A 90,096-nucleotide genomic window follows, 5' to 3' on the forward strand; every position below is an offset into this window, starting at 1 on the left:
GCCGATCTACCAGGAGCTCGCTTCATGCCGAGCCACTACACGCCGTGCTTCATCGCCTTGTGACCATGCGCCTGCCGAGTTCCCGGACGCTCACTCAGTGGCTCGCGGTGGTTCAGTGGGTCGCGGTGGTTCAGTGGGTCGCGGTGGTTCAGCTGGAGGCGACGCCGAGGTGGCCCTCGCCGCCGTGGAACTCGGTGCCCTCGGTGAACGCGGCGTCGAAGCGCTGCTGCAGGGCGTCGAGCTCGCCGAACTCGGCCTGGTGGGCGTGCTCGCTGCCCTCGGCCGCGAACACGTGGTCGTCGACCTGCGCGTCGTGGCTGTAGTTCGTGAAGTCGTCCGACTCGTAGTGCACGGCGGCCGGCGCGTCGTACTCGACGTGGTGACCCTGCGAGAAGTCCGTCGACTCCGCGGAGTGGTGGTCCTGCTCGTACTGACCGAACTGGCTGCCGTAGTCCGCCTCCGAGCCATGGGCCTGGTGCAGCTGGTCAAGGGCGTCGTGCTCCTGACCCGCCTCGTGGTGGCCGTAGTCGACGTCGTGGCCGCCGTCGTACCCGCCGGTGTCGATGTCGCTCATGGAGTGTTCCCCTCGGTTCGCTTACGGAGTGCGATGTAATCGACGTTACGGTCTGTGTGACTTTACGGAATCATCCGAACGTGCTGTTACGAGCTTCGCGCAGGTCGCGCGCCGCACCGGCCGCGCCGTGGCTGCGCGAAATTGACCGCCGACGTGGCCGCCGTCTGGCCCGCGCCGCGTGCATCGCGGTGGGTTGAGGACCGCGTTCACTGTGTGGGGAGCTGCCGTCTGGCATCGGCGGCTCCGGATTCCTTGGTGAGGTCAGAGTAGCGGGTGGGTATGACAGTTTTCCGGCTTTCGGATGAGCCCGTTCGCCCGCGCGCATATCGGTGGACAGGGCACTGCCGGGGCCGGGAGGATCGGCCGATGGTGCAGGCTTCTGGGGTACGCATCGGGTGGGGTGATCTGCCCGGCAGCGTGCGGGACGGGGTCGCCGGCGTGCTCGGGGACGAGGTCGTCGAGGCGGTTTCGCAGGCGGGTGGGTTCTCGCCCGGCACCGCCGATCGGGTGCGTACCGCCGACGGGCGGCGGGCGTTCGTCAAGGCCGTCGGGAGCGTGCTCAACGCCCAGAGTCCGGCCATGCACCGGGCCGAGGCCCGGGTCGCGGCGGCGCTGCCGGGCGGGGTACCGGCGCCGCGGCTGCTCGGGGTGCACGACGACGGGGACTGGGTGGCGCTGGTCTTCGAGGACGTCGTCGGGCGGCACCCGCGCACACCCTGGGAGGACGGCGAGGTCGCGGGCGCGCTCGAGGCGCTGCGGCGGCTCGCGGTGCCCGTCGCGGGGCTGCCCTCGCTGCGGGACGAGGCCCGCGAGGACTTCGGCGGGTGGCGGCAGATCGCGGCCGACCCGCCCGAGCGGCTCGACCCGTGGGTCGCCGGCCACCTCGACCTGCTGGTCGAGCTCGCCGAGCGGGGGCTGGCCGCGCTGGACGGCGACCGGCTCGTGCACGGCGACCTGCGGGCCGACAACATGCTGATCCGGCCCGACGGGTCGGTGGTGGTGATCGACTGGCCGTTCGGGTGCGCGGGGCCGGCCTGGTACGACACGCTGGCGCTCATCCTCAATGTCCGGCTGTACGGCGGGCACCTCTGCGACGACGTGGTGAACGCCGACCCCGACGACGTCACCGGCTGCGTGGCCGGCCTGGCCGGCATGTTCACCGACCGGGCGCGGCGGCCCGCCCCGCCCGGCCTGCCGACGCTGCGCCGGTTTCAGCAGGACCAGGCCGACGTGATGATCCCGTGGCTGCGCGAGCGGCTCGGCGCGCGCTGACCACCCCGGGACGGCTGTGCCGGCCGAGTGGTCACGCTGCGTGGTCGTCCAGGTCGATGCCGAGCGTGCGGGCGAAGGCCGCGACCGCGGGGTGGCGCGCCGCGCCCGCGCGGAACGCCAGCCGGGTGCGGCGGCGGGTCGGCAGGGGCGTGAGGACCACGCCGCCGGGCACGTCGGTCGCGGCGAGCTCCGGCACCAGCGCGACGCCCTGGCCGGCGGCGACGAACGTGAGGACGGTGACGAAGTCGTCGGCGTGGTGGCGTACGCGCGGGGTGAACCCGGCGGCCTCGCACGCCCGGACCGTCATCGTGTGACACAGCGTGCCCTGGCTGGCGAGGATCCACGGCTCGTCGCGGCACTGCGCCAGCCGCCGCGGGCCGGTCGCGGCGATGAAGATCGTCTCGTCGAGCAGGGGCGCGGTCCGCAGGGCCGGATCGGGCTCGATGGGCACCAGGTCGTAGTCGTGCACCAGGGCCACGTCCAGGGTGCCGTCGCGCAGCAGCCGCGGTACGACCGCCGGGTCCAGCTCCTGCACGGTCAGCTCGAGCGCGGGGTGCGCGTCGCCGAGCGCCACCAGGGCCGGCGGCAGCAGGGTGCGCATCGCGGTCGGGAACGCGCCGATGCGCAGCGGGCCGGACAGGCCGGCGCGGCTGGCGGCGAGCGCGGCGCCGGCCCGTTCGAGCGCGGCGAGCACCTCCTCGGCGTGCGCGACGAGCGTGCGGCCGGCCGGGGTGAGCGCGACCCGCCGCCCGGTCCGCTCCAGCAGGGCCACGCCGGCCTCCCGCTCCAGCGCCGCGAGCTGCTGCGATACCGCCGAGGGCGTGTAGGTGTGCGCGGCCGCGACCGCCGCGATCGTGCCGTGCTGGGCGAGGTCGCGCAGCAGGCGCAGCCTCCGGACGTCGAGCATCAGCAGAGCTTACGCTCGACGGTGCGATTGTGAACTGGATTTGGCGCTCGGGGAGACCCAGGCTGAGGACGTGGACCTTTCCGGGATTTTCGTACCGCTCGTGACCCCCTTCGACCCGTCCGGCGCCGTGGACACGACGGCGCTGCGCACGCTGGGGGAATCGGTGCTGGCCGAGGGCGCGGCCGGCCTGGTGGCGCTCGGCACGACCGGCGAACACGCGACGCTGAGCGCGGCCGAGCGCGGCGAGATCGTGTCGGCGTGCCGGGCGCTGGGCGCGCCGCTGCTCGTCGGCGTGGGCGGCAGCTCGACCGCGGAGTGCGCCGCCGAAGTCGCCGCGCTGCCGCCGGGCGTCGCGGCGATGGTGGTCGTGCCGCCGTACACCCGCCCCGGCGAGGCCGGCGTGGTCGCCCACTTCCGGGCGGTCGCGGCGGCGTCACCGGTGCCGGTGGTGATCTATCACATCCCGTACCGCACGGGTCAGCTCCTCTCGCCGCCCGCCCTGCTGGAGCTCGCGTCCATCCCCAACGTGGTGGGCATGAAGCTCGCCGACGGCGCGGTCTCCCGCGACACGCTCGCGTTCCTGGCCGCGGTGCCGCCGGGCTTCGCGGTCCTCGGCGGCGACGACGCGGTGATCTCCCCGCTGCTGGCCCTCGGCGCGAACGGCGGCATCCTGGCCTCGGCGCACGTGGCGACGGCGTCGTACGTGTCGCTGTACGAGGCGTGGCGGGCCGGTGACGTGGTCACGGCCCGCAGGTTCGGGCCCGGCCTGGCCGCGCTGTCGGCGGCCCTGTTCGCCGAGCCCAACCCGGCGGTGGTGAAGGCGGTGCTGCACGCGCAGGGTCGCATTGCCACGCCGTCGGTACGGCTCCCGCTACTCCCGGCGAGCGACGCGGCCCGCGACGCCGCGCTGGCGCTGCTCCCGGCGAGCGACACCGCGCGTGCCGCCGCGCCGGCGTTGCCGTAGCGGGGGAGCGGGCATGGCGAAGGCCGGCCACCGGGTGGGGTGACCGGCCTTGAGCCAGGGGCAGGTGTGACGGGCTGGAGGCCGCTCAGCTGGAGGCGATGCCGAGGTGGCCCTCGCCGCCGTGGAACTGGGTGCCCTCGGCGAAGGCGGCGTCGAAGCGGTGCTGCAGGGCGTCGAGCTGGGAGAAGTCGGCCTGGTGGGCGTGCTCGCTGCCCTCGGCGGCGAAGACGTGGTCGTCGACCTCGGCGTTGTGGCTGTAGTTGGTGTAGTCGTCGGCCTCGTAGTGCACGGCGGCCGGCTGGTCGTACTCGACGTGGTGGCCCTGCGAGAAGTCCGTGGACTCGGCGGCGTGGTGGTCCTGCTCGTACTGCCCGAACTGGCTGCCGTAGTCGGCCTCGTGACCGTGGGCCTGGTGCAGCTGGTCGAGGGCGTCGTGCTCCTGGCCGGCCTCGTAGTGGCCGTAGTCGACGTCGTGGCCGCCGTCGTACCCGCCGGTGTCGATGTCGCTCATGTCGTTTCCCCCTGGTCTTGGAAGGCTGTGTTGCCGTTGACAAGAACGTTAGGCGGCCCGGCGGGCGGTTGAATCCCGAGAACGTGCCAGCCCCGGCGCCGTGCTCGCGGCCCGGTCGCGGCCTATTCGTCCTTGTCCTCTCGGCGGCGCAGCTCCTCCTCGCGCCGGCGCAGGTCGGCCTCCCACTTGGAGAACATCTCCTCGTCGGCGCGGCGGTTGCGGGCCAGCTCACGCAGGAAGGCGGGGTCGTCGTCCGGGGCCACTTGCCGGCGGCTCGGGCGTTGGTCCTCCGGGAACCCGTTGCCGGAGCGCCACTGCGCGCCGGCGCCGGCGCGGGCCTGCTGGGGGCGGCCGGCCACGAACCAGAGAATCCAGCCCACCGGCGAGAAGAGCAGGATGATGAAGACCCAGGCGACCTTCGGCAGGTTGCGCACCTGGTATTCGTCCGTCGACAGACAGTCGATCAGCGCGACCACGAGCATGATGAGGTCGATAAAGAACAGCAATCCATAGAGGCGAATCACGCGGGACATCATGCCGGAACCGGCGGCCGCTGTCCGCCCCCCGACCGGCCGGCGCGACCACCGGGCGGGGGGTCGCGCTCAGGAGGTGAGGCGGATCCGCAGGTACCCGAGGTCGAGCTCGCCGCGGCGCAGGCGGTCCAGGTCGGTGCGGTGGGCGTCGCCCGAGATCAGCAGTGCGTGCCGGGTCGACTCCGAGCGGACCTCGGGGCGGCGCTTCGGCGGTGGCGCCGACGGCGTACGCGCGCCGTGTGGTTCCGGCCGGCCCGCGCCGAGGCGCTGCCGGACGTCCGACCACCGAGCGGCCGGGAAGCCCAGCGACTCGTCGGCGAGGACCAGGTCGTACGGGATGCCCTTCTCGTCGCGCAGCGGGAACGCGACCAGGGTGCGGTCGCCGACGAGCTCGGCCAGGGCGAGCATGCGCAGCCCGTCGCGGCGGGTGACGATGAGCTCCTGCGCCCGGGTGAGCACGGCGCCGCGCAGCGGGCGGGCCGGGCGCAACACGCGGTAGGCATACGGGCCGACCCGCACGTCGTCGCGGCGCGTCGGCCGTTGGTGGGCCGGCCCGCCCGGTACCGAATAGGCTTTGAACCCATGGTGCGCATCGAGCGGTTGGTCACGTCGGGCACGTTCTCGCTCGACGGTGAGACCTTTGACGTCGACAACAATGTCTGGATCGTCGGGGACGACGCTGAGGCGCTCGTCATCGACGCCGCGCACGACGCCGGGGCGATCCTGGAGGCGCTCGGCGGCCGCCGCGCCGTTGCCATCGTGTGCACCCATGGTCACGACGACCACATCGATGCCGCGCCCGAGGTGGCGCTGCGCACCGGCGCGCCGATCCTGCTCCATCCGGACGATCTGCCGCTGTGGCACATGAGGCACCCCGATCTCGAACCGAACACGCACCTTACCGACAGTCAAACGATCGGGGTAGCCGGTGCCGAGTTGCGCGTGCTGCACACTCCGGGGCACAGCCCGGGCGCGGTCTGCCTGCACGCGCCGGAGCTGGGCGTGGTGTTCTCCGGCGACACGCTGTTCGCGGGCGGCCCGGGCGCGACCGGCCGATCATTCTCGGACCGCCCGACGATCCTGCGCTCGATCCGCGAGCGCCTGCTGACCCTGCCGCCGGAGACGGTCGTGCACACCGGCCACGGCCCGGACACCACGATCGGCGCCGAGGCCGGCTCAATCGAGTAGGGCCGCAGCCCCCCGCGGCGTTGGCTTGTCGGCCGCGCGGCCGGGCCGGTTCAGTCGGCGTTCGCCGCCGCCGAGGGCCGTGGTCTGACCGGCGGCGCCCTGCCGGGACGGGTCAGGGCGCGTTCTCGGCGGCGCGCTCCAGCAGGGCGTCGCGTTCGGCCGGGCTGTGTGCCAGGTCCGCGGCGCGGCGGAACAGGTCGGCGGCGCGCTCCCGGTCGCCGGCCCGTGAGGTCAGGTCGGCCTCGGCGGCGAGCGCCAGCGGGTAGTCGTCGAGCGCGCCACCGGATCGGGCCTCGGCGAGCAGGGCGAGGCCGGCGCGCGGGCCGTGGGCGTAGCCGTGCGCCACCGCGCGGTTGAGCGCGATCACCGGCGTCGGCTGCCGGAGCCACAGTTCGTCGTAGCAGTGCGCGATGCGCGGCCAGTCGGTCGCGGCGACGGAGTCGGCGGTGGCGTGGCAGGCGGCGATGCGGGCCTGCAGCGCGTACGGGTCGTTGCGGTGGGCCGGGTCCGCGTCCAGGGCGGCGAGGATCGCGACGCCCTCCGCGATCGCCGCGCGGTCCCAGCGCGAGCGGTCCTGCTGCTCCAGGGTGCGCAGCCGCCCGTCGTCGTCGCGCCGCGCGTCGCGCCGGGAGTGCTGGAAGAGGAACAGCGCGAGCAGGCCCGAGATCTCCGAGGAGTCGGGCCGCGGCCGCAGGGTGGGCAGCAGGTCGGCCAGCAGGCGGGCCAGGCGGATCGCCTCGTCGGCGAAGGCGGGGGAGCCGTCGGCGTTGTACCCCGTCGTGAACAGCAGGTACAGCACGCCGAGCACGCCCGGCAGGCGCTCGGGCAGGGCGGGACCCTCGGGGACGCGGTACGGGATGCCGGCCTGGGCGATCTTCGTCTTCGCGCGGGTCAGGCGCCTGGTCATGGTGGCCTCGCCGACCAGGAACGCCCGGGCGATGTCGGCCGTGCGCACGCCGCAGATGGTGCGCAGGGTCAGCGCGACGCGCGCCTCCAGCGGCAGGGCCGGGTGGCAGCAGGTGAAGATGAGCCGCAGCCGGTCGTCGGGGAAGCCGCCGGGCTCCGGCGGGGCCGGGTCGCCCCGCTCCAGCACGGCCAGCTCGCGCAGCTTGGTGCGCTCGACCGTGGCGCGGCGCAGGACGTCGATCGCGCGGTTGCGGGCCGCGGTCATCAGCCACGCCGCCGGGTTGTCGGGGACGCCCGCCGACGGCCACCGCTGCAGCGCCGTGGCCAGGGCCTCCTGGGCGCAGTCCTCGGCCAGGTCCCAGTCCCCGGTGATGCGGATCAGGGCGCCGACGATGCGCGGGTACGCCTCAGCCGCCGCGGCGGAGACGGCCGCAGCGGTGGCCGAGGCCGCCCCGGTCCCGGGCGCGGCCGGGGCCGCGTCCGGGGCGGGCGAGGTCACACCGTGCGCGCGGGAGGTCACTGCTCGAAGTCGGCGAAGGGGCGGATCTCCAGGCGGCCGTCGCGGGCCATCGGGTGGGCGCGGGCGACCGCGATCGCCTCGTCGAGGTCGGCGCACTCGAGCAGGTCGAAGCCGACGATGACCTCCTTGGTCTCGGCGAACGGGCCGTCGGTGACCAGCAGCTCGCCGTTGCGGACGCGGACCGTGGTGGCCGCCGAGGGCGGGGCCAGCACCGCGCCGCGCACCCGGCGGCCCGCCGCGTCGTTCTCCGCCACCCAGACCTCGATGTCCGGCTCGTCGGTCTTGTCGGTGTCGGGCTCCGGGTCACTGCAGACGAACATCAGGTACTTCATCAGGCTCTCCTCTGCTGATGGACTCAACCCTAGTGACGAACGGGTCCGCCGGATCCGGACAGCGCTCACCGCAGCGCGGTCCATTGCCCGACAAAGTAGGGCCGGTGCACTCGGAGGCCTTGTTACATTGATCGGCCTGTCCCCCGCCCCGAAGGACCCCCGCGTGACCGGACCGACGATTCCATGAGCCGCATCTGCTACCTCGTGGCCGCCTGCCTGGCCACGGTCGGCCTCATCATCGGCGGCATCGCGACCTGCTCCGGGAGCTTCTCGCCGCGCTCCTACGTGGCCGGCCACTACCAGCGGGCGGCGTCGCGCGACATCGGCGCCGAGGCGCGCGCCTACGTGAGCACCAAGCCCCCGAGCCGGGTCGCGGACGAGATCTCCCGGGCCTGGTCGCCCGCCGGCCGCCACGTCGACGGCTCCGGCGTCTACCTGCGGTACTCCAACGACTCCGTCGTGCTCAAGCCCGACGGCACCGGCACGCTGATCCTGGTGGAGGCGCTGCGGACCGCGTACCGCCGCTACTCCGGCACGCTCGGCGGCAGCGGCTGGGTCGGGCGCGGCGACGGGAGCAGCGGCTGATGGCCGGCGGGATCCCGCGGAAACTGATCGACGCGATCTGGGTCGGCATCGTCGTCGTGGTGATGCTGTGCGTGGCCGCGTACTGCTCGTCGCGGGACTCCGGCGACGCCGTCGCCGTCGACCAGGCCGACGCGCAGAGCGTCGCGGCCGGCCTCGCCCGCGCCTCGGCCGCGCACGGCATCTGCTACGGCTGGCAGCTGCTGGACTCGACCACGCCGGTGAGCTCCGGCTCCAACCTCGGCGTCGGCGTGCGGGTGACCGACAGCCCCGAACAGTGCCCCAAGTACGTCGAGGTCCGCGGGGCGTACCACAACTACCCGGACGGCAGCGAGTCGGAGGACTACGCGCAGTACACCATCGTCAGCAGCGCCGGGAACGCGGCCCGGATCGATGCGGCGGGCCTGGAGCGGCTCGGTGCCGGCACCAACCGGCTGCTGGACGACCCGGCGGCGGCGATCCTCGACGCCGCCGAGGCGCTGCCGCTGCTGGCGCTGGAGGCCGGGGTGGCCGAGGGCGCGGTGCCGCAGCCGAGCGCGACCGGCACCCCGCTGCCGGTCGCGGAGGGCGGCAGCGACTTCCTGCGGGACCGCTGGGTGCTGCTGGTCATCAGCGGCTCGTTGCTGCTGGCCGCGGCCGGCACCGTGGTCCTCGGCCTGGTCGTCGCGCGCAACCTGGACGACCCCGAAAAACCGGCGAAGCCCAAGGCGAAGCCCAAGAAGAAGCCGGGGAGCGGGGTGGACCGGCGGGGGAACTCGACGGGTCGGCGCGGTGAATCCGATCCGAACAGCCGGGTGGATCGGCCGTTCCGGGGCAGGCGGCGGAGCGGTCGCGGCGACTAGACTAACGATCTTGTGTCGATGCCTTGTGTGACGTGTGGTGCTCCCGGACACGACACCGGCGGGACTTTCCTCTGCATCCGGCACGGCGGGGTGCCGTCCGCGGCGTTCGTGGCCGCGCTCGTCGGCGGGGCGGACGGCGGCGGCCCGCGGCGGGCGTCGGACCGGACGCCGGCGGAGGCGGACGAGCCCGATGTGGGCGGCCCGTGGCTGCCGGATCTGCCCGATGTGGCCCTGCCGCGGTGGCCGGACGAACGGGTCGGCGCGGCGACCGGAGCCGCCGGCCGCACAACGACCGGCCCGGGCACCGGCGAACCGGACGGCGTCGCGGAGGAGATCGAGGAGATCGAGGACCGGCCGCCGGCCGGGGTGCGCGTGTACACCTGGCTGTTCGTCGCCGTCACCACCCTGCACGCGGTGCTGCTCGTCGTCGACGTGCTCGTGCTGCGGCGGGAGGACGAGGTCCTGCGACGGTACGCCACCGAGCCCGCCTCCATCGACCGGCCCTCGGCCGTGGCGGTGTTCGAGCTCGTCGACCGGGTGGCCGGGGCGGTAACCGTCGCGCTGTGGGTGACGCTGCTGATGTTCGCCGTCTGGTTCGGGATCGTCGGGCGGGTCGCCGACCGGCAGGGGCGCGACCGGCGGGCGGTGCTGCGGCACTGGACCTACCTCGGCTGGCGGCTCGCGCTCGTGCCGCTTGTCCTGTACCTGTTCGCGGACGCGGCGCGGGACGAGACCGGGCCCGCCGACCGGACGGCGTTCGTGGCCGAGGCGCTCACGGCCAACCACACCACCGCCATGTTCACCTCGCTGCGGATCGTGATGCTTGGGCTGCTCACCGCGTTCGTCGTCGTGGTCTGGCGGCGGCTCAATCCGCATGAACCGGGCGCGCCGCCGCGATACTCACCGTAATCGCCCCTCGCTGCGTGTGCTCCATCCACCACTCCGTAGGCTTTGCCTGTGGCGAGGTACTTCGACGTGCACCCAGACAACCCGCAGCCCCGGCTGCTCCAGCAGATCGTGGCGCTGCTGCGCGAGGACGGCCTGGTCGCCTACCCGACCGACTCCTGCTACGCGCTCGGCTGCCAGCTCGGCAGCCGCCCCGGACTGGAGCGCATCCGGGAGGTCCGCCGGCTGGACGACCGGCACCACTTCACGCTCATGTGCCGCGACTTCGCGCAGCTCGGGCAGTTCGTGCAGATCTCCAACGCGGTGTTCCGGCTGGTCAAGGCGGCGACGCCGGGCAGCTACACGTTCATCCTGCCGGCCAGCCCGGAGGTGCCGCGGCGACTGCTGCACCCGAAGAAGCGCACCGTCGGCGTGCGCATCCCGCAGCACACGGTGACGCAGGCGCTGCTGGCCGAGCTGGGGGAGCCGCTGCTGTCCAGCACGCTGCTGCTGCCCGGGCAGGACGAGCCGATGACGCAGGGCTGGGAGATCAAGGAGACGCTCGACCACCAGCTCGACGCGGTCATCGACGGCGAGTGCGGCACCGAGCCGACCACCGTGGTCGACCTGTCCGACGACGAGCCGGAGATCCTCCGCGTCGGCGCGGGAGACCCCAGCCGCTTCGAGTGAGCGGGAACGGCCTCCCCGACGCCTGCCGCGGTGCCGGTCAGCGGACGACGAGGTCGTTCGCGCTGCGGAGCACCGGGGCCGACGACCACGCGGCCGGGTCGGCTTCGGCGGCGCCGTGGACGCGCAGCGTCACCGACTCGCCCGGCAGCAGGGTGATCAGCAGGTCGTCCACGGTCGCGGCCGGGTCCAGGCGGTCCGGGAACACCGCCAGGTCGCGCACCAGCGTCCGGGCCGTGATCTCCAGGTCGACACCGCCTTGGAGGTCGTGGACCGGCCGCGCGACCACGTCGACGACCGGGCGCGGGTAGGCCAGGTCGACGTCCTCGGCGAAGAACCACACGGCGCGCCCGCCGTCGCCGTCGGCGACGATCAGTTCGGCCGCGCCGTTGTCCGGCGTCGCGACGTCGGGCGGCAGGGGTACCGTCACCGCGGACAGCGCCGGCACCTCCACGGACACCGTCGCCTTGGCCCGGGCGCCGCCGTCGAACGACACCCGCCGCACCTCCAGCCCGGCCCGCCACGGCGCCGGGGTGTCGTTGACGGCGACGAGCGCGGGCACGCCGTCGCGGGGCTGGATGGTGACGAGCCGTTCGGCGTACGCGCGGCGCAGCGCGTACCACAGCGGCTTGCGCCGGCCGTCGCCGTCGATCGTCGACCACGAGGTGACCGGCCAGTTGTCGTTGAGCTGCCACATGATGGTGCCCATGCACAGCGGCTTGAGCGAGCGGAAGTGCTCGATGCCGTAGGCGATGGCGCGGGCCTGGTTGAGCTGCGTGGCCCAGTGCCAGTCGTCGAAGGTGGCCGGGGCGGGGAAGTGTCCGCGCAGACCGCGGGCGAGCTTGTCGTTGCCGCCGGTGGCCTTCTGGTGGTGCAGCACGCCGGGGGACTCCGGGGTGAGCGGATCGTCGCCGACGGCGCGGCGCAGCGTGGCGTACACCGGGGGCGCCTGGAAGCCGAACTCCGCGGCGAACCGGGGCCGGTACGTGCCGTAGTGGCGGTAGTCGTGCGTGTTCCACACGTCCCAGATGTGCGTCGTGCCGTGCGCGGGGTCGTTGGGGTGCAGGGCGGGGTCGCCGGAGTACGGGCTGCCGGGCCAGTACGGCCGGGTCGGGTCCAGCTCGGCCACGATCCGCGGCAGGAGGTGCAGGTAGTAGCCCTCGCCCCAGGTGCGCCCGGCCAGCTCCTCCCGCCAGCCCCAGTCGTGGTAGCCCCAGATGTTCTCGTTGTTGCCGACCCACATGACCAGGCTGGGGTGCGGCATGAGCCGGACGACCTGCTCGCGCGCCTCGGCGGCGACCTCGGTGGCGAGGGGCTCCTCCTCGGGGTAGGCGGCGCAGGCGAAGGGGAAGTCCTGGCCGACGAGCACGCCGAGCTCGTCGGCCAGGTCGTAGAGGTCGTCGCTCTCGTACCGCCCGCCGCCCCAGATGCGCAGGTAGTTGACGCCGGCGGCGACGGCCTGGCCGATGCGCTCGGCGTAGCGGCCGCGGTCGACGCGGGTGACGAACGCGTCGTCGGGGATCCAGTTGACCCCGCGCACGAACACCGGCGTTGCGTTGACCTTGAGCACGAACCGGCTGCCGTCCTCGTCGCGGGTGGTGTCCAGCTCCACGCTCCGGAACCCGATCATCCGCCGCCAGGTGTCCAGCGCCGTCCCGTCGGCGGCACGCAGGGTGACCTCGACCTCGTACCGGTGCGGGTCGCCGTATCCGCGCGGCCACCACCGCCGCACGTCGGGCACCTCGACCGGCACGGTGGCCCGGGTCGCGCCCGCCGGCACGTCGACGGTCGCCTCGCGGCCGTCGACGACGACGGCGACCGTCGCCGGCGCGTCGGTGGCGCGCTCGAGCACGACGTGCAGCTCGACCCGGCCGGTGTCCCCGGACACGGTCACGACGGGCCGGACCTCGGCGAGTCGCGCCTGCGACCAGGCGTGCAGCCCGATCGGCCGCCAGATCCCCGCCGTGACGACGGTCGGCCCCCAGTCCCAGCCGAAGTTGCAGGCCATCTTCCGGATGTACTGAAACGGTTCATCGTACGCGTTCGGCCGCGCCCCGACCTCGTCCCGGACGCGCTCCGCGTACCCGTACGCCGAGTCGAACCGCACGGCGAGCTCGTTCCCGGCCGGGCGCAGCAGCGCCGTCACGTCGAAGCGGTACCCGCGGTGCATGTTCGCCGTCCGCCCGACCTCGACGCCGTTGAGCACGACGGTGGCGACCGTGTCGAGCCCGTCGGCGACGAGGTCCACCCGGTCGCCGTCGAGCCCGTCCGCGTCGAACGTCGTCTCGTACCACCATGCGGTGCGCCCGATCCAGTGCAGCCGCGTCTCGTTGTCGTCGAGGAACGGGTCCGGGACGGCCCCGGCGGCGAGCAGGTCGGTGTGGACGCACCCCGGCACGGTGGCGGGGAACTCCCGCCCGGCGACGACCTCGGCGGCCGGCTCCGCGGCACGTACGCTCCAGCCGCTGTGGAGGGGACGCAGAACATGCATGTGTCGCTCCCGTGCAGGTGCCCGCCGGACTGAACCGGATAAGTAGATGGGATTTGAACACTAGGGCGGGCCGCGAAGCGGTGTCAACACGCCGCAGGTTCATCGCTTCGGCGGGCGGGTCCGCGCACCCGATCAAAGGTCCGAACCACCGCCGCCACGGTCCATTGTCGCGGCCACCCTGCCCGCGCGTGAGCACTCCGCCGCAATGCAGTGGGTCAGGGGTGGCGCGGGCGAGGTGGGCGCGTGGACTGGCGGGCGGTCAGCGTGCCCGGTGGGAGCGTCAGATGCGTCTCGCCGCCGCTGGTGAGGGTGGTCACCAGGGCCCGCGCGGTGAGTTCCGCCTGCAGGGCCGGGACCTGGACGACCGCGGTGATCTCCGGGACCGTGATCTGGCACAGGTCGGAGTCGTCCCAGGCGACGACCGAGAAGTCGCCGGGCACGGACAGGCCCATCTCATGAGCGACTTTCAACGATGCCGCGGCCATCACGTCGTTGTCGAAGACCAGGGCCGTGGGGGGTTCGGCCAGGCTGAGCAGTTCGCGGGTCGCGCGCATGCCGTCGGCGGCGCTGTAGTTGGTGTCGATCGACCGGTAGCGGATCTCGCCCAAGGAGTCCACGGCCGCCTGGTACGCCGCGTCGCGCTTCGTCGTGTGCAGCAGCTCCTGCGGGCCGGCCACCCGGGCGATGTCGCGGTGGCGCAGGGCGCGCAGGTAGCTCATGATGCCCTGGGCCGTGCCCGTGACGTCGGCGTCCACGGAGCTCAGGCCGGACAGGTCGAAGCCCTCGGAGCCGCCGCCGATGACCGCGGCCGGCAGGCCGATCTCGCGCAGCGCGGCGGGGCGGGGGTCGCCGTGGCGGAGGTCGGTGAGGATCACGCCATCGACGTGGCGGCCCGCGTACCAGCGGCGATACACGTCGATGGTCTCGGCGAAATCGTCGACCAGGTGCAGGACGAGCGCCACGTCGTTGCGGTTGAGCTCGGCCTCGACGCCGCTGAGCATCTGGGTGAAGAACGAGTCCACGACCATGACCCGCGGCGGGCGGACCAGCACCATGCCGACCGCGTTGGCGCGGGCGGTGCCGAGCGAGCGCGCCGCGATGTTCGGCGCCCAGCCCAGCTCGCGCGCGGCGGCCAGGACCCTCGCGCGGGTCTGCTCGGACACGCCGGGGCGGCCGTTGAGCGCGTAGGACACGGCGGCCTCGGAGACCCCGGCGTGCACCGCCACCTGACGGATCGTGACCCGTGCGTGCTGGTCACCGGATGCTGCGGCCACCTCGTGCTCCCGACTCGCCCTCCGCCCTCAACGTCGCGACAGTACAGGACCGCTCTACTTGGTCGCCCCGGCGGTGAAGCCGTTGTAGATGAAGCGCTGCAACGCGAGAAAGACGATGAGGGTGGGAATGATGACCAGGATAACGCCGGCGGAGATGACCTCCCACTGGGCGCCGAACGGGCCCTTGAAGCGGAACAGCGACGTCGAGATGACCCCGAGGTCCTGCGAGGGCATGTAGAGGAACGGGATGTAGAACTCGTTGTAGATGGCGATGCCCTTGATGATCACGACGGTGGCGATCGCGGGCTTGAGCAGCGGCAGGATGATGCGGCTGTAAATGGTGAACGGGCCGGCGCCCTCCAGCGCCGCGGCCTCGTCGAGCTCGGTCGGTATGCCGCGCAGGAACTGGCGGAAGATGTAGATGGCGATGATGTCGGTGCCGAGGAAGAGGGCGACGGCCGACCAGCGGGTGTCGTAGAGGCCCAGGGTGTCGACGACCTTGAAGGTGGCGACCTGCGTGGTCACGCCGGGCACGAGGGTGGCCAGCATGAACAGCGCGATGACGACGGCGCGGAGGCGAAACTCGAAGCGGTCGATGGCGTAGGCGGCCATCGAGCCGATGACGACCGTGCCGGTGAGGGACACGGCGAGGATGACCGCGGTGTTGGCGAACCCGCGCAACATGTTGCCCTTGGTGAACGCGGTGACGTAGTTGTCGAGGTCGAAGTGGTGCGGCAGGTCGAACGGGCCGGTGGTGGCGAACTCCTGGTGGGTCTTGAGCGAGGCGAAGACCAGCACGAGGGGCGGGAGCAGGACCACGAGGGTGGCGCCGACGAGGGTGAGGTACTTGAGCGGTCTCACGACAGGGTCACCTTCTCGTCGGGGGCGACCCGTCGCTGGATCCAGGTCACGAGCAGGATGATGCAGAGCAGAATGACGGCCATGGCCGAGGCGAGGCCGAGCTTGTAGTACTTGAAGGCCATGTCGACGGTCTGGATGACGAAGGTTTCGCTCTCGTTGGCGCCGCGGGTCATGATGAACGGGATCTCGAAGACGGACAGCGAGCCCGAGACCGCCAGAATGAACGACAGGCCGACGACGGGGCGGATGCCGGGCAGGATGATGTACCGGAACTGCGCCCAGCGGCCGGCGCCGTCGAGCTCGGCGGCCTCGTAGAGGTGCGCCGGGATCGACTGGATGGCGCCCAGGAACAGCACGAAGTTCAGGCCGAGGTACCGCCAGACGGACGTGCCGGCGAGGGAGTAGTTGACCACGTCGGGGTCGCCGAGCCACTGCTGCTTGAGCCCGCCCAGGCCGACGCTGCCGAGTGCGGCGTCGAGGGTGCCGCCGGGCTGGAAGAAGAACAGGAAGATCATGCCGATGGCGACGCCGTTGATGAGGTACGGGAAGAAGATGACGCCCTTGAACAGGTTCCGGAACCGGGTGTCGAAGCTCAGGACGGTGGCGAAGTACAGGGCCAGGGCGATCTGGACCACCGACCCGCCGATGTAGTACAGGCTGACCTTGAGCACGCCGAAGAGCTCGGGGCGGGTGAAGATCTCGACGTAGTTGTCCAGCCCCACGAACTCCTTCGACGGGCTGAGCCCGTCCCACGACGTCACGCTGTACCAGAACATGTTCGCGACCGGGATGTACGTGAACACGACCAGGAAGGCCAGCGGCGCGACGAGGAAGGCGTACGGCGTGAGCGGGCCGCGCCGGGAGTGCCGGCGCGGCCGAACGTCGATCACTTGAGCTTGGCCCGCGCTTGGGACCACTTCTTGTTCAGGTCGGCGAAGATCTGGTCTTTCGACTCGTTCTTCGCCCCGCGCGCCGCGTCGACGATGCCCTGGCGGTACTTGCCGTCGAACAGCGCGATCTCGGCCGCGTTGCCGATCTTGTCGGCGAGGCCCTCCTCGCCCTTCGGTGCCGGGTTGAGCTCGATGAACTCGGTCTTCGCCGCGGTCAGGTCGGCGAGGGTCGCGGGCATCGACGCGTTCTTGAACGTCGCCACGCCGCCCTGGTCCGTCGCGTAGTTCGACTCGTCGGTGAACCAGTCGATCCAGGCGCGGGCGGTCGCCTTGTTCTTCGAGTTGACGTTGATCGCGTTCTTGTAGTCGCCGCCGACGACGGTGTAGAACTTGCCGCCCACCTGGTTGGGGAAGGGCCAGTAGCCGATGTCGTCCTTGTTCGTCGCGGCCTCCTGCATCTGCACGATGGACCAGGAGCCCAGCATCATCGTGGCGATCTTGCCGGTGCCGAGCAGGCCCTTGGACTGCTCCCAGTTGGTCGTCGCCGGGTCCGGCTCCGTGTAGCCGCCCTTGACCGCGTCGTAGAGCAGCGAGTCGATGATGTACTGCTCCTTGCCCGGGCTCCACGGCGCGTCGTCCTTGCCCAGCTTCGTCACCGCGTCGGGGTCGCCGCTCACCGCGCCGCGGGCGCCCTCCCACTGGCCCAGCGGCCAGCCGTCCTTGTAGTTGGTGTACAGCGGGATCGCGCTCGTCTTCTCCTTGATCGCCTTGAGCGCGGCCAGGAACTCCTCGGGCGTCTTCGGCGCCTCGGTGATCCCCGCCTGCGCCCAGACCTTCTTGTTGAACACGTACCCCTGCGCGTTGCCGGTGATCGCCAGCCCGTACACCTTGCCGTTGTACATCTGCTCGGTGCGCACGAACCGGTACTTGTCCTTGAGCTCGTCGACCGTGCCGAGCGGCTCGAAGAACGAGGCCAGCTGGTCGGCGTTGACGGAGTTGGGGATGAGCAGCACGTCGCCGTAGTTCTTGGTGTTCATCCGGACCCGGACCTCGCCCTCGTAGTCCGTGATCGCCTCGAACTTGACGCTGGTGCCCGGATACTTCGCCTCGAACTTCTTCTTGTAGTCCTGGAACACGGTGCTGACGATGTCGGTGCGCTGGGTCAGGACCGTGATCTCGCCGGCGATCTTCCCGTCGCCGCCGCTGTCGCCCCCGCCGCAGCCGGCGAGGCCCCCGAGGGCCAGGCTCATCGCCAGCAGCCCGATGACTGGTTTCTTCATGTGGGCGGTACCGCCTTCCGTGTGTGTTTACTCAGCCCGCAGGTAGTCGACGTCGAAGGTGCCGCCGCCGGAGAACCACACCCAGACGGCGTGCACGTCGCTCAGCGCCGCGGCGTCGCAGGACATCGCGGTGGTCAGGTCGATCGAGACGGTGGTCGTGGTGCCGGCGTCGACCCAGCCCCAGCTGGACTGGCACCAGGTCCAGGCGTCGCCGGTCTGCACCGCCACGCTGGTCGACGTGCCCGCCGAGGAGCCGGTGCGGATCTCGTACTTCAGCGAGCCCTTGCCGGACAGGTCCGCCTTCTCCGGCAGCGGCGAGACGCCGAACCAGCCCCCATCGGCGGTGGCGATCCGCAGGCCGGAGGCGCCCTGCGGGTGGAAGTCGCCGGTCTGCGCGACGGTGCCGGCGTTGGCCTGCCAGTTGCCGGGCGCCCAGCCGTCGGTGCCGTCCTCGAACGACGACAGCACGAGCGGGTCGCCGGGGCGCGGGCGCACGGTGACGTCCAGCCGCGCCACGTTGGAGGTGCGGCCGGCCTCGTCGCGGATGGTGTACGCCGCGCTCGCCCGGCCCTGGAACCCGGCCGCCGGCGTGAACGTGACGACACCGGTGGCGGTGTTCAGCGTGAAGGTGCCGCCGGGCCCGGCCGCCGTCGTCTGCTGCCCGGCCGTGGCCGGGTCGAGGTCGATCGTCGACGGGCGGACCTTCGTGCGGTAGGCGATGTCGTTCGCCGCCGGCGTCAGGGTCACCGGCTCGTCGCGCAGCGTCTGGGCGGCGTCGTCGTCGGCGACGGGCGGGCGCGAGCGCTGCCCGTGGCGCAGCTCGTCGCCGGCGTTGGCGATGGTGGTGCAGACGGGGCTCGGGCAGTACACCGTGAACCCGTCGTAATCGGGGTAGTTCGTCCCGTCGTCCTGCGCGCCGGAGAGGATCCAGTAGAGGAACCCGTCGATGCCGGAGCGCACCGCCTCGTCGGTCCACGCCTTGTACACCACGTTGCGGGTCGCCTTGTCCTTGTACCCGAACTCGCCCAGCATCACGGGCTTGCGGATCCGGTCGGCGATCTGCACGTGGGTGCGGATCCACTGCGTGCCCCACGCGGCGTCCTTGCCCCAGCCGTCGGGGTACAGATGGAAGGACATGAGATCGACGCCCGGCAGCGCGGCCAGGGCCGCCGAGTCGACGCCGTCGGCGCAGTTGACGGTCCAGTCGCCGCTGGTGCGGTCGCTGCACAGGAAGCCCTCGTCGCCGACGCCGACGAGGTGGTGGCGGTCGACGCCGTGGATGTACCGGCTCACGTCGTCGGCCCAGCCCAGCAGCGTCCGCTCGGTGCAGCCCGAGCGTGGCAGCGCCCCGGAGCCGCCGCAGCGCGGCTCGTTGGCCAGCTCCCAGGCCATGACGGTCGGGTCGTCCTTGTACTTCACGCCGGTGAGGCTGTTGGTGCGGTTCAGCACGTGGCCGATCCAGTCCTTGAACCAGCCGCGGATCACCGGGTCGGTGTAGAAGTCGTCGTGGTGGCCTTCGGCCTGCGTCTGGGAGACCCGCCAGCGCACGTACTGGTCCATGCCGCCGAAGTCGCTCCAGTTGTTCGTCAGCGGGATGACCAGCCGGATGCCCCGGTCGCGGGCCGCCTTGAGCACGTAGTCGAGGCGCTGCAGCCCGTCGGGGCCGTCGTTGTACGCGGGCCTCGTGCCACCCCAGTACTGCAGGGAGACGCCGTTCTGCTGGGTCTCGAGGAACCCCCACGTGCGCAGGACGTCGAAGCCGGCCGCGGCGGCGTCGCCGAGCACGTCGTCGACCATCGCGCGGGAGCTGTACATCAGGTAGTAGTTGTTGGAGCCGGCGAAGCGGAACGTGCGGCCGTCGAGGCGCAGGTCCGAGCCCTGCCGGCCGACGAACCCGGTGCCGCGCTCCGCGGCCGACGCGGTGCCACCGGCGGCGACGACCGCGACGGCGGCGATCGCGCTCAAGGCCCGCGCGAGCATTCTCTTGTACATCGGTGGCCTTCCTTGGCGGGGAGGGCGGACGCCCACGCCGAGCAACGTAGTCAGCACCGTGCATGCGTCAACGAACCGCGATCGCCCGTGCTGATCAGCCCGAAGGCGGATCTGAAACTTCCACGGACCTGGGGTGTTAAGCGGTTAATTGGAGCCGACGATACGAGCCGAGCAGAGGGCAGTCAAGAACTCCGATCCCGGCCCAGGCCACCGGGGTTACCCGGTTCAGTCGTCTAGAGTTCGTCGGCGGTCAGCAGGGCGCGCACGCCCAGGTCCCGGCGAATTTGCGCGCGGTCGCCGAGGTCGTCGACGACGCAGGCCAGGCCCAGCCAGGCGGCCCCGATCTCGGCGACCATCTCCCGGATCGCCAGGGCCTGCGCGCCGCTCTCCACCCAGTCGTCGACGCACAGGACGCGGTCGCCCGGGCGGACCAGGGCGCGGCGGAAGCTCAGCAGCGCGCCGCCCTCGTGGTAGGTCGCCGGGAGCCGGCGCGACGCGTAGAACGCCGAGTGCGTCGCCACGCGGTCGTTCTTGCGTACCTCCACCAGGCCCACGCCCAGATGGGCGGCGACGAGCGCGCCGAGCAGCGTGCCGCGGGAGGCGGGGCCGAGCACCACCGTCGGCTCGCCGCCGACCAGGCCGGCGACGGCTGGCGGCAGGTCGCGCAGCACCGCCGGGTCGCGCCACCACTCGGTGATGTCGGCGAAGGCCACGTCGGGGCCGCCCCGCCAGTGAAACCCGATGCGGAGCCGGGCGAGCAGGCTTGGCACCGCGCTCAGGCACCCAGCTCAGGCGCCGAGCGCCGGGGCGGGCTGCCAGCGCCAGCGCGGGTCGCAGTCGGGGTCGTTGGCCGCGAGCACGGCGCGCAGCACGCCGTCGGGGTCGCAGCTGTACAGCCCGGAGCTCCACACGTTGTTGACCTCGAGCACCGCGAACTGCCCCGAGTCGGTGCGCCCCACATCGATCACGGCCGTCGGGGGCACGTCCTCGGCCGGCAGGTCGGCGAGCATCAGCGCGACGAAGGCCGCCGCCTCGTCGTGCCACGACGCGCGATGCATGCGCAGCGAGGGGCTCCACTCCTCGCCCTCCACCAGGTAGGGCGACCACGCCACCGGCTGCCGCCCGATGGTGAACACGCGATACTCCGAGGCGAGGTCGAGCCAGTGATCCATGATGATCAGCGTGCTGTCCGCGGGCAGCCGGGCGGTGCGCAGCCGGTTGCGCAGGTCGTCGGCGTTGCGCACCCAGGCGGCGGAGAACGCGGGATGCTTCTCGTCGGCGAGCTTGGCCACCGCCGGGCGCGGCCCGACGACGTCCGGCGCCTCGCCGACGGTGACGAGCCGGATGTCGCGGCCGGTGACGTCCTTGGGCAGGGCGGCGAACCACGACGGGGACGCGCCGTAGAGGCAGACGTCGGCGCCGCCCGCGATGAGCGTGGTGAGGTATCCGCCGGCGGCCCGCCAGGCCACGAGGTCGGCGGAGTGCAGCCCGGTCACCTCGGCCGGGTCGCCCGGCAGCTGCACCACCGGCAGCCCGATGCGCTGGGCGGCGTGCGTCAGCGCCGCGCTCGCCTCGGGGGAGCGCACGCGCAATGCCAGGGTCCGGAACTGACGCACCCTCATATCCTGCCAGCGAGCTTCGTCAGTGTCGGTGGCGGAGCCCACAGACGGCACATCGGCCGGCGGTGGCGGTCCGCCGGCAAGTCTCCGTGATCATGCGTTTCGGCGGCCTCCTTGTGCATCTCCACCCCACAAACGCGTGGTCAAAGCCGCACGCGCTCGCCGGTCGGGTCGTACAGGGGGCGCAGGGAGGCGCGCGCCGGGTACGTGGCCCCGGCGATCTCCACGGTCAGCTCGCCGGCGTCCAGCCAGGCCTGGTCGAGCGGGTCGGCGCCGGCGTCGAGCATGGCCAGGCCGACCGCGCCGCCGAGCGTGTGCCCGTAGGAGGCGGCCCGGACGTACCCCACGTCCCGGCCGTCGCGGCGCACGACCTCGCCGTGGAACATCAGCGCCTTCGGGTCGGTGACCAGCACCTGGACCAGCCGCCGGGTCAGCGGGCCGCGGGCGCGGCGGGCCAGCACCGCCTCGCGGCCGATGAAGTGCTCCTTGTCCAGCGCGACGGCGAAGCCCAGCCCGGCCTCGAGGACGTCGTCGGTGTTGTCGATGTCGTGGCCGTAGTCGCGGTACCCCTTCTCCATGCGCAGGCTGGCGAGGGCCTTGAGCCCGGCGTGGCGCAGCCCGTGCTCAAGGGTCCGCGCACCGGCGGCGACGAGGCGGTCGTACACGTGCACGGCCTGGTCGGCGGGGACGTAGAGCTCGTAGCCCAGCTCGCCGACGTACGTGATGCGCAGGCACAGCGCCCGGGCGTAGCCGATCTCGATCTCCGCGGCGCCGCGGAACGGCAGCGTGATCTCGGCCCCGGCCGCGGCCGACAGCACCGCCCGCGACCGCGGGCCCTGGAGGTTGATCTGCGCCCAGCCGGAGGTGACGTCGGTGACGAAGGCGTGGCGTTGCGGGGCGAGGTGCCGGCGCAGCCGGGTCAGCACGTGCCGGTGCGCGGTGTCGGAGGCGACGACCCAGAACCGGTCCTCGTCGAGCTGGGTGACGGTCAGGTCGGCCTCGATCGTGCCGCCCTCGTTGAGCCACTGGGTGTAGGTGACCCGCCCCGGGTTGCACACCCGGTTGGCCGACAGCTCCTCCAGCGCCGCCCCGGCCTCGCGCCCCTGGACCAGGAACTTGGCCATGAACGACATGTCCATGAGGATCGCGTCCTCGCGGGCCGCCCGGTGCTCCGCCGCCCAGGTGCCGAACCAGTCCGGCTTTCCCCATGAAAGCGCGACATTTCCGGAAAAGTCGTAGAAATCGGGCATTTCCCAGCCCGACACGTCCCGCCGGTACGGCCGCAGCGGCTCCAGGCGATCGTGCAGCGGCGAGCGTCGCGCGTCCCGGGCCGAGGTGAGGGCCTTGTTCGGGTAGTGCGCGGCGTAGACCTGCCCGAGCGCCTCGACGGTTCGCGCGGCGCGGTAGTCCCGGTTGCGCTGGTACGGCTGCAGCCGGTCGATGTGCATCCCGGTCACGTCGACGTCGGGCCGCCCCTCGGCGATCCACGCGGCGAGGGCCCGGCCGATCCCGCCCCCGGTCAGGATGCCGATCGAGTTCATGCCCGCCGCGACGAAGTAGTTGCGCAGCTCCGGCGACTCCCCGAAGATCGGCGCCAGGTCGGGGGTGAAGCTCTCCGGCCCGCAGAAGAAGGTGCGCACGCCGGCGGTCGCGGTCACCGGGATGCGGGCCATCGCCGCCTCCAGGTAGGGCGCCATGCGGTCCCAGTCGGGCGGGAGCGTGCCGAAGGAGAAGCCGTCGGGCACCCGCTCGACGCTCCACGGCGCCGCCGCGCCCTCGAACAGCCCGACCATCAGGCCGCCGGTCTCCTCGCGGAAGTACCCGTAGGCGCCGGGATCCTCCAGCACCGGCAGGTCGGCGCTCACCCCGTCGATCGGCTCGGTGATGAGGTAGTAGTGCTCGGCGGCCTGCAGCGGGATGCTGACCCCGGCCTCCTCGCCCAGCTGGCGGGCCCACATGCCGGCGCAGTTGACGACGACCTCCGCCTCGACGTCGCCGAACGGCGTGCGCACGCCGGTGACCGTGTCCCCGCGGCGCAGGGTGCCGGTCACGGGTACGCCCTCGAGGATCTCGACGCCGCGCAGCCGGGCCCCCTTGGCCAGCGACATCGTCACGTCCACGGGGTTGGCCCGCCCGTCCTCGGCGACGTAGAAGCCGGCCAGCACGTCGTCGGTGCGGGCCAGGGGGAACAGGTCGCGCACCTCGGCCGGGGAGATCTCGTGCACGTCGACGCCGAGGTGCCGGTTGAACGCGGCCACCCGGCGGTACTCCTCCAGGCGCCCCTCGTCGGCGGCCAGCTCGATGAAGCCGCACTGCCGCAGGCCGGTCGACAGGCCGGTCTCGGCCTCCAGGCCGGCGTACAGGTCGCGGGTGTACTGGCGCAGCCGGGTCGACGTCTCCGACAGCGAGCCGAACGTGACGATCAACCCGGCCGCGTGCCACGTGGTCCCGGCCGTGAGCCGGTCCCGCTCCAGCAGCAGTACGTCGGATACGCCCATCTTCGCCAGGTGGTACGCGACGGAGGTGCCGATGACGCCGCCGCCCACCACCACGACGCGGGCCCGTTCGGGGAGCTTCATGCGGAGCACTGTAGTGCGCCCGGCGCCGGGCGACCGCCACCGCCGCGTTCCCCCGATCGGCCACCTGGCCGTGCCGGCCGACGGCTGACCTGCGGCGTTGCGAGTGATTCGGGAACATCTCCGCTGAGAATGGCAAAAGTCCGCGCATGGGCGACCCGGCGAGGTAGCCTCGTTGGCGCTGCCGCTGTTGATATGTCCACAGTGGACCGAATCGGGCCGGATTCGCGTGAGCCGGCGTGAGCCGGGACACACCCGCATTCATTCATGTCGGCCGGGAACACATCCGAGGCCGGCGGCGTTCGTTACACAACCAAGTCACCAAGAGAGGGTGAACGCCATGGCCATCAGCACCGACTACGACGCGCCACGCCACCCGGTCGGGAGCGACCTCGCCGAGGACAGCCTCGAGGAGCTCACCGCCCGCCGGGCCAGTGGCCAGTCGGCATCGGTCGACGTCGACGACAGCGAGGCGGGCTTCGAGCTACCGGGCGCGGAGCTGCCCGACGAAGAACTGACCGTCCCTGTCGTCCCCATGCGCGGCGATGAGTTCCGCTGTTCCAGCTGCTTCCTCGTGCACCACCGCAGCCAGCTGGCCAGGGAGCGCAACGGCGCGCCGATCTGCACCGAATGTGACTAGCCGCGGATCTTGACCCTGGTCAGGTCCTCGGCCACGACAACCTCGCCGTCGAAGACCGCTTCCGCCTCCCGCCGGAAGCGCGACGGGTCGTCGTAGCGCTGCGAGAAGTGGGTGAGCACGAGCGTGCCCACGCCGCATTCCGCGGCCACCCGCGCCGCCTGCCCGGCGGTGAGGTGCCCGTGCGCGACGGCCAGTTCCTCGTCCTCGGCGAGGTACGTGGACTCGATCACGAGCACGTCGGCTCCTTCGGCCAGCCGCCCGACGCCGTCGCAGAGCCGCGTGTCCATCACGAACGCGAACCGCTGTCCCCTGCGCGGTTCGCTCACCTCCTCCAGCCGCACCCCCTTCAGCTCCCCGGCGCGCTGCAGCGCGGCCACGTCGGGGCCGGCGATGCCGCGCTCGCGCAGCCGGTCGGGCAGCATGCGCCGGCCGTCGCGCTCGACGAGCCGATAGCCGTAGGTCTCCATGCCGTGGTCGAGCCGGTGCGCCTCGATCCGGAACTTCGGGGTCTGCGCGATCGTCCCATCCGCTTCGACGGGGTTCTTGGTGATCGTCGCGCAGTCGTAGAAGGGCGCCGCGTTGCGGAGGCGGTCGAAGTACTCCTCGCCGCCGGCCGGGAAGTAGGCCTGCACGTCGTGCGGTGAGGAGTCCAGGGAGATCCGCTGGATCACGCCCGGCAGGCCCAGGCAGTGGTCGCCGTGGAAGTGCGTGATGCAGATCCGGGTGACGTCACTGGCCGCGACCCCGGCGTGGACCATCTGCCGCTGCGTGCCGTCGCCGGGGTCGAAGAGGATGCCCTCGCCGTCCCACGACAGGAAGTACCCGTTGTGGTTGCGCGACCGGGTCGGCACCTGGCTGGCGGTGCCCAGCACGACGAGCTCTCGAGGCGACACCCCGGGGACTGTACCGCCGGGCTACTCGGCCCGCGCGGGGGTTTCGCATCGGGCGAGCCAGGCCGCCGACTCCGCCGGCGGGAGCACCTCGTCGACGCGCAGTTGCGGTGCCATGAGCGGGTAGGGGCGGCCGGAGGTCCAGTGGCGCGGGTACGGCTCGGGATCGAGCACGACCACCCGCACGCCGTCGAGGTGCGGGATGTCGGCCGGGCGGCCCTCGTTCCAGATCCACTCGCCGCGGGCGTCGACGAGGTTCCAGTTGCCCTGGATGCCGCCCTGCGGCATGAGCTCCTCGCCGTCGGTGGCGGCGGCGATCTCGGTCTCGGTGGGGCGCCGCCCGGGCAGCCTGTGCGCCGCCGTGTCGTCGCCGATCAGCGCGGCGGCGAGCAGCGTGTGGAGCTGGAAGTTGTCGCCGATGCCGCCGATCGTCACCCGGAAGCCCCGGCCGGTGCCGGCGAAGCCGCGGTCGAGCACCACGAGCGGCTCGTCGTCGAGCACCAGCAGCAGCCCCTCGAGCCAGGCGGCGTTGCCGAGCAGTTCGCTCGCCGGCCCGGCCGCCGCCAGCAGCCGCTCGCGCTGCGGGAGGGCGGCGCGCACGTCGCGGCGCTGGTTGAGGTACAGCACGGGCTGCACCCAGGCGTCGCCGCAGAACCAGGCCTGGACCAGCGCCTCGGCCTCCTCCTCGGCCATGCCGCGCCCGGGGGCGGTGGCGACGAACCGGGCCCGCGCCGCCGCCACCTGCCCGAGATCGCCGGGGTCCGGCAGGCCGCCCGCGACCGCCCTGAAGAGCTGGGCGAAGCGCGCCGCCTGCTCCATCGCCCCGGCCGCCCGCTCGACCAGCGTCGGCAGCACCACGCCCGGGTCGGCGCCGAAGTCGACCATGGCCCCGGCGATCTGCGCCAGGTCGGGGCCCATGCCCAGCGGCAGCCGCGCCAGCATCGGCTCCAGCCGCACGAGCGCAGCCTGGACGTCCGCCGGCCCGGCCTCCCGGGTGCCGCGCATGATGCCCTCCAGCGCGGCGCGGAAGTCGTCCGGACCGCCCGACCGTACGGCCTCGAACAGGGCCTCCACCGGCCCGGCCAGCGGTGAGGTCATATGATGATCCTAACGATGGCCCGTATGTCCCTCGCGTGCCTGATGTTCGCCCGCCGTTACGCACCGCGACAGCCGGCGCCACGAGAGTCACCCTCATGCTCACCCGACGCCAGTTGCTCACCGGGGCGGCGGTCACGACCGGCGCCATCGTCCTTCCGCTGACCGCGGCCGATCCCTCCGTCGCCGAGCCCCTCCGCGGCGACCACCACGACCACGACGGACCGTTCGCGCTCGGGGTCGCCAGCGGCGACCCGCTGCCCGACGGCGTCATCCTGTGGACCCGCCTGCTGCGCGCGTCCGGGCCGCTGCCGGCTCGGCCGGTCGGGGTCGAGTGGCAGGTCGCCCTCGACGAGCGGTTCCGCCGGGTGGTCCGCTCCGGGCACGCCACGGCCTGGCCGCAGCTGGGCCACTCGGTCCACGCCGACGTGCGCGGGCTGTTGCCCGGCCACGAGTACCACTATCGCTTCCGCGCCCTCGGCGAGCTCAGCCCCGTGGGGCGCACGAAGACCGCGCCGCCGCCGTGGCTCGACGGCGGCCGGCTGCGCTTCGGCATCGTCAACTGCCAGGACTTCCAGAACGGCTACTGGCCCGCCTACACCGGCCTGGCCGCCGAGGACCTCGACGTGGTCCTGCACCTCGGCGACTACATCTACGAGTACGACCCGCACAGCGCCTACGCCGACCGCAACCACACCACCCCGCGCACGCCCGGGCTCGACCAGCTGCAGACGCTGGACGACTACCGGGCGCGGCACGCGCAGTACAAGGGCGACCCGGCGCTGCGGGCCGCGCATGCCGCCTTCCCGTGGGTGGTCACCTGGGACGACCACGAGACCGAGAACAACTACGCCGGCCTGATCGACGAGATCGACGACACCGGCGCGCAGCACCAGTCGCCGGAGCAGTTCGCGCGCCAGCGGGCGGCGGCCTACCAGGCGTACTACGAGCACATGCCAATCCGCGCGAACCTGCGGCCGGGCAGCCCGGACCTGCGCATCTTCCGCCGGTTCGACTTCGGCCGGCTGGCCCGCGTCAACGTGCTCGACACCCGGCAGTACCGCACCGACCAGCCGGGCGGCTTCCCCGGCGACTTCGGCCTGCCCGAGGCCGGCACCGCGAACACCGGCGGCACGCTGACCGGCGCGGACCAGGAGCGCTGGCTGCTCGACGGCCTGGACCGCTCGCCGGCCCGCTGGAACGTCATCGCCCAGCAGGTCATGATGAGCCGGACCAAGCTGCCCAACCCGACCGGTGGCGTCCCGCCGGTGCTGGCCAACCTCGACCAGTGGGACGGCTACGCGCCGCAGCGCACCCGGCTGCTGCAGCACCTCGCCGACGCCCGGGTGGCCAACCCGGTGGTCCTCGCCGGCGACATCCACTCGAGCTGGTTCAGCGAGCTGAAGCTGGACTTCGACCGGCCCGAGCAGCCCTCCGTGGCGGTCGAGTTCACCGCCACGTCGGTCAGCTCGGACTTCCCGATCGCGTTCGACGCGCCGCTGAAGGCGGTCAACCCGGTGCTCAACCCGCACGTGAAGTACTTCGACGGCTCGCGGCGCGGGTACCTGCGCTGCGAGGTCGGCAAGGACGCGTGGCGCACCGACGCGCGCACCGTCGACACCATCGCCACGCGAACGGCCCCGGTGTCGACGAGCGCGTCCTACGTCGTGGAGGCGGGCACCAGCAGCATCAGCAGGAGTTGAAGCCTCAGCACGAGTTCAACATCGTCTGCAGCGCCGACTTCTCCGACGACTGCAGTTTCAGGCTCCAGGTGTACTTCACGGTGATCCACATCTTCGCGTAGGTGCACCGGTACGAGGCCAGGGGCGGCTGCCAGGTCGACGGGCCCGAACCATCGACATGCGTGTCTCCTCTCGATCCGTTGGGAGCACGCTGTCGTTCGGTTGTGAACGACATGGGACGGCGGCGTTACCGCTGATCGAAGACTGTGAATTACTCCGGGAGGGGGGTCGGGCGGCGCTGAACGCCGGATGAAACGAGCAACCGCCGGCCGCGCGTGGCGCGGCCGGCGGCTTCAGCAGAGTGTCAGGACAGTACGCGCAGCTGGACCGTGGTGGCCATGCCGGCCAGCTGGGCGAGGATCTCCTGCGGGTAGTCGATGGCGATGTCGGTCAGCAGATAGCCGAACTCGCCGCGGGTGGCCAGGATCTGGCCCTCCACGTTGACCTTGTGGCCGGCGAAGATGCTGTTGACGTCGGCGAGCACGCCAGGGACGTTGTGGTGCAGCAGCGCGATGCGGTGCGTGTCCGGGGCCTGCTGCAGGTTGAGCGAGGGCAGGTTGACGCTGAGCGTCGTGGAGCCCTCCGAGACGTACTTGTGCAGCTTCTCGGCGACGAACGAGCCGATGTCGGACTGCGCCTCCTCGGTCGACCCGCCGATGTGCGGGGTGAGGATCACGTTGGGCAGGCCGCGCAGGGCCGACACGAACTCGTCGCCCTTCGCCTTCGGCTCCTTCGGGAACACGTCCACGGCGGCGCCGGCGAGGTGCCCGTTGTCGAGGTGGCGGCGCAGCGCGTCGTGGTCGATGACGAAGCCGCGGCTGAGGTTGAGGAAGATGCTGCGCGGGCGCATCCTCGCGAACTGCTCCTCGCCGAAGAACCCGCTGTTGCCCGGCCGCCCGTCCACGTGCAGCGTGACGATGTCGGCGACCTCGAGCAGCTCGTCGAGGGAGTTGCAGCGCACGGCGTTGCCCAGCGCGAGCTTCTCCGAGGTGTCGTAGAAGTACACCCGCAGGCCGAGATTCTCGGAGAGGACCGACAGCTGCGTGCCGATGTTGCCGTAGCCGACGATGCCGATCGACCGGCCGCGGATCTCGTGGGAGCCCTCGGCGTCCTTGTTCCACACGCCGTTGTGCATGTCGGCGTTCTTCTCGGTCAGCCGCCGCGTGAGCGCGATGATCTCGGCGATCGCCAGCTCCACCACGCTGCGGGTGTTGGAGAACGGCGCGTTGAACACGGCGATGCCGGACTCCGCCGCGCTGCGCAGGTCGATCTGGTCGGTGCCGATGCAGAACGCGCCGATGGCGCGCAGCTGCGGCGCGGAGGCCAGGACGTTGGCGGTGACCTGGGTCTTGGACCGGATGCCCAGCAGGTGTACCCCATCGAGCCTCGCGATCAGCTCGTCCTCGTCGAGCGCGCGACCGACGCTGTCCACCTCGTATCCCTCGGAGCGCATCCGCTCGACCGCGATCGGGTGGATGTTTTCGAGGAACAGGACCCGAACCGGGTCGGCCTGGGAAGTCTGTGGCTGCACACACCTACCCTATGTGACCCCCCGTGTCACTGGTACGTGAGCCGCGACTCGTCCCGTCCTGTGCGACCGCATGCCGCTGACGCAGCCGTTCGCGGACCTCCTCGGGCGTGTACGCCCGCCGCCGCCGCTCCGCCCGCGCGACCAGCACGCCCGTGGCCGCCACGCCGACGACACCGGCCAGCCCCACGACCTTCCACCACTTGATGCGCATGAGGCCCTAGGGTAGTACCGGTGATGGTCGATCTCGACGAGGCCGTGCGGATGGCGCGCACGGGTGACCTGTGGGTGTTCCGCGGCCGCACGACCGCCGACCGCGCCATCCAGACCCTGACCAACAGCCCGGTCAACCACGTCGGCATGTCCGTCGTCCTCGACGACATGCCGCCGCTCATGTGGCACGCCGAGCTCGGGCGGTCGCTGCCGGACATGTGGACGGGCACCCACCAGCGCGGCGTCCAGCTGCACGACCTGCGCGACGCGGTGCTGGTCTGGGGCCGCCGCTACGGCCAGCGCGCCTGGCTGCGCCAGCTGTTCCCGGAGGTCGGCCCGGCGATGGAGGACGCGGTCCTGCGCACGATCGCCCGCCTGGACGGCACCCCGTTCCCGTCCACCGCCCGGCTGGCCGGCCGCTGGTTCAAGGGTCGCCTGCCGCACCTGCGCGAGCCGACCTCCGGCTCCCTGGAGACTGCCTACTGCGCCGAGGTGGTCGCGGTGACGTACGAGGACATGGGCCTGCTCGCCAAGGACAAGCGGGCTAACTGGTACGACCCCGGCAAGTTCTGGAGCGGCGACGACCTGCGACTGCTCGGCGGGGCCACCCTCGGCGAGGAGATCGCCGTGTCGCTGCCCGCCGCATGAGCCCGCACCGGGGCTCGCCGGGGCCGGGGTGTGCCGATGCCCATAGGTCGTTGAGCAACTCTGGCCGTTCGGACGTGCGCAGTCTGCGAACGGACCGGGGTAGCTTTCTCGCGTGACCGAGCAGCCCCACCAGCCCCTCGACCACCTGGATCCGCCAGTGTCCGACCCCGAAGCCACGCAGCCCCTGCCGCCCCCGCCGCCGCGGCTCCACCCGGTGCACCGCCCGCCCGTGGCCCTCATCGCGGGCCTCGCGGCCGGGGTCGTCATCGCCGGGGCCGTGCTCGCGGTCCTCCTCGGGCGGATCGGCCGGGACCCCGACCCCGCGGCCGAGACGCCGCCGCGGCGGTTCGCCTCGCCGCAGGCGCTGGTGGAGTACCTCGACCGGCGCGGCCTGGCCTGCGACGACTACGAGGCCGTCGACGACGCCCGCGACGCCGTCGGCCGGGGCCGCTGCGTCGCCGCCGGGCAGCAGGTCGACGTCGGGGTGTACGCCGTGCACAGCGAGGTCGAGGCCCAGTGGGTCGCCCTGGCCGGCATCCGCGAACCGCTGTTCATGGCCCTGGGCGAGAACTGGGCCGTGGACGGCCCGGCCGACTGGACCAAGCGCGTCGCCGAGGTCATGAACGTCCAGTACCGAGCCCGACCCTAGGATGCACGAGTGCTCGATCGGTTCCTTCGTGTCTGGCTCGGAAGCTGGCCGTCCCCGGGGGGCCTCGTCGTCGTCGGCAGCCCGCTGCGGGAGAAGCCACGGTGGGACGGCGGGGAGCAGCGGGCGCTCGGCGTGACCGACGCGGCCGGCAACGGCGTGCTGTCCGTGCCACCCGCCGCCCGTGACGCGGTCGCGCGGCTCGTCGCCGAAACCGCCCCGGACGAGCTGGAGGCGGTGCTCGGCGCGGCGCTGGCCGCCCTCGTCGGCCGGCCCGAGCAGCACTTCTTCACCGGTGTGTTCCGCTGGAGCGAGGCGCCTTCGGACCTGCCGGACGCGGGGGAGTGGGAGCCGTCGGACGGGCTGCCGGACCGGCCCGGCCTGCCCGACTGGCTGCGGCCGTTCCCCGGCGAGGTGCTCGTCGCGCGGGAGCCGGGCACGGGGGAGTACCTGGCCGGCGTCGGGCTCAAGCCGCACGACGCGACCGGGATCGAGATCTCCGTCGGCACCGAGGAGCGGGCCCGCGGGCAGGGGCTGGCCCGGCGGCTGGTGGCCCGGGCGGCCCGGCGGATCGTGGGCGCCGGTGCGGTACCGATATATCTGCACGACCCGGCGAACACCGCGAGCGCCCACGTGGCCGTCGCGTCCGGCTTCCCCGATCTCGGCTGGAAGGTCCACGCCCTCGCGGGAAACGCCTGAGGGCGCGGAAATCCGCAGATCCGGGGTGCCGGAGTCGAAGAGGCGATATGTTCCCCCCTTCCGGCGCAGTGCACGTCGGCCGCCAGCCGATCTTCGACCGGGACGGCGACGTCCACGGGTACGAGCTGCTCTTCCGCGGCGACTTCGCCCGGCCCGGCTCGATGCAGCCTCGCGGCGCGTACGCCACGAGCCGGGTGCTCATCGCCGCGTTCACCGAGATCGGCATCGAGCCGCTGTGCGGGCGCGCGCTGTGCTTCGTGAACCTGACCCGGGAGTTCCTCGTCGGGGACCTGCCGCTGCCGTTCGACGCCGAGCAGGTCGTGCTCGAGATCCTCGAGACCGTCGAGCGCGAGCCGCTGCTGGACCTCGCGACCTACTGAGGATGCCGCCCGTTGCCCCCCACGCGGCCGTGTCAGCGGGTCCGTAGCTCTCGCCGGCTGACCGCCAGGTACACCCGATGGTCGCGGTGGTCGATGCGCTCGACCGTGTTCACGTCGACCTTGAGCAGCGCGCCGTCGTCGCCGGCGACCAGCACCTGCCGGCCGTCGTACGTCCTGCGGTCGATCGCGCCGACCTCGCCGTCGGTCGCCTCGACGGTGTAGCCCACGAGCACCATGGCTCTGTTAGTACCCATCTGGGTGTGGTTCCTCCCGCACTTTCCCGGTTGGCTGGAGAATCATGCCAGATGCCGCGATCACCCCGAGCACCATCATGGCGATGGCGCTCAGCAGCAGCGTGCGCCCCGCGCCGAACGCGGTCACGAGCGGCCCGCCGATCGCGGTGCCGAGCGGCACCGCGATCACCGTGATGGAGCCGAACGCGGCCAGCACCTGGGGCAGCCGGTCCGGCGGGGTGGTGCGCTGGAACAGGGCCATCACCGTAGACAGGTACGGCGCCCAGCACAGGCCCGCCACCGCGAACGCCGGCAGCGAGACGACGGCGGGGGCGCCCAGCCCCAGCGGGAGCATCGCGGCGCCGAACGCGACCACGATGCCGGTCATCGCCGGCCACAGGGGCAGGCGGCGCAGGAACGCGCTGCCCAGGCCGCCGACCACGGCGCCGATGCCGAACGCGGTGTAGTAGACCCCGAGGAGGGTGGCCGGGGCGTGCAGCTCGTCGGCGATGTGGATCGGCATCGCCGCGTAGAACGGGCCGAAGAGCAGGAAGAACCCGAACGACAGCGCGAGGAGCCCTCGTTGGGTTCGGCCGTTCGCTTCGCTGCCGCTCGGGTCGGTCGTGTGCCCGATCTTTTCGCTTGTATCGGGATCTGCTGGCTGACTGGTTGGCTGGGTTCTTGGCATGGCCAGCCGGTAGGTCGCGGCGAGCACCGCGAAGCTCGCCGCGTCCAGCGCGATCACCACCGCCGCGTTCGTCCAGCCGATGAGCAGCCCGGCCAGCGGCGGCCCGACGATCGTGGCGAACTCGCCGATCGCGGTGAGCACCCCGTTGGCGGCCAGGTGGTGCTCGCGCGGCAGCAGCTCGGCGACGAGCGTGTACCGCCCCGCCGAGCCCCACGCCGCCAGCAGCGAGGACACCGCCAGCAGTGCGACGTAGAGCCAGGTGTGCAGCACCCCGGCTCCGTACGCGACCACGATCGCGCCCAGCGCCGCCCCCCGCAGGGTCGCGTTCCAGCCGGCCAGCTGCGCCCCGCTCCGGCCGCGCAGGTAACGCCGGAGCAGCACGCCGCCGAGGGCCGAGGGCAGCGAGTACGCGGCGACGGCGGCCGCCACCCACGCGCCGCGCGCGCCGTCCGGCGCCAGCTGCAGCGCCAGCCACGAGATCGCGACGATGGACATGCCGTCGCCGAGCGCGGAGACCGCCAGCCCCGGCAGGACGCGACGCAAGAGCGGGTGGCGCAGAACCGGCCGATATGGCGTGGAGAGCATGGCTGCTACCCGATCTCACGCCGTACCACGAAGACAAGAAATATCGCGATGAGCGCAATTCGCGGCCTTGGGTTATGTTGCCTGCCATGCGTGGGTGGCCCGTCGGGCTGGCATTGTGGCTTCTCTTCGTGGCCGCCCTGGAGGCGGCCGGTGCCGTTGCGGTCTGGCGGTTCTTCGTCGGCACCGAGCACGGCCAACTGCTGGACTACGTCGCGATCACCGGCAACAGCATCGGCCGGTCCCGCGTCGAGACCCTGGTGCACAACACCCTCAACGGCATCTCCATTGTGTCGCTGACCGCCGCCACGATCGCGATCGGCTTCATCGCCCTGGCCCGCCGCCGGGTCGCCCTGGCCGTCGGCGCGGTCCTGCTCATCGGCGGCGCGAACGTGACCACGCAGGTGCTCAAGGCACTCATCTACCGCCCCGAGCTGGGCGTCGACCCGGAGCGCGCCGCGGCCGGCAACAGCCTGCCGAGCGGCCACACCACCATCGCCGCCTCGGTGGCCGTGGCCCTGGTCCTGGTCCTGCCCGCGAAGGCCCGCGGCCCGGCCGCCTTCCTGGGCACCGTCTTCGCCGCCCTGGCCGGCGTGGCCACCCTCTCCGCGGGATGGCACCGCCCCAGCGACGCTGTCGCCGCGCTGCTCATCGTCGGCGCCTGGGCCGCGGTCGCGAGCCTCTTCATCGTGATCGCCCAGCGCCGCCATGGCGGCGTGAGCTACGGTGCGCCGAGCACCTACACCACCGTCTTCCTGACCTTGGTCTCCCTGGTCCTGCTGGCCGGCGCCGCCCTCTGCATGCACCTCACCGACGACGTCATCACGCGCTCCGTCGACGACCTGAGCCGCCGCCGCCTCTTCGTCGCGTATGCGGGCGGCGCCCTCGGCATAGCCGGCATCACCGCCTTGGTGGTGGCCGCGGTCCTGCTGACGGTCCACCGCGTCGTCCCACGTCTCGTCCCACCCGCCGACCCCGAGCCAGACGAGGACGACGAGCCGACCACGCAGGCGATCCTCCCGGCCTGACCCCGCGCTGAAAGATCAAGCTCAGTGGTCGTCATCACCTCGCGGGGTCGATGACGAGCTTGCCGATGGACTGGCGGTTGCGGAGGTCCTCATGTGCGCGGCGGACTTCGGACATCGGGTAGTCGCCGCCGTGTATCACTCGGAGGTCGCCGGCGGTCACCAGCGCGGCCAGTTCGGCGTAGGCCTTTTCGAGGATCTCCGGGCGGGTGAAGGCGTGCATGAGCCAGAAGCCGCTGATCGTTGCCGAACGGCGTTGCAGTGCGCGGAGCGAGACCTTCTCCGGTTCGATGCGGCTCGCCATGCCGTACAACGCGAGCCTGCCGAACGGAGCGAGCGCGGCCAGGCTCTGGTCGGTCACGCGACCGCCGGTCATCTCCAGGACCACGTCGACCTGCGCGCCGTCGTTGGCGGCGCACAGCTCGGCTGTGAGGTCGTCGGCCGCCGGATCGATCGTGTTGTCGGCGCCGAGCGACAGCGCCACGTCGCGCTTCTCCGGTGTGCTCGCCACGGCGATGACCCGTTCGGCGCCGCGCAGCCTCGCCAGCTGTAGCGCCAGGGAGCCGACGCCGCCCGCCGCCGCGTGGACGACGACACTCTCGCCGGGCTGGATCCGGGCGGTGCGGTTGACCAACCACCACGCTGTCAGGCCCTGGGCGAGCAATGCGACCGCCTCGACGTCGTCGAGCTCGTCCGGCACCGGGAACGCGTGCGCTTCCGGGACGACGGCCTTCTCCGCGTATCCACCGTTCTGGATCATCGCGGCGACCCGTCGGCCATCAGGTGTCCGGCCGACGACCTCGCCGCCCGGGATGATCGGCAGCGTCGCCGAGGCGATGTAGCCGTTCTCCCTCAGCAGCGAGTCGGCGAAGTTGACGCCGCAGCGGGCCACCTCCACCAGCAGCTCGGCCGCTGCCGGGACCGGCTCGGGGAGGTCGCGCACCTGGACGACCTCGGGTCCGCCGAACTCCCTGATCTGAACCGCGCGCATTCCTGCCTCCGAATTGGTATCGAGTTCCATTTGGTACTGGGGACCGTATCGGACTGGGTTCAAGAACGCTAGACTGATGTGGTGGCTATGCACGAAGCGTCACTGCGGGAACGCAAGCAGCAACGGGCGCGCGAGGAGATCGTCGCGGCGGCGTACGATTTGTTCGCGGAGCGCGGCTACGCCGACGTGACCGTCGCCGATATCGCCGAGCGGGCCCAGGTCGGCCGAACGACCTTCTTCCGCTACTTCGGTGACAAGCAGGAAGTCGTATTCGCCAATGATCAGGACTGGCTCGACGGTCTGGTGCTGCCGGAGAGCCTGAGCGGCGAAGGGAAGCCAACCTTCGGCGACGCGATCGCGTTGCTGCGGGCCGTTGCGGAGCGGATCTGCGCAGCCGTGACGAGCGACCCGGAGCTCTACGTGCGGCGAGAGCGCCTGCTCGCCGAGAACCCGGAGCTCGAGGACCGCAACGCGCGCAAGCACCGGGCGTTCGCGGAGCGCATGCGGCACATGCTCGCCGAGCGTGGCGCCTCGTCGGAGGCGGCCGTGCTCGGGCCGCGGCTGGCGCTGGCGTGCTACTACACCGGCCGCGAGCTGGCTGGTGGGGATCCGGCTGCCCTCTGGCCGAACGTCGCCGCCGCGTTCGACGCGATCAAGTGGGAGTGAGCACGATTCGGTGAGGTCAGCCGATCAAGCGGGCGTGCCCACGTCCAGCGGGACACGATCCAGTGGGAGTAGCGCGAACCGGCGGGTGAGGCGATCAGGCGGGGTGAGGCGAAACGTTTGACACGGTCCGGGGACGGATATCTGAATGGTATGGCGAAGACGGATCACACCGGGGTGCCGCGGGTCGACGAGGCCATCGATCTTGCGACCATCCGGGACGAGGCGGAGCAGATCGCGGTGCCGGCGTTCGACTACATCGCGCAACCGATCGACGCGGTCGTCGACGGGGTCACCGGGCATGCGCACCACGAGGATCTCGACTCCGAGAACACCCAGGTCGACGAGGAGTCCTGAGCCGCGATCACGGGCAGGACCACGGTTGCGCGGTCAGCAGCTGATTCAGGTGTACCGCCGGAGCGGTGGCGAACTCGCCTGCCCGATCGTAGCCCTCGGCAGACAGTGCGCGGTGCCAGGTCAGGGCGCGGATCACGTTGCCGGTGATCATCGCGTTGCGGAGGTCGGCGAGCAGCTCGGCGCGCGGGGCGAGGTCGGTGAAGACCTCGAGGTACGCGTCGCGGGGGGCGCGTGTCGCTCATGCCACGGAGCGTGACGAGCATCGAGCCGAACGGGTGGGCCACCACACTGTCGCCCCAGTCGTAGCAGCGGCCCCCGTCGGCGAAGATGTTGCCGGAGTGCAGGTCGGCGTGGTCGAGGCTGACCGGTACCGCCGACTCGCCGAGCGCGGCTGCCACCTCGGTGAACCAGGCCCGCCGCGCGTGGACCGCGCTGTGACGTCGCCGGTGCGGCGCAGGCCGGCCTCGGACAACCGCGCGTCCAGCCAGCGCACGGGCTCGTCGGGGGCCGAGGTCACCGGTCCGGGGCCGGATGCGGGAGCGGGTGGGCGCCCTGCGGCCGCAGGCCGTCGAAGATGATCGCCAGATAGCGGCGCCACAGGTCGGGCGGGGCGCCCGAGGCGTAGCCGGCGACGTAGTTCGGCGCGCACATGAGCAGGAAAAGGTCCGTGCCCGTGATGTCGTCGCGGACGGCGCCCTGGTCGCGGGCGCGGTCGACCAGCGCGTCGATGGTCGCCTGCAGCCGGTTCTGGACCTTCGAAACGGTGGGGGAGGAGATATTCGGGTTCGCCACGCCCCGCGCGATCCGCCACATGGGCAGCTCGTCGTTGAGCACCGGCGCACTCGCGGAATACGCGGTGTTCGAGGCCGACACGCCGTTCCTCGCACGAAGGCCGGACGCGCTCGACGTCGAGCAGGCGGCGGCCCTGCCCACGGTGGGGCTGACGGCTCGGGCCCTCATGGCGTCCGCCGAGGTCAAGCCAGAAACCAGGGTCCTGGTCGTCGGCGCCACAGGAGGAGTCGGCACTACGGTGCTGCCCCTCCTCGCCAGGGCTGGCGCCCACGTCGTGGCGACCGCGCGCGAGGCCGACGCCGACCTGGTGCGCTCGCTCGGCGCCGCCGAGGTCGTCGGGTACGACGACTATCCCGACGGCATCGACCTGGCACTCAACCTGGTGCTGCCCGGCGACCGGCTCGAGCGGCTGGTCGCGGCGGTGCGGCCGGGAGGGCGTCTGCTGACGATCACGTTCCCGCCGCCGGAGCGCCACGACGAGGCCGACGTGCGGCTGGTGCTCGATATGGAGGGACGGTTCGGCGGCATGGCCGAAGTCGCGGCGGACGCGGTCGCTGGGGACCTGCGGGCCCGGATCGCCGCGCGATACGAGTTCGACGACGCCGCGCGGGCACTGTCCGACTTCGCCGCGCGGCACAAGACCGGGAAGCTGGTGGTGCGGGTACGCTCTCGCACGTGAATATCGTCGCCGAGGTCCTCGTCGGCCTGGTTGCCGCCCTGCATCTGTACTTCCTGGTGCTGGAGATGTTCCTCTGGACGGCACCACGGACGCGGGCGGCGTTCGGCACGACGGAGGAGTTCGCGAACGCCAGCAAGGCGCTCGCGGCGAACCAGGGCCTGTACAACGGGTTCCTCGCCGCCGGGCTCGTCTACGGGCTGGTCGCGTCGAACATCGCGTTCGAGGTGTTCTTTCTGATCTGCGTCATCGTGGCCGGTCTGTACGGCGCGGCCACCGCCAACCGTCGCATCCTCCTGATACAGGCACTACCGGGCGCCCTCGCGCTCGCCGCCGTCCTCATCGCCCGCTGACAAACCCGAGCGTTGTGCGCTGGTCAGGCGTCGGCCTTCGCCGAGTGCTGGGTGTTCGCCAGGCGGTGGGTTTAACGAAGATCGAGTGACTTCCAGGCCGTGGGGTTGGCGGGGCGGTCGGCCCACCAGACGACGCCGGCTCGGGCGGTGGTCACGCCGATGTCGGTGCCGAGGAGGCGGATAACGCCGGCGTCGATGTCGTAGGCGACCAGGCGGACCGTCGCACCCTGGGCTTCGGTGAAGATCTCGTAGCGGCCGGCGAGCGCGTTGTCGATGGTGACGGCGGTCAGGTCGCCGGGGACGCGACGGCGGGCGGTGCCGTCAGGATGGAGGACGTCGTAGATGTGCCGGTCGCCGAGCTGGACCATGGAGCGGCACCACACAGGGGTGCAGACGACGGTCTCGGCGGCGGCGCGGGTGACGGTGCGCCGCTCGCCGGTCTGCGGGTTCGCGAGCACGAGCGGGGCCTGGTCGTCGACGCTGAGCAGCCACGGCCAGGCGGTGTGCCGGAACCGGCCCTCGAACGAGGCCGTGGTGACCCGGCCGCCGGTGAGCGCGACGCTGCGCAGCTCGGTGCGGGCCCCGTCGTCGGGCGGAGCGGCGACCCAGTGGAGGCGGCCGTCGGCGACGACGAGGTCGTACTCGGAGTCGAAGAACACCGCGGCGCCGGTGTCGGCGGTGAGGGACGCCGGCGGGGAGGAGCCGTCCAGCGGCGCGCGCCACAGGCGAGTCTCGTAGGTGCCGTCGGGGTCGGCGGCCGACTCGGCCCAGTAGAGTGTGCCGTCCGCCGCGGTGAAGCCGAGGAACTGGGCGTACCGGTCCCTGGGGGCGCGGCGCAGTTCGCGGTCGCCGCCGCGGTCGCGCAGGATGAGCCGGTCCGCCGAGCCGTCCGGCGTGAGGGCCGTGCCGACGGAGGTGGTGGCGCCGGCGTAGAACAGCGGCGTGTACTCGGCGCCGTCGGGCAGCGTCGCGGAGAAGACGACGGGCGCGGGCGGGGAGGCGGTGGCGGCGGCCGGCGTCGCCGACGGCGGGGTGCTGGGCGCCGACCCGACCGCGGTCAGCAGCCAACCGGCGGCGGCGAGCGCGACGGCTAGGGCGATCAGCGGCCGGGCCTTCCTCACCGGGGCAACCTAGCCGGAGTTGAACACCATTTCCAACTCTGCCGCGCCGGGCCCGGGTGTTTCGTGAGAGTTTCACACTGTCGAAGCGCTTGACCAGCCTCTGGCCTGGGGCGAGATTGACCCGGGACCGTGAACGCTCACACGATCCGCGCATGCGAAACAGACCCCATCCCCCCTTGCGTCGCAGATCGACGAGACTCGGCGCCTGTGCCGTGGCGGCCGTGGCGGTCGCGGCCATCGGCGTCGCCGTGCAGACCGCCGTGCGGCCCGCCGAGGCCGCTGCCGCCGACCCGTACGCGTTCAAGAACGTGCAGATCGAGGGTGGCGGCTTCGTGCCGGGCATCATCTTCAACCAGTCGCAGGCCAACCTGGTCTACGCGCGCACCGACATCGGCGGGGCGTACCGCCTCGACACCGCCACCAACCGCTGGATCCCGCTGCTGGACTGGGTCGGCCAGGACAACTGGGGCTACAACGGCGTCGCCAGCCTCGCCACCGACGCCGTGGACCCGAACAAGGTGTACGCCGCGGTCGGCATGTACACCAACTCGTGGGACCCGAACAACGGCGCGATCCTGCGCTCCTCCGACAAGGGCGCGACCTGGCAGGTCTCGCCGCTGCCGTTCAAGATCGGCGGCAACATGCCCGGGCGCGGCATGGGCGAGCGCCTGGCGATCGACCCCAACCGCAACTCGATCCTGTACTTCGGCGCGCCGAGCGGCAACGGCCTGTGGCGCAGCACCGACTCCGGCGCGACGTGGGCGAAGGTCACCTCGTTCCCGAACGCGGGCAACTACGTGCAGGACCCGAACGACTCCAACGGGTACCTGACCGACAACCAGGGCGTCGTGTGGGTGACGTTCGACAAGCGCACCGGCACGGCCGGCAACACGACCCAGACCATCTACGTCGGCGTGGCCGACAAGCAGAACACGGTGTACCGCAGCACCGACGGCGGCACCACGTGGTCCCGTCTGGCCGGTCAGCCGACGGGGTACATCGCCCACAAGGGCGTGCTGGACACCGTCGGCGGCTACCTGTACCTCGCCACGAGCGACACCGGCGGCCCGTACGACGGCGGCAAGGGTGACGTGTGGAAGTACGCCACCGCGACCGGCACCTGGACGCAGATCAGCCCGATCCCGTCGAGCAGCAGCGACGACTACTTCGGCTACAGCGGCCTGACCATCGACCGGCAGCACCCGAACACCATCATGGTCGCCACCCAGGTGTCCTGGTGGCCCGACGCCATCTTCTGGCGCAGCACCGACGCCGGCGCGACCTGGACCCGGATCTGGGACTGGACGAGCTACCCCAACCGCAGCTTCCGGTACAAGATGGACGTCAGCCGCTCGCCGTGGCTGAGCTTCGGCGCCAACCCCCAGCCGCCGGAGGTCACCCCGAAGCTCGGCTGGATGAACGAGTCGCTCGAGATCGACCCCTTCAACTCCAACCGGTTCATGTACGGCACGGGCGCCACCATCTACGGCAGCACCGACCTGACCACGTGGGACACCGGCGGCCAGATCACGATCAAGCCGATGGCCCCGGGCCTGGAGGAGACCGCCGTGCTCGACCTGATCAGCCCGCCGACCGGCGCGCCGCTGATCTCCGGCCTCGGCGACATCGGCGGCTTCCGCCACACCAACCTGGACGCCGTACCGTCGATGATGTTCACCTCGCCCGTCTTCACCTCGACCACGAGCCTGGACTACGCCGAGCTCAACCCGAGCGTGATGGTGCGCGCCGGCAACTTCACCAAGTCCGACCGCCCCAACGACATGCACGCCGCGTTCTCCACCGACGGCGGCGCGAACTGGTTCCAGGGCACCGAGCCGGGCGGCATCAACGAGGGCGGCACCATCGCGGCCAACGCCAACGGCTCCCGGTTCCTGTGGGCGCCGAAGAACAGCGCCGTGGTGTACAGCGTCGGCTACGGCAACAGCTGGACGCAGTCGACCGGCATCCCGCAGAACGCGATCGTCAAGTCCGACCGGGTCGACCCGAACACGTTCTACGGGTACGCCAACGGGGCGTTCTACGTCAGCCGCAACGGCGGCGCCAGCTTCACGACCGCGGCGACCGGCCTGCCCACCACCGCCAAGTTCAAGGCCGTGGCCGGGGCGACGGGCGAGATCTGGCTGGCCGGCGACACCGGCGGCCTGCTGCGCTCGACCAACGGCGGCACCTCGTTCACCAAGGTCACCACGGTGCAGGCGGCCAACGCGGTCGGCTTCGGCAAGGCCGCGCCCGGGCGTACCAACCCGGCCGTCTTCCTCGTCGGCCAGGTCGACGGCAAGAAGGGCGTCTTCCGCTCCGACGACGCCGGGGCGACCTGGCTGCGCGTCAACGACGACCAGCACCAGTACGGCAACATCGGCGACGCCATCACCGGCGACCCGCGCATCTTCGGCCGCGTGTACCTCGGCACCAACGGCCGGGGCATCATCTACGGCGACCGGACCGGCCCGCAGCCGTCCTACTCGGCCACGCCGTCGGCGTCGGCCTCGGCGTCGGCCTCGCCGTCCAAGTCGGCGTCCCCGTCCGCCTCGGCCTCGCCGTCCAAGTCGACGTCCCCGTCCGCCTCGGCCTCGCCGTCGCGCTCGGCGTCCTCGTCCGCGCCGGCCGGCGCGTGCAACGTGGCGTACAGCGTCACCGGGCAGTGGGGTGGCGGCTTCCAGGGCGCCGTGAAGATCACGAACAACTCGTCCACCGCGATCGACGGGTGGAGTCTCAAGTGGACGTTCGCCAACGGCCAGGTCATCAACCAGATCTGGGGCGGCGCCTACACGCAGAGCGGGGCGAACGTGACCGTCACGCACGTCGACTACACGAAGACCATCGCCGCCAGCGGCGGTAGTGTGGAGTTCGGCTTCCTCTCCAGCTGGAACGACTCGACGAACGCGAAACCGGCCGCGTTCACGCTCAACGGCACCGCCTGCTCCGTGAGCTGACGGCACCGGCGCGCCGGCCCCCGCGACGCCAACCGCGGGGGCCGGCGCGTACCACTGTCGACGCTCAGACCGGCAGCGGACCCGTGCCGATCCCCTCGGTAGGCTGCCGGCATGCTGAGCCTGCGCGCGCACGGCCGCACCGACGCCCAGCTGCACTCCCTGCGCACCCGGGTGCGCGCCTGATGCGGGCGGTCGTCTTCGACTTCTTCGGCACGCTGACCGACCCGGGCGTCGAGGCTGGCCGCCGGGGCGCGGCGGCCGTCACCGCCGCCGCGCTCGGCGTGCCCGCGGACCCGTTCTGGCAGGTGATGCGTGAGACCTTCACCGAGCGCATCACCGGCGTGCACGGCGACACCCGCGGCATGCTGCGCATGATCGCCGAGCGCTGCGGGACCGAGCCGACCGCCGCGCAGCTCGACGCGGCCGTCGAGGCGCACCACGCCGGTGCGGTACCGCTGTGGCGCCCGCGCCCCGGCGCCCTGGACGTGCTCGCCGGGCTGCGCGCCCGGGGCCTGCGCCTCGGCGTGCTCAGCGACTGCGGCGCCGAGCTGTGCCAGGGCTGGCCGAGCACCGTCTACGCGCCCTACATCGACGCCACCGTGTTCTCCTGGCAGGAGGGGGCCCGCAAGCCGGACCCGCGCCTGTACGCCACCGCCGCGCGGCGCCTGGGCGTCGCCGCGGCCGAGTGCTGGTACGTCGGCGACGGCGGCAGTCGCGAGCACCAGGGCGCCCTCGCCGCGGGCATGCGACCGGTCCTCGTCACCAACGCCGGCTACCCGGGCGCCGCCCGCCACCGCGACGACCCCGACCCGTTCATCCCGCCCATCACGATCGAGGACCTCCCCGAGTTGTACGCCTTGACGGTCCAAGGTGTCGATATGTGAGTGTTCCGTGGCTGTAGGCCGTTTCGGCCTCGGCCATGGCCCAGCGGAGTTAGGTTGGTGGTCGATACACCAATTTCTCGCACGGGGCAAGGTCAACGAGGTCAATGACACTGAAAAAGGCACTGACGTGGGCCGCTGGCGTCTTCACCGTGTGGTTCGTGGCGTTCCGCCCGGACTCCGCGGCGAAGGTCGTTCAGGGCGTCGGCACGATGATCGGCCAGCTCGGCACCGGGTTCGGCGATTTCTTCACCCGCGTGATCGGGTAGACATTCTTCTTTCCCTCACGGTGGCGATTCGAGCGGATCCGGGCGTGATATGCCCGGATCCATCGCAGATGCGGCCGGTAGGGTTGCGCGGGTGCACTACTGCCAGCGCTGCGACGACCCGATCGTCATGGCGCCGCGCGGCGATCTCGCCGTCTGCCCGGACTGCGGCGCCGCCGAGCCGGCCCGCCGGCTGCCGCTGTTCGTCGTCACCGGCGCGTCCGGCTCGGGCAAGACGGCCGTCTTCCCGCACCTCGTCGCCGAGCTGCCCGACTGCCTGGTGTTCGACGCCGACTGGCTGATCGGGCCGTTCGAGCGGGCGTGCGAGTTCGGCGAGGTCGACTGGCCGGCCTTTCGCGACGCGTGGCTGAGCTTCGCCCACGGGGCCGCGCAGAGCGGCCGGCACACCGTCCTGCTCGCCCCGTTCATGCCGGCGCAGCTCGACGACCTGCCGGGACGGCGCTGGGTCGGCGAGCTGCACTTCGCGGTGCTGGACTGCGCCGACGACGTGCGCACGGCCCGGCTGGCGGCCCGGCCCCGGTGGCGCGAGCGGGCGATCGAGCGGCACCTGGGGTTCGCGGCGCACCTGCGCGGCGGGGTGGGCGCGATCGTGCGTACCGACGACGGGACGCCCGCCGAGTCGGCCCGCCGCGTCGCGGACTGGGTCAGGAGCCGGATCAGCTGACGGTGCGGGCCCGGGCGGCGGCGGCCCGGCCCGCCGCGGAGACGGCGGGCCGGGCGCGCGACGCTGACGGCGCAGTCACGGTGCAGGGCCTACTCGAAGCGCAGCCCCTCCGGGCGCATCAGCCGGAACAGCGGCGGCAGGCTGGCCGCGGTCACCAGCAGCACAACGCCGCCGGCGATGGCGCTGACCACGGCCACGCCAGGCCAGTCGAGGCGGACCTCGACCGCGATGACGCGCAGCAGCGCGACGCCGAGGGTCAGACCGAGCGCGGCCGCCACGACCAGGCCCAGCGCGACCGGCACGGCGGTCTGCCACAGGATCGACAGCGCTATCGTGCGCCGGCGGGTGCCGAACGCAACCAGCGCCGCGAGGGTCCGGCGCCGCTCCCGCAGCTGCTCCAGGGTGCCGACCAGCAGGCTCAGGCCGACCAGGACGAGGACCACCGTCGCGCCGGCGAACAGGCCGCGGCGGATGCTCGCGAACGTGCGGTTGACGGTGCGCGACTGCAGGATGCTCACGTCGGTGGTCGGTCCGAGGCGCATGGCGGCGTTGCGCAGGTGCTCCTCGGCGTCCGGGTTCGCCGGGTCGAGGCCGATGTAGCTGTAGATGTGCTGGTGCGTCCCGACCGGCGGGGCCGCGCCGGGGGTGAGTAGCAGGCCGTCGTGGTCGATCCCGTACGCGTCGCGGTGCTCGCGGGCGCTGCGCAGATGTTGCGGCACGGTCCAGCGGCCGCCGTCGCGGTTGCCGAGGATCACCGTGCGCCCCGCGGCGCCGGTCGCGTCCAGGCCGGAGCCGGGTTGCCCGAACGAGGCCGGGTCGACCGCGAACGCGTCGCCGTCGGTGCAGCCGGGCAGGTCGGCGAGCTTGGCCAGGGTCTCGCAGTCGGCGACGACGATCTCGAACCCACCGCCGTCGGGCGCATCCTCGACCGTGGCGTAGTCCTGCCGGTAGGAGTGCAGGCCCGTCACGCCGGGGGTCGTGCGCAGCACGGCGTCGACGTCGGCGGTGCCGCGCGCCGCGGCCGGCGGTGAGATCGTCACGATCGTCACCGCCTGGGCCCGGTTGACGTCCTGCCTGCTGGCCGTCGTGCTCTGGGCCTCGGCCGCGGCGAAGAGCATCTGCAGGGCGATCGTGCCGGCCGCGGCGACCGCGATGGCGTTGACGGCCCGCAGCGCGCCGTCGGAGGACAGCTGCAGCCGGCGTACCGCGATCTGCCACGACACCGGGCCACCGGCCCCGAGGCGGGCGACGAGCCGGTCGAACAGCCACGGGAGCAGGGTGGCGACGCCGAGCAGCAGCAGGACGACGCCGCCCGCGGCCTGCCAGACGTTGAGACGGTGCGGCCTGTCGTCGATGAGCGGGACCAGCAGGCCCAGGCCGGCCAGCGGCAGCAGGATCCGCCACCAGATCCGCCGCCGGGTGCGCGAGACGGCCCTGCGTACCACGCCGAGCGGCTCGACGACGACCCGGCGCAGGGCCAGCAGCGTCATGGCCAGCGCGGCCAGCGGCACGGCGACGACGATCAGCGCGGCCAGGGCGGGCGAGGGGCGCAGGTCCGAGGCGAACACGCTGGTCCCGGACAGCTCGAGCCGCTCGGCGAACTGCCGGCCGACGAGGAAGAACCCGGCGCCGAGCAGCACGCCGAGCGCGGCGCTGACGACCGCCTCGCCGGAGGCGACGCGGCGGGTCATCCACGTGTCGGCGCCGACGAGCCGGACCGCGGCGAGCCGCCGGTCGCGCTGTTCGCCGCCGAAGCGGGTGGCCGCCGCGACGAACATGGCCACCGGCATCAGCAGCGCCACGAAGATGACCACGACGAGCAGCAGCAGGACGGGGGCGAGCGGATCGTTCGTGCTGTGCGAGCCGTACGAGGCCAGCCGCATCACGCTGGGCTGGCCGTAGGCGAGGTCGCCGCGGGTGCCGTAGAAGTACAGCTCGTTGGGGCCGGAGAGACCCTCCTTGGCGATGGTGCCGGCGATCGGCTGCGGGAACCGCTGGCGCAGCAGGGCACCCTCGGGCGCGGCGAGCAGGTCGCGCAGCGCCGGGGAGACCACGATCGAGCCGTCCGGCGGCAGCGCGGACACCCCCGGCGGCAGCACCGGGTGCGAGCCCTCCGCCCGCAGGAACCGGCCGTTGACCGCGCGGTCGCGGTACGAGCTGTAGATCGGCAGCGACAGGACGGTCGCGTCGCTCTTCGGCGGCGGGTCGCCGAAACGCAGGTCGCCGCGGGCGTCGGTGCGGGCGTGGCGGCCGTCGAGGATGCCGGGGACGGACACCGCGAGGAGCAGCACCGCCACGCCGAGCCCGACTGCGAGCGCGGTCAGCCCGGTGCGTAGCAGCCCCTCCCGGCCGCCGCTGAGCGCCAGCCGGGCGCCGAGGCCGATCTCGGCGAGCCAGCGCCGCAGCACGCCGGGGCGCCCGTGTGGTCGCGGCGGCCCGGCTGAGGTGCCGGCCGAGGGGCCGGCGTCCGCCGTCGCGGAGCCGGCCGAGAGCGCGGTCATCGGGCCCGCTCCAAGTCCAGCGCGCGGCCGTCGCGGACCACGACCTCGCGGTCGGAGTAGGCGGCGACCCGCGGCTCGTGCGTGACCAGGACGACGGCGGCGCCGCTGTCGCGGGCCGCGGCGGTGAACAGCCGCATGACGCGCTCGCCGTTGAGCGAGTCGAGCGCCCCCGTCGGCTCGTCGGCGAAGACCACCCGCGCCCCGGTCACCAGCGCCCGGGCGACCGCGACCCGCTGGCCCTGGCCGCCGGAGACCTCCCCGGGCCGCTTGCCGGCCACGTCGTCGATCTCCAGCCGGGTCAGCCACTCGGCGGCGCGCCGCTCGGCGTCGCGGCGGCGCACGCCGTCCAGCCGCAGCGGCAGCGCGACGTTCTCCAGGCAGGTCAGCTCGGGCACCAGCTGCCCGAACTGGAACACGAACCCGAACTCGCCGCGGCGCAGCGCGCTGCGCCGCACGTCGGAGAGGGCGGACAACTCCTGGTCGCGGTACAGCACCCGGCCCGAGTCCGGCGCGATGATCCCGGCCAGGCAGTGCAGCAACGTGGACTTCCCCGAGCCCGAGGGCCCCATCACGGCCACGATCTCGCCGGCCGCGACCGACATCGACGCGCCGGCCAGCGCCGGCGTCGCCCCGAACGTCTTGTGCAGGTCCTCGGCGGAGAGCAGGGCGGTCATCGGCGCACCAGCCCGGCGAGCTCGTCGAGGCGGGCCGCGGTGAGCTCCAGCCAGCGCAGGTCGGCCTCCAGGTGGAACAGTGCGTGGTCGCAGATGAGCTGGTCGGACAGGTCGCCGCCGGCCTTGCGGCGGGTCAGCTCGCGCATCATGCGCAGGTGCTCGGCGCGCTGGGTGTCCAGCACGGTGGCGGCCGGGCGGCCGGTGAACAGGGCGAGCACGACCTTCATGTAGAGGGTGCTCTGCAGGTAGGGCTCGGGCTTCTCCGGCTGCGCGAGCCAGTGCTCGACGTCGGCGACCCCCGCGTCGGTGATCGCGTAGCGCTTGCGGTCGGGCCCCTCGCCCGACTCGACGCTGTCGACGGTGACCAGGCCGTGCTTGAGCAGGCGGGACAGGGTCGCGTAGACCTGCCCGTAGGCGAGCGGGCGATCGGCGCCGAAGCGCTCGTCGTAGGCCCGCTTCAGGTCGTAGCCGTGGCGGGGCTGGGCCTCGAGCAGCCCGAGGAACGCTTGACCGATGGACATGCCGAGCACTCTACACGACAGGTATACATGCTGTGTATACCTGTCGTGTAGAGTGCTTGAGCTGCGGTTTTCTACAGCTCCAGGGTCTTTCGGTAGGACGCCTCGAGGTCGGCCCAGCCGTAGTTGAGCGCGTCCTGGCCGCGCACCGGCGGGTGCGGAGTGCCGTCGAGGTCGAGCTCCATGACCCGCACGCACTGGTGCCACCCGGCCGCGATCCTGGGCACGAAGTCCCGGTCGGCGAGGGTGTGCCAGAGCGTCAGTCGGGTCGCGGCGCCGACGGCCTCCAGCTCCCACCGCAGGCGGTCTTCTCCCCAGGTGTACTCCAGGATCCGCGGCCGCTCGGCGAGCAGCACCTCGGCCGGTAGGGGATACGGCGTGTCCCCGTCGATCATGGACAGCGTCGCCGGCCCGGGGCTGCCCAGGTCGCGATCAGCGGTGAACGGTGCCCACCGTGCCAGGGGCTCCGGCTCGGTCAGCATCCGCCACACGCGCTCCGGCGGGTGTCGCAGGGCGCGGACGAAGCGCAGCGTCCAGCGCCCGTCCTCGGCGGCGGTGTACGCGACCTCGGCGGCCGGCCCGGGATCGAACATGACTCCTCCAATGCCTCCTCGGCGGTCTTGACCACACTATATGCCTCTGTGGGTATATACGCGTCCCGCAGTACCAAATGAACTCCTCCTTTTGTAGGAGCATTTGTGCCAATCCGTCCGCTCTGATGTTATCCAGTTCACAATCGCGGCTTTTCGTCTGTTTTTGACCTTGTGTCGATCGGTACGGTCGCCCGAACACGCGCCGCAATCACCCGGTTTTTTCCCCTTGGTGCGTGTCGTCCCTGCCCCCGATCGACCGAGGAGAGCTGTGCGCCTGCCGGCCCTTTCCCGAAAAGCACGCCTAGCCGCCATCGCCGCCGCGATCGTGGCGGTACCCGCGGTTGCCCTGCCGATCGCGCTCTCGGGCCGCCACGACGAGCCGCCGGCCCCCATCCGTGCCGACACCAGCGCCGGTCCCGTCGACGTCGGCTACACGTTCCCGCCCACGCCGGACCACATCCCTGACACGCCCGTGCGCGTCAACCAGGTCGGCTACCTGCCGGACGGGCCGAAGCACGCCACGGTCATCTCCGACTCGAGCGAGCCGCTCTCGTGGCAGCTCAAGGACGCCGGCGGCAAGGTCGTCGCGTCCGGCCGGTCGAAGCCGCACGGCATGGACCCGAGCTCGGGGCAGAACACGCAGGTCGTGGACTTCAGCAAGTACCACGCCACCGGGCACGGCTACACGCTGGAGGTCGACGGGAAGACCAGCGTGCCGTTCGACCTGGACCCGAAGGCGTACCAGCAGCTGAGCATCGACTCGCTCTCCTTCTTCTACACGCAGCGCAGCGGCATCGCCATCTCCGACGAGATCGCGCCCGGCTACGGCCGGCGGGCCGGGCACACCGCCGACACCCCCAACGGCGGTGACACCAACGTGGGGTGCCAGCCGGGTGTCTGCGACTACCGGCTGAACGTCACCGGCGGCTGGTACGACGCGGGCGACCAGGGCAAGTACGTCGTCAACGGCGGCATCTCCGTCGCCCAGCTGCTGAGCATCTACGAGCGCTCGCCCAAGGCGTCGCAGGAGCGCGCCCTGCGCATCCCCGAGCGCGGCGGCCCGATCCCCGACGTGCTTGACGAGGCGCGCTGGGAGCTGGACTTCCTCACCAAGATGCAGGTGCCGGCCGGGCAGCCGCTGGCCGGCATGGCGCACCACAAGATGCACGACGCGGCCTGGACCGCGCTGCCGATGGACCCGGCCGCCGATCCGCAGCTGCGGGAGCTGCACGCGCCCTCCACCGCCGCCACGCTGAACCTGGCCGCCGCGGCCGCGCAGGGCTCGCGGGTGTTCGCAACCTACGACAGGGCGTACTCCGCGAAGCTGCTCGAGGTCGCGAAGACCGCGTACGCGGCGGCGCTGGAGCACCCGAAGATGTACGCGCCGGACTCCGACTCGACCGGCGGCGGCGCGTACGGCGACACCGACGTCACCGACGAGTTCTACTGGGCCGCGGCCGAGCTGTACATCACCACAGGCGACAAGCAGTACTCCGACGCGGTGCAGGCCTCCCCGCTGCACAAGGCCGACGTGTTCGCCCGGGCCTTCGACTGGCAGAACGTGGCCGCGCTCGGCCGGCTGGACCTGGCGACGGTCGACAACAAGCTGTCGGACCGCGACCGGGTGCGCCAGTCCGTCGTCGACGGCGCCAACCACTTGCTGAAGACCATGGAAGGGCAGGCCTACGGCCAGGCGTACGCGCCCGAGGGCGGGTACGACTGGGCCTCCAACAGCCAGATGCTCAACAACCTGGCCGTCGTCGCCACCGCGTTCGACATCACCGGCAAGGGGAAGTACCGCGACGGCGTGCTGTCCGGCATGGACTACATCCTCGGCCGCAACGCGCTGAACCAGTCCTACGTCACCGGCTACGGCGAGAAGGCGTCGAAGAACCAGCACAGCCGCTGGTACGCCCACGAGCTCGACCCGAAGCTGCCGAACCCGCCGCGCGGCACCCTCGCCGGCGGCCCGAACTCGCAGCTGCAGGACGAGGTCGCGAGCGCGGCGCTGAAGGACTGCAAGCCGCAGCTGTGCTACATGGACGACATCCAGTCATGGTCGACGAACGAGCTGACCATCAACTGGAACGCCTCGCTGGCGTGGGTCTCGTCCTTCGTGGCGGATCAGGCCTGATCCGAGGGCAGGTCTGAGTACAGGGAATGGGGCGGCCACCGGTCGCCCCATTCCGCGTCCCGGGCCGCCTTGTAGAGCGGCCCCTCGCGCTTGGACACCAGCGCCGGGCCGACGGCGGCGTCGCGCCCGCACACCTGCAGGGTGACCATCCCCTTGCGGAACGCGGGGTGCCGAACGACCCGGCCTCCAGCGCCGGCCGGCTCTCGGGTGGCCGCGACGAATGCGAACTTCTCGTCCTCGTAGCCCAGGCTCGCGTCCTTGAGCCGGCGGTGCAGCGCGGAGCGGTTGACCCGGGCGGCGAAGTGGCACCAGTCCCTGCCCCGCATGCCGCAGCCGACCTGGTGCGGGCAGGGCGCGGCGATGTGCCAGCCGTCGGCCAGCAGCGCATCGCGGGCGGCCAGGATCCGGCGGTACCCCTGCGGCGTCCCGGGCTCGACGAGCACCACGGCGACGGCGGCGGCCGCGCTCGCCCGCGCGACGAGGTCGCGCTGCCGCTCCTCGTCCAGCTCGGTGAGCACGTAGGAAGCGGTGACGAGGTCGGCCGTGGGCACGTCCTCGCCGAGCCGCCACTGCTGCCAGGCGATGTCCTGGTCCTTCGCGATCCGCGCGCCGAGCTTCAGCGCCTCCGGCACCTGGTCCAGCACCGTGGTCGCGATCGGGCCGTAGACGTCGCGGGCCGCCCACGCCGCCGCGCCGGTGCCGCCGCCGAGGTCGACCAGGCTGCGCGGGGAGATCGGCGGCAGCTGCCGCAGGGCCGCCGTGACCGCGGCGTGCGTGGCCGGCATGCGGTAGGCGGCGTACGCGGTGGCGTCGACCATGTTGCGCAGCAGCGGCTCGCCCGCCGGCAGGCCGCTGCGGTAGTCGGTGATGAGCCGGCGCACCGAGTCGGCCAGGCGGGCCGGCGCGACGTCCTGCAGTACGGCATCCAGGGCTTCCCGAAGCTCAGCCACGGCGCCACAGCCGTCGCAGCACCAGCAGCGTGGCCACCCCGGCGGTGACGATCGCGGCCAGGTTGACCAGCAGTTGCAGCGCGGAGCCGCCGGCCTCGTGCGGCACCCCGTACGCCAGCGCCACCGCGATGTTCGCCGCCGCCGGCACCGTCGTCACCGAGATGAGCACGCCGATCAGCGGCCCCGCCTTCGACGACGTGAGCGAAAGCATCCCGGCGATCCCGGCGAAGAATCCGACCACCCACGACAGTGCGTCGGGGCGCCAGATGAAATCGGTGAACGGCCGCTCGCGCAGCAGCATGCCCTTGTCCACCAGGCCCAGCGCGTCGAGCCCCCAGGTGGTCAGGACCGTCACCACGATGCCCAGCGGAAAGCCGACACCCAGCGCGAGCAATGCGCGGCCGGCGGTCCGGGGCCGCCGCCGCACGATGCTCACGCACAGTGCGGCCAGCGGCCCGAACTCAGGCCCGACCACCATCGCCCCGACGATGAGGATCGGCTGGTCGAGCAGCACGCCGATGCCGGCGATGATGGTCGCGACCACGAGCATCGCCAGGAACGTGCCCGACAGCTCGGTCTCCTGGCCGGTCTTCTGCTCGATCTCGTCCCACACGACGGCGTCCCCGGACAGCCCGGGCACGGCGTCGGCGGCGCGCTCGGCGGTGCGCGACAGGGCCACGTCGACGTTCTCGATCGCGATCGACCCGCGCTCGTGGATGCCGAGCTCGCGCAGCGCGTCGAGCACGGAACTGCCCGACTCCCGCACCACGTCGCAGAGCACGAGGTCGCCGGCGGGCTCGCGCGCGGCGCCGGGCAGCACGACGACGTTGGTGGCCCCGGCCTCCTCCGCCAGCAGCCCGACGACCCGCTCCGTCTCGTCGGACGGGCTGATGACTCTCAGATGCAGCACCGGTACATCATCGCGGAGCCGCCGGCGCGGGCACGGGGCGGTAGCCGTCGAAGGTGGCCTCGAGCACCCCCTCGCCGTGGGTGAGGCCGGGCAGGGCGCGCTCCAGGGCCGTCGTCCGCGCCGCCGGGACCAGGCCGCCGACCGTGAACCGGCGCCCCTCGACCGCCGGCGGATCCGGGATCGCGGCAAACCTCGGCAGCGCGCCGAGCGTCGCGGCGAGGGCGTCGGCCGGGCCCTCGATCGCGAAGCGGTTCATCGGCTCGCACACCACCGTGCCGGCCTCGCGCAGCGCCCGCGCGATCAGTTCCGGCACGAGCCGCTTGAAGTCGCCGGCCGTGCTGTTCGGCGAGACGTACCCGCACCGGGTCACGGTCACCCGCGCGTCGCCGACGTCCCAGCCGTGCGGGCCGCCGCGGGTGAACGCGTCGCGGACGTAGCGCGTGACGGCGTCCTGGAAGCCGGCGACGGTCTTGTACACGTACATCGGGATGTGCTCGACCGGCACGGCGAGCGCGACCTCCAGCCCCTCGCCGGGCTCGACGAGCAGCTCGAGGGTGGCCTGGTGCGGGTTGCCGTCGCGGCCGATGACCGCGCCCGCGCGGCCGGTGCCGGCCGGGCGCTCCCGGTGGATCGTGACGGTCTCGCCGAAGGCGACCGCGATGCCGTACTCCTCGGCGAGGGTGGACTCGATGACCTCCTTCTGCACCTCGCCGTACAGCGAAACGGAGAGCTGCCGGCTTTCGGCGTCCAGGCGCAGGTTGATGAGCGGGTCCTGCTCGCCGAGCCGGGTGAGCGCCGCGTGCAGCTCGTGGCGCTGCTCGCGACGCACCGGCTCGACCGTGGTCTCCATCGTGGGCGGCGCGAACACGGCGGCAGTCGTCTCGTGCCGCGCGCCGATCGTGTCGCCGATCCGCAGGCCCCGCACGCCGTGCAGGCGGCCGATCTCGCCCGCGCGGACGTGGCCCCGGCGGCCGTCGTCGATGGCGGTCACCTTCTCGTCGTTGATCCGGTCCCGGACCCGGACGGTCCCGCTGAACATCCGGACGTACGCCGCGTGATCGCGGTCAATCTTGAAGACCGTGCCCCGCAGCGGTCCGCCGGGGTCGCCGGCCGCCCTCGGCAGGTGCGCGGCGATGCCCGCGGTCAGCTCGGCGATGCCCGCGCCGGTGATCGCCGATCCGCGGTACGCGGGGCGTATTCGCGCCTGCGCCGTGAGCCGGCCGAGGACGCCGTCCGGGGCGGGCTCGCCGGCGAGGTAGGCGGCGAGGGCCTTGTCGTCGTGCTCGGCGAGCGCCTCGCCACGATCGCGCCACATCGGTACCGCGCCCGTGATCGGGGCGATCGCCCGGTCGGGGTCGGCGCCGGTGCGGTCGGTCTTGTTGACGAACAGCAGCGTCGGCACGCGAAGCCGGTCGAGGGTGCGCAGCAGGACGCGGGTCTGCGCCTGGACGCCCTCGACGGCGGAGATCACCAGGACCGCGCCGTCGAGCACGCGCAGGGCGCGCTCGACCTCGGCGATGAAGTCCGGGTGGCCGGGCGTGTCGATGAGATTGACGGTCAGCGCGCCGATGCCGAACGTGGCGACGGCGGTCTTGATGGTGATGCCGCGGCGGCGCTCCAGCTCCAGCGTGTCGGTCTGGGTGCTGCCGGCGTCGACGCTGCCGAGGCGGTCGATGACGCCGGCGTCGAACAGGAGGCGCTCGGTCAGGCTGGTCTTACCGGCGTCGACGTGCGCGACGATGCCGAGATTGAGGATGCTCAACGCGTGTCAGGTCCTTCGCGGGCGAGATGGACTGCGGCCGGGACGTGACACGTGCGCGCATGGGTCCCCCTCGTTCGCGATGACCTGGTGCTTCGAACATACCCCGGCGGGCATCCGATTTTTTTGTCGTACCCCGTCGCTACGCTGTCGCCGACCCCCTCAACGGAGAAAGGTTCGGGCCGATGCCGCAGACGACGTATCTGGAGCTGTCCGAGGACACCGGGAGCGCGCACAAGTTCTACGAGGTCACCGTCGACGGCAATCAGATGTCGATCCGCTACGGGCGCATCGGCGACGCGGGCCAGACGAAGACGACGAGCTATGCCGACGAGGCGAAGGCGCTGGCCGACGCCGCGAAGAAGATCGGCGAGAAGGTGCGCAAGGGTTACGCGCCGGCCGTTGCCGGGCAGCGCGCGCCGCGCTCGGTGACCCGGCGCCAGATCGTCAGCCAGCGCTCGACCGCGAAGACGGCGCCGGTGCTGTGGAAATACCGTTCGGGCGCCCCCGCGTTCGGCATCTTCATCGACGACGACGTGTGCATGGTCGGCAACGAGAGCGGCACGATCACCGTGCTGCGCCACGACGCCACGGTCGAGCGCCAGTTCCAGCTGCCCGACGGCGTCAAGTGCATCGTCGCCGACGACGCCTGGATCTACGCCGGCTGCGACGACGGCAACGTCTACGACCTGTCCGGCAAGGTGCCGCGGCTGGCCTACGCGATCGCACCCGACATCGACATCTACTGGCTGGACATCCACGACGGCATCCTCGGCGTCTCCGACGCCCAGGGCGGCGTGTGCAGCATCGACCACGAGGACGAGTTCCTGTGGCGGCGGCAGGGCCGCGGCCACGCCGGCTGGATGGTCCGCTGCGACGCCACCGCCGTGCACCACGGCCACAGCAGGGGCGTGACCAGCTACGACTGGCGCACCGGCGAGGAGCGGTGGCACCAGAGCACCAACGGCGCGGTGCTGTTCGGCTGGCAGGAGCGCGACAAGGTCTACGCGGGCATGTCGTCCAACTCGGTGCTGGAGTTCACCAAGGACGGCCGCCCCGGGGTCACCTACCGCTGCGACGACACCGTCTTCTCCAACGCCACCGCCCCCGACGGCCGCTACGTCTTCGCCGGCGACCACCGCTCGTCGGTGTACTGCTTCGCCGCCGACGGCCAGCGCCTGTGGAAGCTGGGCACGGGCTGCGGCAGCGCCTATTCGATGCAGTACCACGACGAGAAGCTCTACATCGTCACCACCGACGGCTCGCTGGCCTGCATCGACGCGAGCGAGCAGGCGGTGCGCGCCGCCGAGCAGGGCGTCGTGCCGGACTTCGTGGACGTGAAGGCCCCGCCGCGCATGGACCGGGTGGCCCCGTCGACCACGGTCGAGGTCGTCACCGACCCGTCGGAGGGCGTCGTCGTCGAGTGCTTGGAGGACGGCGGCCGGCTGCGGATCCGGGTGGTGAGCGCCGGCTACCACCAAGACTGGCAGGTCCAGTTCCCGAAGGGCATCCGCGAGCCGAACGCCCGGTATGTGGTCACCGAAATCCGCGAGGCCAGCCGCGGCGGCTTCTACCGGGCCCTGGGAGACATCCGCCGGCTGGTCTGATCGCTCGAACAACCGTGCCACCGCCTGGGCCGCGGCCGCAGTTGGATGCGGGGCCGCCCACGTTGCGGTCCTCGAGGGTGTCAACGGTGCGGGCCGGGGCCCTATGATGGGCCGCCCCCGATTCCATGAGTTGGAGTAATGTGCCGATGTCCCGGTCGTTGCGCAGCCCGGCGCTCGGCGCGTTTCGGCTCGCGGTCGTGACCGCGCTCGTTGCGGTGGGCGACGCCGTCGTCACCGTTGCGGGGCGGTATCGGTTCGGGACGAGCCTCGACGCGTACGGCTGGGTGATCGGGGGGCCGCCGTACGACGGCACCCTGCAGCGGTTCGTCTTCTGCATCTCGGTGGCCGTGATCGTCGCCGCCGTCGGGGTCGCCGCGGCGGTGTTCGTCACGCAGCCGCGGCCGGGCTCGCGGCTCGCGGTGATGTACTCGCTGCCCGCTTGCGTGGTCGTCGACCTGTTCACGGTCGTCTACGGGCCGAACAACATCGGGGCGGAGTCCCGGGGCGTGTCGCCGGCCGCGCTCGCCGAGAGCGAGGCGGCGTTCGACCACATCTTCCCGCTCTGGTACCTCGGCGGGCACGCCATCGGGATCGGGCTGCTCGCGCTGCTGACCGCCCGGCTGCTGATCGTGCTGCGCAAGCCGGACGTGCGCGACTTCTACGAGTACTACAACCCCGACGTGCCGCCGGTGCTGCGCTGGGGCCGTGGTAGCAACGACAGGTGAGTGGGGGCCATGGACGCTGTGGAGGTGCAGCGAGCCGCCGCGGTCCTGGGTGAGGCGCGGCGGGTCGTCGTCTTCACCGGAGCCGGCATGTCCGCCGAGAGCGGCGTGCCCACGTTCCGGGACGATCTGACCGGCCTGTGGGCGCGCTTCGACGCGGAGCAGCTCGCCACCCCGGAGGCGTTCCACGCCGACCCGGACCTGGTGTGGTTCGGCGAGGCCCTTTCCGAGGCCGCCCTGACCGCGGCCGTCGAGGCTGCCGCCTCGTGCGACGTGCTGCTGACGGTCGGCACCTCCGGCGTCGTCTACCCCGCCGCCGAGATCCCCCGGGTCGCCGCCCGCGTGGGCGCCACCGTGATCCAGATCAATCCGGAGCCGACCCCGCTCGACCGGGTCGCCACTCTCAACCTGCGCGGCCCGGCGGCGACGGTGCTCCCGGCGCTGGTCGCGCTCGCCTGGGCCCCACCGTCGGCGTGAGCGTGCGGCCGCGCGGGTTGTGTGCGGGTGGTGTACTGGGCCGATGACATGGGCGCGGCCGGTGGGCATCGGGTTTCTCGTGTTGGCGGTGCTCGCCGTGATCGCCGTGCGGGTGGAGATCGGGCACGAGTCGACCTCCTGGCTGCTCACCACCGTCTACGCGGTGCTTGGGGCGGCGGCCGCGCTCGTCGGGGCCGGGCTGATGGTCATGGCCGGGCGTCTCGACCGGCGGCGGTGACCTACGTCGTAGGTGCGGAGCAGTGCTCGGCCAGCGCGCCGGCCGGGTCGAGGTAGGCTGCGGCGACCAGGGCGATCCACTGGTACACGGCGTCCTCGTTGTCCGCGAGGGGGCCCGGCACGTAGTGCGGCGAGCTCAGGCCGCGCTGCACCGACTCGCACGCCGCCCAGTCCTGGCGGTTGGTGAGGTCCCAGAACTCGACCGCGTACGTCGGGTCGACGGCCGGGTCGGGGAAGTACCAGCTGCATTCGATGTCGGTCAGGCCCGGCGCGACGGGCGTGAGCCGGTGCGTCATGACGTAGTCCGGGTGGGCGGAGATCAGCAGGTTGGGGAAGAGCGCGACGTACAGGATCGTGCGGCGCGGCGCCCCGTCGATGAACGTGCCGGCGCTGCGGCCGTCGAACGACATCGTCTCGGCGTGTTCGCGCAGATCCATCGTGCCGCCGACCCACGCACCCGGCAGCGACCAGTTGTCGCCGGACGTGGGCGGGGAGACGCGGCACAGCTCGGGGTGGATGAGCGGGCAGTGGTAGCACTCCTGGTAGTTCTCGACGACCGCCTTCCAGTTCGCCTCGACCCGGTAGGCGTGCCGCGCGCCGAGGTGGAGGGAGTCCATCCGGTACGGCCGGAGCAGCCCGTCCAGCGCGCCGGCGTAGGCGTCGAAGGCCGGTGCGGGGGCGCCCGCGTTGACCAGCAGCCAGCCCTGCCACGTCACGGCCGGCAGCTCGACGAGGCCGAGCGCGTCCGGGTCGAAGTCGGTCACGCCGGTCATGTGCGGGGCGGTGGCCAGCGCCCCGTCGAGCCGGTACGCCCAGCCGTGGTAGGGGCAGACGGCGGACGGGCGCTGCGCCGTCTCGCCGTCGGCGAGCAGCTCGTGGCCGCGGTGCCGGCAGACGTTGGCGAAAGCGCGCGCCTGGCCGCCGGCGAACGTCAGCAGGACGCCGACGTCGCCGGCGGTGACCGCCCGCTGGGTGCAGCCCTCGGACAGCTCGTCGAGGCGGCCGAGGCACGTCCACGCCCCGGCGAACAGGTGGCGCCGCTCCCAGGCGAGCACCGCGGCGTCGGTGTACGCCGCCGCGGGCAGCGTCCGGGATGACCCGAACGGTCGCAGCGCCGGCTCGATGCCGGCCGGATCCAGCGGTGCCGCCTGAAAGTCCGTCATGCCTTGAGGATGCCCTCACGCCTCGCGCAGCGCCACCGTCGCGTGCAGCCGGCGCAGCGGACCGGGGGAGTACCAGTTGAACCGCCCCAGGACCCGGACGATGGCCGGGACCAGCACGCCGCGGATCAGCGTGGCGTCGACGATGATGGCCAGGCCGCTGCCGATGCCGAACATCTGCAGGAAGCTCACCGTCCCCGTGCCGAAGGCGAAGAAGCTCACCGCCAGCAGCGCCGCCGCCGCGGAGACGATGCGTCCGGTGCGGGCGAGGCCCGCGCGGACCGCGTCCTGCGTGGGCAGTCCGCGCTGGTGCAGCTCGGCGATCCGGCCGATGAGGAAGACCTCGTAGTCCATCGACAGGCCGAAGACGATGCAGAACATGAGCACCGTCATCGCGGTGTCCATCGGCCGCGGGGTGAAGTGCAGCCAGGACGCCAGGTGGCCGTCCTGGAAGATCCAGGTGAGCACGCCCATGGTGGCCGACAGGCCGAGCACGTTGAGCACCAGGGCGCGCAGCGGCTGCACGACGCTGCCGGTGAACAGGAACAGCAGCGCGAAGGTGGTCAGCACGACGACCGCGATGCCCAGCGGCAGGCGGGCGCCGATCGCGTTCGTGGTGTCGATGAGCCGGGCGTCGACGCCGCCCGCGTACGCGGTGGCCGGCGCCGGCGTGGCGCGCACCGCGCGGACCAGGTGCTGGGCCTCGTCGGACTTCGCGGCGAGCCGGCTGCTGAGCACCAGGCGCTCGGCGTCGGGCCGGCCCAGGGACGGGTCGCCGTCGCCGGTGCGGGTGCCGCCGGAGTACGACCCGGCGCTGCTCGTCACCCGCGCGGCGCCGTCCAGCGTGGACAGCCGGCGGGTGTAGTCGGCGAGGTCGGCGCGGGCGACCGCCCCGTCGAGCACGACGTCGACGCCGGCCTGCTGGTTGCTCGGGAAGCCGGTCGCGAGCCGGTCGGCGACCTGCCGGCCGGCGCTGCCGGGGCGCAGCACGCCCTCGTCCGGCGTGCCGAACGAGACGTGGGCCAGGGGGCTGGCCGCGACCAGCAGGCCCAGCACCACCGGCAGCGCGGCGAGCGCCGGGCGGCGCATGACGGCGCCGGCGAGGCGGCCCCAGAACGGTGAGTCGGCGGCCGGTCCTGCGTCCGCGCGCCGCCGCCACGGCAGGCGTCCCCCATCGACGCGGCGGCCGAGCACCGCCAGCAGGGCCGGGGCGACGACGAGCGCGCCGATCGCGGCGATGACGACGACGCCGATGCCGGCGTAGGCGAAGGAGCGCAGGAAGTACAGCGGGAAGACCAGCAGCGCGGTGAGCGCGGTGCCGACCGTCGCCGCGGCGAACAGGATGGTCCGGCCGGCCGTGGCGACGGTGGTCGCGAGCGCCTCGGCGACGGGCGTGCCGGTGCCGAGCTGTTCGCGGAAGCGGCTCACCATGAGCAGCGCGTAGTCGATGCCGAGGCCCAGGCCGAGCGCGGTGGTGAGGTTGATGGCGAACACGGACACGTCGGTGACGGCGCCGAGCAGGGACAGCTCGGCGAACGTGCCGACGATCGCCACGCCGCCGATGGCCAGGGGCAGCAGCGCGGACACGACGCTGCCGAAGACGACGATGAGCAGCAGGAGCGTCAGCGGTACCGCGATCGCCTCGGCGATCGCGAGGCTCCGGGCGACCTGAGCGTTGACGTCGACGTTGGTGGCCGCCTCGCCGCCGGCCCGCACGGTGAGCGCCGGCCCGTCGGCGGCGTAACGAGCGATGAGCGCCTCGGCCCGGTCGCGCCGCTGCGTCTCGTCGCCGTCGACGTGGGCGAGCACGATCGTGTCGGCGCCGTCGGCGGAGCGCAGCTCGGTGGCGCCGATCGCCCAGTACGACACGACGTCGCGCACGCCCGGCTCGCCCTGCAGCGCGGTGACCAGGTCCCGGCCGGCCGCGGCGGCGTCCGGGGCGTCGACCGAGCCGCTGGCGGCGTGGGCCAGCAGCACGAGGTTGGGCCGGCCCCCGAAGCGCTCGTCGATGAGCCGCTGGGCCCGCGACGACTCCGACGCCGGGTCGTCGAACCCGCCGCCCTCCAGGCGGGCGAAGACGCCGACGCCGGCCACGCCCGCGGCCGCGAGCAGCAGCACCGCGACGACGAGGACCAGCCGGGCGCGGCGGTGGATGAAGGTTCCGTACCGGTACAACATCTGCTCTGCTCCCCCTGAGGGATGTTGACGGTGTAAACTTAACGGTGTCAACATTGCACAAGGTGTTAACGCTGTCAACATCCGGCAGGATGAGAAGGTGCCTTCCAGCAAGATCAGCCGCCACTCGTACCACCACGGCGACCTCGCGAACGCGCTGACCGGTGCGGCGCTCGACCTCGCCCGCGCCGGCGGGCCGGACGCCGTGGTCCTGCGCGAGGCGGCCCGCCAGATCGGGGTGTCGGCGACCGCGGCGTACCGCCACTTCAGCTCGCGCGACGAGCTCATGCACGCCGTGAAGGACTGCGCGCTGGTCGAGCTCGCCGAGCGGATGCAGGAGGAGCTGGAGCGGGTGCCGGCCGACGTCGACACGGTGACCCGGCTGACCCTGAGCCTGCGCGCGCTCGGCGCCGGCTACATCGGGTTCGCGCTGGACAATCCGGGGTTGTTCCGCACCGCCTTCACGCACGCGGAGCCGATGACGGGCCGGCAGGGCCTCGACCCGATGCAGACCGAGCCCTTCCTGATGCTGGTCGGCACGCTGGACAGCCTGGCCGAGCAGGGCGTGCTCGCGGCGCAGCGCCGCCCGTTCCTCGAGCTCGCCGCGTGGGGGACCGTGCACGGCATGGCCGAGCTGCTGCTGGACGGCCCGATGCGCCACCTGCCGCCGGAGGTGCAGCGGGCGGCCGTGGACCGCGCCCTGGACATGGTGATCGACGGCATCATGGCCGCCCGTTCCTGATCGGCTCCGGCCGGCGGGCGCCGCGCGCGGCGCATCGCGGTCAGGACGGCAGGGGGCGGCGGCCGGCGAAGCCGAGGTCGACCCGGTGGTACCAGGCGAGCTCGGCGTCGCCCTCCAGCCAGCACAGCAGCACCTCGTCGCCGTCCAGCTCGGCCGGGAAGTCCACCAGCAGCGGGGCGAGGCCCTTGAGGTGGGCGCCGGTGTCGCGGACCGCGGTGATGAGCTCGTCCAGCAGCGCCTCGGCGGCCTTCAGCTCCGGCATCCCGCCCAGCGCCGTCGGCGGGCCGCCCGGGCTCAGCGCCGCGGCCAGCTCGGCGGCGTCGGCGCGCACGGCGACGAGCCGGTCGAGGGCCGGGCGGATCCGGGCCAGCTCGGCGCGGGCCTGGGGGACGGTGAACAGCGCCATGCCGACCAGCCTGCCACCGAGGCTCACCGGGCCGCGCGTGGGGGATGAATCCGGCGCTGTGGCGGCCCAGCTGCAGCCCGCTGGTATCACCGGAAGGATCTCCCGCACGACCGCCGCGATCGCGTCGGCGCCGTCTGCCATGTTCGCAGCCTATCGGCACCGGGCGACCGCGGCGGCCGTGCGGTGGGTCAGCTCCCCGCGCAGGTCGCCGTCAGGTTACCGGCGGTGCCGTTGGCCTGCAGGCCCCATTCGGTGTACTGCCCGGCCTCGACGCGGCCGTTGTAGGACATGTTGGTCCAGTTGTTGCCGGAGCGGTTGACGTTCCAGGTGTTGACGATCGTCGTGCCGGCGGGCAGGGCCATCGTCACGGTCCAGTTGTTGATGGCGGTGGAGCCGGCGGTGACGCGCACGGTGGCCGTGAAGCCGCCCTGCCACTGGTTGATCAGGACCGACGCGGTGCAGCGGTTACCGGTGCCGCCGCCGGTGCTGCTCGGCGAGGCCGACGGCGACGCCGACGCGGACGCCGACGGGGAGGTGCTCACCGGCGTGGACGGCGACTGCGAGGTGCCGCCGCTGTTGAGGCCGAAGAACGCGATCGCCATTGCGGCCTGGCCCGACAGCGGCAGCGAGTGCCCGACGCCGTTGATGCTGATCGCCTCGACGGGCGCCTGGGTGGTCGCGTTGCCGTACCGCGTGCGGGTCCAGCCCGACTGCGGCGTGTCGGTCAACACCGGCGTCTGGCTGACGCCGAGCACGTTGGTCCACTGCTTGATCTCCTCGCCGAAGTTCGGGTAGGCGAGGGTCGTGTCCGTGGTGCCGTGCCAGACCTGCATCCGCGGCCGCGCCCCGGTGTAGCCCGGGTACGCGGCGCGCACCAGGTCGCCCCACTGCTGCGGCGTCTTGATGAGCTGACCGCCGGAGCACTGGCTGTTCCACGACGAGCCGTCCGTGGTGGCGAAGCAGCCGAACGGCACGCCCATGAACGCGGCGCCGGCCTTGAACACGTCCGGGTAGTCGCCGAGCAGGACGTTGGTCATCATGCCGCCCGAGGACGCACCGGTGACGTAGACCCGGCTCGGGTCGCCGTTGTAGTGCTGCTCGGCGTAGGTGACCATCGACATGATGCCGACCGGGTCGCTGCCGCCGTTGCGCGTGAGCGCCTGCGGCGACGAGACGTCGAAGCAGGAGCCGCTGCGGGTCGCCGACGGGTAGACGACGATGAAGCCGTAGCGGTCGGCGAGCGAGGCGAACTCGGTGCCGGAGTAGAACGCCGGCCCGGAGCCGGTGCAGTAGTGCACGGCGACCAGGATCGCCGGGCGCGCCTGCACGGTGTTCGGCACGTAGACGTACATCCGCAGGTTGCTCGGGTTGTTGCCGAACCCGGTGACCTCCGTCAGCGTCGCGGCCGCGGCGGGCCGGGCGAGGACGAAGACGCCGATGAGCGTGGCGGCCAATGCGGTCGCGACGGCGAGCAGGCGACGGCGCATGTCAGCTCCCCGCGCAGGTCGGCGTCAGGGTGCCGGCGGTGCCGTTGGCCTGCAGGCCCCATTCGGTGTACTGCCCGGCCTCGACGCGGCCGTTGTAGGACATGTTGGTCCAGTTGTTGCCGGAGCGGTTGACGTTCCAGGTGTTGACGATCGTCGTGCCGGCGGGCAGGGCCATCGTCACGGTCCAGTTGTTGATGGCGGTGGAGCCGGCGGTGACGCGTACGGTGGCCGTGAAGCCGCCCTGCCACTGGTTGATCAGGACCGACGCGGTGCAGCGGTTGCCGGTGCCGCCGCCGGTGTTGCTCGGTGAGGCCGACGCCGACGGCGACGGCGAGGTGCTCACCGGCGGGGTGCTGGTCGGCGGGGTCGAGACGCCGCCGCCGGGGCCGTTGAGCGCGTCCAGCGTGGACTGGTAGGCCGCCTTCTTGTTGCCGTTGTTGTCGAACAGCAGCGGGGTGTCGCCGCTGCGCCACGAGTCGCTGTCCCGGATGCCCCACACCGTGATGCCGGTGCAGCGGGACACGGCGAGGCACGCCTTGACCACGCTCGCGTAGGTGTTGGCCTGCGTGGTGCCGGAGCCCTGGATGTCCAGCTCGGTGATCTGCACGTCGACGCCGAGGTCGGCGAAGCGCTGCAGGTTGGCCTGGTAGTCGCTCGGCATCGGCGAACCGGAGTTGATGTGCGACTGGAAGCCGACGCAGTCGATCGGCACGCCGCGGGCCTTGAAGTCCTTGACCATGTTGTAGACGGCGGTGCTCTTGGCGTTGACGCCGTCGGTGTTGTAGTCGTTGTAGCACAGCTTGGCGCCCGGGTCGGCGGTGCGTGCGGTGCGGAAGGCGACCTCGATCCAGTCGTCGCCGGTGCGCTGGAGGTTGGAGTCGCGCCGGGCGCCGTTGCCGCCGTCGGCGAAGGCCTCGTTCACCACGTCCCAGGCGTAGATCTGGCCCTTGTAGTGCGTGGCGACGTTGGTGACGTGGTTGACCATCGCGTTGCGCAGCGCGGTGCCGGACAGGTTCTGCACCCAGGACGGCTGCTGCGAGTGCCAGGCGAGGGCGTGGCCGCGCATCCGCTGCCCGTTGGCCCGGGCGTGCGAGACGATCTGGTCCGCGCTGCCGTAGCTGAACGAGTTCTGCGACGGCTCGGTCGCGTCCCACTTCATCTCGTTCTCGGGCGTGATCATGTTGAACTCGCGGTCGAGGATGCCGCTGTAGGTGGCGTCGCTGAGCTTGTAGGCGGCGACGGCGGTACCGAAGTACCGCCCCTTCTCCGCCGCCGACGCCCCGAGCGTGGTGCCGGCGTTGGCGCTGCTCGCCAGGCCCACGACGGTCGCGATCGCGGCGGCACCGGCCAACGCGATCGCACCCCGGGTCCTTGCTCTGTTCATGGCGGGAGACCTCCGAACGTTTCGAAATCCGCTGATTCGCGGACCGTCCACAGCGTTCCCCGAAATGCATGGAAAAGAAACGTCCCAGGGGGTCTCACCAGGTCAAAGGCGTTATCGAAAGCGCAAATCGTGAAACTTACAATCTTTCGAAATACACCAATGTTTCAGCCTTTTACTGAACCGGTTAGGCCGCCGACGATTCGGCGCTCGGCGAACACGAAGAAGCCGATCGCGGGGATCATCGAGGCCGCCGTGTACGCCAGGATGCGCGCGGTGTCCTGGGAGTACTGCGTCTGGAAGGCCGCGACGCCCAGCGGCAGCGTGAAGTCCGACGGGTCGGACAGCACCAGCATCGGCAGCAGGTAGGCGTTCCAGCTGGTGACGAACGCCAGGATGGCGACCGTCACCAGCGCCGGCCGGCTCAGCGGCAGCAGGATCCGCCAGAAGAAGCCCAGCCGACCGGCGCCGTCCATCGCCGCCGCGTCCTCGAGCTCGCCCGGGATCGCGTGCATGAACGGGCGCAGGATCACGATGGTGATGGGCAGCGAGAACGCGGCCTCGGGCAGGGCCACGCCGAGCGGGTGCTCGAGCAGCCCGAGCTGGCGCAGCAGCAGGTACAGCGGCAGGGCCGCCGCGGTCACCGGGAACAGCAGCCCGATGGTGAACAGCGTGTAGAGCCCCTCGCGGCCCTTGAACTGGTATCGCGACAGCGCGAACGCCGCCATCGCGCCGACCGCGACGGCCAGGGCCGTGGCGAGGACGGCGATGAACGCGCTGTTGCCCATGGCCCGCCAGAACACGCCCGAGGTGAGCACGTCCGTGTAGTTGCGCAGCACCCACGGCGACGGCCAGCCGGCCGGGGAGCTGTTGATCTGCGCGTTGGTGCGGAAGCCGCCGAGCACGGTGAACAGCAGCGGGATCACCGTCACGCCGACGACGAGCAGGGCCGCGAGGTACGTGAACGGGGTGCCCGGCGTCATGGCGTTCGTGCGCTTGGCCATGTTGGTCACTCCACGATTCGGGTCAGGGCGCCCTCGGTGTCGCGGCGCAGGGCGAAGCGCTGGTAGATCAGCGCGAAGATGAAGCACACCACGAACAGCACGACCGCGACGGCGCTGCCGTAGCCGAACTCGTAGCGGCTGAAGCCGTGGTCGAGCAGGTAGGTGGCCATGGTGCTGGAGGCGTTGGCGGGGCCGCCCAGCGTCATGATCCAGACGAGGTCGAACAGCTGCAGCGAGCCGATGATGGACAGGAAGATCCAGATGCGGATCGTCGGCCCGAGCAGCGGCAGCGTGATGCTGCGGGTCGTCTGCCACGAGGTCGCGCCGTCGGTCGCGGCGGCCTCGCGCAGCTCGGCCGGGATGCTCTGCAGGCCGGCCAGCAGCAGGATGATGCCGAAGCCGAGGTACTTCCAGGTGATCACGATGAACAGCGTGTACAGCACCAGATCGCCGTTGGCGAGCCACTGCTGGATCGCCCCGCCGAGGCCGAGCGCCTTGAAGATCTGGTCGACCAGGCCGTCGGGCTGCAGCATGAGCAGCCACACCACGGCGGTGATCGCCTCGGACAGCACGTACGGCGCGAACACCACCAGACGCAGCGCCGCCCGGCCCCACAGCTTGCGGTTAAGCATCAGCGCGATCGCGACCGACAGCGGCAGCTGGATCGCCACCGACAGCACCGCGATGATGATGTTGTGCAGCAGGGAGTGCAGGAAGACGCTGTCCTCCAGCACCCGGGAGTAGTTGCCCAGCCCGTACCAGGTGCGGGGGCTGAAGCCGGTCCACTTGTAGAAGCTGTAGTAGACGGCCGCCGCGATGGGCAGCAGCACGAAGCCGATGAACAGCACCAGCGCGGGGGTCAGCAGCAGCGCGAGTTCCAGCCGCTTGGCCCGGCGCCCGCCCGGCCGGCGGGCCGGTCGCGACGCCGCGCGACCGGCCCGGGCCGATGGTGCCGCCACCGTGGCGATACCACCTGATTGCGTCATGCCCTCTTGCTCTCTCGGATCACTTGTTCGCAACAGCCTTGGTGAAGGCGTCGACGATGCCCTGCGGGGAGCCCTTACCGGCGAAGAAGTCCGCGATGGCGTCGTTGAGCGCCTGACCGACGCTGGTCGGCAGCGCCTGGTCGAAGTACACCTGGATGAAGGGCGCGCTGTTGAGCGCCTCCTGCACGGTCTTCAGCGACGGGTCCTGGATCGCCGAGATCGCCTGCGGGTTGGCCGGCAGCGTGGCCGTGTTGGTCTGCACCAGCTTGACCTGCACGTCGGTGCTCGCGACGTACTTCAGGAAGTCGGCGCAGGCCGGGCCCGCCTTGACGCTGCAGGAGAAGCCGTCGCCGCCGCCGAGCGCGGTGCCCGGTGCGCCCTTGCCGCCCTCGACCGTCGGGAACGCGAACCAGCTGAGCTTCGAGGCGAAGTCCTTGTCCTCGGTCAGCGGGATCATCGTGGGCAGCTCCCAGTCGCCCTGCAGCTCCATCGCGGCCTTGCCGTTGGCGATCAGGCCGGCCGAGCTGCCCGCGCCCTGCTGGGCCGGGGTGCCCAGGAACGCGTTCTGGAACGGGTTGGTGGCCAGGAACGCCTTGAGGTCCTCGCCGGCCTTCACCCAGCACGGGTCGTCCATCTTGAGGCTCTTCACGGTGGTCTGCACGACCTCGTTGGAGCACTCGCGGATCGCGAAGTACGACCACCAGAACGCGTCGGGCCACTTGTCCTTGCTACCGACCGAGATCGGGGTGATGCCCTTGGCCTTGAGCTTGCTGACCGCGTCGTTGAGCTCGGTCATGGTCTTCGGCGGGGCCGAGATCCCGGCCTGCTCGAAGAGGTCCTTGCGGTACCAGAACCCGACGACGTGCAGGTCGTAGGGGATACCGTACTGCTTACCGTCGACCTGCCAGCCCTTCGCGGCCGCCCCGAGCTGGCTGATCCAGCTCGACGTCTCCGAGGTCATGTCCATGATCTTGCCGGACTCGACCTGCGTGGCCAGGGCGCCACCGCCCCACTGCTGGAAGATGCTCGGCGGGTTCGGGGACTGCAGCGCCACCGAGATCTTCGTCTTCAGGGCCTCGTTCTGGGCCGGCTCGACCTTGAACGAGACGTTCGGGTGGTCCTTGTGGTATTGGTCGGCGATTGACTGCCAAACGCCCAGGCCCGGGTCCTGGTTGGCGTTGTGCCACCAGGTCAGCGTTACCGGGGCGTTCGCGTCCGTGGGCGCGTTGTTGCTGTCGTCTCCGCAAGCGGTCAGGGAGGGGAGCGCCATCGAAACGGCGATGGCGATCGCGGCCAGCCTCCGTGGGGTGCTCAGGCGGACGTTCAAATTGATCATCTCCTGACGGGGGCGTGGGCGAGCTCAGGGGCTCGGCCCTCGATGAGCGCAGAGTCTGCGCCTTGATTACGAGCGTTGTCAATCGTTGTCGATAACGTTATCGGACGTTATTGTGCCCTCGTGAAACCCAGTTCCCGAGTCACCATCCGTGACGTGGCCGCAACGGCCGGCGTCTCGGTCGCGACGGTGTCCAAGGTCCTCAACGCCCGTTACGGCGTCTCAGCGGCCACGAGTGCACACGTCCAGGCCGTGATCCGTGAGCTGGGCTACGAGGCGAGCCTGGTCGCGCAGAGCCTTCGCAACCACAAGACCAACGTGATCGGCATCCTGGTCGCCGACCTGGAGCCGTTCTCCACGGAGCTGCTCAAGGGCGCGGCCAAGGCGATCAAGGGCACCGGGTATGAGCTGGTCGTCTACTCAGCCGGCGGGCGCACCGTCGACCACGCGGGGTGGGAGCAGCGGTATCTCTCGCGCCTGTCCGGCACCCTCGTGGACGGCGCGCTGCTGGTCACGCCCACCGTCGTCGAGGTGGACTTCGGCCCGGCCGTGGTGGCCGTCGACCCGCACACCGGGCCGACCGGACTGCCCACAGTGGACTCCGACAACCTGCTCGGCGCCCGCACCGGTGTGCGGCACCTGATCGACCTGGGGCACCGGCGCATCGCACTCATCGGAGGGCGCCCGGACCTGGAGTCCGCCAAGCTGCGCGAGCAGGGCTACCGCGATGAGCTGTGCGAGGCCGGGATCCCGGTCGAACCGCAGCTCATCCAGCCCGGTAACTACGACGCCGACGACTCCGCCGCGGCGGCGCGGCGGCTGCTGGAGTCGCCGGACCGGCCCACGGCGCTGTTCGCCGCGAACGACATCTCGGCGATCGCGGCGATCGAGGTCGCGGTCGAGATGGGGCTGCGGGTGCCGCAGGACCTGTCGGTCGTGGGCTTCGACAACGTGCCCGAGGCCGCCCTGGCCAGCCCGTCGCTGACCACCGTGGAGCAGCCGATCCACGAGATGGGGCACCGCGCGATCGACCTGCTCATCCAGCTGATGCACGGCGAGCAGGTGGACAACACCCACATCCGGCTCGCGACGCGGCTCGTGGTGCGGCAGTCGACCGCCGCCGTGTGACGACCCGGCACCGGCCCGAGCGTTTCCGACGTTTCCCCGACTTCAGTGAGTTTGCGACTTGCGCGTTTGTGAACGGAGCGAACCAGCGTGACAGACAGCGGCGCCGCCGGATCGTGGCGGGACACCGACCTGCCCACCGCCGAACGGGTGGCGGACCTCATGGCCCGGATGTCGCTGCGCGAGAAGGTCGCGCAGATGTACGGTGCCTGGCTCAACGTCGACGATACGGCCGGCGAGGTGGCCCCGCACCAGAACGACCAGGCCCCGGACCCGATCGACTGGCCCGAGCTGATCCGGCACGGGCTGGGCCAGGTGACCCGCGTCTACGGCTCCGCACCGGTCGAGCCCTCGGCCGGCGCCCGGCGCGTCGCCGACCTGCAGCGGCAGATCGTCGCCGCCGGCCGGTTCGGCATCCCGGCGATCGTGCACGAGGAGTGCCTGACCGGCCTCGCCGCCTGGAAGGCCCCCATCTTCCCGGCCCCGCTGTCCTGGGGCGCGAGCTTCGACCCGCGGCTGGTGGAGCGGATGGGCGCGCACATCGGCGCCACGATGCGCCGGCTCGGCATCCACCAGGGCCTGGCGCCCGTGCTCGACGTGACCCGCGACCTGCGCTGGGGCCGCGTGGAGGAGACCATCAGCGAGGACCCCTACCTGGTGGGGACCATCGGCGCGGCCTACGTCCGCGGTCTGCAGTCCGCCGGCGTGATCGCCACCCTCAAACACTTCGTCGGATACTCGTCCTCGCGCGCCGGGCGCAACCTCGCCCCGGTCTCGGCCGGCCCCCGCGAGGTCGCCGACGTGCTGCTGCCCCCGTTCGAGATGGCGCTGCGGGCCGGCGCGCGCTCGGTGATGAACAACTACACCGACATCGACGGCGTGCCGGTGGCGGCGGACGCCTCGCTGCTCACCGAGGTGCTCCGGGAGCGTCTGGGCTTCGACGGTACCGTCGTGTCGGACTACTTCGCGATCGCGTTCCTGGAGACGCTGCACGGCGTCGCCGCCGACCGCGGCGAGGCCGCCGTGACGGCGCTGCGGGCCGGCATCGACATCGAGCTGCCGGGCGTGAACTGCTACGGCGGGCCCCTGCTCAAGGCCCTCGAGGCCGGCGACGTCGACGAGGCCCTCGTGGACCGTGCGGTCGAGCGCATCCTGCGGCAGAAGTGCGAGCTGGGCCTGCTCGACGCCGCCTGGGAGCCCGACCCGGAGTACCTCACCGCGGCCGGCCCCGCCGCCGAGCTCGACGACGCCGAGGCGCGCGAGCTGGCCCGGACCCTCGCCGAGCGCTCCGTGGTCCTGCTGCGCAATTCCTCGGCGCTGCCGCTGCGCCCCGGCACCCGCCTCGCGGTCGTCGGCCCCGGTGCCGGCGGGCCCGAGTCGCTGTTCGGCTGCTACTCGTTCCCGCGCCACGTCGGCGTGCACCACCCCGCGCTCGAGCTCGGCGTGGCGGCACCGTCCATCGTGGACGCACTGCGGGCGGACTTCGAGGTGGAGTACGAGCTCGGCTGCCCCGCCCTCGGCGGTGACGACGAGGGCATCGCCGCCGCCGCGCGGGCCGCTGCCGGCGCCGATGTGTGCGTGGCGGTGCTCGGCGACCTCGCGGGCCTCTTCGGCCTGGGCACCTCCGGCGAGGGCTGCGACGCGGGCGACCTGCGCCTGCCCGGCCGGCAGGAGGAGCTGCTCGAGGCGCTGCTGGCCACCGGCACCCCGGTCGTGCTCGTGGTGCTCGCCGGCCGCCCATACGAGCTGTCCCGCCAGGTCGACCGCCTCGCCGCCGCCGTCTGCGCGTTCTTCCCCGGCGAGGAGGGCGCCACCGCGCTCGCCGGCGTGCTCACCGGCCGGGTCAACCCGTCGGGCCGGCTCCCGGTCGGCTTCCCGGCCGCGGGCGCGTCGCAGCCCTCGACATACCTGGCCGCGAAGCTCGGCCGGCGCAACGAGGTGTCCAACGTGGACCCGAGCCAGCTCTTCCCGTTCGGCCACGGCCTGTCCTACGCCGACGCCACGTGGGGCGCGGTCACGCTGCACTCGACGGACGGGTGGGCGACGGACGGGGAGGTCGAGCTGACGGTACCGCTGAGCAACGAGACCGACCGGGACGTCAGCACGGTCGTGCAGGTGTACGCCCACGACCCCGTCGCCTCGGTGGCCCGCCCGGTGCAGTTCCTCGTCGCCGCGCCGCGGGTCGACCTGGCGCCGGGGGAGTCCCGCACGCTCGTCATCACCCTGCACGCGGACCTGTTGTCCTACACCGGCCGCGACGGCCGGCGCGTGGTCGAGCCGGGCGACGTGGAGCTGCTCGTCGCCCGGTCCAGCACCGACACCCACACCGCGCTGCGCGTGCCGATGGTCGGCCCGAGCCGGCAGGTCGGCGCGGCGCGCCGCCTGCACCCGACCGTCACGCTGCTGCCGTAGCCGGTTGTCCTCCGCGGTCCGGGTCAGGGTTCGGCGCCCTGGCCCGGATCTTTGCTACCGCGCCCACGGCACCGGCCTCGCGCCGTGAGCCGTGACTTCAACAGTTGCGGCCCGGGTGGGGCACGGTGCGGCCGGCGAGGGCGGCCACGAAGGCGTCCGGCCGCGGATCGTGGCGCAGCAGCGAGCGCTGCCGCTCCGCGCCGGTGCCGTGGCGGCGCAGCCAGCCGAGCCGGCTGTGCACGGCGACCGCGTCGCCGGACTCGCCGAGGGCCGGCGTCACCTTGCGCAGCAGCGCGCGCAGGTGGCCGGCGGTCGCGGCCGGGGGCCGGCCCGGCGGCCTGTGCAGGACGGCCGGCCCGCGCACCACCAGCCCGTGACGCGCGGCGGCGGCCAGGTCGTCCTCGACCTCGACCGCCGACGGCGTCGTCTCGGCGACCCGGCCGTGCCGGATGTCGTCGATGAGGGTGGCGACGAGCGCCCGCACGATGCCGGCGAGCAACACGGTGTCGTTCACGCTCAGGCAGGTGTCGGCGATGCGGATCTCGATCGTGGGGTACCGTCCGGACAGACGCGCCAGCAGGTGCACGCCGCCGATGTCGAGCGCGGTGCCGCCGGAGATGAGCGCCTCGATCGCGCGGTCGTAGTCCCGGGCGTCGGCCCAGACCTCCGGGGCGCGAAACGTCGGCCATTGGCGGCGCGCCTCGTAGCGGATGCTGCCGAAGCCGCTGTCGGCGCCGTCCGCGCACGGTGAGTTCGCGGTGAGCGCGAGCAGCGGCGCCAGCCAGGGTCGAAGGCGGCCCAGGACGCCGACCGCCAGGTCGCGGTCGGCCACGCCGACGTGCACGTGGCAGCCGCAGGTCCCGGCGGCGGCCACGGTCGCGCCGGGATAGCGTTCGGCCAGCCGCCGGTACCGCGGATCGTCGGTCAGCGTCTCCAGCGGCCCGCGCCGGAAGGGCGGCGCACCGGCCGCGACGAGTCGCGCGCCGGCCAGCTCGGCGGCCCGCGCGGCGATCCGCCGGAGATCGGCGAGCTCGTCGTGGAGGCGGTCGAGGCGGGTGTGCACGCCGCTGACGGTCTCGAGCTGATACGCCGTGTACTCGTGCCGGACCCGATCGTCGCCGTCGGTGACGCCGAGCACGCCGGCAGACACCGGCGCCACGGCGCCGTCGGGCTCCAGGAGCAGGAACTCTTCTTCGACTCCTACGGTGAGCATTGCCGCCTCCCTCCACGGAAATTGCTTGGACGGGTGAAGCGTCACCCCGCGCCGCGTCGCCGCACGTCATCCCGGGCGGGTGACCGCCCGCACGCACGGTGCATCGGCAACTGCATCCGGTCACCGCCCCGCTGCGCCGCCGGGCCGTCCGGTGCGGGCGACGTCATCCCTTGCGGGTGAGTGGCCACCGCTCGCCGGACGCCGACCATCGGGTGAGGAGGTGCGAAATGTGCCGATGGCTCGCGTACTCCGGGTCGCCGATCCTGCTCGAGGAACTGCTGTACAAGCCCGAGCACTCGCTGATCGACCAGAGCATGCACGCGAAGCTCGGGCTGGGCACGACGAACGGTGACGGGTTCGGCGTCGGGTGGTACACGCCGGACGGGCCGGCCGAGCCGACGCTGTTTCGCGGCACGGGGCCGGCCTGGGGGGACGAGAACCTGCGCGAGATCGCCCACTCGGTGCGGTCCGGGCTGTTCCTCGCCCACATCCGGGCCAGCACTGGCACGCCGGTGCAGCAGACGAACTGCCATCCGTTCCGGCACGGCCGCTGGCTGTGGCTGCACAACGGCCGGATTCGCGGATTCTCCCAACTCAAGCGCGCGCTCATGCTGGCCGTCGATCCGGAGCTCTTCACCTGCATCGGCGGGTCCACCGACTCCGAGCTGATGTTCTATCTCGCGCTCACGTACGGCCTGGAGCAGGACACCGTCGCCGCCGTGGAGCGCATGGTCGGCTGCGTCGAGGAGGTGGGCCACCGGCACGGCATCGACAATCCGATGCAGATGACGGTGGCCGTCTCCGACGGCGAGCGGCTCTGGTCGTTCCGCTACTCCAGCGAGCGCAAGAGTCGATCCCTGTACTGCAGTACCGCCGTCGACACGCTGCGCACCATGTACCCGGACAACCCCGTGCTGCAGCGCGTGTCGGACGAGACGCGCATCGTGGTCTCCGAGCCGCTCGGTGGGCTGGTCGGGGCCTGGCAGCCGGTCGCCGAGTCGAGCTACGAGTTGGTGAAGCCCGGCGTCGACGTGGTCGGCCCGTTCCAGCCCGAAGCCGGCTGACCGGCGGGAGCCGCGGGGCCCACGCTCGGTGTCCACTGTGGACCGCGGCCCGGCGGATCGCCGATCCGAAACTCGACCGTGCTGTCGGGATCGAACCGGGCCGCGCCGCGAGGTTGGACAACGGGCCAGTCGCGAGGTCCGGCAACGGGCCCGTCGCGGGGGCCGGCGGCGGCCGCGACGCGACCGTCGGCAGCGGCCGCGCCGTGGGATGCGGACGTGGCGTGCCGTGGTCGAGCGGTGCCGAGCGGGAGCAGCCTCGGACGGCGCTTCGCGGCCACGTCCTCCACCCAGCCGAGGAGGAGCACGACCACCGCGAGCAAGACCAGCGCGACCGCGAAGTACCCGAGTTGCATCAGCGAGGGGCCGAGCTCCCACACGTCCAGGCGGTCGCCGATCGCGAAGCACACCGCGATGGCCGCGTTGTGCCACAGGTAGATGGTCACGGCGCGGGCGTTGAGCAGCGAGACGAACGAGTCCAGCGGCCGGACCCGGCGCAGCCAGGCCATCGACGGATTCAGGCGCAGGACCGGCAGGACGAAGCCGAGGGAGTACAGGGCCTGGGCGATCGGAATGCCGTTGAGGTTCGCCGAACCCTCGTCGCTGGGGTGGGTGAGCGCCCAGCCCACGCCCGACGCCAGGCCGGCCGCCGAGAGCGTGAGCAGCAGCGGGAGGGGAATGCGCCGCAGGGCGCCGGTGCGGTGCGCGAAGCCGGCGATCCAGCACGCGGCGAACGTGGCGACGTTGACCAGCACGGAGCCGGCAGTGCCCTCGAAGGAGATCGGGCCCAGCTGGGTGGCGGCCAGCAGGACCAGCGGCAGCAGGATGGCGAGGAGCGGCAGGCGCCGGAACAGCCACCAGGCGGCGGGGGACAGCAGCACCAGCCAGAGGTACGTCACCAGGTACCACAGCACGACCGTCACGTCGGCGGCCCACTCGGCGCCGGGCGGGTCGGCGAGCGGTACCGCCCACAGGAGCAGCTGGGCCGGATTGACGGTCCAGCCGCGCCACAGCATGACGGGTATCATGATCAGGCCCATCACCCAGAGTGCCGGGAGCAGGCGTCGGACCCGGCCGCTGATGGCGCGGGTCGCGGAGCGTTGCATCGATGCCGCCATGAGTGAGCCACCGAGGGCGAACATCACGCCCATTGCCGGGAAGGCATAACTCAGCCAGGCGAAGCCGAACATGTGGAATACCACAACCCTGGCGATGGCGACGGCGCGGAGCGTGTCGAGGTAGCGGTCACGGCCGCCTGCGTGCGTCACGCGGGCAGCATCGCGGCCGGGGGTGACGGCCGCGGGCGATTCCGCGAAGTTCCACCCGATCGGGCGACCCGGCAAGGTCGACATATCGAGCGCGGGCTTTCCTTGATCGCAGAGCGAACGTGCTGCTCGTTGCACGCGTCCACGCCGTGATCATGACGAACCGAACCGGTATGCTGATGCGTCGTGCCGCTGTCCGACCTCACGCTGGCAGAACTCGCCGAGTACCGCAGCGCAGCCCAGGAGCCGCCGGACTTCGACGCCTTCTGGGCCGACGCGCTCGGCTCCGCGGCGGGCGCCGGCGGTGCGCCGGTCTTCGAGCCGGTGCGGACAAGCCTCAAGACGCTGCAGGTGCAGGACGTGAGCTTCCCCGGCCACGAGGGCCGCCCGGTGAAGGCGTGGCTCACCGCGCCCGCCAGCACCGAGGGGCCACTGCCGTGCGTGGTGGAGTTCCCGGGGTACAACGGCGGCCGGGGACTGCCGGAGGACTGCCTGCTCTACGCCTCGGCCGGCTATGCCCACCTGTTCATGGACGTGCGCGGCCAGGGCAGCGGCTGGCGGCGCGGCGACACCGAGGACGCGGAGCCGCAGGGCGCCGGGCCGCAGCACCCCGGCTTCATGACCCGCGGCATCATGGACCCGGCGAAGCATTTCTACCGCCGGGTCGTCACCGACGCGGTGCGGGCCGTGCAGGCCGCGCGCAGCCACCCGCTCGTGGACCCGGCCCGGGTCGCGGTCACCGGCATCAGCCAGGGCGGCGGGCTGACCCTCGCCGTGGCGGGCCTGGTCCCGGACCTGGTCGCGGTCGCGCCGGACGTGCCGTTCCTGTGCGACATGCGCCGGGGCGCCGAGCGCGCCGCCGCCGGCCCCTACCTGGAGGTCGCCGGCTACCTGAAGGTCCATCGCGAGCGGGTCGAGCGGGTCTTCGAGACGCTGGGGTACTTCGACGGCGTGCACTTCGCCCGGCGGGCCAAAGCCCCTGCGCTGTTCAGCGTCGCCCTGATGGACACCACCTGCCCGCCGTCGACGGTCTACGGCGCGTATCACAGCTACGCCGGCCCGAAGCGGATCGAGGTGTACCAGTTCAACGGCCACGAGGGCGGCGAGTCGGTCCAGGACGCCGCCCGCCTGCGCTTCCTCGCCGGCCTGCTGCACCCCTGAGTCGTCGTCTTCTCCATTGACAAGAATCTTTACCGATCGATAGTGTGAGAGCGCTCTCAAGGCTCTGCCCCGCCCTCAGTTCCCGAGCCGAAAGAGCGCTCTCTCATGCCACGCCCCGGCCGCCAACACCGGGTGCCGGCCGGTCCGTGGTGGCATCGACGCCTCGTTCACCGTCCGCAATGGAGGACACCGCCATGCTCCTCAGACGAAGGCTCCTCGGCCTGCTCGGCGCGCTGGCCCTGGCCACGCCCGCGAGCGTCGCCGCGCTCGCGCCGGCCGCGCACGCGGTCGGGCCGGCCCTGCTGCCCGTCACCGTCACCAACAGCACCGGCCGCGGCGACGCGGTCTACCTGTACGTCCTCGGCGTCAACCTCACCACCGGCCGGCTCGGCTACGTCAACGCCGCCGGCACGTTCACGGCGTGGAGCGGCGGCGCCCTGCCGCCCGCGCCGGCGCCCGACGTCTCGATCGGCGGTCCGGGCAACGGCGGCAGCACGACGCTGCAGTTCCCACGCGGCTTCTCCGGGCGGGTGTACTTCTCGTTCGGCGAGAAGCTCAAGTTCTTCCTGACCCCCGACGGTCTCGTGCAGCCCGCTCCCTGGGCGGCCGGCGACGCCAACCAGAACATCCTGTTCGACTGGAGCGAGTTCACGTACAACGACGCCGGGCTGTGGATCAACAGCAGCCAGGTCGACATGTTCGCGGTGCCGCACGCGGTCTCCGTCACCGGCGCGAGCGGGGCCACCGCCCGCACCGGCGACCCGGTCGCCGACGGCCGCAACAACGTCATCAACGCGATCAAGGCGCAGTCGGGCTGGGCGAACACCGTCTACACCCGCTCCGACGGCACCGTGCTGCGCGTGCTGTCGCCGGGCAAGGCGGCCGGCGCGGGGCTGCTCAGCGCCACCTACCTGGACTCGTACATCAACACGGCGTGGAACGCGTACACGAGCAAGACGCTGACGGTGGTGCCGTTCGCGGACCAGCCGAACACGAAGTACTTCGGGCGCACCAGCGGCAACGTCATGACGTTCACGAACACCTCGGGCGCGGTGGTCGCCTCGTTCAACAAGCCCAGCAGCGCCGACGTCTGGGGCTGCGCCGGCAACCTGCCCGCCCCCAACGACCAGGTCGTCGGGCCGATCTCCCGCACGCTGTGCGCGGCGCTGAACCGTGGCACCCTCGGTACCGTCGACACCCAGCCCGACCTCAACGCGGCCGGCTTCTACCAGAACAGCCCGACCAACCAATACGCCAAGATCATTCACGCGAACATGGCCGACGGCAAGGCGTACGCCTTCCCGTTCGACGACGTCGGGCACTTCGAGTCCCTCGTCACCGACTCCGACCCGCGCTCGGCGGCCATCACGCTCAGCCCGTTCAGCGGTGGTGGCGGCGGTGGCGGGAGCATCCCGTCCTCGACGTGGTACAGCGTGGTGGACAAGGCGAGCGGCAAGTGCGTGGACGCCCGTTCGTCCGGCACCGCCAACGGCACGCCGATCCAGCAGTACACCTGCAACAACAGCTATGCGCAGCAGTTCCAGTTCCAGCCGACGAGCAACGGGTACGTGCGGATCAACAACCGCAACAACAGCGCACAGGTGCTCGACGTCAACGGGGTGTCCACTTCGGACGGCGCGGTGGTGCAGCTGTGGGCCTACGGCGGCGGCAACAACCAGCAGTGGCTGCCGGTGTCCGAGGGCGGCGGCTACTACCACTTCGTGAGCCGTAACAGCGGCAAGTGCCTGGACGTGCCGGGCTCCTCGACCGCGGACAGCGTGCAGCTGCAGCAGTGGACCTGCAACAACACCGGCGCGCAGTCGTTCCGGCTGGTCGCCCAGGCGTGAACGCTCCCGGCCGCGGTCGTCAGGCGGACTCGCGCACCACGAGTTCGGTGGGAATGATGACCGCGGCCGGGCTCTCGCCCTCGATGAGGCCGAGCAGTAGCCGGACCATCTCGGCGCCGATGCGGGGGTAGGACTGCCGGACGGTCGTCAGCGGCGGCTGGGTGTTCGCGGCGATCTGGCTGTCGTCGAAGCCGCCGACCGCGACGTCCTCCGGCACCCGGCGGCCAGCCCGGGCCAGCGCCGTGAGCGCTCCCGAGGCCATGAGGTCGGAGGCGACGAACACGGCGTCGAGGTCGGGCGCCTGCTCGAGCAGCCGGTTCATCGCCCACTCGCCGCTGGCCCGGGTGTAGTCGCCGTGCGCGACGAGGTTGTCGGCGGCGTCCTCGAAGGCGTCGCGGTAGCCGGCGAGCCGCTCGACGCCGCCCGAGGTGTCCAGCGGGCCGGTGATGGTGGCGATCCGGCGCCGGCCCGCGGAGCGCAGGTAGGTGACCATCTGCTTGGCACCGTCGCGGTCGTCGGCGGCCACGTAGGCGACCTTGCGCTCGTAGCCCATCGGCTTGCCGCAGGCGACCACCGGCAGGCCGCGGGCGAGCAGCTCGGCGATGAGCGGGTTGCCGCTGTGCGTGGACACCAGAAGCGCGCCGTCGACGTGGCCGCCGGTGAGGTAGCGGCCGAGGCGCTTGCGGTCCTCGAGGCTGCTGGCGAGGGTCAGCAGCAGCGTGATGTCCTGCTTGGCCAGGGCCTGGGTGCAGCTGTGCAGCAGCACGTTGAAGTTGGGGTCCTCGAACAGCCGTTCCTGCGGCTCGGACAGGATGAACGCGACCGACTGCGAGCGCTGCGTCACGAGGCTGCGGGCGTGCTGGTTCACCACGTAGCCGGTCTTGCGCATCGCGCGTTCGACCGCCTCCTGGGCGGCGTCGCTGACGTCGTGGCCGCCGTTGAGGACGCGGGAGACCGTGCCCCGCGACACCCCGGCCGCCGCCGCCACGTCGTTGATCGTGGGGCGGCGGGCCGGGCGTCGCCGGGTCTCGCGAGGTTCTGGCACCTCGACATTCTGCCTCAAGGTCAGCCCTTGACGGCGCCGGAGAGCAGGTCGACCCGCCAGTACCGCTGCAGCGTCAGGAACAGCACGACCAGCGGCAGGATCGACAGCAGCGCACCCGTCACGACCAGCGTGTACAGCGCCGGCGTGGTGTTGCCCTGGTTCAGCATCGTGTAGAGCCCGACGGTCACCGGGAACTTGTCGTCGGACGTGAGCATGATGAACGGCAGCAGGAAGTTGTTCCAGATCGCCACGAACTGGAACAGGAACACGGTGACCAGGCCCGGCAGCATCGAGGGCACCGCCACGCTGCTGAAGATGCGCAGGTCGCCGGCGCCGTCGGTGCGCGCCGCCTCCACCAGCGAGTCGGGCACCGCCGCGGCCGCGTAGATGCGGGCCAGGTAGATGCCGTACGGGCTGAGCACGCTGGGCAGCAGCACCGACCAGTAGGTGTCGGTGAGGTGCAGGCTCGCCAGCAGCAGGTACTGCGGGATCGCCAGCACCACCGCGGGCACGAGCACCCCGGCGAGCAGCACGTTGAACACCGCGTTGCGGCCCGGGAAGCGGTACTTCGCCAGCGTGTACCCGGTGATCCCGGAGACCGCGGTGGACAGCAGCGCGCCGGCGCCCGCATACAGCGCGGTGTTGAGGATCCACTGCCAGTAGACGCCGCCCTGGTACCGCGAGAGCTCGCCGACGTTGTCGAACAGCGCCGAGCCCGGGGCGAGCGTGAACGTGCGGAACAGCTCCGCGTTGGTCTTCGAGGAAGCGGTGACCACCCACACGATCGGCAGCAGGCAGTACAACGCCCCGGCCAGCAGCGCGATCGTCGGGAGGGTCGCCACGCGGCGCGCGGTCACGACTCGGCCCCGAACGCACGGCGCTGCACCAGGCGCAGGAAGCCGAACGACAGCACCAGGGTGGCCACGGCGAGCACCACCGAGGCGGCCGCGGCGGTGTGGATGTCGTCGCGGGCGAACGCGTCCTGGTAGATCTTCATCAGCGGGGTCCAGTTCGACGGGAGCGAGTTGGTCAGCGGGCGCAGCGTGGTCGGCTCGCTGAACACCTGCAGGGTGGCGATGAGCGAGAAGACCGACGTCATGATCAGCGCCGGGGTCAGCATCGGGATCTTGATGCGCCAGGCGATCTGCCACTCGGTGGCGCCGTCGATGCGGGCCGCCTCGTACAGCTCGGCCGGCACCGCCCGCAGCGCCGTGTACAGCACGATCATGTTGAAGCCGGTGCCGCCCCACAGCGCGATGTTGGCTACCGAGAAGTAGATGCTGTCCGGGCTCAGCAGGTCCACGGGGTGGCTGCCGGCCGCGGTGAGCAGGTACTGCCCGGGGCCGACCGACGGCAGGTACATGAAGCCCCACATGAGGCTCGCGATGACCGCGGGCACGGCGTACGGCAGGAAGATCGCCACCCGCGAGAAGCGCCGCGCCCGGGCCCGGGGCGAGTCCAGCAGCAGCGCGAACAGCAGCGCCAGGCCGAGCATGGTGGGCACCAGCAGGCAGCCGTAGATGAGCACCCGCAGCGCGCTGTGCCAGAACTCGCCGTCGTCGAACACCTGGCGGTAGTTGGCCATGCCGACGAACCGCTCGACCCGCGACGCGGCGCCCAGGCCCAGCCCGCTGACCTTCACGCGGCGCAGCGACAGATACACGGTGTAGCCGATCGGCACCACCATGAACAGCGCGAACAGCACGATGGCGGGGGAGAGGAAGGCGTACGGCACCGAGCTCGGCGCCGTACGCCCGGACCGTTGCCTCATCCGGCGACCTTGAACCCGTTCTTCTTCAGGTCGTCCACGGTGGACTGCTGCATCTGCGTCACCGCGCCGGTGAACGGCGTCTTGTCGGTGATCGCCTTGGCGAACGCGTCCTTGTACGTGGCGTACGTGACGTTCACGTTCGGCCCCCAGGTGACACCGGCGGCGGTACCCGCGATCGTCTGCGCGAGGGTGTAGAACTCCGGCTGGTTGCTGAAGAACGCCGGCGGCTTGGACAGGGCGCCGCCGGACTGCGCGGCGGTCGCGGCGGGGTAGATGCCGCCCTCGTTGATCAGGCCGGTGACGGCGGCGGTGTCGGTGTTGAGCCAGATGGCGAACTCGGTGGCCTCCTTGGCGTGCTTGGACTTGGCCGCGACCGCCGTGGACGAGCCGCCCCAGCTGCCCGTCTTGTGCTCGCCGGCGCTCCACTGCGGCAGCTCGGCGATCGCCCACTTGCCGGCGGTGTCGGGCGCGTTGCCCGACAGCACGCCCGGGCCCCACACGGCGCTCGGCCAGGCGATCAGGGTGCCGTCGTTGAGCGCCTTGTTCCACTCCGGGGTGTACATCGGCTGCTTGTCGATGTCGCCGGAGGCGACCAGGCCGCCCCAGTAGTCCGCGACCTTCTTGGTGGCCGCGTCGTCGACCTGCACGCTCCAGGTGTCGCCGGAGACGCCGAACCACTTGGCGCCGGCCTGCTGGGAGAGCCCGGCGAACCAGCCCGGGTCGCCGGCCGAGAACGTGGTGAGGTACCGCTTCGGGTCCTTCTGCCGCACCTGCTTGGCGACCTGCGCGAACTCGTCCCAGGTGGTCGGCACCTTCAGCCCGAGCTGGGCGAACACGTCCTGGCGGTAGTACAGCATCATCGGGCCGGAGTCCTGCGGGATGGCGTACACCGCGTCGGTGCCCAGCGTGATCGTGCTCCACACACCGGGGGCGAACTTCGGCTTGGCGTCGCCGGTGTACTTCGAGATGTCGCCGGCCGCGCCGTTGCTCACCAGCGTCGGCAGCGCCTGGTACTCGGCCTGGAACAGGTCCGGCGGGTTGCCGGCCTTGTTGGCGGTGAGGACCTTCGTGACCTCCTCGTCGCCCTGCGCCTGCTTGCTGACCGTCACGTGAATGTCGGGGTGTGCGGCGTTCCACTGGGCCACGACCTTGTCGATGCCGGGCACCCAGGACCAGAAGGTCAGCTCGACCTTTCCGCCGGATGAGGAGGAGGCGTCGTCGGTGCCGGACGAGCAGGCCGCGCTGAGCAGCAGCGAGCCGGTCGTCGCGGCGACCAGGAGGGCGCGCATGGTGCGCTTCATGGGGATCTCCAACACGTAGTCGCCGTTCAACGGGGGTGTTACGACCGTGGGCTTGGGGTGATACGACCGTGAGCGCTCACAGTTTTGGCCCAGTCGTGCACGGTGTCAATACGTGACTTCTGCCGCTGGGCATGCGCTAGAGTGCCGGTCGAGTATCTGGGAACGTTCACGGTCAGGAGCACGGTGATGGGGGAAGCGCGGCTCGGCGGTCTCGCCGGCATCGCCTACGGCGGGGACTACACCCCCGAGCAGTGGCCGGAGGAGGTGTGGGCCGAGGACGTCGCGCTCATGCGCCAGGCGGGCGTCAATCTGGTCAGCCTCGGGATGTTCAACTGGGCGCTGCTGGAGCCGGCGCCGGGGCGGTACACCTTCGAATGGCTCGACCGGGTCCTCGACCTGCTGCACGGCGCCGGCATCCGGGTCGACCTCGGCACGCCGAGCGCCGTGCCGCCGCCGTGGTTCGCCCGGCTGCACCCGGGCGCCCGGCTCGTCGACCGCGCCGGGCACGTGCTCGGCCAGGGCGGGCGGCAGAGCTTCTGCCCGAGCTCGCCGGAGTACGCCGCGGTCTCGGCGAACATCGCCGATCAGCTCGGCCGGCGCTACGGGGGCCACCCGGCGCTCGCGCTGTGGCACGTGCACAACGAGTACGCCGGGGTCAACCCGCACTGCTACTGCGACACCTGCGCCGCGGCGTTCCGCGACTGGCTGCGCGACCGGCACGGCGACCTGCCCACGCTCAACGCCGCGTGGGGCACCGCGTTCTGGGGCCAGCGCTACGGCGACTGGGCCGAGATCGAGCCGCCGCGGCTCGCCCCGACCGCGGTCAACCCCGCGCAGCAGCTGGACTACCTGCGGTTCTGCTCGGACACGCACCTGGCCAACTACCGGCGCGAGCGGGACGTGCTGCGCGGGCACTCGCCGGCGGTACCGATCACGACCAACTTCATGATCGCGAACTGCAAGTGGCTGGACTACTGGAAGTGGGCCGGCGAGGTCGACATCGTGGCCAACGACCACTACCTCGCCTCCGAGCGCCACGACCGCCACGTCGAGCTCGCGATGTGCGCCGACCTCACCCGCAGCCTCGCCGGCGGCGCGCCCTGGCTGCTCATGGAGCACTCCACGAGCGCGGTGAACTGGCAGCCGCGCAACATCGCCAAGCGCCCCGGCGAGCTGGCCCGCAACAGCATGGCCCACGTGGCCCGCGGCGCCGACGGCGTCATGTTCTTCCAGTGGCGGGCCTCGCGCTTCGGCGCCGAGAAGTTCCACTCCGCGATGCTGCCCCAGGCCGGCACCGGCACCCGGATCTGGCGCGAGGTCACCGACCTCGGCACCCGCCTGGCCGGCCTCGACGGGCTGCGTGGCACCCGGGTCGCCGCCGACGTGGCCGTGGTGTGGGACTGGGAGGCGTGGTGGGCCCTGGAGCTGGAGTGGCGCCCGTCCGTCGACGTCACCTTCCGGGAGCGCGTCGAGGCGTACTACGCGCGGCTGTGGGACGCGAACCTGACCGTCGACTTCGTCCACCCGGAGGCCGACCTGGAGCGCTACCCGCTCGTGGTGGTGCCCTCGCTGTACCTGGCCACGGCCGCCGCGGCCAAGAACCTCGACGCCTACGTCTGCGGCGGCGGCACGCTCGTCGTGTCGTACTTCTCCGGCGTCGTGGACGCCAACGACGCCGTGCCCGACGGCGCGTACCCGGGCGCGCTGCGCGACGTGCTGGGCATCGCCGTCGAGGAGTTCCTGCCGCTGCGCTCCGGCGAGCGCGTGCGCCTCTGCGACGGCTCCACCGCGGACGTCTGGGCCGAGGACGTACGCCTGGCCGGCGCCCGGGCCGAGCTGTCCTATGTGGACGGCCCCAACCCCGCGGGCCCGGCGGTGACCCGCCACGAGCGCGGCCGCGGCGCCGCCTGGTACGTCTCCACCCGCCTCGCCGACGAGGACCTGGCGCGGCTGCTCGACCGCGTCTGCGCCGACGCCGGCCTGGCCCGCTCCGCCCTGCCGTCCACAGTGGAGCTCGTGCGCCGCCCGCCGTACGCGATCGCCATCAACCACGGCACCGCCCCCGCCGAGGTGCGCGGCGTCACCGTCCCCGCCGGCGAGGTCCTGGTGTACCGCGAGGAGGCCTGACATGATCATCGAGGTGCGCCGCGCCGAGATCCTCGCCGCCGCCCGCCAGCGCGGCGGCGTGGGCCTGCAGGAGCTCAGCCGCCGCTTCCACGTCTCGATCCCCACCATCCGCCGCGACCTGTCGGCCCTGGCCGAGCGGGGGCTGCTGCGCCGCGTCCACGGTGGTGCCGTACCGCTCGCCGCCGTGCCGCCGGTGCTGCCGGACGCCTCCGCGGCGTCCGGCGGCGACGTACAGGCCGCGGCTGCCCTCGTCGAGCCCGGCATGGCGATCGGCGTCTCCGGCCGGCGCCTCGGCGTGCGGCTGGCCGCCCTGGTCGGGGACGTGCCCGGCCTGACGCTGGTGACGCCGATGCTGGCCGTGGCGCGGGCGGTGCGCAACGCAAGCGCCACCGTGCTGCTCGTCGGCGGCGTGCGCACCCCGTCGGGCAGCCACGCCGGCCCGCTCGCCGAGCAGACGCTGCAGGGCCTGCACCTGGACATCGCGTTCGTCGAGCCGTGCGCACCGGGCGACGCCCTGGCCGCCGCGACGGACCAGGCGATGCTGCGCCGCGCCTCGCGCCGCGTGCACCTCTGATCCCGCGCCGGCCCGGGACGGCGGCGGGCCGGCGGATGACCGCCGGCCCGCGTCGCGTTACCGGCTACGGTGTCCAGACCACGTTCGGGTTGATGTGGCCGGTCCAGTCGAACAGCGCCATGTTGTCCCACTGGTCGCCGGTGCCGTTGATGTTCGCCGGGTCCCAGCCGTTGCCGGCGATGGCGTACCACGTCGGCTCCCAGTAGAAGACGCCGACCGCGCCCGCGGAGCGGGCCGTGTTCTGCACGGCGGTGAACTCGCTCGCCTGGCCCGCCCACGTGGCCGGGTAGCCCGAGCACGGGGTGGAGCCGTTCACCGAGTTCGGCTCGCTGTCGGCGTTGGCGGCCGTGAACGGGTAGGCGGTCTCGGCGAGGATGACGGGCTTGCCGTACCGGGTGCGCACGTCCGTGATGACCGACGACAGGTTCGACAGCGTGCCGTGCCACATGCAGTAGTACGACAGACCGGTGATGTCCCAGGTCACGCCCTTGGCCTTGATGCCGTCGTAGAACCAGCGGGCGTTCGCGTCGCTGTCGGCGTCCGCGGTGTGGATGATGACCTGGGTACCGCTGTTGCACGCCTTCGTCGCGTTGTACCCGGACTTCAGCAGCAGGCTGAGGTTGGTGAAGTCGTTGTTCACGACCTTGCCGTCGTTCCACAGCATGCCGACGTTGATCTCGTTGCCGATCTGCACGCTGTCCGGGGTGGTGCCCTGGGCCTTCAACGCGTTGCACACCGACAACGTGTAGTTGTACACGTCGGTCTGCAGCGCCGAGATGTTGTGCGACGCCCAGGCGGCGGGCTTGTACTGCTTGCCCGGGTCGGCCCACGTGTCGGAGTAGTGGAAGTCGATCATCAGCGACAGGCCCTTGGCCTTGGCCGCCTTGGCCTGGACGAGCACCTTGGCGAGGTTGTTGTACCCGCTCGCCGGGTTGTTCCAGATCCGCAGCCGGACGTAGTTGAGGCCGGCGCCCTTGAGGATGTCGAGCGGGTCGGCGGCCGTGCCGGACGCGTTGTAGTACTTGGCGCCCAGGTCGAGGCTGCGCTGCAGCGACGAGACGTCGGCGCCGCGCATGCTGATCGTCGCCGCGGCGGCGGGCGCGGCGATCGCGACGGCGACGGCGGCGCCGAGCACGACCGCACCCACCACGGCGGCGACGTGGGAACGGAGCTGACTTCGGAGCACGGGCACTCCTTCGGGGGTGTCGTTGCGAGGGGGCCCGGCCGCGGCGGGCGGCCCGAGCCTCCGTGAACGCTCCCAGTGTTCGGATGCCGTTTCGAACGTGTCAAGGCGTTGGCAGATGTTGATTGAAAGTGGGACCGCTCACGGCTGCCTGGAATTGAGTATCGTCGCTGTCTTGATCTCGCGTGCCCGCGTCGTCAGGGGCGGTTGGCTCTCGCGGCGCGGTCCGGGTCGTCAGGGGCGGCTGGTTTTCGCGGCGCGGCCGGCGTCGTCAGGGGCGGTTGGTTCTCGCGGCGCGGCCGGCGTCGTCAGGGGCGGTTGGCTCTCGCGGCGCGGCCGGCGTCGTCAGGGGCGTTCGAGGCCGAGCTGGTCCAGCCACTCGTCGACGGGGTGGCCGAGGTCGTCGGCGAGGTCCAGCCACTCCTCGGCGCGGCCGGGGTCCTCGTCCACGCCGCCGCCGGTGAGGTACATGACGCCGAGCGTCGTCGCCGCCCGCGCGTTGCCGGCCCGCGCGGCGCGCTCGTAGAAGTCGACGGCCAGGGCCATGTCCTGCGGCCGGCCGTCGCCGGTCGCGTGCGCGGCGCCCATGTTGTACAGCGCCCGGTGCTGGCCCAGGTCCGCGGCCCGCTCCAGCCACCGCCTCGCCTCGGCGAAGTCGCGCTCCACGCCGGTGCCGGTGGAGAACAGCACGTACAGCTCGAAGGCCGCGTCGGCGTCGTCCTGCCCGGCGGCGCGCAGGTGGTGCTCGACCGCCGCCCCTGGGTTGCCGAGCCACTGCTCCAGCAGCCCGTACTGATACCCGGCCGCGGCGTCGCCGCGCACGTGCGGGCGCAACAGCTCGCGGGCCGCCTCCCGGGCGGAGGCCGACGCGTCGCGGCTGGCCTTGGCGAACAGCACCGCGCCGTCGCGGTCGCCGAGCACCGCGGCCTCGTGAAAGCAGCGCAGGGCGCGGCCGTGCGGGTGGTCGGTGCCATCGGCATACGGCTGGGCGGGCGGCCAGTCCGCGGGCGGCAGCCGGTCGCCGTCGGTGCCAAGGTAGCAGACCCCGAGCTCGCGCCACGCCCGCGCGCTGCCCGCCCGCCCGGCCTCGGCGAGCCCGGCCACCACGGCGTCGGTGGCGTCCATCGGCAGGATGCCGATCATCAGGTCCGCGCGGTTGATCCGCCGGGCCAGCTCCACGCAGGCATCCTCCCGGGCGGCGGGGTCCGCGTCCGTGGCGAGGGCCACGAGGTCGCGGCCCTCGGTCTCGTCGAGTCGCACGGCCGCACGCTAGCAGCCCGTTCCCCGATTTTGTCGTACCCCATGACTAGGCTCCCGGGCATGACCGAGCCGTTCGACACCGTTGACGAATACCGCACCGCGATCTCGCAGATCAGGGACGCCGCCGCCGCGTATTACAGCGGCCCCGATCTCGCGATGGACGACGCGGACTACGACACGCTCATGGCGCGGGTGGCGGCGACGGAGGACAGGCACCCGGACTGGAAGGCCGAGGACTCGCCGACCGAGGTCGTCGCGGCCGGCGGCGGGGTCGTCGGCGACGTCGTGCACAGCGAGCCGATGCTGAGCCTCGACAACGTGTTCGACGAGGACACGCTGCGCAAGTGGGCGGCGCGGCTGGAGCGGCTGCTCGGGCGGCCCGCCGCCGCATACACCGTGGAGCCGAAGATCGACGGGCTGGCCATCGCGGCGCGATACGAGGACGGCAAGCTCGTGCAGGTCGCGACCCGCGGCGACGGCCGGGCCGGCGAGGACGTGACCGGGCAGGCGCGGCGGGCCGCGGGCCTGCCGGAGCAGCTCACCGAGCCTGTCACGATCGAGGTGCGCGGCGAGGTCTTCATGACCGACGCCGACTTCGACGTGGCCAACGGCATGCGCACCGCCACCGGCGAGCCGCCGTTCGCGCACCCGCGCAGCGCTGCGGCAGGCACGCTGCGGGCGCAGGACCGGACCTATGACGCGCCGCTGTCGTTCCTGGCATACGGGGTGCGTGGCCTCGGCGACGGGCCGCATTCGGCCGCCATGGCGGAGCTCGCCCGCCTCGGCGTGTCCTCCACCGACGGCATGGCGGTGTGCGCGAGCGTCGACGACATCCTCGCGGCCGTCCACGCGCTCAACGCGGGCCGGGGCGCGCTCGGCTACGGCATCGACGGCGCCGTCATCAAGGCCGACCAGCCCGCCGACCGCGAGCTCGCCGGCTCGTCCAGCCGCGCGCCGCGGTGGGGGATCGCGTACAAGTTCCCGGCGGACACCCGCACCACACGGCTCAAGGCGATCGAGGTGCAGGTCGGGCGCACCGGCGTCATCACGCCCGTCGCCGTCCTCGAGCCGGTCCAGATCAGCGGCGTCATCGTCACCTCGGCGACCCTGCACAACTTCGACGACCTCGTCCGGCGCAACGTCCGCCCGGGCGACACCGTGTTCGTCCGCCGCGCCGGCGATGTCATCCCCGAGATCACCGGCGCCAAGCTCGACGAGCGCCCGCCCGGCTCGGAGCCGTTCGAGCCGCCGGCCCGCTGCCCCCGCTGCGACGGCGAGATCGACCGCACCCAGAAGCGCTGGCGCTGCACGCGCGGCCGCGCCTGCGGGGCGCGCGAGGCCCTGGCGTATTACGCCGCCCGCGACTCGATGGACATTGAGGGCCTCGGCGGCAAGCTCATCGACATGGTCATCGCCGCCGGCCTGGTCACCGACCCCGCCGACCTCTACGACCTGCAGGTGCCGACCCTGGCCGCGTTCGACCGCATGGGCGAGGTCTCCGCGACGAAGCTCGTCAACGCCATCCAGGCCTCCAAGACCCAGCCGCTGGCGCGCGTGCTGACCGGCCTGGGCGTGCGCATGACCGGCCGCTCGATGTCGCGCCGCCTGGCCGCCCACTTCGGCACGATGGACGCGCTGCTGTCCGCCTCGGTCGCCGACCTGCAAGAGGTCGAGGGCGTCGGCCCGGAGCGCGCCGTGACGATCGCCGCCGAGCTGGTCGACCTGCAGCCGGTCATCGCCCGCCTGGTGTCCCGCGGCGTGAACATGACCGAACCCAACTTCCGCCCCCGCCCCGCCACCTCCACCTCCGCCCCAACCTCGACCTCCACCGACGGCTCGGGCGACGCCTCGGACGGCGTCGGGGACGCCGGCGCCGACGGCGAACCCCCGGCGCCGCTGCCACTGCAGAGGGAGGACGGCACCCCGATGACGGTCGTCGTGACGGGCTCGGTGCCAGGCCTGACCCGCAACGAGGGCAACGAGGCCGTGGAGCGCCTGGGCGGCCGCTCATCCGGCTCGGTGTCCAAGAAGACCGACCTGGTCGTCGTGGGAGAGGGCGCCGGCTCGAAGGCCACGAAGGCCGAGGAACTGGGCATCCGCATCATGCCGGCCGAGGAGTTCGCCGAACTGCTCCGCACAACCAGCGCCTAACCGCGCCCAACAGCGCCCGTAGCTCGGCTGGTGGCGCCAGTCCGGCAGCAAGTCTCCGTGATCATGCGCCCGGCGGCCGCGGTGCGCGGGGTTTCCATGAACACGGAGTGAACGTGCTGCTCCTTGTACGTTTTGACTCCGCGATCACGGCGAACCGCGCACGCCGGTCGGCGCCGGCTCGGACTTGGCTCGTCGAGATGCCAACGGCCCAATTCGCGGTCGCTCTAACCAACCCGCGCCAGGTGAGGCCGCGCCGGCCGGGTTGAGCGGGGCCGTGCCGCGCCGCGCTGCGCTCTGCCGGGCTGCACGCTGGCCGCGCTGCGCTCTGCCGGGCTGCACGCTGGCCGCGCTGCGCTCTGCCGGGCTGCACGCTGGCCGCGCTGCGCTCTGCCGGGCTGCACGCTGGCCGC

At 72.1% G+C, this 90,096-nt stretch carries 85 protein-coding genes and 1 pseudogene; 36 read left to right on the forward strand and 50 right to left on the reverse strand.

Annotation, left to right across the window (positions count from 1 at the left end):
- Nucleotides 1-148: 148 nt before the first annotated feature.
- Entirely contained in the window at nucleotides 149-574 is a 426-nt protein-coding gene (locus ACGFI8_RS39445; protein ID WP_392812532.1) for a hypothetical protein, read from the reverse strand.
- Between the two features lie 366 nt (nucleotides 575-940).
- On the opposite strand from ACGFI8_RS39445, the gene ACGFI8_RS39450 reads away from it, so the two are divergent.
- Nucleotides 941-1,846 (forward strand): phosphotransferase family protein, encoded by a 906-nt coding sequence (locus ACGFI8_RS39450; RefSeq protein WP_392812533.1) that lies wholly within the window; start codon nucleotides 941-943, stop codon nucleotides 1,844-1,846.
- A gap of 31 nt (nucleotides 1,847-1,877) precedes the next feature.
- On the opposite strand, the gene ACGFI8_RS39455 is transcribed toward ACGFI8_RS39450, so the two are convergent.
- Complete coding sequence (locus tag ACGFI8_RS39455) at nucleotides 1,878-2,753, reverse strand: LysR family transcriptional regulator (RefSeq protein WP_392812535.1); 876 nt, start codon at nucleotides 2,751-2,753, stop codon at nucleotides 1,878-1,880.
- Nucleotides 2,754-2,823: 70 nt separating this feature from the next.
- Here ACGFI8_RS39455 and ACGFI8_RS39460 point away from each other — a divergent pair, with 70 nt between their 5' ends.
- The gene (locus ACGFI8_RS39460) at nucleotides 2,824-3,717 is read left to right on the forward strand and encodes a dihydrodipicolinate synthase family protein (RefSeq protein WP_392812537.1); all 894 of its coding nucleotides are present in this window, start codon (nucleotides 2,824-2,826) and stop codon (nucleotides 3,715-3,717) included.
- Between the two features lie 85 nt (nucleotides 3,718-3,802).
- Here ACGFI8_RS39460 and ACGFI8_RS39465 read toward each other — a convergent pair whose 3' ends face one another.
- The 3 genes from ACGFI8_RS39465 to ACGFI8_RS39475 form a co-directional block, all read right to left on the reverse strand.
- Nucleotides 3,803-4,228, reverse strand: coding sequence for a hypothetical protein (locus ACGFI8_RS39465; RefSeq protein WP_392812539.1), 426 nt, complete (start codon nucleotides 4,226-4,228; stop codon nucleotides 3,803-3,805).
- A 122-nt stretch (nucleotides 4,229-4,350) separates the two neighbouring features.
- Entirely contained in the window at nucleotides 4,351-4,761 is a 411-nt protein-coding gene (locus ACGFI8_RS39470) for a PLD nuclease N-terminal domain-containing protein (protein WP_392812670.1), read from the reverse strand.
- 69 nt (nucleotides 4,762-4,830) lie between these two features.
- Entirely contained in the window at nucleotides 4,831-5,253 is a 423-nt protein-coding gene (locus ACGFI8_RS39475) for a hypothetical protein (RefSeq protein ID WP_392812540.1), read from the reverse strand.
- A gap of 90 nt (nucleotides 5,254-5,343) precedes the next feature.
- On the opposite strand from ACGFI8_RS39475, the gene ACGFI8_RS39480 reads away from it, so the two are divergent.
- The gene (locus ACGFI8_RS39480) at nucleotides 5,344-5,949 is read left to right on the forward strand and encodes an MBL fold metallo-hydrolase (RefSeq protein WP_392812542.1); all 606 of its coding nucleotides are present in this window, start codon (nucleotides 5,344-5,346) and stop codon (nucleotides 5,947-5,949) included.
- A 112-nt stretch (nucleotides 5,950-6,061) separates the two neighbouring features.
- On the opposite strand, the gene ACGFI8_RS39485 is transcribed toward ACGFI8_RS39480, so the two are convergent.
- Together ACGFI8_RS39485 and ACGFI8_RS39490 are read right to left on the reverse strand one after the other, a co-directional pair.
- Complete coding sequence (locus ACGFI8_RS39485; RefSeq protein ID WP_392812672.1) at nucleotides 6,062-7,249, reverse strand: RNA polymerase sigma factor; 1,188 nt, start codon at nucleotides 7,247-7,249, stop codon at nucleotides 6,062-6,064.
- Nucleotides 7,250-7,371: 122 nt separating this feature from the next.
- Nucleotides 7,372-7,707 (reverse strand): YciI family protein, encoded by a 336-nt coding sequence (locus tag ACGFI8_RS39490; RefSeq protein WP_392812544.1) that lies wholly within the window; start codon nucleotides 7,705-7,707, stop codon nucleotides 7,372-7,374.
- A gap of 183 nt (nucleotides 7,708-7,890) precedes the next feature.
- On the opposite strand from ACGFI8_RS39490, the gene ACGFI8_RS39495 reads away from it, so the two are divergent.
- The 4 genes from ACGFI8_RS39495 to ACGFI8_RS39510 are packed head-to-tail and all read left to right on the forward strand — an operon-like array spanning nucleotide 7,891 to nucleotide 10,706.
- On the forward strand, nucleotides 7,891-8,292 hold the full coding sequence (locus tag ACGFI8_RS39495; protein ID WP_392812546.1) for a DUF4247 domain-containing protein: 402 nt from the start codon (nucleotides 7,891-7,893) through the stop codon (nucleotides 8,290-8,292).
- Entirely contained in the window at nucleotides 8,292-9,131 is an 840-nt protein-coding gene (locus ACGFI8_RS39500; RefSeq protein WP_392812547.1) for a hypothetical protein, read from the forward strand. The genes ACGFI8_RS39495 and ACGFI8_RS39500 overlap by 1 nt, the downstream gene beginning before the upstream one ends.
- Before the next feature lie 18 nt (nucleotides 9,132-9,149).
- Nucleotides 9,150-10,040 (forward strand): hypothetical protein, encoded by an 891-nt coding sequence (locus tag ACGFI8_RS39505; protein WP_392812549.1) that lies wholly within the window; start codon nucleotides 9,150-9,152, stop codon nucleotides 10,038-10,040.
- Between the two features lie 48 nt (nucleotides 10,041-10,088).
- Nucleotides 10,089-10,706, forward strand: a complete 618-nt coding sequence (locus tag ACGFI8_RS39510) for an L-threonylcarbamoyladenylate synthase (RefSeq protein ID WP_392812550.1) — start codon at nucleotides 10,089-10,091, stop codon at nucleotides 10,704-10,706.
- Nucleotides 10,707-10,743: 37 nt separating this feature from the next.
- Here the strand turns inward: ACGFI8_RS39510 and ACGFI8_RS39515 are convergent, their stop codons facing one another.
- The 9 genes from ACGFI8_RS39515 to ACGFI8_RS39555 form a co-directional block, all read right to left on the reverse strand.
- Nucleotides 10,744-13,194 (reverse strand): glycoside hydrolase family 2 protein, encoded by a 2,451-nt coding sequence (locus ACGFI8_RS39515; protein ID WP_392812551.1) that lies wholly within the window; start codon nucleotides 13,192-13,194, stop codon nucleotides 10,744-10,746.
- 215 nt (nucleotides 13,195-13,409) lie between these two features.
- Entirely contained in the window at nucleotides 13,410-14,468 is a 1,059-nt protein-coding gene (locus tag ACGFI8_RS39520; RefSeq protein WP_392812552.1) for a LacI family DNA-binding transcriptional regulator, read from the reverse strand.
- A gap of 54 nt (nucleotides 14,469-14,522) precedes the next feature.
- Entirely contained in the window at nucleotides 14,523-15,329 is an 807-nt protein-coding gene (locus ACGFI8_RS39525) for a carbohydrate ABC transporter permease (RefSeq protein ID WP_392812555.1), read from the reverse strand.
- Nucleotides 15,326-16,219: a carbohydrate ABC transporter permease gene (locus tag ACGFI8_RS39530; protein ID WP_392812558.1), complete on the reverse strand. Its 894-nt coding sequence runs from the start codon at nucleotides 16,217-16,219 to the stop codon at nucleotides 15,326-15,328. The genes ACGFI8_RS39525 and ACGFI8_RS39530 overlap by 4 nt, the downstream gene beginning before the upstream one ends.
- Entirely contained in the window at nucleotides 16,216-17,499 is a 1,284-nt protein-coding gene (locus tag ACGFI8_RS39535) for an ABC transporter substrate-binding protein (RefSeq protein ID WP_392812560.1), read from the reverse strand. The genes ACGFI8_RS39530 and ACGFI8_RS39535 overlap by 4 nt, the downstream gene beginning before the upstream one ends.
- A 27-nt stretch (nucleotides 17,500-17,526) precedes the next feature.
- Nucleotides 17,527-19,491 carry a cellulase family glycosylhydrolase gene (locus ACGFI8_RS39540; RefSeq protein ID WP_392812562.1) on the reverse strand — a complete coding sequence of 655 codons (1,965 nt, stop codon included), beginning with the start codon at nucleotides 19,489-19,491 and terminating at the stop codon, nucleotides 17,527-17,529.
- Between the two features lie 233 nt (nucleotides 19,492-19,724).
- A complete protein-coding gene (locus tag ACGFI8_RS39545) occupies nucleotides 19,725-20,261 on the reverse strand; it encodes a phosphoribosyltransferase family protein (protein ID WP_392812563.1) in 537 nt (178 codons plus the stop codon).
- 18 nt (nucleotides 20,262-20,279) lie between these two features.
- Nucleotides 20,280-21,107 carry an ATP-grasp domain-containing protein gene (locus tag ACGFI8_RS39550; RefSeq protein ID WP_392812565.1) on the reverse strand — a complete coding sequence of 276 codons (828 nt, stop codon included), beginning with the start codon at nucleotides 21,105-21,107 and terminating at the stop codon, nucleotides 20,280-20,282.
- A gap of 146 nt (nucleotides 21,108-21,253) precedes the next feature.
- Nucleotides 21,254-23,689, reverse strand: coding sequence for an FAD-dependent oxidoreductase (locus tag ACGFI8_RS39555; protein WP_392812567.1), 2,436 nt, complete (start codon nucleotides 23,687-23,689; stop codon nucleotides 21,254-21,256).
- Between the two features lie 343 nt (nucleotides 23,690-24,032).
- Between ACGFI8_RS39555 and ACGFI8_RS39560 the strand changes: the two genes are divergently transcribed.
- Entirely contained in the window at nucleotides 24,033-24,326 is a 294-nt protein-coding gene (locus tag ACGFI8_RS39560; protein WP_392812674.1) for a DUF4193 domain-containing protein, read from the forward strand.
- Here ACGFI8_RS39560 and ACGFI8_RS39565 read toward each other — a convergent pair.
- Both ACGFI8_RS39565 and ACGFI8_RS39570 read right to left on the reverse strand, forming a co-directional pair.
- Complete coding sequence (locus tag ACGFI8_RS39565) at nucleotides 24,323-25,219, reverse strand: ribonuclease Z (protein WP_392812569.1); 897 nt, start codon at nucleotides 25,217-25,219, stop codon at nucleotides 24,323-24,325. The genes ACGFI8_RS39560 and ACGFI8_RS39565 overlap by 4 nt on opposite strands.
- A 21-nt stretch (nucleotides 25,220-25,240) precedes the next feature.
- Nucleotides 25,241-26,314 carry a hypothetical protein gene (locus tag ACGFI8_RS39570; protein WP_392812570.1) on the reverse strand — a complete coding sequence of 358 codons (1,074 nt, stop codon included), beginning with the start codon at nucleotides 26,312-26,314 and terminating at the stop codon, nucleotides 25,241-25,243.
- A gap of 95 nt (nucleotides 26,315-26,409) precedes the next feature.
- On the opposite strand from ACGFI8_RS39570, the gene ACGFI8_RS39575 reads away from it, so the two are divergent.
- On the forward strand, nucleotides 26,410-28,014 hold the full coding sequence (locus tag ACGFI8_RS39575) for an alkaline phosphatase D family protein (RefSeq protein ID WP_392812571.1): 1,605 nt from the start codon (nucleotides 26,410-26,412) through the stop codon (nucleotides 28,012-28,014).
- A 343-nt stretch (nucleotides 28,015-28,357) separates the two neighbouring features.
- Here the strand turns inward: ACGFI8_RS39575 and serA are convergent, their stop codons facing one another.
- A complete protein-coding gene (gene serA, locus ACGFI8_RS39580; protein WP_392812573.1) occupies nucleotides 28,358-29,584 on the reverse strand; it encodes a phosphoglycerate dehydrogenase in 1,227 nt (408 codons plus the stop codon).
- Between the two features lie 4 nt (nucleotides 29,585-29,588).
- Nucleotides 29,589-29,795 (reverse strand): hypothetical protein, encoded by a 207-nt coding sequence (locus ACGFI8_RS39585; RefSeq protein ID WP_392812574.1) that lies wholly within the window; start codon nucleotides 29,793-29,795, stop codon nucleotides 29,589-29,591.
- Nucleotides 29,796-29,818: 23 nt separating this feature from the next.
- On the opposite strand from ACGFI8_RS39585, the gene ACGFI8_RS39590 reads away from it, so the two are divergent.
- From ACGFI8_RS39590 to ACGFI8_RS39605, 4 genes are all read left to right on the forward strand, one after another.
- Nucleotides 29,819-30,442: a hypothetical protein gene (locus ACGFI8_RS39590; RefSeq protein ID WP_392812675.1), complete on the forward strand. Its 624-nt coding sequence runs from the start codon at nucleotides 29,819-29,821 to the stop codon at nucleotides 30,440-30,442.
- A gap of 112 nt (nucleotides 30,443-30,554) precedes the next feature.
- The gene (locus ACGFI8_RS39595; protein ID WP_392812576.1) at nucleotides 30,555-31,091 is read left to right on the forward strand and encodes a hypothetical protein; all 537 of its coding nucleotides are present in this window, start codon (nucleotides 30,555-30,557) and stop codon (nucleotides 31,089-31,091) included.
- Between the two features lie 9 nt (nucleotides 31,092-31,100).
- Nucleotides 31,101-31,787 (forward strand): GNAT family N-acetyltransferase, encoded by a 687-nt coding sequence (locus ACGFI8_RS39600; protein ID WP_392812578.1) that lies wholly within the window; start codon nucleotides 31,101-31,103, stop codon nucleotides 31,785-31,787.
- Nucleotides 31,788-31,834: 47 nt separating this feature from the next.
- Nucleotides 31,835-32,167 carry a hypothetical protein gene (locus tag ACGFI8_RS39605; protein ID WP_392812580.1) on the forward strand — a complete coding sequence of 111 codons (333 nt, stop codon included), beginning with the start codon at nucleotides 31,835-31,837 and terminating at the stop codon, nucleotides 32,165-32,167.
- Between the two features lie 32 nt (nucleotides 32,168-32,199).
- Here the strand turns inward: ACGFI8_RS39605 and ACGFI8_RS39610 are convergent, their stop codons facing one another.
- Both ACGFI8_RS39610 and ACGFI8_RS39615 read right to left on the reverse strand, forming a co-directional pair.
- Nucleotides 32,200-32,421: a hypothetical protein gene (locus ACGFI8_RS39610; protein ID WP_392812582.1), complete on the reverse strand. Its 222-nt coding sequence runs from the start codon at nucleotides 32,419-32,421 to the stop codon at nucleotides 32,200-32,202.
- Nucleotides 32,411-33,673: an MFS transporter gene (locus ACGFI8_RS39615; RefSeq protein ID WP_392812583.1), complete on the reverse strand. Its 1,263-nt coding sequence runs from the start codon at nucleotides 33,671-33,673 to the stop codon at nucleotides 32,411-32,413. The genes ACGFI8_RS39610 and ACGFI8_RS39615 overlap by 11 nt, the downstream gene beginning before the upstream one ends.
- Before the next feature lie 86 nt (nucleotides 33,674-33,759).
- On the opposite strand from ACGFI8_RS39615, the gene ACGFI8_RS39620 reads away from it, so the two are divergent.
- Nucleotides 33,760-34,698 (forward strand): phosphatase PAP2 family protein, encoded by a 939-nt coding sequence (locus ACGFI8_RS39620; protein WP_392812584.1) that lies wholly within the window; start codon nucleotides 33,760-33,762, stop codon nucleotides 34,696-34,698.
- A 34-nt stretch (nucleotides 34,699-34,732) separates the two neighbouring features.
- Here the strand turns inward: ACGFI8_RS39620 and ACGFI8_RS39625 are convergent, their stop codons facing one another.
- On the reverse strand, nucleotides 34,733-35,779 hold the full coding sequence (locus tag ACGFI8_RS39625; RefSeq protein WP_392812585.1) for a zinc-binding alcohol dehydrogenase family protein: 1,047 nt from the start codon (nucleotides 35,777-35,779) through the stop codon (nucleotides 34,733-34,735).
- Here ACGFI8_RS39625 and ACGFI8_RS39630 point away from each other — a divergent pair.
- Both ACGFI8_RS39630 and ACGFI8_RS39635 read left to right on the forward strand, forming a co-directional pair.
- Nucleotides 35,774-36,352 (forward strand): TetR/AcrR family transcriptional regulator, encoded by a 579-nt coding sequence (locus tag ACGFI8_RS39630; RefSeq protein ID WP_392812677.1) that lies wholly within the window; start codon nucleotides 35,774-35,776, stop codon nucleotides 36,350-36,352. The two genes, ACGFI8_RS39625 and ACGFI8_RS39630, sit on opposite strands and share 6 nt — an antisense overlap.
- 150 nt (nucleotides 36,353-36,502) lie before the next feature.
- On the forward strand, nucleotides 36,503-36,706 hold the full coding sequence (locus ACGFI8_RS39635) for a hypothetical protein (protein ID WP_392812587.1): 204 nt from the start codon (nucleotides 36,503-36,505) through the stop codon (nucleotides 36,704-36,706).
- Nucleotides 36,707-36,713: 7 nt separating this feature from the next.
- Here the strand turns inward: ACGFI8_RS39635 and ACGFI8_RS39640 are convergent, their stop codons facing one another.
- The 3 genes and pseudogenes from ACGFI8_RS39640 to ACGFI8_RS39650 all read right to left on the reverse strand — a co-directional run bounded on the left by ACGFI8_RS39640 (nucleotide 36,714) and on the right by ACGFI8_RS39650 (nucleotide 37,540).
- Nucleotides 36,714-36,857, reverse strand: a complete 144-nt coding sequence (locus ACGFI8_RS39640) for a hypothetical protein (protein WP_392812589.1) — start codon at nucleotides 36,855-36,857, stop codon at nucleotides 36,714-36,716.
- A 178-nt stretch (nucleotides 36,858-37,035) separates the two neighbouring features.
- Nucleotides 37,036-37,293: pseudogene (locus ACGFI8_RS39645) on the reverse strand (hypothetical protein); the annotation flags it as partial.
- A complete protein-coding gene (locus ACGFI8_RS39650) occupies nucleotides 37,220-37,540 on the reverse strand; it encodes a hypothetical protein (RefSeq protein WP_392812590.1) in 321 nt (106 codons plus the stop codon). The gene ACGFI8_RS39650 and the pseudogene ACGFI8_RS39645, both read right to left, overlap by 74 nt.
- On the opposite strand from ACGFI8_RS39650, the gene ACGFI8_RS39655 reads away from it, so the two are divergent.
- Both ACGFI8_RS39655 and ACGFI8_RS39660 read left to right on the forward strand, forming a co-directional pair.
- Complete coding sequence (locus tag ACGFI8_RS39655) at nucleotides 37,533-38,177, forward strand: zinc-binding dehydrogenase (RefSeq protein ID WP_392812592.1); 645 nt, start codon at nucleotides 37,533-37,535, stop codon at nucleotides 38,175-38,177. The two genes, ACGFI8_RS39650 and ACGFI8_RS39655, sit on opposite strands and share 8 nt — an antisense overlap.
- Nucleotides 38,174-38,527 carry a DUF1304 domain-containing protein gene (locus tag ACGFI8_RS39660; protein WP_392812593.1) on the forward strand — a complete coding sequence of 118 codons (354 nt, stop codon included), beginning with the start codon at nucleotides 38,174-38,176 and terminating at the stop codon, nucleotides 38,525-38,527. Before ACGFI8_RS39655 ends, ACGFI8_RS39660 begins: the two co-directional genes overlap by 4 nt.
- A 71-nt stretch (nucleotides 38,528-38,598) precedes the next feature.
- On the opposite strand, the gene ACGFI8_RS39665 is transcribed toward ACGFI8_RS39660, so the two are convergent.
- Entirely contained in the window at nucleotides 38,599-39,648 is a 1,050-nt protein-coding gene (locus ACGFI8_RS39665; RefSeq protein WP_392812594.1) for a hypothetical protein, read from the reverse strand.
- A gap of 221 nt (nucleotides 39,649-39,869) precedes the next feature.
- Here ACGFI8_RS39665 and ACGFI8_RS39670 point away from each other — a divergent pair, with 221 nt between their 5' ends.
- The 4 genes from ACGFI8_RS39670 (at nucleotide 39,870) to ACGFI8_RS39685 (ending at nucleotide 44,434) form a co-directional block, all read left to right on the forward strand.
- Nucleotides 39,870-42,602: a cellulose binding domain-containing protein gene (locus ACGFI8_RS39670; RefSeq protein ID WP_392812596.1), complete on the forward strand. Its 2,733-nt coding sequence runs from the start codon at nucleotides 39,870-39,872 to the stop codon at nucleotides 42,600-42,602.
- 182 nt (nucleotides 42,603-42,784) lie between these two features.
- Entirely contained in the window at nucleotides 42,785-43,486 is a 702-nt protein-coding gene (locus tag ACGFI8_RS39675) for an HAD family hydrolase (protein WP_392812597.1), read from the forward strand.
- Between the two features lie 104 nt (nucleotides 43,487-43,590).
- The gene (locus ACGFI8_RS39680) at nucleotides 43,591-43,752 is read left to right on the forward strand and encodes a hypothetical protein (RefSeq protein ID WP_392812599.1); all 162 of its coding nucleotides are present in this window, start codon (nucleotides 43,591-43,593) and stop codon (nucleotides 43,750-43,752) included.
- Nucleotides 43,753-43,843: 91 nt separating this feature from the next.
- Nucleotides 43,844-44,434, forward strand: coding sequence for a hypothetical protein (locus ACGFI8_RS39685; RefSeq protein WP_392812600.1), 591 nt, complete (start codon nucleotides 43,844-43,846; stop codon nucleotides 44,432-44,434).
- 89 nt (nucleotides 44,435-44,523) lie between these two features.
- Here the strand turns inward: ACGFI8_RS39685 and ACGFI8_RS39690 are convergent, their stop codons facing one another.
- The 4 genes from ACGFI8_RS39690 to ACGFI8_RS39705 all read right to left on the reverse strand — a co-directional run bounded on the left by ACGFI8_RS39690 (nucleotide 44,524) and on the right by ACGFI8_RS39705 (nucleotide 48,720).
- On the reverse strand, nucleotides 44,524-46,935 hold the full coding sequence (locus ACGFI8_RS39690) for an FtsX-like permease family protein (RefSeq protein ID WP_392812602.1): 2,412 nt from the start codon (nucleotides 46,933-46,935) through the stop codon (nucleotides 44,524-44,526).
- Entirely contained in the window at nucleotides 46,932-47,609 is a 678-nt protein-coding gene (locus ACGFI8_RS39695; protein ID WP_392812603.1) for an ABC transporter ATP-binding protein, read from the reverse strand. The genes ACGFI8_RS39690 and ACGFI8_RS39695 overlap by 4 nt, the downstream gene beginning before the upstream one ends.
- A complete protein-coding gene (locus ACGFI8_RS39700; RefSeq protein WP_392812605.1) occupies nucleotides 47,606-48,130 on the reverse strand; it encodes a PadR family transcriptional regulator in 525 nt (174 codons plus the stop codon). Before ACGFI8_RS39700 ends, ACGFI8_RS39695 begins: the two co-directional genes overlap by 4 nt.
- A 71-nt stretch (nucleotides 48,131-48,201) precedes the next feature.
- Nucleotides 48,202-48,720: an SRPBCC family protein gene (locus tag ACGFI8_RS39705; RefSeq protein WP_392812607.1), complete on the reverse strand. Its 519-nt coding sequence runs from the start codon at nucleotides 48,718-48,720 to the stop codon at nucleotides 48,202-48,204.
- Nucleotides 48,721-48,988: 268 nt separating this feature from the next.
- Between ACGFI8_RS39705 and ACGFI8_RS39710 the strand changes: the two genes are divergently transcribed.
- Nucleotides 48,989-50,854 (forward strand): glycoside hydrolase family 9 protein, encoded by a 1,866-nt coding sequence (locus tag ACGFI8_RS39710; protein WP_392812608.1) that lies wholly within the window; start codon nucleotides 48,989-48,991, stop codon nucleotides 50,852-50,854.
- On the opposite strand, the gene ACGFI8_RS39715 is transcribed toward ACGFI8_RS39710, so the two are convergent.
- Genes ACGFI8_RS39715 through ACGFI8_RS39725 form a run of 3 tightly spaced genes read right to left on the reverse strand, consistent with a single transcriptional unit; the run spans nucleotide 50,845 to nucleotide 54,476 of the window.
- The gene (locus ACGFI8_RS39715) at nucleotides 50,845-51,804 is read right to left on the reverse strand and encodes a small ribosomal subunit Rsm22 family protein (protein WP_392812609.1); all 960 of its coding nucleotides are present in this window, start codon (nucleotides 51,802-51,804) and stop codon (nucleotides 50,845-50,847) included. The two genes, ACGFI8_RS39710 and ACGFI8_RS39715, sit on opposite strands and share 10 nt — an antisense overlap.
- Nucleotides 51,797-52,714, reverse strand: coding sequence for a DUF389 domain-containing protein (locus ACGFI8_RS39720; RefSeq protein ID WP_392812610.1), 918 nt, complete (start codon nucleotides 52,712-52,714; stop codon nucleotides 51,797-51,799). Before ACGFI8_RS39720 ends, ACGFI8_RS39715 begins: the two co-directional genes overlap by 8 nt.
- 7 nt (nucleotides 52,715-52,721) lie before the next feature.
- Nucleotides 52,722-54,476, reverse strand: a complete 1,755-nt coding sequence (locus tag ACGFI8_RS39725) for a GTP-binding protein (RefSeq protein ID WP_392812612.1) — start codon at nucleotides 54,474-54,476, stop codon at nucleotides 52,722-52,724.
- A 182-nt stretch (nucleotides 54,477-54,658) separates the two neighbouring features.
- Between ACGFI8_RS39725 and ACGFI8_RS39730 the strand changes: the two genes are divergently transcribed.
- The 4 genes from ACGFI8_RS39730 (at nucleotide 54,659) to ACGFI8_RS39745 (ending at nucleotide 57,517) form a co-directional block, all read left to right on the forward strand.
- Nucleotides 54,659-56,080, forward strand: coding sequence for a WGR domain-containing protein (locus ACGFI8_RS39730; RefSeq protein ID WP_392812613.1), 1,422 nt, complete (start codon nucleotides 54,659-54,661; stop codon nucleotides 56,078-56,080).
- Nucleotides 56,081-56,226: 146 nt separating this feature from the next.
- Entirely contained in the window at nucleotides 56,227-56,805 is a 579-nt protein-coding gene (locus tag ACGFI8_RS39735; RefSeq protein ID WP_392812615.1) for a hypothetical protein, read from the forward strand.
- A gap of 9 nt (nucleotides 56,806-56,814) precedes the next feature.
- Nucleotides 56,815-57,279, forward strand: coding sequence for an NAD-dependent deacetylase (locus ACGFI8_RS39740; protein ID WP_392812616.1), 465 nt, complete (start codon nucleotides 56,815-56,817; stop codon nucleotides 57,277-57,279).
- A 43-nt stretch (nucleotides 57,280-57,322) separates the two neighbouring features.
- Nucleotides 57,323-57,517, forward strand: a complete 195-nt coding sequence (locus ACGFI8_RS39745) for a hypothetical protein (RefSeq protein ID WP_392812618.1) — start codon at nucleotides 57,323-57,325, stop codon at nucleotides 57,515-57,517.
- 1 nt (nucleotide 57,518) lies between these two features.
- Here the strand turns inward: ACGFI8_RS39745 and ACGFI8_RS39750 are convergent, their stop codons facing one another.
- Complete coding sequence (locus ACGFI8_RS39750; RefSeq protein ID WP_392812619.1) at nucleotides 57,519-58,679, reverse strand: aromatic ring-hydroxylating dioxygenase subunit alpha; 1,161 nt, start codon at nucleotides 58,677-58,679, stop codon at nucleotides 57,519-57,521.
- A 15-nt stretch (nucleotides 58,680-58,694) separates the two neighbouring features.
- The gene (locus ACGFI8_RS39755) at nucleotides 58,695-60,854 is read right to left on the reverse strand and encodes an MMPL family transporter (protein ID WP_392812620.1); all 2,160 of its coding nucleotides are present in this window, start codon (nucleotides 60,852-60,854) and stop codon (nucleotides 58,695-58,697) included.
- A gap of 97 nt (nucleotides 60,855-60,951) precedes the next feature.
- Between ACGFI8_RS39755 and ACGFI8_RS39760 the strand changes: the two genes are divergently transcribed.
- The gene (locus ACGFI8_RS39760) at nucleotides 60,952-61,593 is read left to right on the forward strand and encodes a TetR/AcrR family transcriptional regulator (RefSeq protein ID WP_392812622.1); all 642 of its coding nucleotides are present in this window, start codon (nucleotides 60,952-60,954) and stop codon (nucleotides 61,591-61,593) included.
- Nucleotides 61,594-61,633: 40 nt separating this feature from the next.
- Here ACGFI8_RS39760 and ACGFI8_RS39765 read toward each other — a convergent pair whose 3' ends face one another.
- The 6 genes from ACGFI8_RS39765 to ACGFI8_RS39790 form a co-directional block, all read right to left on the reverse strand.
- Nucleotides 61,634-62,140 carry a DUF2203 domain-containing protein gene (locus ACGFI8_RS39765; RefSeq protein WP_392812623.1) on the reverse strand — a complete coding sequence of 169 codons (507 nt, stop codon included), beginning with the start codon at nucleotides 62,138-62,140 and terminating at the stop codon, nucleotides 61,634-61,636.
- A gap of 47 nt (nucleotides 62,141-62,187) precedes the next feature.
- The gene (locus ACGFI8_RS39770) at nucleotides 62,188-63,486 is read right to left on the reverse strand and encodes a PHB depolymerase family esterase (protein ID WP_392812624.1); all 1,299 of its coding nucleotides are present in this window, start codon (nucleotides 63,484-63,486) and stop codon (nucleotides 62,188-62,190) included.
- A 1-nt stretch (nucleotide 63,487) separates the two neighbouring features.
- On the reverse strand, nucleotides 63,488-64,870 hold the full coding sequence (locus ACGFI8_RS39775; protein ID WP_392812626.1) for an endo-1,4-beta-xylanase: 1,383 nt from the start codon (nucleotides 64,868-64,870) through the stop codon (nucleotides 63,488-63,490).
- Between the two features lie 164 nt (nucleotides 64,871-65,034).
- Nucleotides 65,035-65,871: a carbohydrate ABC transporter permease gene (locus ACGFI8_RS39780; RefSeq protein ID WP_392812628.1), complete on the reverse strand. Its 837-nt coding sequence runs from the start codon at nucleotides 65,869-65,871 to the stop codon at nucleotides 65,035-65,037.
- Between the two features lie 5 nt (nucleotides 65,872-65,876).
- The gene (locus tag ACGFI8_RS39785; RefSeq protein WP_392812630.1) at nucleotides 65,877-66,857 is read right to left on the reverse strand and encodes a carbohydrate ABC transporter permease; all 981 of its coding nucleotides are present in this window, start codon (nucleotides 66,855-66,857) and stop codon (nucleotides 65,877-65,879) included.
- 19 nt (nucleotides 66,858-66,876) lie between these two features.
- Entirely contained in the window at nucleotides 66,877-68,193 is a 1,317-nt protein-coding gene (locus ACGFI8_RS39790) for an ABC transporter substrate-binding protein (RefSeq protein ID WP_392812631.1), read from the reverse strand.
- A gap of 153 nt (nucleotides 68,194-68,346) precedes the next feature.
- On the opposite strand from ACGFI8_RS39790, the gene ACGFI8_RS39795 reads away from it, so the two are divergent.
- Entirely contained in the window at nucleotides 68,347-69,318 is a 972-nt protein-coding gene (locus ACGFI8_RS39795) for a LacI family DNA-binding transcriptional regulator (RefSeq protein ID WP_392812632.1), read from the forward strand.
- Between the two features lie 87 nt (nucleotides 69,319-69,405).
- Nucleotides 69,406-71,727 (forward strand): glycoside hydrolase family 3 N-terminal domain-containing protein, encoded by a 2,322-nt coding sequence (locus ACGFI8_RS39800; protein WP_392812634.1) that lies wholly within the window; start codon nucleotides 69,406-69,408, stop codon nucleotides 71,725-71,727.
- Nucleotides 71,728-71,824: 97 nt separating this feature from the next.
- Here ACGFI8_RS39800 and ACGFI8_RS39805 read toward each other — a convergent pair whose 3' ends face one another.
- Nucleotides 71,825-72,940 carry a YbdK family carboxylate-amine ligase gene (locus ACGFI8_RS39805; protein ID WP_392812635.1) on the reverse strand — a complete coding sequence of 372 codons (1,116 nt, stop codon included), beginning with the start codon at nucleotides 72,938-72,940 and terminating at the stop codon, nucleotides 71,825-71,827.
- A gap of 227 nt (nucleotides 72,941-73,167) precedes the next feature.
- On the opposite strand from ACGFI8_RS39805, the gene ACGFI8_RS39810 reads away from it, so the two are divergent.
- Nucleotides 73,168-74,004: a class II glutamine amidotransferase gene (locus ACGFI8_RS39810; protein ID WP_392812636.1), complete on the forward strand. Its 837-nt coding sequence runs from the start codon at nucleotides 73,168-73,170 to the stop codon at nucleotides 74,002-74,004.
- Here ACGFI8_RS39810 and ACGFI8_RS39815 read toward each other — a convergent pair.
- Nucleotides 73,944-75,269, reverse strand: coding sequence for an acyltransferase (locus ACGFI8_RS39815; protein WP_392812637.1), 1,326 nt, complete (start codon nucleotides 75,267-75,269; stop codon nucleotides 73,944-73,946). The genes ACGFI8_RS39810 and ACGFI8_RS39815 overlap by 61 nt on opposite strands.
- A gap of 183 nt (nucleotides 75,270-75,452) precedes the next feature.
- On the opposite strand from ACGFI8_RS39815, the gene ACGFI8_RS39820 reads away from it, so the two are divergent.
- Both ACGFI8_RS39820 and ACGFI8_RS39825 read left to right on the forward strand, forming a co-directional pair.
- Nucleotides 75,453-76,427 carry an acetylxylan esterase gene (locus ACGFI8_RS39820; protein ID WP_392812638.1) on the forward strand — a complete coding sequence of 325 codons (975 nt, stop codon included), beginning with the start codon at nucleotides 75,453-75,455 and terminating at the stop codon, nucleotides 76,425-76,427.
- Between the two features lie 194 nt (nucleotides 76,428-76,621).
- Nucleotides 76,622-78,274: a beta-1,3-glucanase family protein gene (locus ACGFI8_RS39825; protein WP_392812640.1), complete on the forward strand. Its 1,653-nt coding sequence runs from the start codon at nucleotides 76,622-76,624 to the stop codon at nucleotides 78,272-78,274.
- 19 nt (nucleotides 78,275-78,293) lie between these two features.
- On the opposite strand, the gene ACGFI8_RS39830 is transcribed toward ACGFI8_RS39825, so the two are convergent.
- From ACGFI8_RS39830 to ACGFI8_RS39845, 4 genes are read right to left on the reverse strand one after another with little or no spacing between them, the layout of a single operon-like run.
- Nucleotides 78,294-79,319: a LacI family DNA-binding transcriptional regulator gene (locus ACGFI8_RS39830; protein WP_392812641.1), complete on the reverse strand. Its 1,026-nt coding sequence runs from the start codon at nucleotides 79,317-79,319 to the stop codon at nucleotides 78,294-78,296.
- A gap of 20 nt (nucleotides 79,320-79,339) precedes the next feature.
- Entirely contained in the window at nucleotides 79,340-80,161 is an 822-nt protein-coding gene (locus ACGFI8_RS39835) for a carbohydrate ABC transporter permease (RefSeq protein WP_392812642.1), read from the reverse strand.
- Nucleotides 80,162-80,172: 11 nt separating this feature from the next.
- The gene (locus ACGFI8_RS39840) at nucleotides 80,173-81,090 is read right to left on the reverse strand and encodes a carbohydrate ABC transporter permease (protein ID WP_392812652.1); all 918 of its coding nucleotides are present in this window, start codon (nucleotides 81,088-81,090) and stop codon (nucleotides 80,173-80,175) included.
- The gene (locus ACGFI8_RS39845; protein WP_392812654.1) at nucleotides 81,087-82,391 is read right to left on the reverse strand and encodes an ABC transporter substrate-binding protein; all 1,305 of its coding nucleotides are present in this window, start codon (nucleotides 82,389-82,391) and stop codon (nucleotides 81,087-81,089) included. The genes ACGFI8_RS39840 and ACGFI8_RS39845 overlap by 4 nt, the downstream gene beginning before the upstream one ends.
- Nucleotides 82,392-82,577: 186 nt before the next feature.
- Here ACGFI8_RS39845 and ACGFI8_RS39850 point away from each other — a divergent pair, with 186 nt between their 5' ends.
- A complete protein-coding gene (locus ACGFI8_RS39850) occupies nucleotides 82,578-84,518 on the forward strand; it encodes a beta-galactosidase (protein WP_392812655.1) in 1,941 nt (646 codons plus the stop codon).
- A 1-nt stretch (nucleotide 84,519) separates the two neighbouring features.
- The gene (locus ACGFI8_RS39855) at nucleotides 84,520-85,092 is read left to right on the forward strand and encodes a DeoR/GlpR family DNA-binding transcription regulator (RefSeq protein ID WP_392812657.1); all 573 of its coding nucleotides are present in this window, start codon (nucleotides 84,520-84,522) and stop codon (nucleotides 85,090-85,092) included.
- Between the two features lie 64 nt (nucleotides 85,093-85,156).
- Here the strand turns inward: ACGFI8_RS39855 and ACGFI8_RS39860 are convergent, their stop codons facing one another.
- Both ACGFI8_RS39860 and ACGFI8_RS39865 read right to left on the reverse strand, forming a co-directional pair.
- A complete protein-coding gene (locus tag ACGFI8_RS39860) occupies nucleotides 85,157-86,278 on the reverse strand; it encodes an arabinogalactan endo-beta-1,4-galactanase (RefSeq protein ID WP_392812659.1) in 1,122 nt (373 codons plus the stop codon).
- Nucleotides 86,279-86,620: 342 nt separating this feature from the next.
- The gene (locus ACGFI8_RS39865) at nucleotides 86,621-87,535 is read right to left on the reverse strand and encodes a tetratricopeptide repeat protein (RefSeq protein WP_392812661.1); all 915 of its coding nucleotides are present in this window, start codon (nucleotides 87,533-87,535) and stop codon (nucleotides 86,621-86,623) included.
- Between the two features lie 60 nt (nucleotides 87,536-87,595).
- Here ACGFI8_RS39865 and ligA point away from each other — a divergent pair, with 60 nt between their 5' ends.
- A complete protein-coding gene (gene ligA / locus ACGFI8_RS39870; RefSeq protein ID WP_392812663.1) occupies nucleotides 87,596-89,686 on the forward strand; it encodes an NAD-dependent DNA ligase LigA in 2,091 nt (696 codons plus the stop codon).
- Nucleotides 89,687-90,096: the final 410 nt, after the last annotated feature.

Origin of the sequence: Dactylosporangium sp. NPDC048998 (assembly GCF_043197855.1) — a bacterium.
Lineage (GTDB): Bacteria > Actinomycetota > Actinomycetes > Mycobacteriales > Micromonosporaceae > Dactylosporangium.

Coding starts and splice junctions, on each gene's coding strand:
- ACGFI8_RS39445 (WP_392812532.1), bottom strand. CDS start 574: ATGAGCGACATCGACACCGGCGGGTACGACGGCGGCCACGACGTCGAC.
- ACGFI8_RS39450 (WP_392812533.1), top strand. CDS start 941: ATGGTGCAGGCTTCTGGGGTACGCATCGGGTGGGGTGATCTGCCCGGC.
- ACGFI8_RS39455 (WP_392812535.1), bottom strand. CDS start 2,753: ATGCTCGACGTCCGGAGGCTGCGCCTGCTGCGCGACCTCGCCCAGCAC.
- ACGFI8_RS39465 (WP_392812539.1), bottom strand. CDS start 4,228: ATGAGCGACATCGACACCGGCGGGTACGACGGCGGCCACGACGTCGAC.
- ACGFI8_RS39470 (WP_392812670.1), bottom strand. CDS start 4,761: ATGTCCCGCGTGATTCGCCTCTATGGATTGCTGTTCTTTATCGACCTC.
- ACGFI8_RS39480 (WP_392812542.1), top strand. CDS start 5,344: ATGGTGCGCATCGAGCGGTTGGTCACGTCGGGCACGTTCTCGCTCGAC.
- ACGFI8_RS39490 (WP_392812544.1), bottom strand. CDS start 7,707: ATGAAGTACCTGATGTTCGTCTGCAGTGACCCGGAGCCCGACACCGAC.
- ACGFI8_RS39495 (WP_392812546.1), top strand. CDS start 7,891: ATGAGCCGCATCTGCTACCTCGTGGCCGCCTGCCTGGCCACGGTCGGC.
- ACGFI8_RS39500 (WP_392812547.1), top strand. CDS start 8,292: ATGGCCGGCGGGATCCCGCGGAAACTGATCGACGCGATCTGGGTCGGC.
- ACGFI8_RS39505 (WP_392812549.1), top strand. CDS start 9,150: ATGCCTTGTGTGACGTGTGGTGCTCCCGGACACGACACCGGCGGGACT.
- ACGFI8_RS39515 (WP_392812551.1), bottom strand. CDS start 13,194: ATGCATGTTCTGCGTCCCCTCCACAGCGGCTGGAGCGTACGTGCCGCG.
- ACGFI8_RS39535 (WP_392812560.1), bottom strand. CDS start 17,499: ATGAAGAAACCAGTCATCGGGCTGCTGGCGATGAGCCTGGCCCTCGGG.
- ACGFI8_RS39540 (WP_392812562.1), bottom strand. CDS start 19,491: ATGTACAAGAGAATGCTCGCGCGGGCCTTGAGCGCGATCGCCGCCGTC.
- ACGFI8_RS39555 (WP_392812567.1), bottom strand. CDS start 23,689: ATGAAGCTCCCCGAACGGGCCCGCGTCGTGGTGGTGGGCGGCGGCGTC.
- ACGFI8_RS39570 (WP_392812570.1), bottom strand. CDS start 26,314: ATGACCTCACCGCTGGCCGGGCCGGTGGAGGCCCTGTTCGAGGCCGTA.
- ACGFI8_RS39575 (WP_392812571.1), top strand. CDS start 26,410: ATGCTCACCCGACGCCAGTTGCTCACCGGGGCGGCGGTCACGACCGGC.
- ACGFI8_RS39585 (WP_392812574.1), bottom strand. CDS start 29,795: ATGCGCATCAAGTGGTGGAAGGTCGTGGGGCTGGCCGGTGTCGTCGGC.
- ACGFI8_RS39590 (WP_392812675.1), top strand. CDS start 29,819: ATGGTCGATCTCGACGAGGCCGTGCGGATGGCGCGCACGGGTGACCTG.
- ACGFI8_RS39605 (WP_392812580.1), top strand. CDS start 31,835: ATGTTCCCCCCTTCCGGCGCAGTGCACGTCGGCCGCCAGCCGATCTTC.
- ACGFI8_RS39610 (WP_392812582.1), bottom strand. CDS start 32,421: ATGGGTACTAACAGAGCCATGGTGCTCGTGGGCTACACCGTCGAGGCG.
- ACGFI8_RS39615 (WP_392812583.1), bottom strand. CDS start 33,673: ATGCTCTCCACGCCATATCGGCCGGTTCTGCGCCACCCGCTCTTGCGT.
- ACGFI8_RS39620 (WP_392812584.1), top strand. CDS start 33,760: ATGCGTGGGTGGCCCGTCGGGCTGGCATTGTGGCTTCTCTTCGTGGCC.
- ACGFI8_RS39630 (WP_392812677.1), top strand. CDS start 35,774: ATGCACGAAGCGTCACTGCGGGAACGCAAGCAGCAACGGGCGCGCGAG.
- ACGFI8_RS39635 (WP_392812587.1), top strand. CDS start 36,503: ATGGCGAAGACGGATCACACCGGGGTGCCGCGGGTCGACGAGGCCATC.
- ACGFI8_RS39640 (WP_392812589.1), bottom strand. CDS start 36,857: ATGATCACCGGCAACGTGATCCGCGCCCTGACCTGGCACCGCGCACTG.
- ACGFI8_RS39675 (WP_392812597.1), top strand. CDS start 42,785: ATGCGGGCGGTCGTCTTCGACTTCTTCGGCACGCTGACCGACCCGGGC.
- ACGFI8_RS39680 (WP_392812599.1), top strand. CDS start 43,591: ATGACACTGAAAAAGGCACTGACGTGGGCCGCTGGCGTCTTCACCGTG.
- ACGFI8_RS39690 (WP_392812602.1), bottom strand. CDS start 46,935: ATGACCGCGCTCTCGGCCGGCTCCGCGACGGCGGACGCCGGCCCCTCG.
- ACGFI8_RS39695 (WP_392812603.1), bottom strand. CDS start 47,609: ATGACCGCCCTGCTCTCCGCCGAGGACCTGCACAAGACGTTCGGGGCG.
- ACGFI8_RS39700 (WP_392812605.1), bottom strand. CDS start 48,130: ATGTCCATCGGTCAAGCGTTCCTCGGGCTGCTCGAGGCCCAGCCCCGC.
- ACGFI8_RS39705 (WP_392812607.1), bottom strand. CDS start 48,720: ATGTTCGATCCCGGGCCGGCCGCCGAGGTCGCGTACACCGCCGCCGAG.
- ACGFI8_RS39730 (WP_392812613.1), top strand. CDS start 54,659: ATGCCGCAGACGACGTATCTGGAGCTGTCCGAGGACACCGGGAGCGCG.
- ACGFI8_RS39735 (WP_392812615.1), top strand. CDS start 56,227: ATGTCCCGGTCGTTGCGCAGCCCGGCGCTCGGCGCGTTTCGGCTCGCG.
- ACGFI8_RS39740 (WP_392812616.1), top strand. CDS start 56,815: ATGGACGCTGTGGAGGTGCAGCGAGCCGCCGCGGTCCTGGGTGAGGCG.
- ACGFI8_RS39745 (WP_392812618.1), top strand. CDS start 57,323: ATGACATGGGCGCGGCCGGTGGGCATCGGGTTTCTCGTGTTGGCGGTG.
- ACGFI8_RS39750 (WP_392812619.1), bottom strand. CDS start 58,679: ATGACGGACTTTCAGGCGGCACCGCTGGATCCGGCCGGCATCGAGCCG.
- ACGFI8_RS39755 (WP_392812620.1), bottom strand. CDS start 60,854: ATGTTGTACCGGTACGGAACCTTCATCCACCGCCGCGCCCGGCTGGTC.
- ACGFI8_RS39765 (WP_392812623.1), bottom strand. CDS start 62,140: ATGGCAGACGGCGCCGACGCGATCGCGGCGGTCGTGCGGGAGATCCTT.
- ACGFI8_RS39770 (WP_392812624.1), bottom strand. CDS start 63,486: ATGCGCCGTCGCCTGCTCGCCGTCGCGACCGCATTGGCCGCCACGCTC.
- ACGFI8_RS39775 (WP_392812626.1), bottom strand. CDS start 64,870: ATGAACAGAGCAAGGACCCGGGGTGCGATCGCGTTGGCCGGTGCCGCC.
- ACGFI8_RS39780 (WP_392812628.1), bottom strand. CDS start 65,871: ATGGCCAAGCGCACGAACGCCATGACGCCGGGCACCCCGTTCACGTAC.
- ACGFI8_RS39785 (WP_392812630.1), bottom strand. CDS start 66,857: ATGACGCAATCAGGTGGTATCGCCACGGTGGCGGCACCATCGGCCCGG.
- ACGFI8_RS39790 (WP_392812631.1), bottom strand. CDS start 68,193: ATGATCAATTTGAACGTCCGCCTGAGCACCCCACGGAGGCTGGCCGCG.
- ACGFI8_RS39805 (WP_392812635.1), bottom strand. CDS start 72,940: ATGCTCACCGTAGGAGTCGAAGAAGAGTTCCTGCTCCTGGAGCCCGAC.
- ACGFI8_RS39810 (WP_392812636.1), top strand. CDS start 73,168: ATGTGCCGATGGCTCGCGTACTCCGGGTCGCCGATCCTGCTCGAGGAA.
- ACGFI8_RS39825 (WP_392812640.1), top strand. CDS start 76,622: ATGCTCCTCAGACGAAGGCTCCTCGGCCTGCTCGGCGCGCTGGCCCTG.
- ACGFI8_RS39840 (WP_392812652.1), bottom strand. CDS start 81,090: ATGAGGCAACGGTCCGGGCGTACGGCGCCGAGCTCGGTGCCGTACGCC.
- ACGFI8_RS39845 (WP_392812654.1), bottom strand. CDS start 82,391: ATGAAGCGCACCATGCGCGCCCTCCTGGTCGCCGCGACGACCGGCTCG.
- ACGFI8_RS39850 (WP_392812655.1), top strand. CDS start 82,578: ATGGGGGAAGCGCGGCTCGGCGGTCTCGCCGGCATCGCCTACGGCGGG.
- ACGFI8_RS39855 (WP_392812657.1), top strand. CDS start 84,520: ATGATCATCGAGGTGCGCCGCGCCGAGATCCTCGCCGCCGCCCGCCAG.
- ligA (WP_392812663.1), top strand. CDS start 87,596: ATGACCGAGCCGTTCGACACCGTTGACGAATACCGCACCGCGATCTCG.